Source organism: Paenibacillus sp. SEL1, from assembly GCF_054602535.1.
In genome coordinates this window covers 2,522,843-2,638,185 of the sequence record NZ_CM137723.1, presented here as the reverse complement: position 1 = coordinate 2,638,185, position 115,343 = coordinate 2,522,843, and the positions used below count along the sequence as shown (strand labels likewise).

Below are 115,343 nucleotides of genomic sequence, written 5' to 3'. Positions count from 1 at the left end.
GGACGACAGCCCCAAAATCATCTACAAGTTACTGGAAGATTTAAGTCTGCTGCTCGATCTCGACAAGCACTATAGCCGCAAAGAAAATCTGGTCTTTCCTTATCTAGAACGCTATGGAATTTTTGGCCCAACCAAAGTCATGTGGGGTGTGGACGACAGCATTCGTGCCGCGATTAAGGAAGCGAAGAGTCTGCTCACCGAATATAACGGAGATCGTGAACAGATTGGGAAGGCACTTGCCCATATCATGAGCGAAGTGAATGAAATGATATTCAAGGAAGAGAATATTTTGCTACCGATGGCACTCAGTAAGCTGACAGAGGATGAGTGGCTGAAAATAGCCCGGGAAAGCGAAGAAATCGGGTTCTGCTTGACCGCTCCCGAACGTGAATGGATACCTGAACGGGCAGAGGAACCGGCAGAAGCCCTTGAGCAAACGGAAGGCACATCTGGAACACCGCAGGGCTTCGTGCGATTCGAGACGGGGATTATATCTGTACAACAATTGGAACTACTGTTGAATCATCTACCCGTTGACCTGACTTTTATTGATGAAAATGATGTTGTTCGCTATTTTTCCCATGGTAAGGAACGAATCTTCGCGCGCACGAAAGCCGTCATTGGTCGTACCGTACAGAATTGCCACCCACCCCAAAGCGTGCATGTCGTTGAGAAGCTGCTGGAAGATTTTAAGGCAGGTCGCAAGGATGTTGAAGATTTTTGGATTCCAATCAAGGACAAATTTGTCTACATCCGTTATTTTGCCATCCGTGATGCAGAGGGCCGCTATCTGGGAACGTTGGAATTTACACAAAATATCGCACCGATTCGTGCTTTGGAAGGACAAAAGCGTATTCTATCCGAATAGTATCCAACCGTAAGCCACCATGTTCAGGTTTTTGCCACTCATATTTATAATATGTTGTTCTACTATAAGTTTGGCCCCCAGCCTTTCATAAAAAGTACATGCTGGATTATCTGCTAGCACCCATACGATTACAGAGTGAATATCCATACTATTAAAATGTTGAAGCAGACGTAAAAATAGTCTCTTCCCCAAGCCTAAACTATGGTATTCACTCAAAACGTAAATAGCCGTTATTTCTCCCCCATACGGGGGGTATTCACCTGATTTTTCTGGACCCCCACTCACAAATCCGATGATTTCCCCCTTCTCATTTTCAGCAACATATACCCGATGACCGTCTTCACTGGATAGATTCGCATTCCACAGTTCTGTTCTTTGCTCATAGGAAAGCTGTTCCAGAACCTGGGCAGGCATTATATCTTTGTACGTCGTCTTCCAGCAATCTACGTGCACCTTGGCGATGCCCTCGGCATCTGATATCGTTGCTTCCCTGATGTTCATGTAAGTTCCACTCCTAGTTTCCAATATTATGCACTCTATTATATCGACGATCCCAATCTTGATCTATAATAAGGATATTCATTGTTTAGTGAAGTTGGATAGGATAACCCGTTCACTACACTACTCGTTTACTGGGGGATTTGACTTGAATAAAATTGTTTCATTTTATGTGCCGCTTGGCATTTCGTCATTAATTGCTGCACTAACGCATGTCATCGTCAATGCCGTGCTTGCTCGTTCGGAACATCCTTCGTTTACATTAAGCAGCTATGCGGTCGCCGTCAGCTTGTGCCTGCTGTTGGAAACTCCGTTAACCGCTGTACGGCAGATGACCACGAAATTCGGTTATGATCGCAAGTCCGTTCATTCTATCGGTATTTTATGTACGTTCGTGGCTGTGGCTGTATTGATCATCGGCTGGAGCATCGGGTTGACGCCCGTAGGCAATCTGGTCTTTCAATATGTATTTGGTGTGTCCCCAGTATTGATCGAACCCACCAAGAACGTATTCCAGGTTCTTACTTTACTATACATATTGGTAGCTGTCCGTAACATATATCAGGGACTTATTATTAACAAGCACCGAACGGCATGGATGACTTTCAGCTCGTCCATACGTATTATCGTGATGCTAATTGCTTCCTGGTTTTTGATCCGTGCTGGCTGGACGAATGACGGACGAGTCGGTGCCGCCATTTTTATTGCAGGTATTCTCATAGAGCTGGTCGTTACTTTTTTAGAAGGCCGGGTTCTCAAAAGAAAGCTGCCTTCTGACAACGGGGAGCAAACCATCCATCACGCGAAGCATCTCCTACCTTTTTACCTTCCTTTGCTATATTCGGCGCTGGTGCTGGTTATCCTGAATCCTTCCATCCAAGCAGCGCTGAACAATACAACTGATCCACTGTTGGCCGTGGCATCCTTTTCTGTAGCACTGCAAATCCTGAATCTATTTGTCTGGTTTTGCAGCTCTTTGCATCAAATTGTGATTCAATTTTATACGACCAAGCGCAGGGAAGTGCTGATATTTTTAAGCTTTTTGTCTATCCTGTCGCCAATGCTACTCCTGTTACTCTCCTTCGGATTTGCTGGTGATCCTGTGTTACGGAATGTATTGGGATTGGAAGGAGAACTGTTGCTAGAAACCAGAGGACTGCTTCGCATACTGGCTGTCTATGTTGCATTTTATCCTTGGGTGGAATATTTTATAGGACGGTCGATATTAATCGGTAATACTAAACCTATCTTTATCGGTAGGCTGTTTTCTGTGAGCTTTGCGATTCTCGCGCTTATTCTGTGTATCTGCTTTTTTCCAGGACTGGACGGCAAAATGGCGGGAATTGTGATGGCTGTTTCCTCGCCTGTCGAGCTGGGGATTTATCTGTTGCTTTATCGAAAAATCTCTACAACCACGATGAATGTGTCATCCTAAAAAACTTACCTAGAGAGCCTTATGCTAACGACCCGCATATTGACTCCCTATGGCACAACTCTCTTTTACGAGGTCAAAATATAAGGACCGTTCTTTGTAATCGCAATCGTGTGCTCGTATTGAGCCCCCCAACTGCCGTCTGCTGTGCTGATGGTCCAGCCATCGTCCCCCCAGAGCACGGCCCCCTCGGTTCCGAGGGTAAATACCGGCTCAATGGTAATCACCATCCCTTCGCGCAGCGGTAATCCCGTTTTGGGACGACCGTAGTGCAGAACCTCTGGCGGCTCATGCATTTGGCGGCCAATGCCATGCCCGATCAGAGGCTTGACGTTGCCGAACCGCCGCCAGCCTGCCGCTTTTTCCACAGCATGCCCGATATCCCCCAACGTCTTCCCCGGGCGGGCAACCTCGATCCCGCGCATCAGTGCCTTATGGGTCTGCCGCAACAATCGTGCTACCGGGCGGCTAATGTTACCTACCGCATAGGTCCATCCTCGGTCAGCCAGCCAACCGTCCTTGTTAACCACAATGTCGATGGTCACAATATCCCCATCATGAAGCACCCGCTCCGAGGGAAAACCGTGACATACCACCTCGTTGACCGAAGCGCAGGTGGCATAAGGGAAACCTTTATAGCCCTTTTGTTCAGGCGTAGCTCCGCGCTTGCTTAAAAACTGCTCCACCCAAGCATCGATTTCAAGCGTTGTGATTCCCGGAAGAATACGACTTTCCAGCGCACGATGGCAATCTGCCAAAATACGTCCGGCCTCCCTCATGTAGCCGATTTCCTCCGGTGTTCGTATTGCTATCTCTATTGGAATCCGCCTCCTTTGAGCATACAAATTCACTAAACCTATCCCATTGTATGCAAGGCGGACACAAAAAAACCGTCTCCTCTGTGGATAGACGGTTTATAAAAGTCGTATTTCTAGTTTTTCGGGTAATCGAACCCTTTAAGATACTGAAGAATTTATGCGACCGAGTTCGTTTTCCACCACCATGGTCAACTCTTCCTCATACCCTCCTGTAATCCGGTATTTTCGCACATATTCCTTTACAAATTTTTTGGGATCCTTAGGCCGGAAAATTCGAGTCATTTCCCGCAGACTTTCCTTAACTTCATTGTGACCTTTCGTTGCCATGTAACTCCCTCCCAAAACGTTGAAAATAAGTGCTCCGTTGAAGAGAATGCCGAAAAGTATTGATGTCCTTATGCAGTGAAGTAGTATGTCTAATTGCAGCTTAGGTCGGGAACACCTTATACAAGGCATGTACCTGACACTATTATTAACCGAATTTCTTTTGGCTGAATCACTACCCCATTATAACATATTCAGATACAGCTTTCAGCTTTCCAGTAAATTCACATTGATTTTACCTATCTTTTACGCATCATGTCATTTTGGGTACTCAATCAGCTGTTGCACAGGGGGTATACCTTATTTATCGGTTTTTGGAGTGTATGTGTTTGGGGTAAAATAAATAAACATAACAAGGAGGGAAAAGGATGAGCCGCTTTGCTCCGCTGTTCACTGCACCTGTTGCCCGTATGTCTGCCCTGAACATAGGAACTTGTGAAGAGGAGGGCGTCAATGTCTCCCTACTTGATCAGGCAGACCGTGAAATCCAAGCCAAGTTTCCTAAAATGCACAGCTTCCTGCTACTACGCCACGGCAAACTGATCTGGGAACGCTATTATAACGGGCATGAAGTAAGCTCTCTGAACGATTTGCGATCCGCGACCAAAAGCTTCACTTCCACGCTCATCGGCATAGCTATGGCTCGCGGTGATATGCCCGGGCCAGAGACGGCTGTGCATAAGCTGTTGCCTGAGTATTTACCTAGGCGGAAGGAAACACTGCTAGAGCAGATTACGATTCGCCATCTGTTGACCATGACATCCGGCTTGTATTGGCAGACGGGTAAAAAGCTCGGAGAAGCTTTTATCCACCGTTTTCATCGCAGCAAAAGCTGGCCGTCCTTTGCCCTGCGCTTACCTGTACAGGAGGATCAACTCGGTGTATTCCAATATCGTAGTGTGGATTCGCACCTGTTGTCCGTGTTGCTGACCCATTGTTGTGGGATTGACGCCTACACGTACGCTCTCCAGCATCTGTTCGAACCCTTAGGTTTCGGGAGAAGTGGTTGGGCACAAGATCCAGAGGGCTACACCATGGGACACATCGGGCTATATCTGACATCGCGTGACATGGCTAAATTCGGCGATTGCTGTCTTCATCAAGGGAGCTGGAACGGAAAAGAATTGATTCCGGCCGATTGGCTGCATCAGGCGACACAGCGACAGGTTGAAGGTTATCCAGAATTCGGAGATTACGGATTCCAATGGTGGACAGGACGACTCCACGGCATCAACTACGCGTGTGCGCACGGACATGGAGGACAGCAAATTTATCTTGTGCCAGAAGCGAACGCAGTCGCAGTATTTACAGCAGATAGCAAGGTGAGCCGTTGGAAAAATCCGCGAACACTGCTGGAGCGCTACGTTTTGCCAGCCGTATCCTCCCTCAACTTGGAACGTTCCTGAAATGAGCTTTAATGTGCTTATTGAATATAGGAGGCTAAACAATCATGGAAGTCTCAGCACCAAAAATTCTAATATTGTACGCCAGTTACGGGGAAGGCCATGTGCAGGCCGCTCGGGCGATTATGGACAGTTTGCGAAGACTCGGACGCTGCGAGGTACAACTTCTCGATCTGATGGCTGAATCTCATCCCTGGTTGAACGGTCTGACCAAATTTGTATATATGCAAAGCTTCAAAACCATTCCTCAGCTTTACGGCTGGGTCTATAACATCACGCGCGGTATGCAGGCAAAATCGGCCTTTGGCCATGTGCTGCATTCATTCGGAATGCGTCAACTTACGCTCACACTGAAAAAGGAGTTGCCGGATCTCGTGATACATACGTTCCCGCAGCTCGCGCTCCCGGCGTTACGCCGCAAAATGGGGATGAATTTGCCTATTGTCAACGTGGTTACAGATTTCGATCTGCATGGGCGCTGGCTGCATCCCGATATTGACCGCTACTATGTAGCCACTGAGGATATCCAGCAGGAAGCCGCCCAGCGGGGAATACCTATCGAACGCATTATCGCTACGGGGATTCCGATTCACGCTTCTTTTTATAACATGTCTGCTAACGAAATTCCTGTTCAGGAACAGGTAATTCCATCGCAACAGGCTGAGACTACTACACTACTCATAATGGCTGGCGCCTATGGCGTGCTATCCGGCATACTGGATATCTGTCGGCAATTAAGCCAGCTTCCTCAGTTGCGGCTACTCATCGTCTGCGGACGTAACCAGCAACTGAAAGCAGAATTGGATGCGCTGTATGCAGACCACCCGGACATTTACACCTATGGATTCGTGGACTTTGTTCCAGCACTTATGCGTGCGAGCAATCTGGTGATTACGAAGCCCGGCGGCATTACACTCTCGGAAAGCATTGCATCCGGTTTGCCTATTCTTGTGTTCAAGCCCGTGCCCGGTCAGGAGCTAAATAATGCTCTGTATTTGCAGCAAAAAGGAGCTGCCCGTATTGCGCGCACTACGGAGGAGCTGATTCAGCATTGTCTCGACCTGATTTCCATCCCCTCTCTTGCCGAAGAAATGACGCAGGCGATTGAGTTGCTTCGCAAGCCTCATCCCGCAGACCAGATTGCCGAGGATATTTTGCATCAGCTTGTGGATAAAAGACCTTCCGTACGGACAAATTAACGAAGAATAAGCCAGACGGAGGGGATACCAATGGAACGCGAAGGAAAGGATTTGCTCCCGCTTTCGGGTGAAAAGGTAGAAGTGGATGGTGTTTATATTGATGAGGATGGACATGAACAGCATTTGCACAGAGGTCAGCATTTTCCCTCTGATGTTGTTTTGGGTACTTCCGAGTGGAAAATGACCGAATACGCCTTTGATAATCATCATGAAGGACGTACTGATGAACGACTTATCCCCAAAAAGGATGACAAGAATAAAATGGGGAAAATCACACATCCGCGCCGCCATTTAAAAACTGGCGACCGATAATTACGGAAGTATATCCACAGTTACTCCCAATATGTTGATAGTTTGTGGACAATCTGTGTGCAAAGTGTGAGATATCGTTATATTGTCTACAGTTTGTGCACAAATTGTGTATAAATCATGTTGTTTTTGTGGATAAATAGTAATGTGCGGTGGATAAAGTGCGTACAACATGTGCAAAACCTGTGTGTAACCATGTAAATGGCTGAGCGAATCTTTTTCGTTCAGCCTTTTTCGTATTTTTATACACATTCTCTAATTCATTTTTTTACCGAGATCGGGTATGTTCGAACGAGAATATCGCTCCCGGAACGATGAGTTGCCCAAAAAGGACTCTATCCCATTAACGGAGACTAATCGAAAATTCGCAAATAGCGCATAGAGGAGTGTAAAATGGAAACGGGGACGAACAGAGTCAAAAGAGGAATTACCGAAATGTAAAAGGCGTAATCATCATAGAAATTCTCGCTTCAGGCGGGCGAACATATGCAGGAACGCAGTATATAGAAGCATCTAGCAAAATCGTTGACCAAAATTTAGAAGTAGGGGTGATCCGAATGGCATCTATTAAAATCCTTTCACTTAATGTCGGCATGCCCAAACAGATCCAGTTTAATCAGAAGGACGTTTCTACGGGGATATTCAAGTCGGCCACAGATGAATATTTGTATTTATCTTATCTAAACTTCGAAGGGGATGGGCAGGGCGATCTAGTTCATCACGGGGGTAAAGAGAAAGCTGTATGCGTATATCCCTACGAGCACTATCCGTTCTGGGAAAATGAATTGCGGAGACCACTCGATTACGGCGCGTTCGGGGAAAATTTAACGATAAAGGGTTTGCTAGAATCCGACGTTTGCATTGGAGACGTCTTTAAGCTTGGCAAAGCTATCGTTCAAGTTAGCCAGCCGAGACAGCCTTGCTACAAGTTGTCCATCAAGTACGGCGTACCGGACATGCCCTTGAAGGTACAGCAAACAGGCTACACGGGATTCTACTTCCGCGTTCTGGAAGAGGGAGTTGTCTCTAAAGCCGAGGGATTATCCCTCCTTCATCGCCATCCGAAAGCAATTACGGTTTCATTTGCCAATCGAATTATGCATCAAGAGAAGGCTCATATCGAGGGTATTAAACAAATTCTCGAAGTGGAAGAATTGTCCTTAAACTGGAGAAATACGTTTCTAAAACGTTTGGCGGGAACCGAAACGGATTCTCGGGAAAGACTATCAGGCAATTCGTAAGGTGGAAGTGGTTCAATGAATTTGCAAGCTCGTCTGGCTGCAGTCGAACATCGAATCTGCGAAGCTTGTGGGCGATGCGACAGAAGCGCAGTCCAAATGGGAGGCCTTTCAACCACGGAACGTGGCACTTTATCAGTCATTTGCAAACCAATAAAGTAAAAAAAAGGGTATCGCCAAATTCGAGTATATCCATTCGCTTGACCGCTTATCCTTTGTGTAGAGCCAATTTTTTTACCGAGATCGGGCATATCCTTCAATCCTGCCCTCATAGCTTGTATAGTACGGAGACTTAGCTTGAATCTTTTATAAAGGAGGATATGCCTGACATGTCAGTCTATAAGTCTTCCACAGGATTGGATGAAAATATAGCAGCTGTCCTGTGCTATTTGTTCGCCTTTATTGGCGCGCTGGCCTTTGTAATGCTGGAAAAGAAAAGCCGATTCGTATTATTTCACGCACTGCAATCCATACTTCTTTTTGTAGCCCTCATGATCGGACATGTGCTGGTCGGATTCATTCCGCTACTCGGTCCTTTCCTCGCTTCCCTGCTAACGCTGGCAAGCCTTGCCTTGTGGATTATCTTGTTAATTCGTGCGGGACAAGGAAAGTGGTTCAAGCTTCCCTGGGTAGGCGATCTGGCTCTTCATCAAGCCCGGCAGTTGTGAAAACAACAAGAAACCTTGATCCTTAGCAGGATTCAAGGTTTTTGCTGTTTCGATGATTACTTTTTATCGCATGTTCGCTTCTTCTGTCCTACATGAATGTATCCTAACTTATCTGGGTTGACCATTAAATAAAAACTCTGAATATGCTCCCCGTCCGGTGTCAGTCTGAGACATAAGGTTTCTCTCACATTTCCGGCTTCCAGAAATGCCAGCTGGACCTCGCCATTGATGACGGTATGGAACACATCTCTTTCTCGTAAAACGGTTAATACCCGACGAGAAGTCAACAGAGCAAGAACACCTTTGCGTACAACCATCGGTCTCATCACCGTATGCACATTACCTCCGCCATCTGACACGAATACAGGTTGTTCAGCCAGTAGTTCCAGCATAGCAGTCACATCGTAGGCAAGAAAGGCGGTTGTAAAACGTTCTAGTAGTTTTATTCGGGAAGAGTTGTTCACATTGCGACTGGACTGAGCCTCAAGAGCAGATTCTCCCGAAGATAGAATACGACGGGAGCGACTGAACAACTGACGACAGTTGCTCTCAGTCTTCCCTAGCAATTCCGAAATATCTTTGTAATCATATTGAAAAGCTTCCCTCAGCACAAAAACAGCCCGCTCTATCGGCTTTAGCTGCTCCAGCAAAACCAGAAAAGCGTAAGATATCATGTCTTTACGCTCTAACCAATCCGCAGGAAGATCTGCACTTTCACCCAACGGCTCCGGCAGCCACTGTCCTACATATGTCTCTCTTTGCTTGCGTGCAGAGTTCAACAGATTTAGACACCGATTCATCGTCATTTTGGCTACATAGGCTTTGGGATTGTGTAAATCATCCAGGGGCTTATTCTTCAGCTCGACAAAGCAGTCTTGAACTACATCCTCGGCATCTGTAACCGTTCCAAGCATGCGATAAGCAATGGAAAAAGAATATTTACGATATCTTTGATACAGCTCCTCCAGATTTAAATCCACCGATTGTTGTTCAATTCTATGTTCTTTGCCAGACAAAGCATAGCCCCCTGTTCATTAAAGAATGCCCGGATACATCCCCGTTGCAATCGCAATCCGGTTCCAACTGTTAATCACGTTAACCGCGGTTATCAAATCTACGTATTCTTCCTCTGTAAACTGTTCTCTGACCCTATTGTACAAATCCGTAGGTACCCCTTGTTCAGAAATACGGGTGACCGCTTCAGCTAATTCAAGCATAACACGTTCTTTTTCCGTGAACAAAGGAACCTCCCGCCATAAGGCTAGCTGCAAAATGTGGTCAGCATAATCCCCCAGCTTGAGCAAATCCTTCGCATGCATATCCAGACAATAGGAACATCCATTGATTTGGGATACTCTAATTTTCAGTAGTTCATACAATACTTTGTCTGTAAAACGGCCGGAAATATATTTTTCCATCTCCATCATTGCCTTGAACGTACTAGGACTCACTGCTCTGTAATTAAATCTTAAACTCACGATACATCGCCTCCATTATTGGTTTACATATAGAAGACAAATGAACATGTGACTTTGTGACAAAGTGTAATACATCAATTTGGAATTGCCCTCAATTGGCATAGCATGTATTATAGATAAATGATTTTATGCAAAGAAGGTGAGCACTCACATGAGCGGAAAAGGTATTATAAAAGAATTTAAAGAATTCGCTGTACGGGGTAACGTAATTGACCTCGCGGTCGGTGTTATCATCGGTGGAGCGTTTGGCAAGATTGTCACTTCTGTGGTAAACGATATTATCATGCCTCCGATTGGTAAACTTCTGGGCGGCATGAATTTTCCAGACTTGTATGTAGCTTTACAAAATGCCGATCCTGTAAATGCTGACGGTACACGCATGACTTTGGCACAGGCCAAAGAAACAGGGATTGCGGTCCTCGCCTATGGGCAGTTCATTAACGTCCTGCTGGACTTCCTGATCGTGGCCTTCTGTGTGTTCATGCTGGTCAAGGGAATTAACATGCTGAAACGTAAAGAGGAAGAAAAACCTCCTCAGGAAAAAACGATTAAGGAATGTCCACATTGCCTGTCCGAAATTCCTGTAGCCGCAACCCGTTGCGCACATTGCACTTCCAAGCTGGAAGGGTACGTCGAAGCACGCTGACTCAACCCACACCTATATGACTACAACAAACGGCTTAAGACGGTATACCGTCTTAAGCCGTTTTGGTATGGTGTAGGAGATCTGATTAGTTGAAATTGGTGATAATGCCACGGGGTCTGACGGGCAAGCCCTCTGCGTACAGATGGGAAACATCACCGAAGCCGATGCAACGGGGAACTGCCCATTCCTGGGAGCGCTCATCAAACAAGATCGTGGTTACAGAGCTAGGCGGCATCCAAAAACCGGACCAGACCAAGGCCAATGGCAGCTCCAACAGATGAGCAAGCCAGGTCAGCCCGAAGCCGCCATGACAAAATACGGCCACCTGATCTTCGGTGTGCTTCAGAATACGGTACCTGCCCTCCACCCGCTCAAAACCTTGCCGTTGCAGGAATTCATCAGAATGGAGCTTCAGCTGTTCGAAGATTTCGGGACTCTGCGTTCCCTGATAATAGGAAATCTCCTGCCAAGAGTCATGAGTCGGCAGGGGCAACTCGGAACGGATCACTTCACCAGGCAAATCCCAATGGGAAAGACGGCCGTATGGAGTTTCCTCCAGCTTTAGGGCCAGCTCCTGCGTCCAGTGTTCCACTTCATGAGTCATACCCAAAGACTCGGCAGTGTAGCGCATCGTATCCAAAGCCCTCCCCAAAGGAGAGGCATAAATTCTATCCAGTCCGTGACTGGAAAGCCGTTTTGCCAATGCCTGGGCTTCCAAATGCCCCTCCGGCGTGATGGTGTTGTTGGGGTAATCAGGGTCTGCATGTCGGATAATATACAATCTCATCATTGGTTCTCCGTTCCTATGAATGGCGACAGGATCGCTTTATCTCATTCCATCGATTAGTTCTCCTGATCTTTAACGTTTAATGTTTATTCAGCAAATTTTCCAAAATCGCGCGCAAATCCCTGTCTTCCTGGTAGACTTCCTCACCCGTATCCAGCTCAATAACCCGGATATATGTATAATTGGCTCTGACATCGACTGGTTTAAAAATCAATTCCTCCGGATTGTCTGGGCGGACATCATAGCCCATATTTTTGAACATATCCGTGATTTGATCAATCCCCGGCTTGCCCCCACTTTCCAGCATAATTAACCCGCGAAGTTCCTTGGGTTCCTCCGGATGCATGACTCGAAAATGTACTATACATTCCATGTAAAATCGCTCCTTTCAATCGTAAATCTGTGTGATGTTGCAAATCCTCATGTTCCCAGCATACCCCAAATGCCACTCCACATTCCACATCCGCCTTCATATCGTCAGGAAGGAAAACACGTTATACTGTAAAGTAGACCTTTGATTTCTGCTTACTATAGGAGGAACCACGATGACTAGCGAGCTTCTGGATATCTACGATGATGAAGACAACCCCCTTGGCACAGCTTCCCGACAAGACGCACATGCCAAGGGATACTGGCACCATACCTTTCACTGCTGGCTAGCACGAGACACTTCGATAGGCCGTCGCTTACTGTTCCAACAGCGTCAGGATACGAAGGACACCTTCCCCGGATGCTACGATATTACAGCAGCCGGTCACTTGACGGCAGGCGAAGATATGTCTCAGGCGGCTCGTGAGCTGGAGGAAGAACTGGGTATTCATGTGCCCTTTGCCTCATTAACACCGCTGATGACCGTTCGGTATGAAAGCAAAGGTACCGCACAGGGTACCTCTTTTTGGGACCGGGAGGTTAGCTCGGTGTTTGGACTGCTATCGAACCAGCCATTGGAAGCTTATCACCTCCAGCAAGAAGAAGTAGCCGGACTGTACGAAGCAGATCTTAACCAGGCACTGGCCCTTTTTGAAGGCCATATTCCCTTTATCGAAGCCCAAGGCATTACGTCGGGGCCGAATCCAGAAAAAACTCGCCGCCTGATTACATCGGATCAATTCGTGCCTCATAAGGCGGGCTATATTACATCTATATGCCGGGCACTGATGGAACTTCCTAGCCGGTAATCTTTAGCTATTCTCCAGCTGACATATATTTGCCGATAATGCCTTCATACCGCCAGCCATACCGGGTCGACAGCTCTCTGCCCATATCATGCTCCAGCTCATACAGAATAAGATCCTGGGCAAAATGATTAAGCAGCAGGCCTGTCATTACCGGATGCTCGGTAATAAGCGCCTGTGTCGGGCAATTCTCTCCCCGCATACCCAACATGCACCAACGCCGATCAATAACAAAAGAAAACTTACGCCCTGCTGGTTCCTGTCCGTCTGTACCAGACCTAAGCGGTAACCACGGTCCCATCATGCTTTCTCCGTTATCGCAGGACCAGAGCAGACGCACACCTCGACTCTCGGCTTTCTCCAACTCTGTCCGCAGCAGTTCGGCTTCCTCGCGCCACAAATCCAACACAATCTCATGCTCTGCCCGTTCCAACTCACGGGTCAGACTTTCCAGCACCTTCCGATCGCCTTCCGCATTATAAAAGGTCGGCTTGGTTGGTTCTGTTCGTGGCATTTCCTTCTCCACCGCACGCAGGGACTCCTGCATTTGTCCTTCGATCATCCGGGTCAATTCACCCGGTGGCAGCATGCTGTAACGAACAGGCTCTCCAGCACTGGTTCTGAGGTATCCCTGCCCGGCCAAACGCTGTAAAGCCGCGTACACGTTGGAGCGCGATGCGCCCAGACGCTTAGCCACTTCATAGCCGGAAGCCGCATTTTGCCTCGAAAGCTCGACCATAACCTTGGCTTCCATTTCCGTAAAACCCAGATTCCGCAGATGATGCAGCAAACGCTCCATATATTCTGTTCCCCCTATGCTGCCCGGCGTTATGTCTGTGTCCTGCAGCAGCCTGTTCGGCTGCGTTAAATCTGTTCAGCTCCGCAACGCGGGCACCACTTGGACCCTTTGGGTAGTTCTGCGGTGCAGATTTGGCATTTTACATTTTCACGTACTTGTGCAGACGGCATTGCTGGCTTCTCGGCCCCGGAGTTGTTGGCCTTCCAATATCGAATCCGCTCGTCCAGCTCCTCCTGACGCTCCCGCTCGCGTTCCAGTTCTTCAAGGCGACGGTGCTCTTTCTCCAGCTCTTCCTGACGGCGGCGCTCCCACTCTTCGTCGAATGCCGCTTTTTCTTCTGGTGTAAAATCAGATACTGTGTAATTGCGGTCTAATCCCGCTGGTTCGTGCGTTTCATATGGTTCATCCTGCTCCTGTTCATGCCGATCCACTACTTCATGTTCTGCATATTCCGTGTAAACAGGAGCGGGCTCCTTTGCTTCTTCTGGCTTGCGCAGATCAAAAGAATAGGCGTTCGTTGGCACCTCTTCACGCACAGCAGCCACCTGCTTGGAGGCAGCCTGCCCTTCATTCAGCTTGCGTCCGCATTTGGGGCAAAAGTTGGCATCCAGTGGTACAACTGCTCCACAGGTGCATAAATGAGCGTTTTTTAATTCTGCAATTCTACTGCGTAGCTCGTCAATTTCATCCTGAAGCTCATCACATGCGGTGGATAGCTGTGTCATCTCGGTTTCTGCCACCGACATGTCGGATGCGCGGTAACCTTCGTAAAAGATCTGACCCATTCGCAAGAAATGAACATCCATTTCCTGCTGAATCGTTGTAATTTGTGAATTGATCTTACTAATCTCGACAGCATGCTGCGCCTTTTCTGTTGCGCGATTAGCGCCTTCCTTTATACGTTGAATCAGCTTCATCGTTATTTCCTCCCCATATCCAGCCGGATTTTACTGTACCGTCCGTATATCCCAAAGTTTTTTTCTGTTGGCAAACCTCGAACTCCTGTATAATGGAATGCGGTCATATCGCCTGTTTGAAGGCTATAGGCATTAGCGTCAACGTATTAACGTTCTGTCGCTCCGGCAAGATCCGCATGAATTTCAGCATTATTTTTAGTCCATCGCCTTGTTCTTATCGTCAGCTAAAGCTGACTAGAACTCTATCATACCAAAAACTACCCCCATTTGTGAAAATGGAAGATTTTAAGAACGAAAGGGGTTTCAGGATTATGGACCCAAATCCTTCTTTTTACCCCCGACCTATCGGGGTTCCTTACTCAACGTCGAGCCCTCAGGCACGTCGTGCTTCCATGGATACCAGTATGACGCTGGTGCCTGACACCGACCAAGACTCGGCCTATTTTCGTGCTTTAGAAAACGCCGGCATTCACCTGAACCGCCCGCAGATCCAGGCCGTCCGACACGGCAAAGGCCCCCTTCTGACCCTTGCAGGGGCTGGCTGCGGCAAAACCACAGTGCTGGCTGCCCGTGCTGGCTACCTCATGGCGATGCGGGATGTCCCTGCATCGTCCATTCTGCTGGTGACCTTCACCAGCAAGGCAGCTGCCGAAATGAAACTGCGCATCGCGGGATTACCCGGTGTGCGCCCTGCCGCTGCACGTGCAGTTCAGGCTCGCACGTTTCACTCATTCGCTTTGGCGATGCTGCGTCATCGCGGCGTCCAAGATGAAGTGTTCGGTGAAACGCAGGCCCAGCATACCGTCATGAAAATGATGTTGCGTCAGCTTGGGCTCAGCGAGGCTTTCCAGCCGGAAAGCCTGCTGTCTGCCCTCTCCGCCTGGAAAGCGGAAGGCCGCAGCGCGGACGAGCTGCCGGAAACTGTGCGCGAGGAATCGGATGCCAAACGTGCCATGCTCGCTTATGAAGCGTGGAAACAGGAGCGCAATAAAATGGATTTTGACGATATTCTGCTGCGTGCCTCCGCACTGCTGCGTGACCCGGATGTGCTTCAGCCGCTTCAGCGGCGTTTTTCACATATCATGGTCGATGAATTTCAGGATACGAATGCCTTGCAATATGAGATGGTGCAGCGATTGGCTGCCCGACATCGCAATCTGATGGTCGTCGGAGATGATGATCAGACGATCTATACCTTTAATGGAGCACGCCAGGAATCCATTCTGGAGTTTGACAAAGTCTATAAGGATGCAAAGGTCATTACCCTGGATATTAATTATCGCAGCGATGCGCGGATTTTGGGGCTGGGCTCTAACATTGTCGCCAAAAATGTTCATCGACGTTCCAAACGTCTTTCGGCTGCCGGGCGTGAAGGCTTGCCGCCGCAATTTGCCACCCCATCCGGGCCCGAGGAAGAGGCGGGGCATATTGTTACCCATCTACTCGGACAGGTAGAGGAAGGTCGGCTGCGCTACCGGGATATCGCTATTTTGCACCGGACAGCCAGCGGAAGCCGCTCTATTTTTGAGCAATTAATTATGCGGGATGTCCCATTTATTCAGTACGGAGCAGGGGCTGTATTTTATGATCAGTCCCTGATTCGTCCCTTAATGGATCACCTGCGCTTGTCGCTAAATCCCCGGCGTATGGAATCCATTCCGAGCACCCTCGGGCCGCTGTACGTATCCCGTGAGGCGGGGATGGAATGGATTATGCGCGAGGAGAAACAGCAGGCTAAAAAATACCCGCTGATTCATCTCAGCCGCTGGGATCGACTACGTGATTTTCAGCGTGAGCAGGTGAAAGAGCGTATTCGTCTGATTCGCAGTCTCACTACAATGAAACCTGCCTATGCCATTCAAGAAATGCGGCGCGTCTTTTATGACAAATATTTGGAAAGCGGAGATACGGGCGCGTGGACTCATTATAAGGAAACGATGCAAGAAAGTCTGGAGGAGCTCGAAACGGCAGCCAAGCGGTTTGACACCGTGGAGGCGTTCGTCAGCTTTGCGGACGAGCTTTCCGAGCGTCACCGCCAAATGGAATCGCTGCGCAGAGAAGAAGACAGCGATGCTGTTCGGCTCATGACGATCCACCGCGCCAAGGGGCTGGAATTCCCTTGCGTATATTGGATCGGAGCCAGCGAGGGCATTCTGCCGCACAGCTCGGCGCTGCACAGCGAGCTGCCGGAGGATCGGCGGGCAGGCGCCGCCCCGACTACGGCTGTGGATAACGATGCAGCGCTTGAAGAAGAGCGCCGCCTCGCTTACGTGGCCGTCACCCGGGCGAAGGAGTTGCTGTACATCACCTCTCCCGCCTCTAATCATGGTAAGCCTGCCGCCGTGTCACGCTTCCTGCTGGAAGCCTATGGGGTCACCCCTGAGGCTTCCAAGCCGGAAGCACGCCGCAGCAGCTTCGGCCAACCGAAGGGTGCTTCCGGGTATAGCAACCGTGCTGGCGCTGGATCGCCAGCGCCTGGCACAGCGACCCGCGTGAGCAGCAGGCCGGGACCAGGCAGCGCTACGGTACGGACGACCTCGTCGGTGACAGGGTCTCCGGCGGAGCCACGCATCAACGTGCCTGTGTGGAAATGCACCGACGGTGCCTGCAAAGCGTGGATGCGTCGCGACACAACAAGCGGACGCCGTACAAGCGCGGCTAGCACAGGCACGCCGCCGGTGTGCCCGCTCTGCGCCTCCCCGATGACAGAGGGGACACGCAGCATCCCAGCCAGATAAGTGCGAGGCGCGCATACGGAGCTGTACTTCGACTGCACTCGTTATTTCCGGTCTGACTTGTGCAGACGCAGACCTGTAATGAATCGAAAAAGGCACTGTCGTTCATTTTCACGGCACCCTGCGAAAATAGGTTTTGGACAGATCTAATAAAAGAAAAAGCGGCAGACGAGGATGTGAAAACAAAGCCCTAGTCTGCCGCTTTCTATATAATCTTTACTGTTTAATTGAAGTATGGAAAGTGATCGCGCATAAAATGAGTTAACGTATCCTCCAAATTTCTATGCTGTTTCATATATTGGAACAAGATGGCCGAGGTGAGCACGATTTCAGAGTCCTCAATACTAATAATCCATGACAGTGGCTCCTCAGGATTGTAACTAAATTCGCTAACGATACCGTATGCTACACCTAGCTTATCCATTCTCTTGTGTAAAATTTGATAGATCGCGTCAGTCAGTTGATGAATATTAATATCATTCTGTTCCAGAGCCTTTCTCCTCCTCCAAGTCGAGTGATTTCATTCGAGGCGCCTTCAGAAGCGATATCTTTTCCCTGATAATCCCGTTCTACGAAATAACAGGTGATCTCCTGTCTGGCAGTTGCGTGATACCTCTCTAATGCCAACAAGCACCCATATTCTGTTATACTTCACAATCAACGCGCAAAATCCGGTCTAGTTCGTCAACCAATAGATAGTTTAAAATCAACAATAGATTGCTCAGCCGTAACCTCATAGCCTAGTCCTTTGTAAACATGTACAGCAGCCTGGTTCTCCGCCAATACTCCCAGGTAGACATCTAATGAAAGCGATCTGCCCAGTTTTGTAAGTTGGCTCGTCAGGTGCTTTGCTAGCCCTTTCCCTCTGTGAGCAGGGCTTGTATATATGTTTCCGAGCTCAACGAGCTTAGGATCATAAAAGTGGAAGCCGCCTACGGCAATAAAATGACCACATTCCTTTATCCCAAGGAAAGGATATTGTTCGAGTTCGCTCCTCGTAAAAAATTTCATGCCCCCATTTTGTAATAAATCCACTATATCTGAAAAATCATTTTCCTTAACTAACTCAGCCAGGTTTGAATTGAGCAATTTCGATTGATCCATATGCTTCATTGTTAAGAAACGTTGTGGATTACCCGTTATGAGACCATGAGACTGAAAAAGTTGTATGTCACGATTACAGAGGATTGTACCACAAACGGTATTTCTGTTAAGTTGAATGGTTTCCTTAGTAAAAGCAATAAGAGCCGGAAAGTTAAGTTTCTCTCGATTGATGCAGTAGAAAGAAAATGCAGGGAAGGGAAGCCCCCAAAAGTATGCCAAGACCGCCGTCAGCTTGTCGTCTACATATTGACCGACAAATCTAGCCTGCTCCTTACGTTGAGTTAAATAGCTATAGAATAACAAGTGTTGGTCCCTATTAATCTGGTCCGTTAATTGAATAATTGTTTCGTAGGTAAGCAATCGATGAGAAATCATGTATTAGTCCCTTTCATTCCCATGTGGGTAGTATTCCTATTGGCATGATACCACAAATTGAAACTATCCTTCCCGCTTATCCCATATAGCCTTAAAATCTTGGGTTATACCTTTCAAAAGAAATGAAGATTGTTTGCCACCGGAGTATAAAAATCCATAATTTAAGGATGATTTTTCCCGAAATTCATTGTATGGTTCCTGCCTCGCCTCTAACTTATGATGAAATTAAAGAGAGGTGAGGTGCTAAAAAATTAATAACAAAAATTGAAAACGCATACAACTGAAGAAGGAATGTTTAGAATTGCAAGATGATCCGTAACCACCTGTCATCAATTACTTCAAAGTACTTAGTCTGTACTTATGAAAACGGTTTCTTCAATCCGCGCCGCAGGACAATTAGGGTGGTAACATCTAATTCAAGGAGTGAGTCATATGCCAGATCCGTGGAAAAGAAGGTTTTTCGGTATTCTTAGTTTTGTTTTCTTATGTTTTTTGTTGGTATCTCTCGATTTAATTCCAAGCTTAGCAAAAGCAGAATCAACTAACTTGGTCACCCATGTTGAAGACGAAACGACGATGGGTGCAAGTGAAGATTTATCCACTAATGGCAAATCTCCTTCTACAGTCGTCAGTTCCAAGGATGCAATTATTCAAGGTTACGGTGTAGAAAAACGGGATACTCCCTATACCGGCGATACACTTTATAAAGGCGACGGTTATGTATCCTTCTTTTATGATTATGACCCAAATTCGGGCAAGTCTGACGGGACGGCTACGTTTAAAGTGAATGTGCCGACAGCAGGTCTATATAAGCTGAGCCTCGGTTACTATATTCCGGCGGACACCGGCTCCAAGGATACCAGCTTCGAGGTCAATGGTACAATGGCTGAAAGCATAACGCTGGTTCCCCCTCCGGGAGGTGCGGTTGTAAACGAGAAGTTGGTAAGCAAGATCATGTTGAATGCCGGTACAAACGAGGTTACTTTTTCAAGAGGCTGGGGATATTACGGGATCGAATACGTGAAGGTTGAATTCGCCAGTTTGCCTGCTACAAACAGCAAAATTGAAGCCGAAGACGGAGTCATTACTGGTGAGGTCAGCACCGAAACCGCCAGCACGGGCTATTCTGGTACCGGTTACGCAGCCTTTAAAGGCACAGGGTCGTTAACCCTTGCCTATAACGCAGCTTCAAGTGGCTTTTACAATATTGCAATCGGTTACAGTAATCCAAATAGTGACAAAAAGACCCATATGGTGGTCAACGGTCAGACAAGCGAAATATCCCTTCCGACAACAGCAAGCTATTCCGAGGTATCCGGCGGTAAAATCATGCTGAATTCGGGAAACAACACAATACAGTTCAATGTCGACTTGGGCCAGTATCATATCGACTACATCAAGCTGGCAGCAGTGCTCCCCCCGAAACTGCATCAGATTGGGAAAAAGCCGGTAAACCCGAATGCGACTGTGGAAACCAAGGCACTCATGGGTTATCTCGTGGATGTTTACGGGGACAATATTCTTTCCGGTCAGCACACTCTTGAGGATGCCCAGTGGATTAAAGACCAGACTGGAAAGTATCCTGCGATGTTGTCAACGGACATGATGGATTACTCCCCCTCTCGCGTCGAGCATGGTGCCACCTCAACTGAGGTGGACAAGGCGATCCAATGGGCCAAAGAAGGTGGAATTGTCACGTTTGTATGGCACTGGAATGCCCCTAAGGGTCTACATGACATTCCAGGCAAAGAATGGTACCGCGGATTTTACACCGAGGCGACTACATTCGACGTTCAATATGCGCTTAATCATCCCGAGTCGGAAGAATATCAGCTAATCCTGCGAGACATTGATGCCATTGCCGTTCAGTTGAAACGCCTCCAAGACGCTCACGTTCCGGTACTGTGGAGACCACTGCACGAGGCGGAAGGCAGATGGTTTTGGTGGGGCGCCCAAGGGCCAGACTCCGCCAAGCAGCTGTACCGTATCATGTACGACCGTCTAACACACTACCATCACCTGAACAATCTGATCTGGGTATGGAACTCCGAGAGCCCCGAATGGTATCCGGGGGACGATGTCGTCGATATTGTAAGTGTGGATATCTACAACCCGGCGGCTAATTATAACCCAAGTATCGGCAAGTACGACAGCTTGGTAAATCTCGTGCAAAGCAAGAAGCTGGTTGGTCTGTCCGAAAACGGCCCGATTGGCGATCCCGAATTGCTTCAAGCATATTCAGCGCATTGGCTCTTTTTCACCACATGGACGGGCGATTTCGTCCGCAACGGACAATATAACTCCCTGGATCATCTCATAAAAGTGTTCAACAGCGATTACGTGATCACGAGGGATGAGCTTCCTCAAGACCTATTTACTTCCTCCAAGAATGAAGCGGAGTAAGGCGCTCTTACGGGGCTCACCGTACCACGGAAGGTAGCAGATACTTCGGACGATGGGTATGTGGCTGGATTCTGATAACAACGTCGACAAATTGGTAATTACTTTGAACGTGCCTGTAATTTTACCGTCCCACCCAGCACTATGAAGTAACGCATAAGCCTGCCCCTAACCAACAGCGGCCACCTCAGAAAATAACCGAGGCGGCCGCTGTTGGTTTGTAACTTGAACAATATAGTCTATGATAAACCATTATAAAAAAGGGCCGTCTTCTCTCCGGCAGGAAAGTCGAAACGGCCCCGTTCTTTTTGCAAAACGAATTAGTTAGTAGACCATAGCTTAATCCGGTTTTGAATATGTTTGGTAAAGGATTGTTCCATTTCTTGTACTCCGGCTTTCTCCAGCTCTGCCATATAGGCATCCCAAACCTTATCGAAGTTTTCCGGCTTGGTCATGACAGCTTCCGGAATTCGTTTCCATGTAATATCCTTCATCTTGGCTCCGAGAATAACAGCCGGATCGTCATTGGGGAGAGACATCGTGTAGGCTGCTCCGTATGCTCTCGGTTGGAATTCTTCTTCTTTTGGGAATAGATCTTTCCAATGATCAATCTTATAGGCCTTTAGGACTTCCTTCTCCGACTTGTTATAAGTTGCTGTCAGTAGTTCCGGATAACTACGAGTAAAGTAGTTGCCGGTGGAGTCCTTGATGCCATCACCATAATGGACCGACAAGTTCCAATATAGACCGATTCCAGACTCTTTTTGGAAAGCTGCATTGTCATTGTTCATCCGTTCCAGCACAGCCGGAATAATCGTCCGTTTGCCGTCTTTAACCGTGTAATGCTTTCCTTCAATCCCCCAATTATTCAGGATTTGCCCCTCTTCCGATGCCAGAAAGTCGAGAAACTGGATAGCGCGTACCGGGTCCTTGCACTTGCTAGAGATCGAGATTCCATATCCTCCATCAAAGCCAGGAAGCCAAAAGTTGGTGTCCTTGTATTCCTTGCTCATGGTGACTGGATAATGACCGTATGTTTGGTCGAATTTGCCCTCCGCTTTTAGCGCATTTTGCCCGTCGCCATAGTCCCATTCTGGATCGGCAAGGCCAAGTACGCGGCCTGAAGCCACCTTCGCCTTAAACTGATCGGTCTTCTGCACGAAGCTTTCCGGATCAAGCAATCCAATGGAGTTCATGTGATTCAACCAGCGGAAATATTCCTTTTCTTCAGGTCGGCGGAAATGATAAGTCGCTTGGTGTGTTTTTTGATCAATGTAGTATTCGCCGTCGTCTGGTCCCCCGGTCGTTTGAAATCCTGAGTTTGTTACCTGGTACATATGCCAATCGTCGGCATTAAGGGACAATCCGATATTTTTATTGCCATTTTCGTCCGTCGGATGCTTGGTGATATAGTCCTTAATGACTTTTTCAAAATCCTGTACCGTACGAATGTCCGGGTATCCCGCTTCCTTGACGACACGATGCTGGAGTTTAAATCCTACGTCGGGTTTAATTTTTTTCTCCTCGACAGCGGACCAGGTCGGAATCACATAGATCGATGGGTCGTCCAAACTGTACTTTGTCCGAACAAGCTTGTCACCCAGCATTTTTTTGATGTTCGGTGCGTGCTTGTCGATCAAATCCGTCAAATCAATGATTGCGCCAGCATCGACAAGTTTGCCGACATCCGCCTTAGCAGCGATTAGATCAGGATAGTTTCCTGTGGCTGCAATCAACGAAATCTTTTGGACCGGGTCTCCGACAGCGAATTCAGCATCTAGAGTTACTCCGGTTTTTTCAGCGATGACCTTACCGACTTGATCCTTCATGCTATTCCAATTTGTGCTGGAGTCTTCCGAAAAATAAGTAAGTGTGATGTCTCCTGTTGTTACGGCCTTGGTAGCCTCAGACGGATTATTACCGCTGCACCCTGCAAGAGTCGCGACTAAAGTCAGTGACATTACGAAGGACACGACCATTCTATTTTTTCTTGACTTCATGGAGCGAAACCTCCCATTATAATGAATGTTTGCTTCGTTTAGCTCTTTACCGCTCCAAGCGTCATACCCTTAACAAAATATTTTTGTAAAAAAGGATAGACGATAAGAATCGGCACTGTAACAATGATGGTGATTGCCATTTTGACGGATTCCGGTGAAACCTGTGCCATACGCTCGGCCATATTGGCAGCGTCCTGGGAATTGGTTGCGCTTGTTGTCGTACTTTGCAAAATTTTCATCAATTCATATTGCAGAGTCGTCAACGATTCGTTAGACCCATTAAACAGATAAGTATCGAACCAAGAGTTCCATTGCCCTACCGCCAAGAAAAGTGCTACGGTCGCTAATGCTGGTTTGCAAAGAGGAAGAATAACGCGCCAGTAGATCGTGAAATCGTTGGCACCATCCAGCTTGGCTGATTCCTGTAACGCATAAGGCAGACCATCAATAAAGGAACGAATAATGAAGACATTAAACGCACTTACAAGACCTGGTAAAATATAGACGGCAAATGTATCAATTAAATGCAATTCCTTCATCAGGATAAAACCTGGAATCAACCCTCCAGAAACATACATGGTGACGGCCAGAAAGATTGAGATGAACCTTCTAGCTTGAAAATCACTTCGTGCAAGCGTATAGGCAAGCATCGAGCCGCTGACCAAGCCTGCTACGGTGCCAATGACGGTTCGCAGAAAGGAGATCTTGAATCCAGTGATTAACCCCTCATAGGTGAAAATCAAGTCGTAATTCTTCAACGTAAATTGCCTTGGCCAGATGGTGATCCCACCTCTAATGGTGTCTACCGAATCGTTAAAAGAGATAGCTAGCACATTTAAGAACGGGTAGATCGTCAGAACGGTGACCACAATCATGAAAACATAAACAACTATCCCCAGGATTCGGTCTTGTGGTGATTTCGCCTGAAGCTTGTTGTTTAATCCGCCGACCGGCGTAGTGCTTTTGACAGCCTCCATGTCCATTCTCCTCCTACATAATGCTCTCGTTGGTATAGCGCTTAAAGATTCCATTAGCCGCAAACAATAGGATCAGGCTTATCACCGAATTAAAAATATTAATGGCCGTTCCGAAAGAGTAACGTCCCATTGCCAGACCATAATTAAGCGCATACAAATCAAGTACTTCAGAGTAATCAATGACCAGGTGATTGCCCAGCAGAAATTGTTTCTCGAATCCTGTACCGAGCAGATGACCAATAGACATAATTAGGAGAATGATAATAGTCGGCCGGATCCCCGGCAGCGTGATATGCCACATTTGCTGTAATCGGCTAGCGCCGTCCACCCGCGCAGCCTCGTATAATTCAGGACCAATACCGGCGATGGCAGCCAGATAAATAATGGTGTTCCACCCCGTTTCCTTCCAGATGTCTCCGAAAGTTACAACCCACCAAAATAATTTACCTTGGGCCATAAACTGGACTGGCTGATCGATGATGCCTAGACCCACGAGCATATCGTTTACGACACCGCCATCCGCTGAAAGCATTTTGGTGACAATGCCTGCAGCAACCACCCATGAAACAAAGTGCGGCAGATAAGATACGGTCTGAACAAATCGTTTTATCACTTGTATGCGGACCTCGTTGAGCAATAGAGCAAAGACAACGGGTACAATAAAACCAGCGACCAGTCCCATAAGGCTCATAGCCAGCGTGTTCCGCAGTACTTGGTAGAAATGATCATCTTGGAACAAAGTACGAAAATGCTCCAAGCCCACCCACTTCTGTTCAAAAAAACTCAAACCAGGTCTGTATTTCTGAAATGCCATTGTCCAGCCCCATAGCGGCAAATACTGAAAGATGAAGACCCAGATAACAAACGGAATGGACATATAGTAAAGATACCTCTGGCTTTTAAATACCTTCCAAGCATTCCGCTTCGGTTTTTTGTATGCGTTTTCCGAATTTGCTGTTACCGCTTTCATTTTTTTCATCCCCTCTCTTAAAACCAATCATAAAACAGAGGAGAGTCAGAACCCATACAACGGATTTCGGAAAAAATCATCCACAAATTATGGATTTCTATATTCCGACGGTGAACGGCCTTCGTATCTTTTGAATTTGCTGTAAAAGTAGTTGACGCTTGTATAGCCGACGCTTTCGGCGACTTCGTATACTTTCATTCCCTGACCCAGCAGCTCCTTGGCCTTTTGAATACGGACTCGGTCCAGATAGGTATTAAAGTACTCCCCCGTCTTGTTCTTGAAAAGCTGACCCAAATAGGCGGTACTATAGTTTAGTAGTCCGGCTAACGCTTCCAGCCTCAGGTTGTCTGCATAATGCTTGTGAATGAAGTCGATCATTTTTTTGAATTCCTGCTCCTTTCCACGGTGTTCGGAGTCTTTCACCAATGCTAGTAGGAAACGGTGAGTCTTTTCCAAAAGATCATCTAGGTGATCATGCTGGTATATCCCATTCAAGAAACGGGAAACTGCCTCCGTCTCTTTCAACTCGATACAGAAACCCGCGGTCAGCTTGTGAATGACTGCATTGGACAGAAAGAAGAAGGACTCTTTGACAGATTTCTCATCTTGCCCCTGTTTGAGAAAAAATGCTGCCGCCTCGTTCAACAACGGTAGTACTGTAGTTTGGTTTCCTACCTCCAGACTGTAATACAGGCGGAAGATGAATTCCTCCATCGTTTCCTCAGCTTTATCAGCAGACAATCGGGGAGAATCCAGCGAAGAAGAAAAGAAAGGATACGGACCTAGCAGTCGGTTCTTCTCGCTGAAAAAGGATTGTTTTACCGCTTCCTGGGCCTTTAAAAAAGATTTACAAATATCTTCAGGAGCAGATACTACCCCTCCGGTTGCAGCGGCGAACCGGACATTATCCGCAACATTACGAATCTCATTGTGCAGAATTTCACGCCGTTCTCTTCCGCGCAGCGGCGCGTTGAGCAACAGGACTGTATACGGGGGGATTACTGTGACAAGTCCCATCATCTGCCCCTCTATCTTTGCCTTCAATCCATTCAAAAGCTGGTATGCGACATCAGAACGGTCCACTTCAGAAACACGCGGGTAGACGACCACGACTTCGTAGTTGCTCCACAACAAATCCGCTTCTATTGCCTTACTTCTCAACTTGGCCGGATCTTCAGTTCTCTCTTGAGGGACGAGCAGGCTATGCAGGTATAAATCCCGATTTATAACCTCTCTCTTACGCCACTCCCCTTGAAGACGCTCCTCTTCGATCCGCTCGCGTATCCGTTTTAAACTGGACGACATTTCATCAATGTCGACCGGTTTAACGAGATAGCCGAACACCCCGTATTTGATCGCTTGTTTGGCATACTCAAAGTCGGCATATCCACTGAGGATCATAAAGTGCAAATGATGACCGCTGGATCTCAAGTGCTCAATCAACTGTAGGCCATCCATAACCGGCATGCGGATATCGACGATTACGACATCAGGAGCTTTTTCCTCGATGACTTCCAGTGCTTCTTTTCCATTGGCTGCCGTAGCTGTAACGATAAATCCGAGGCTTTCCCATGGGATCAGCGTTTGAAGCCCTTGACGAAGCTTCGGCTCATCGTCAACGATGACTACCTTAATCATTTGGATTCACCCCCAGGTATGAAAAACTGAATACAAGTGCCTTTCCCAGGCTCGCTCTCAATATGTAAAGCACTTGAGGTCCCATACAGTAAGACTAGACGATCATTTACGTTTCGTAGTCCAATTCGCTGGACCTCCTGTTCATGTACGGATGCAGCAAGCTCTGCTTGTACTAGGGCGAGACGATCGGCCGTGAAACCAGCACCGTTGTCACATACCATAACTCGAACCCCCTCCGGGATTTCCTTAACTTTCACTTCAATGACAGCTCCTTCTGCTTGATTATCTAGACCGTGTACAATAGAATTTTCCACCAATGGTTGGATAATCAGAGGTGGAACCAACATTTCCTCCAAATTTGGATCAACGGTTAAGCGATACTCCAAACGGTCTTCATACCGAAACTTTTGAAGATCGAGATAACAGCACACTTGCTCAAGCTCTTTACGCAGTGGAATCTTGTCGTTACCAGCCTCCAGACTGCTGCGTAACAACGCGCTCAACTGCCAGACTGCTTTAGCGATATCGTCCTGTTGGCGAATGTGGGCCTCCATTCTGATAGACTCCAAAGAATTGAAGAGAAAATGCGGATTGATCTGGCTTGCCAGCATTTTGAACTTGATCTCGTTTTGTCTTTGCTCCACGAGTCTTTTCTGGCGATTCGTCTCTTGGACCTCCTGGACCAAATGGTTTACGCTGCTGACGAGCGCGTTAAATTCCCTCGATAATAGACCCACTTCATCTTTCCCATCGATATGGAGATAGGTTTCCCATGAGCCCGCCCCTACTTGGGTCATATGCTTGCTCAAGCGAAGAAGCCTTCTGGATAATAGCGAAGCAGAGGCATAGATAAGCAAGGCTGCAAATATCAGGCTGGCTGTGATCGCGATTCCGCCGAGCCATATCACTTGATTAGCATCTCGGGTAATCTCAGAAACGGAAAAAATGGAAATAATGCGAAGTCCATTCCAGCTATTCTGTGGAGCTAGATTGGCGATAACCACCTTCGACGCTTTTCCATCGATGAGCATGTTATAACTTCCTTCCTGATGCAAAAGTATATTTTCGTCGGCATGAATTTCAGAAAGATTCTTCCCGAACAACTCTGCTTCATTGGACGCGACAATCTGATTCCGGTTATCCACGATCAAGGTAGGGAACGATTCCTGATTCAGGATTGAATTTAATTGGTGCTGGTTAACATTTATGACCAGAACCCCTTTTCGTCCTGGTGAATCCACTGAAAATGATCGAATCAGGCTGAGATAATCGGCATCGTCCCTCTCATCCTTGATTAAATTCCAGCCGGCCAATCCTTTCTGCGCGATGGCCTCCTTGTACCAATCTGCGGTTGTGATCCTATCATCCGGTTGGATAAATTCCCAATTATTAAGTGCTCCAGGATTAGAGACATAGACACGGATGCCGGATATCTCTTTGTACAACTGGAGGTAGTCACGAATACCTGTATACTCCCGGTATGCCTGAATGACTTCGATGTAGCTGTCATACTTCTGGCTGGCTACCATTTTCATCCGATTGTCATTGGTCAGCCGGTACGAGATGTCCAGCGGCACTTTGATCAATTCTTCTGTACGATTTCGGACCCGCTCGACATTGTTGGACACTTGCATAAAGGCATCTTTAATGACGGCCTCTCGAAGTTTCCCCGTCAGAAACAGGCCACATAACAGCAAGGGAAGAACAGCTACCGAAATGAATGTAAGCGTCATCTTCTTTCTCAGTTTCATGTCATTCATCATTCGTATAAAAAACATGGCTTGCCCCTCCCCAATCAGTACGCTGATGCGCGCAAAATGCCCCTTTTCATATAAAAAGGGGCATAACTCCATCGATTGTTTTCTCTCTTTCTGCAATTATACTGTTGTACTGATCCTTAAGCCTTACCAGGCTTTATTGCCCGAAGCCTGAACCATCCACTTTCATAGTCTTTCTGTCTGTAGAGAAGAGGGAGGCCCGACTTCATAAGCCGATCCCCCCCATGGATAGACTTTTGCCCGCTATTTCCTGACTTAACTTCATATTCGAGCTCTGGATTTAGTCCGTCAAGGCGCAGGACTCGCCAAGGCGCGTTCGGGACAGCCATCACTTGGAAATAGTAGACGATGGCATCCACTTGGTCTTCAGAAACAAACATCCAAGCCGATTCGTTATCTTCAAACGGGTTGTTTAAGCGATACAAGTCACCTTTTTGTACTAAGCCACGTATCTGCTTGTATACTGCGATTTGGCGTTTGACCGTCTCTTTTTCCTCATCGGTGAATTTCGTGAGATCAAGCTCATATCCAAAATTTCCTGACATGGCCACATCACCTCGAAAATCAAGGGGTGTTATGCGTCCAACTTGATGGTTCGGAACTGCCGACACATGCGCTCCGATGGCGCTTACAGGATAGACAAGGCTAGTTCCATATTGAATCTTCAGACGTTCCACCGCATCGGTATTATCACTAGTCCATACTTGAGGCATGTAGTAAAGCATGCCTGGGTCAAAACGTCCTCCGCCACTTGAACAGCTCTCGAAAAGAATATGCGGAAATTCGGTGGTGATACGCTCCAACAGCTCATACAATCCAAGAACATAGCGATGGGCAGTTTCAGATTGGCGCTCTGGCGGCAGAGCTGCGGAACCGATTTCCGTCAGGCAGCGATTCATATCCCATTTCACGTAAGAAACTGGGGCGCTGGAGAAAATGGCAGCCAGCGAATCGTAGATGTAGTCACGTACTTCCTTGCGAGTATAGTCCAGCACTAGCTGCCATCGAGCTTCGCTGCGTCGCCGTCCTGGAACGTGAAGGCACCAATCTGGATGCTTCCGGTACAATTCACTGTCTGGGGAGATCATCTCCGGCTCAAACCAGAGTCCAAATTTAAGCCCCAATTGATTGATGCGTTTCGCGACATCGGCAAGTCCGTCTGGCAGCTTCCGACGATCCTCGTACCAATCACCGAGAGACGAATTGTCAGAATCCCGTTTTCCAAACCAACCATCATCCAAGACAAAAAGTTCGATGCCTAGCTCTGCCCCCTCCTTCGCTATCGATACCAGCTTATCTGCATTGAAGTCAAAATAGGTAGCTTCCCAGTTATTGACCAGAATAGGGCGTTCTTCATCCCGATATTTCCCTCGGCAAAGACGAGTCCGATACAAGCGATGATATGTACGCGACATTTCTCCCAGCCCTTGACCAGAGTAAACCATAACGGCTTCTGGCGTTTGGAAGCTCTCACCTGGGCTCAGTAACCACGAAAAATCAAAGGAGTTCACGCCGATGCTAAACCGTGTAGAGCCGAATGAATCTATTTCTGCTCCCGCCTCAAAGCCCCCGCTGTACACGAGGCTAAAGCCGAATACCTCACCATAGCTTTCCGTTGTTCCCCCAGTGACCAATGCAGCAAAAGGGTTGAGTTGATGGCTGCTCATGCCCCTTTTACTATCAATTCGGGTTTCACCTTGAAGAATCGGTTTGCGGGTAATATTCCCCTCCCGAGCCCATGCTCCCGAAAGATACATGAACTCTAAATCGCTTTTACCTGAAAAATCGACACTGGCACTTAGAGCACGGAGAAGCCGAAGGTTCTTGGCTCCCGCATTACTCAAACGAGCCGAACGAGTAATTACGTTTCGATCCGTGAATACGGTATAAAGAAGAACAACTTTAAGGCCTGAAAAGTCATCTTGTAACTCCAGTTCCAGCGTATCCGCTTCGTCTTCATTTTCGGTATATACGGCCGGAAGCCCGGTTAATGATGGCTTTCCCTTAGTGATCCGGTAGCCAATATACTTTAACTCCGTGATACGAGTTCCATCCTCAAGCTCTACTTGATACGCCGGGTTACGGAAGTCCCCGCTCCCATACTGCGGATATTCTTGCGGTAGCCGATCCAATCCAGCCGTCGCGGGAGTGTGAAGCAATAGGTCAGCCATGGGTTCGCGGTGCTTCAACCTGCCTCCCCAATATACATGTACAGGAAATCCATCCACAATCTGAATAATATAACTCATGCCCGACGACTGCAAATGAAACAGCCCCGTTTGCTCTTGAACAATGATACCCATGGAAAAATAACCCCTTCCTCTAGATCATACCTCTCGGAAATCCGCACCTAAAAAGGTACATAGAAGAACCTTTTTGTAACAGCCATCAACTAAGTTCACATGGTGTAAAGCTTGATAATCTCCTCATAATATTCGCAATAGGTTCTATAGAAATGATATATTAATTTTAGATATGAAGTACATGGCATGGTGCTCACTATTTATGTTACAATGCTTGATAATTTACATAAGGAGATTTAGCGTGATAGAATATTTGCCGCGTAGTAAACAGCATTCTGAATTGTATCTAACTCAGTTTGGCATAGAGGAATGCATACCGAGTCACTTTTTTGGACCTGCGATAAGAGATCACTATCTGCTTCATTATATTTTGGACGGAGAAGGTACCTTCGAGGTCAGTGGGTTCAGTTATCGCTTGCGGAAAGGACAGTGGTTTCTAATCTGCCCCCAGGTCATTACTTATTATCAAGCCGATGTAGTGAATCCTTGGTCTTATTGCTGGTTTGGATTTGACGGGGCACTGGCAGAAACACTCCTCAAGCAAGCAGGTCTAACGATGACGCGTCCAATCCTCAACTTTGAAGGAGACCATTTGATTCATCAGTATTTGCAGCGAATGAACGAATCAAGTGAATGCCATAAAGCTCGGGAAACCAGACTGACAGGTCTGCTTTGCTTAATGATATCGGAGCTTATAGAATTCGGTCCGGTAACACCTCCCGAACAAAAGGAAAGCCGATCGGAAATTTACGTGGAAAAAGTGAAGGATTTTATCGAAATGAATTATGCTCAGAAAATTACCATTGAGCACATTGCAAATTTTATCGGACTCAATCGAAGCTATTTATGTTCGTTATTCAAACAACAAGTGAACACAAGTATTCAGGATTATTTGGTTCGCTATAGAATCAACAGAGCATGTGAAATGATGGGAAACGCTGAACTTTCGATCGGTGATATTTCCCGTTCAGTCGGCTATAATGACCCTTTACTCTTCTCAAAAATTTTTAAAAAGGTAAAGGGACTCTCCCCCAAACATTATCGAACCGAAACCCATACTCAAACTCAAGCCGATTACTAAAAATACAATCGCTGACTCATGTGGAAGATGGGAGACATCAACTCAACGTTCGTCACATATTCGGCGTGGACTCTAAGAGCAGAGATGACTTCTACCCGGCTACCGTTACGAGGCCCCTTACGAACAAAAGAGGTCAACCAGAAAAACTGGCTGACCTCATAAGTTTATTTTGTAGTTTGTCCTTCCAAATAAGAAACCGGCTCTTTAACCTCTACTTTAGTGCCGCCAAATTCATCTTTAATGTATTTTTGAGTATCCTCGTTATGATAGAGATCCGCTAACTTTTGCAGCCCTTTGTCATTCGCCTTATCAGATGAAGTAACCAGGACGTTAATATTATTTTTGGTTGCCTGACTGATCTCCTCATGGAACAAGGAATCTTTCAGTACATTCAGACCCCCTTCTAAAGCAATCGTATTCCCAATCAGCACCAAGCCTACATCTTGAATCACGCGTGGTCCTGTTTTGTCATCAATTAGTTCAAATTTCAGGTTTTTAGGATTGCTAGTAATATCATTGACTGTACCCAAGGCATCATTAAAGTCAGCCTTAAGCTTAATCAAACCGGATGCTTCCAATAACTTTAAACCTCTTGCCGTATTGGCTGGGTTATCTGCCAAAGCTACCAGGGCCCCGTCGGTCACTTCATCGATGCTTTTGAATTTTTGCGAATAAATCCCCATGGGCTCCAGGTAGGTTGTGGCTATAGCCTTCAAATCAGCTTTGCTCTCTTTGTTATAGCTAACCAGGTACGCCCACGATTGGAATGCATTCACGTCTACTTCGCCTTCTTTGGTCGCATTGTTCGTTTCGATTCCGCCGTTAATTTCTTTCACTTCAATGTCCAGCTTGGCATCCTTGGCGGCCTGGGACTGGGCAATATGCTTCCAGATCTGGGCGTCAGAGCCCATGGAGCCGATGACTACTTTTTGCGTTTCCGAACCGGAAGCGGCGCTGGAGCCATTGCTGTCTGAACTTTTATTACCGCATCCTGCAGCAACCAATAATAAACTAATCCCTAATAGTAAAACGAACGATTTCTTCATGTTGTTTTCCCCCAGATCATGTATGCTAGTGCATCGTCATTCCACCTGTAACATTAATCGCTTGTCCTGTCATATATGCTGAGAGCGGACTGGCCAGAAACAGCACCACATTGGCAACATCCTCCACCTCAGCCGTTCTCCCCAAAGGTACCTGTGAACAATCTTCTTCGTATATTTCTTGAGCGGTCATTCCGCGAATGACGCCCCCTTCAATCCGTTCACGATGCTTCATCGGTGTTTCTACGATACCTGGACAAACCGCATTCACCAAAATTTGATGCGGAGCAAGCTCAATGGCCATCACCTTGGTCAAGCCGAGAACCGCATGTTTGGATGCACAATATCCGCCCATGGCCCGATATCCATTTTTTCCAGCCTGCGAAGCAATTTGGATAATTCGTCCTGGTTTGCGCGCATTCACCATTTCCTGGGCAAACCGTTTGGACGCTACATACAGCCCAGTTGAATTGATCGAAAATACTTTCTCCCAATCAGCCAACTCACTATCAATGACATAATCCATCGTAGAAGTACCTGCGCAGTTCACCAATATGTCAGGAACTCCCGTTTCGCTGATTAGTAGATCGCACCATCTTTCGATATCATCCGGTTTCGATATGTCCAATTGCGTTTCAACCAACTGTGGATTGACCACTCTATACGGCTCTTCATAAGAAATATCAGCAGAAATCACTTTAGCTCCGCTTTGAATGAAAAGCTCTACAATTCCCTTGCCTATGCCTGACTTGCCGCCTGTCACTACCGCTGTCTGATGAGATAGGTCAATCGAAATCATAGATTTTAAAGTACTCTTTCGAAAGGATCGCGGCTAATACCAGCTTCCAATACAATCTTCACATATTCCTGCGCGGAAAAAAGAGAGTGGTCCTTGTAGTTCCCACATTCCAAAGCAGTAACAGCCGGAACCTCTGTCGTTTCCAGAATTCTTTTCAAGGTTTTTTCCAAAGCGAGTGCAATTTCCTCAGGCTCGTGTTCATTCCATAAAATCAAGTAGAACCCCGTTCTGCATCCCATAGGAGAGATATCAATAATTCCTTTGATTTCATCTCTCAGGTACGTTGCTAATAAGTGCTCCAGCGTATGTACAGCAGCTGTAGGAAGTGCATCTTCATTGGGTTGCAAAAATCTCAAGTCATACTTTTGTACTGTGCTTCCTTTTTCGTCATGCTCTACTCCCGCTGCTCTTACATAAGGAGCCTTTACAATCGTGTGATCTAATTGAAAACTTTCTACTTTTGCCATTTTTCTTTTCCTCTTTTCTGTAATTTATATTTTTAATCTAATGATGGATACTCTACATTTGTGATTTTTTCAAAAGAATTAAATGCTCCAAATCAGCATTTTTGTAATTATACATCGGATTACTCGGTTTTACCACTATAATTCTTGTCGTATTTCTTTTTTCTTTGATCGTCTCTCCTTTGCCTGTAGGTTTTGACATAGTGTACAATGTATACGATAATGCATTTTTACGAAAAAGATCGAGGACATCATAAGCCTCATTTAGGAGAATGCTCTGTGAATGAACCGGATTGGAAGCACCTGAATGCTGTCCCATTACCCTTGCAGGAATTTCAGCTACAGCTGGATCAAAACAGTGTCGACGCCAAGCAACTAGAGGAGTGGAGAAAGATTCCCGTCCTTTATCAGCTCGCTTTGGAGGAATTAAAGAATAAAATTAAGCTGATTCAGACGGAATGGAAGCTGTTAGACGGTTTTAGCCCGATTGAGCATATTAAAACCCGGATCAAAGAACCCCACAGCATCGTGGAAAAGGTTCGGCGCAAAGGGCATGAAGTCACCTTGGACAATATATTGCGTGAAATTCATGATATCGCTGGAATGCGCGTGGTATGCGCTTTTGTGAAAGATATTTATCGTCTGATGGATCATCTTCACACACGGGAAGACATTCGTATTCTGGAGGTCAAGGACTATATAGCCCATCCTAAGCCCAACGGCTACCAGAGCCTGCATGTCATTGTGGAAATTCCGCTGATCCTGTTTGAAGGCACACGCTGGATCAAGGTTGAAATTCAATTGCGCACATTGGCTATGGATTTCTGGGCCAGTATGGAGCATATTTTGTACTATAAGTTCGATAAGAAAGTGCCTGAACATGTCGTTAATGGATTGACCGAAGCTGCACGTGCAACCTACGAGCTGGATCAGAAAATGCTGAAGTTGCGCGGCGAAATATTATCGCTTAGCGAGGAACAGGATGCGGAAGAATCCCCGGCCAAACAATCCGAAGAGACGTCCTTGAAGACACTCTCCCTCCCTGTAGATCACGCCACTTCACGGCCACAAACCTGCTAAGTATTTGTGTACAAGATAATTTAAGAATTCAGTTGAGTCTGCAACAACTATGGTTCAGTCTTACGCTGGACTCTTATGTATTGGGTACAAAAAAGAGCCATCAAAACCACGTTCATCATGGTTTTGATGGCTCTTTTACACATTTTCCGATCAAATATTACTGTTTCTCGCGAATCTCTGTGCTGATTTTCTCAACGATGTCCGCAATGCTGAGTGATCCCAGATCGCCTTCGCCGCGTTTACGAACCGCTACAGTACCGGTTGTTTTTTCATTTTCCCCGATAACGAACATATATGGAACCTTCTCCAATTGCGCCTCGCGGATTTTATAACCAAGCTTCTCATTGCGAGTATCCACTTCGACGCGCAGACCTGCTTTCAGCAACGCATCCTGTATCTCATTAGCAGTCTCGATATAGTTCTCGGATACAGGCAGCAGCTTCGCATGAACAGGAGCCAACCACAATGGGAATGCACCTGTAAAATGCTCAGTCAGGATGCCCATGAAGCGGTCAATCGAACCGTAGATGGCACGGTGAATAACGACTGGACGGTGCTTCTGGTTGTCCTCGCCCACATAAGTGAGGTCGAATTTTTCAGGCATTTGGAAGTCCAATTGGATCGTTCCGCACTGCCAGCTGCGTTTGAGCGCATCGAGAATGTGGAAGTCAATTTTCGGACCGTAAAATGCTCCATCTCCCGCATTAATACGGTAGTTGATGCCCAGGTGATCCAGCACGTTTTGCAGAGCTTGTTCCGCTTGATCCCACAGTGCTGGCTCGCCCATAAAGTCATCTGGACGTGTGGACAATTCCACTGTGAAGTCAAAGCCAAACACACTATACATTTCGTTAATCAGCTTAATTACGTCTGTAATTTCTTGTTCAATCTGACCTGGTGTGACGAAAATATGCGCATCATCCTGACAGAATGTACGAACACGCATCATACCGTTCAACGCGCCGGACAGCTCATGGCGATGCACTTGTCCAAATTCGGCTATACGAATTGGCAGATCGCGGTAAGAGTGAAGCTCATTTTTAAACACAAGCATATGCCCTGGGCAGTTCATCGGTTTCAGAGCAAATGTAGTTTCATCCACTTCGGAGAAGTACATGTTCTCCTTGTAATGCTCATAGTGTCCCGATTGTTCCCACAGACGGTTGTTCATCATCAGCGGTGTACGTACTTCCTCATAGCCATGCAGACGTTGAATGTCACGGGAGTAATCTTCCAATGCAGTGCGGACAACCATACCTTTAGGCAGGTAGAACGGCATGCCCGGTGCTTCTTCGGAGAACATGAACAGTTCCAGCTCTTTACCCAGCTTGCGATGGTCGCGTTTTTTCGCTTCCTCCAGCAAATGCAGGTGCTCATCCAGTTGTGCTTTTTTCGGGAATGCTGTTCCGTAGATACGTTGCAGCATCTTGTTGTTGGAATCGCCTCTCCAGTATGCGCCCGCTACACTCAACAGTTTAAAAGCTTTGATGCGGCCAGTAGATGGCAAATGCGGGCCACGACACAGGTCAAAAAATTCGCCTTGATCATAGATTGTAATTTCCGCTTCTTCCGGCAAATCACGAATCAGTTCCAGCTTCAGTGGATCTTCCAGCTCTCCAAAAATACGAGTGGCTTCCTCACGGCTGACCACACGACGTGTAATCGGCAGATTTTCCTGTGCGATCTTCGTCATTTCCTTCTCGATTTTGGCCAAGTCGTCAACAGACAATGGATTTTCGATATCAATGTCATAGTAGAAGCCGCTGTCGATGACCGGACCGATACCCAGTTTCACGTTTTTCTCACCGTAAATGCGTTTGAGCGCCTGAGCAAGCAAATGCGCTGTACTGTGGCGATAAATTTCCAGACCATCTGCACCGTCCAGCGTAATGATTTCAAGGTCAACGTTCTGATCCAAAACGGTGTTCAGATCTACAGCCTTCCCGTTCACTTTACCTGCTACGGCGTTCTTTTTCAGCCCGGAGCTGATCGAACCCGCCACGTCGGCGATCGTTACGCCCTGCTCGTACTCGCGTACGGCCCCATCTGGCAATTTCACTTGAATACTCACGATTAAAGCCTCCATTTCAAATTGTGTTCTATATCAAAATTGAACGCAAAAAAACGCCTCTCTCCCTCAAGGGACGAGTGCGTTCAGCTCGTGGTTCCACCCTAGTTCGGCCCGCTCCTGTGCGTACATTTATGTTCATCGGAACATGCTCATGCACGACATGCGTGACCCTCCATTGGTATCCGTTAACGGGGATAAAGCGGTAGGCGCTTACTGATGTTACTGCCAGATTGCACAGCTACATGTTCAACGTCACGGCTACAAAGGGGTAACTTCACATGCGGTTGCCGGAAAAGCTCTCAGCCTCGTCTTTTCTCTCTGAACGGCCCTTCAAGGAAATCATGTCTTTGGTCAATGCCTTGAATATCACTATATGCTACAGCATTATAGATCAAATTCGCAGGTATTTCAAGTGGGCGTTTATGTAATTTCATGCCTCCTATGCATCAGCTGGCTAAGGGAGCTCATGTGCCCATATTTACACAGCTCTAAAAACACTGTTATATAGGAGATTTCAAATGGGTAGGGTTCTTCAAGAGAAAGAAAGGAACTGTTTTTGCAAAGTGGGACACTGTGCTCTACTCGCCCCTTTGTTTTCTCTTGGGAACAGCCATTTTAATCATTATATTTTTGCGTACGGCATAGCTTAAAGCCGACCTCTATCAGGTGGTTTGTTTCTTTCGCACGTCTCCACTCGTTTCTTTCTCAGTGAAAAAGTACAGCAAAGCCAGCACAGGCAGGACGACTCCAATCAGAGAACTAAAATTCCAACCTCCTAACGCATACGACCAACCGCCTAATGATGATCCAATCGCTCCGCCTATGAAAAAAATAGACATGAATAATCCGTTCAAACGCCCTCTCGCTTCACTTCCCAAGGAGTAAATCACACGCTGTCCAAGTACAAGGTTTCCCGATACAGCCATATCCAGTGTAATCGCTGAAATAAAGAGAAGTACGAGCGCAACCGTCGAATGACTTTGAAAAAGATAGATGAGCAAAAAAGACAAGGCTGCAATGATCATAGCTAACCCGGTTAAACCTTTGCTCCAGCCTTTATCAGCCAATCTCCCGGCAATCGGGGCAGCTACTGCACCGCCTACGCCTACTAAAGCAAACAATGCAATCCCTTGTTGAGACATTCCGAAATCATCCGCCAAACGTAGAGGAACAACAGTCCAAAATAGGCTGAAGGCACCAAATAGGCAGGCTTGATACAGGGCACGGCGGCGCAGTGCAGGCGTTTGTTTTAAAAGAGTGCCTAGCGAGAAAATTAATTTACTGTAAGATACCGTAGGCACAGGCTTGCGCTCTGGAAGAGCTCGCGAGAGCAGAATCGTCAACAGCGTCAAGACAATGGCTGACAAAATAAATACGGCTTGCCATCCCCAAATGCTGGTGATAAAGCTTGCTACTGGCCGTGCGAACATAATGCCTAGCAAGAGTCCGCTCATGACATTCCCAACAACGCGGCCGCGCTGCTCTTCGGATGCTAAATAGGTGGCGTACGGCACCAGTATTTGGGCTACCACAGATCCAATTCCAATGAATAAGGATGCGGTCAGGAACAACGGGGCATTGGTGGCAAAAGCGGCAACAACCAATGCACAGACTGTGATGATTAGCGATATGACCATGAGCCGTCGATTTTCAATAATGTCGCTGAGCGGTACGATAAATAACAATCCCACCACATAACCGATTTGAGTTAAGGTGACAATGAAGCCCGCTGCTGTAGAAGAAAGACCCATAGCAACGTGAATAGGTCCTACAAGGGTTTGAGCATAGTACAGGTTGGCAACAATAAGGCCGCATGCGGCTGCCAACAAAAACATCATCCAATTTGAGATACGGTTACTTTTTAAGGCTTGTTGTTCTCTTTGCATAATAATCCTCCTCATTAATTTAAATACTAAACGTATAGTTCATTAATTCGATAATCAAATAATATACTGAACGTTTAGTTTTGTAAATAGGCAAAATCAACTTTTTTTATTTCACATGATATTTGATATACTGAACGTATAGTTTATTTTTCGCGTTTACTTATATCTGTTAAGAAGGTGAGCATTCCAGTGCAGAGCAAAAGAGGACGTCCACGTAATGTCGAGACGCAAAAATCTATCCTTAACGCTTCCTATGATCTACTGTTGGAGCAAGGCTTTGGGGCGGTTACGGTAGAAAAAATTGCTGAGCGAGCGAAAGTTAGCAAAGCCACCATTTATAAATGGTGGCCTAACAAAGCTGCAGTAGTAATGGATGGTTTCCTGTCAGCCACCATAGCAAGATTGCCCGTGCCCGACACGGGTTGTGTATTAGATGACATTCTCATTCATGCCACGAATTTAGTGCGGTTCTTAATAAGCCGAGAGGGTAAAATCATTACGGAGTTAATAGGCGAAGGGCAACTTGATTCAGGATTGTCAGAGGCATACCGGACCCGATATTTCCACCCTCGGCGACTTGAGGCCAGGCTTCTTATTGAGCGCGGAATAGAGCGCGGAGAATTGAAGGAAAATCTCGATATTGAATTATGTATCGATCTCATTTATGGGCCCGTTTTTTATCGATTGCTGGTAACTGGTTATCCATTAGACGATTCCTATGTACGACAATTAGTCATGAATGCGTTCAAAGGAATTGGCTTGGACTGAATGAGTGGCATCAAGCAGTTCTCACAGAGTATCCTCTGTGAGGGCTGCTTTTTCTTTTACCTGCCACGATCCTCTGGCTAATTCTTTATTTGTTTATTCGTCAGGGTCTATACTAATCTTTTGCAGTAAGTCGATAAGAAGATCCTCTTCCTCTTCGGATAGTTTATGGACAAGGCTGACATTGAGCTCGTCCAATATTCCTTGTAAGACAGGGGCAAACTCTAACGCCTTGGCCGTGGGAGATACAAGATAGGAACGGCGGTCATTTGGGTCCGTTTTCCGTTCAATATAGCCTGATTCCTCCAATTGTTTCACAGAGCGCGCCGTGGTTGCCTTGTCAAATTTAAGTTCATTCGTCAACTGCTCTTGTGTAATGCCCGGTCGCTGCAAAATGAGCTTTAAAAAGCTGTGTTGTCCTCCACTGCCGATTCCGTAAGGGCCCAGTTTTTTGGACAGTATTTTTTGATTTCGACGGTACAAGTGGGAAATTAGCTTTCCAATCGGTTTTTTTCTCATCAAATACACCTCATTGGCTTGAAAATGACAAATCCCCAGTTGGGACCAAAGCAAAGTTTACAACAATATTGTTGCGTGCGCAACTAATTTGCTGTACACTAGAACCGTTCATTTAGTTGCGCGTGCAACTAAATAGAAATTGTTAACGATAACGAGGTGTAATGATGAGTTCAACTGCTACAACGGCTACAACCTATCAAGAGAATATCGAAGTCCAGAAGAAACGTTGGCTGATTTTAATTGTTTTGAATCTGTTTACATTTATGTCCACATTGGATGGAAGCATCGTCAATATCGCTCTTCCTGTGTTGTCTCGCACGTTACATTTACCCGTGGCACAGATTGAATGGGTGACAACCGCCTATTTAATGGCGATATGTACCGCTATCTTATTTTTTGGCAAGCTTGGAGATATCGTCGGTAAAATCAAAATATTCAAAATCGGCACAATCGTATTCATTCTCGGCTCCCTAATGTGCGGTCTTAGCTCTTCGCTTTCTATGCTGCTGATTTCCCGTATTATTCAAGCATTTGGAGCGTCTATGACCATGGCGAACAGCCAGGGGATCGTGACAGATATCTTCCCGTCCAATGAACGGGGCAAAGCACTTGGCCTCATTGGAACCTTCGTTTCTCTGGGCAGTATCGCCGGGCCAAGCTTGGGCGGTATTATTGTCTCGTCGCTGGGCTGGCAGTACATTTTCTGGGTCAATGTACCGGTAGGGCTGGTCGCTGTCTTTCTTGGCTGGAAGCTTCTGCCGAAGGATTTGATCAAGGTGAAAGATAAAATTGACATTCCCGGTAGCTTGGTATTTGCTATTTTTATTCTCACTTTGTTCGTCGGATTGTTGCTGGGACAGCAGGTCGGGTATGGCGACAAACGTATCGTTGCTTCGCTGGTGGTGGCTGTAGTTGCTTTTGCCATGTTCATTAGGTTGGAACTTCGTCGTCCTGGGCCGCTCTTACAGCTCGCGCTATTCAAAAATCCGTTATTTTCGCTCAGTATTTTGTGTGCTTTTCTGGTGTTCGTCGCTAACTTTTGCTTTAACATCATTTCGCCCTTTTATGCGCAGAATATGCTGAACTTGTCGCCTTTTCATGCCGGGTTCCTGCTGATGCTGCTCCCCATCTCGATGGTTATTGTGGCCCCTCTCAGCGGTGCGCTTTCCGATAAAATCGGATCTGAACTGCTTACATTCGCCGGGCTGGTCGTTATGGTCATTGCCCAAATTGGATTGGCCCAATTGCATGCAGGCAGCTCTATCCCGCTCGTGGGTCTGTGGATTGCCATGCTGGGCATTGGCAGTGGTTTATTCCAATCGCCGAACAACTCGCTGATTATGTCTACAGTACCCCGCACACAGCTCGGCTCAGCCGGGAGTGTCAATTCGCTGGTTCGCAACGTCGGTATGGTTGTGGGGATCACTTTGGCCACATCGATCCTCTTTTATATTATGAGTAAAGAGGCTGGTTATCGGGTCACCGGCTTGGTCCCGGGTCATCCAGAAGTTTTTCTGGCAGGCATGCATGTAGTCTTTATGACGTCCGCGTCCATCTGTCTTGTGGCGGCATTGTTAACAGGCTGGCGGCTGATCGGGGCTAGACGGGCAAGAACGCAGCAAGAAAAGGGATAAAGACCAAGAGAAGAAATAAAACGTCCGTAGACAGAACAATGATCAGAATTAAGATGATGAGTATTGCAGTACAAACAAGCATTAAAAGCAACATTTACAATTTTAAAAATGGGATACAAGGGTGGAGCTTACATGAAATATTGCTATGAATGCGGAACAAAATTGATGGTGAAGGAGTGTGAAGGCGAAGGCCCTATCCCCTTTTGTCATACATGCCAGGTCTTTCGTTTCCCGATATTCAGCACTGCGATCAGTACCGCTGTATTGAATAGTCAGAGAGATAAGGTGCTGCTCATACAGCAGTACAATATTCAAGGCTTCATTTTATTGGCAGGTTATGTGAACAAGGGGGAATCCGCCGAGCAGACATTGGTGCGTGAAGTTAAGGAAGAAGTAGGATTACAAGTCGATGAGTATCAATATATGCGCAGCGAGTATTTTGAACGAAGCAATACACTGATGCTGAATTTTGTATCCATTGTGAATGACGATCAGTTAGATGTTCTTAGTACGGAGGTAGATCAAGCACATTGGTTTACACTGGAGGAAGCCAAGCAAGCTATTTTGAAAAACAGCTTAGCTGAATCCTTCTTGCTGACCATTATTGAAAAGATTGAGGCAGGATTGATTTGAAGTGATATAAGCGTGGCGATACAAAAATGATGAAAAAGATGTCTTTACAGATATACTGAATTGCTAAACCGCAAGATGGCTGCTCTTTCCAAGGAACCCTCTTGCGGGTCACAGCATGTTTATACTCTTTGTCATTGCTGGAATTTCAGCGACTCCCCTCACATCCCTACACTTCTACTAAACGTCCATTCTCTTTCCAGGATTGCAGTATTTTCTCAAGTACCCACTGGTTTTTGTAGCCGTCCTCGAATAAGGGAGCACGATCCACAGACTTTCCCCTTGCCAGCTCAACAAAATCTTCATAGGCCGTATGATTATAGATTGCAGGGACAGCCCAACTCTCGTATTCGGCACCCGGGTGTTCCAGGTCACGCAGCACAATGCGGATACTTTCCGGGTTATTGAGGCTGGCGTGCAGCGTACCAAGTTCTCCATAGATATCGACTTCGATATCGTGCCGTATGCCAATGGCATTTTTATGAGTGATAAAGGTTCCTACGGTATTGTCGCCTACGATGCCATGAAAGGCAGCGAGATCTTCCACATCCACTTTTACAGGCAGACCCGTGATCGGATCGAACCGCTCGGGTGTAATGGTATGTAGCAGCGCTGCGACACTTTTAAATTCACCCACCAGAAAACGGGCCAGATCAATGATATGTGAGGCTGTATCCCCCACTACTCCAGAACCAGCCTTGGCTAAATTGTGACGCCATGTATACGGATGCTGACGATACGGCGCAAATGCATCCATTAGATAACGAAATTGAATGTTATAGATTTTGCCCAGCTTTTGCTCATCCAGCAGTTGCTTGGTATATTGGAAGGCCGCGCCGTAACGATGCTTATAGTGAACCAGCAAAGGCACCGGATTCGCTGTATATAGCTTTTTCAACTGATCCGCTTCCTCCCATGTGAGAGTCAATGGTTTTTCTGCAAGTACAGCTTTGTGTTCTTCCAGCGCAATACGAATAATGTCAAAATGCACATCATTGGGTGTCAGCGACAGAATCGCATCTACCTCTGGGTCACGGATTAATGCTTCATAATGGGCGTACCGCTTGGAAGCAGGCAGTTGCAATTGTTCTCCGATGGCTTGAAGGCGATTGGGATTCACATCACTAACGGCCACAATAGATACCCCCGAGATGCTGTGCAGTGATCTTATGTGATATTCAGCAATAAGACCCAGGCCAATGATACCCATCCGAATTTGTTTGGTTGGGGAGGTGGAGGTACTCATATGTTCAGAATTCCCTTCTCTTCTATTTGGTTTGAACTCTGTAGCAAATTCCTTTTGCTATGCAGTATCACCCGTTGCTTTATAGAATAGTCCCCACAGGAAGTGATCGTTGCAACCTTCAATTCAACAGTCTGATGCCGGGCAGGGAATACAATGTTCCATAAAAAAGGATCTGCAGCTCCGTTGTCCGGTATTGCAGATCCTTGGTATTCCTTCTCTATGTCGACTACATCAAAAATGTACCTACCACAAAAGACACCCCGACGATGATCGAGCGCAGCAGCTGTGCCAAAGCCACATTGCCTTTGGCAATTTCCTCGCACACCTTGGTACGCGGCGTCACCAGATCAAAAATCACATAGACCAGACACAGCACTACAATACCTACGGCCGACCAGGTCAGCATTTCGAGCCATGAATGACTGCTGTACGACACCATCCCCACGATGATACACAGACCTAGCAGCTTTGCACCCATATAGATGCCTGCCGCCTCATTGCCGCGTGCGATTTCTTGATTATCGTTATAACGTGTCAGCAAGCTGAACACAAAATAACCTACGATTAAGATGGCAAATAGGATAAGCAGGCCGATACCTACATTGCCCAATGCGTTGCCCAAACTGATATAAGAGTCCAATTTTCTTCCTCCTTAGGATACTTCAGGATTTTGCCAAATCCTCACTTGTGAAAATGAACAGATATGTTCGAATATTGTACATTTTTTAATTCAGCTTATATAATGTGCGGATTAGGAGAGTGCGGTGGCAACGGCGGCGCAATAGTAGGCCATATCACCTGTTACCTTTTCACCGATTCGCGGCAGGACACCCGCAAAACGCCCCCCGATCACGAATATACCTGTTAACACATAGCCATGAAATAATCCTTCGTCGGTCTGTACCTCTGCACTCTGCATCGGCCACAGCCGCTGATAAATCTTAGGCTGTCCCTCGTAATAAGCGGCAATATGTGCGGCTTCCTCCTGCTCAGGCGTTCGTGGAGCGTCAGCTTGGTGAAGCAGATCAGGGGTGTCAGTCTCCGCAGGTTCAACCGCTCCCAAGGCGCCTTTCAGCATCTCCTCGGATTGAGGATGTTCAATCAAGTGCGTCCCTTTACCCTCCCGTCCCCATATACCTTTGGCCACATAAGGCTCTTTATTTTGCATAAACACCGAGGGCTCAAAATACGTAGGCAGCAGGTAGGTTCGTATCACCTCCAGCTCGCGATCGTCAAACAAACGAAAGCCACAGAACTCTGGTGTCTGCTCATTGCGCTCATACAGTGACCACACGGTTGCGGTGAACCCTTTGCTTTGGGTAATGATATGCTGTGGCGGGTTGATTAATCCTATTTTCCCGTCTGCCACGATATCCATTAGCGCCTGCCCCACCTCAAGCCCCGTATTCTCTTCCCGGTCATCAATTAGATATTCCAGCGGATACAGGCGATAGAGAATGTGGATCTGCTCTCCCCGGTGATACAATCCTTCATTCGGGATAATCTCCAGTTCTTCCAAAGGAGCATAAACGACTTCGAATCCGGCTTGTTCACATAAATGCATAATATATTTGGTGTTGGTCTGATCCTCGATGTGCCAGTCATAGCAAGCAAAATACACCTTTGTCCCTAATCCCTTGCGACTATAAAAATGAATGAGCTCCGTCAAGGCAGACTGAATCGCCTCGTCCATTCCAGATGAGGGTCCATGTAGTGCATTGTCATCCTCCGACATTCCATCCCTACTCAGCATCTCCAGCAGCTTTCCTTCGAGATAAGCCACCTCGGGAATCCCGGTTGGGGTATCGGTGTTATTCTCAATGCACTTGATACCCGCTTCCCCCACAATCCAGTCCTGGCGGGTTATCCCATCCGGCTCGGCCTCCATACGTGCAGCACGCAGCAAGCCCGGATGAATCCCCAACCGTTCCACCAGGTATTCATCCGGCATATAGCGCTGAACGAATTGCTGAACCTTGCGATAAATACGATGTACCGCCTCAGAAGCAACCTGAAGCTCTGCCAGCTCGCTTTCCCGATATACCGTTAAGGCCGGCACGCAATAGGATTTGCCATACATGCGGTGATACGGGATGATACGGCTGATTTCACCCTTAAAAAGCTCATCATGTTCATAAGGCAATTGCCGAATCGTACGCATGCTCATCTTAACCCCCAGAGAAAAAGCCGCTGCGTGAGCCGCTGCTGCCAAAACCGCTGTGTGAGCTGGAAGATGAGGATGAGCTTTTGCGGTATGAGCTGGAAGATGAACGACTGCTATGGTATGAGGAGCCTCCACTATAATAAGTCGATCCGCCATAGTAATACCCGCTGCTGCCTGAATCCCGACACGCCGTTTGTTCCGATACAGGAAGCTCATCGCAGTCATAATACTCGTCGTCACCGCACCCCGTCAGAGCAGCTGGGACAGCCAACATCAGGGCAAAAGCCGCCATCCGTGTACGAGAGCCGGGCTTAGATTTCATCTTTTCCCAAGAATGCTCCATCACAGATCGACCTCCTTCACAAACAGATGTACCTTTTTCAGCTGAGGGTCCAGTACCGAATATATAAATTCATATGTTTTGCCACCCAGTACTGTATAGTGATCTAATAGCCGTTGGGCCAACTCCAAAGTAAATACCGAACCTTCCCGCTGATCCATACTACGGAATGCAGGTTCATGCCATATCCAGTACATTGCACTGTATGTGGAAGTGTAACCTCCCTCACTGGCAAGCACGAGGTCTGTGATGGACGCACCGTAAGGCTTTGCACGTTCCCCTGTAAATTCAGTCACATAGACGGAATGATCCGTATGTTCCTCACTTTCATTCGATATATGCGACCATAGTTTGTCATGGAGACGCGTAGCGTCTACAAGCTTGCGTAGAAACAGCTCATCTCCCGATACGGATTCCCGTGTCAGGCTGCGCAGTTCCTTTTGAGTGTCTTCCGACCATTCGCGATACGTTAATGAATAATAAATGATGATTCCCTTCCCTTCCTGTACGCTTCTGTCATGAGGTTTGCAACAAATCAAAGCGCTTATGTCGTCGTTCACTATACGAGATTCTACCTTGAAAAGGTTCAATTTGGAAGAAAAATACGACAAAAAGCCGCAATCCCTAGGATTACGGCTTGGTTTTCACTGCTACAGCTTGATATTGTTCTCGTCGAAATATTCCTCCAGCGTCATCCCCTGCTTGGCTACATCCTCCGCAATGTCTATTCCCACATAACGGATATGCCAAGGCTCGTACACATAGCCGGTCACATCTTCCTTACCCTTCATATAACGAATAATAAATCCGTATTCCGGTGCATGTTTTTCCAGCCATTCGCCTTCCTTGGAAGCTCCGAAGGACTGCTCCAGCACATTACCCACGCTTGGACTGGATACATCAATGGACAAACCTGTCTGATGCTCACTCGTACCCGGTACAGCGCTAACTTTAGAGGCATATTCCTGCCCCTTTGTCTTTACATTGTTGTTGAAAATAGATACCTGACGCTTATAGGAACGGTATCCCGATACCGCACGCAGCTCAATACCGTCTTTTTCCGCACCGTCGAACAGCTTCTCCAGTGCCTCTGCCGCTTCCTTACGCAAATGCCGTTTTTCATGCGGTCCCTCGAAGGAAAAAGGCACCTGCGGCTCCACCAGGTCATCGGGGACATAGCCTACAGGCAAGCTACGCTTTTTGTTCACAACGACTGTATCAGAAGTCGCATTGGTGACAATCGCAGTTCCATCCTCTTCCTTAACCGTGGCTTGCAGCGCATTCTGGCTTCGCAACGCCATCACAGGTTCGGCCTGTCCACTTCCTGTACCCGCAGAGGCTTGTCCAGCGCTAGTGCTGCCATTGCCCGCATCCGGCTGGGCGGAAGGCTGTACATTCTCCTGTACCGCTGTAGATGACTTCAACGGCTCGCTTTCCTGTCCACCTGATCCACCCTGCTGGCAGGCTGACAGTAATAGCCCTGGCAGGATCAGCCCCGGAATGAGCGCTTTGGTCCATCTCTTAAATGCTCGCGTCTGTTGTATATGTCGTTTCATGCTGGTATCTCCTCCAATATTGCATTTGATGCATGACTTGCTGTGACTTTTCCGTTTCCCCATTGTAACTGAACTTTTGGCACTCTTCGAAGCCATTATCCCGTTCGATGAAGGCGAATAGACTCGAAAAAGGAAGTATATACCCGAATTGTTACGGAGTATGACGTTTTTGCGGGATTGCAGCTCGGGCCCGCTCGGCTACCCGTTCACGTATGAGTTTCAATGCCTCTTCCGCACGGGGTAAACCCGGCAGCAAATCTGTAATATCCGCTTCCTTCTTAGGAGCAAGCTTCTGCGGCAGACGAATCTCAATTGCATGAAAGCCCGCACCGGGACGATGCAATGCTCCTTCTGCGGCAGACTCCGCAATCCATTCGCTAATCGCTGCCGATCCGCTGCGTCCACCCTCTGGCCGCGAGGTAGACTCAAGCGTAGGGGATGTCCCCTGCACATGGGATAACTCCCCGGCCCAAGCACTGAAGACGTACTCCAGCAGCTCTTCCCGTGTCATTCCGATCAGTTCTAGACAGGTCTGCGGCTCGCTTTCCAGACCGGTTTGAAGAGCTTTCTTCACCTCGTCGACTACACCCACGCCATCCTCCGTGCTAGAAGTGGCTGTCTCAGCTGCTAGCTGAACGATCTCATCCAGCGATAGACAGGTTTCCCCTTGCAAAAAACGGTAGATGTCCAAAGGATCTGCTTTTAGCTGCTCCAGCCATGCTTTTCGCTGTTCGGGGTTCAGTACAGGCGCGGGGCCAGTCCATTGGACAGCATGTGTGGAAGGTACCCCCGTTGATTCGCCTTCCAACCCATTTCTGTCTAATTCCGCTATCCATTGACCGTCAGTTACTTTTAGCTTCACTCGCGGCCTCGTCATCGCCTTCATCCTTTCTCTGCTCACTCAATCCATACATCATTTTGCAACGCAATCAGACCACGCAATTCATCATCAGACATTTCGGTGAGCCAATGTTCACCAGAGCCGACAACCTGCTCGGAAAGTGCCTTTTTGCTCTCGATCAGCTCGTCAATCCGCTCCTCCAGTGTACCTTGGCAAATCAGCTTGTGCACTTGTACATTGCGGCTTTGACCAATACGGAATACACGGTCCGTCGCCTGATTTTCCACTGCTGGATTCCACCAGCGGTCATAGTGAATGACATGGCTGGCACGTGTCAGGTTCAGACCCACGCCGCCTGCACGCAGGGAAAGTACGAATATATTCGGGCCTTCTCCCTGCTGGAAGTTGTGAACAATTTCATCTCGTCTGGTTTTCGCCAGTCCTCCATGCAGAAAATACGGCTCTTCCCCGAAGATTTTGGCCAAACGAGAGACCAGCAATTCTCCCATCGACACATATTGGGTGAATATCAGCGCCGATTCGCCGTTCTCGCGAATCGTCTCTACCAATTCCAGCAGTCGCTCCATTTTGCCCGAGTTTTCCGTTTTACCACTATCAGCCCGGCCCGGAATGATCAGACCCGGATGGTCACAAATCTGCTTCAACTTGGTCAGTGAAGACAGAACAAGCCCTTTGCGAGCCATACCGATCTGCCCATCCAGTGTTCCCAATAATTGATCCACCACGCCCCGATACAATCCGGCCTGCTCTGGTGTCAGTACACAGTAGGATTTCAACTCCAGCTTCTCTGGCAAATCCTTGCGTATATCTGGGTCGCTTTTGAGTCGACGCAGCATGAACGGGGAGACGAGGCGATGAAGCTCGCGCAACGCGGACCCCCGCTCTTCTCCCGCCAGACTGTAACGCTGGCGGAACGAAGACGCCGTACCGAGGTAACCTGGATTCAGGAATTGAAAAATAGACCACAGCTCGCTCAGCCGATTTTCTACCGGAGTACCTGTCATGGCAATCCGGTGTGGAGCAGACAGCTTCATGACGCTTTGTGCTTGCTTTGTTCGTGCATTTTTTATATATTGCGCCTCATCCAACACGATGGAGGACCAGTATACCGCAGATAAATCGCTGCCGTCCCGGCCCGCCAAATGATAGGTAGTGAGGACGATATCATACTCACGTACACTTTCCTGAAACAGCTCACCGTGGAGTCGCTGGTTGCCATGGTGAATATACAGTGACAAATCCGGTGAAAAGCGCTTCAGCTCGCGCTGCCAGTTGCCGAGCAAGGACGTCGGACAGATGATCAACGCCGGACGTTGATCATCTGCGCCGATGCCACCGTCGAGTAGGCAGGTGATGACCTGAATCGTTTTACCAAGCCCCATGTCGTCCGCAAGGCAGACGCCAAAGCCCAATCCACGCATCGCAGCCAGCCATTGAAAGCCGCGCTCTTGATAGGGCCGTAATGCGCCGTGCAGTGTCTCCGGCACAGGCCGCGGCTCCACCGAACGGAGTACGCCGCCCTCAGCCAAAGACGCAAGCAATCCGGCGGATTCCGCGCCAAAGATGGACAAGCCTTTCCATGAGGCCTCGCCTGCACTTTCATTTTCTGCAGCCAGATGCATCCATTCGGACAAGCTCATCTCACCGTTTTCCCCGCGCTTGATAAAGCGCAGCACCTGACGGATTTCCTTGGGATCGACCTCGATCCATTCCCCTCCGAGACGTACATACGGCAAATTGGCCGCGACGATGCTTTCCAGTTCCTCCATCGTCAAAGTCGTATCACCCAGCACAGCCTCGGCATCAAACGAAATCATGCGGTTAATGCCGACAGACGATGTATCGGCAATCACACCATCTGGCTTGGCACCCTGCTCTGTCGAACGCATTTTGAGCCGCAAGCCTGCACGTCTTCGGCCCTCCCGGCTCCAGCGTGAAGGCATTTGCACGGTGATACCGTTCTTTTGTAGTGCAGGAACGGCTTCCGTCAGGAAGCGGAAGAACAACTCTGGCTCCAGTGTAAGCCCCTCGGGATAAGGACGATTCAACGCTTCTTGCAATATAGGTGCTGCTTCAGCCGCCTGTCCGAGCCTCATTAGCAGTTGCGTCTGCACTTGACGATATACAATTCCGCCTCGAACCAGATCACGTTCAGGATGCGCCCACAGTGCCAGAACAGGCAGTCGCAACCCCGGCTCAGCATCGCTTTCTGCCCAAAAGGTAATGCGCCAATCCTTGACACTTTCTTCCAGGGAAGGCTCCAAACGAAGGCACAACCGCAGTTGCCCTTCTATCGGTTCCTTGTCTTCCCGTTCCGTGACAGGCATTGCGCTTCCCTCAAGAGAGGACGCTTGAAGCACCAGCTCCTCCATCTCCGCGGGCGTTCCCTGAATCGCCACCGGGCGGGAACCTGTCAGTAGACTGTTCCACCACAGCTCTGCCAGCGGCGATCCTCCGCGCCGATACTCTGCGCGATATCGACCCAGCTCACGGTCTGATGCTGCCAGCACCGCGGTCGTTTCCGCATGGATGACCGCACACAAGAAGGAGTACAGCACGATTCCGGCTGCATCCTCGCGTGTTTCAGGCTCCTTACCCGCAAAAACGGCCGGAGCTGCCATACAAACAGCTGGCATCGCAGCAGCCAGCTCATGAAAGCGGCGTATGTCCTCCTCTTGACACAGTCGAGGAATCCACACCCCGACAGCCGCTTCCGGACCACGACGACGCGGTCCCGATGGACGCGCCTCTGTAAGCGATGGCGCAATTTCGCCCCGTTGCATCAGCTCTAGCGCAAAATAAGCGGCTTTTTGCCAATATTGCATTTCCTCGCCCAGCGTAATGCCCGATGCCGCACAGCCCTTCTCGTCCATGCGGGTCAGCAGTGCCATCGTCTCGCGCGGTTCCAGCGCCAAACCCTCCAATGTACGCCCCAACATGGAACGTCTTTTGCCACCTCTGCCCGCGGTTTCCACACGAGCAGTGTTCGGTATCCGTACCTCAGCAAGACGCAACGCAGCCTGCCGAAACGGCCGAAGGTCTCCCTTTAGCGTCAGCCTGCGGATTACACTGCTCCACGCATCGATACGTGGTTCCGACGTCTCACCAGAAAAGCAAAAAAACACATCTCCGAGCCATATTCCATAAAGCGGTTGATTCATATCTGTCTCCCGTCCAGCCTTTTGAATTATTACTCTTCATCATATACGAAAACGGGCTCTTTTCAAAACTTTATCACAAAAATAAATGGAAAGTCATAAGTTAATAACCTTAAATATTCATGTGATTAACTATAAAAAGGGGGAGTCCGAAAAGCCATGGAAATGGCTATGGATACTCTCTCCTATTCGTCATCCTCCTTCAGATAAGGATGCAGGCTGTCTTGCAGCAATTCCTTGACCCTCATCCGCAGCTCTTTCGGATATATGACCTCGGCCTCTGGCCCGTATTTTAGCAAAAGTCGGGACACATATCTAAACTCTTCGACCGGAATATATCCCTGCCATTCCTGATCCTGCCCTTCTTGATGGGACACATTTTGGAAGAGGGCATCTGATCCAGCAAGCCTGGCACCCAATGCGGTAAATTTTATTTTGGACGGAATTCCTATACGGGAATCCTCCGAAGCCAACCATTCCTGAAGTGAGGGAAGGCTGTCCAAGGTTTCGTCCAGCATCGTTATTGTAATCACCCGATCTGAACGGTACAGAATGATGCGGTCTCTGCTATGCGCTGGCATGTACCAATATCCGTGATCAAAATACAGTCCAATCGGATATACTTCAGTCCACTTTTCACCGGAAGCGGAGCGGTAAAACATGTTCACCCGGCGCTTATTCAGCGCAGCCTCCAAAATGATTGAGGTGTAGGGTGACTCTGCGTGAGTGGGTAGCATACGAAAAGAAATGTACTCCTTTAATTGATCAATACTGTCCTGCACATCCTGTGGAAGCTCGGCATAATAGTGCTCGGATAAATGTCCACGAACCGAGCCAAAAGGGATATCTGGAATGTTCTCCAACAGTTGCAGCATGAGGAAAAGACCCAGAGCCTCGTCGCGAGCAAGATGAAGGGGAGGAAGAAGCCGATTGGGGAGTGCCCGATACCCGCCATGAGGACCCATTTCGGTATAAAGGGGTAACCCGGTCTGCTGCAAATAGTCGAGATCTCTTTGTATTGTCCTGACAGAGACACCAAAACGTTCAGCTAGCTCACGCGCCGTATATTTTTTTCGGGAATCCAGTATCCTCATAAGAGCAATTCTGCGTTCGTTCATAAGGTACCCCTCGAATCCAAAATTAATTTTAAATGACCGTTTTAACTACGACATACTATGTCATAAATACATTGTAACATTAGGAAATAGAAAGGAGTGAATGAACTATGGAAGATTTGAAATCAAACGCAGTTGTGCTGTATATTGCCATGAGTCTCGACGGGTATATAGCTTTGCCGGACGGTTCGGTGGACTGGCTGTATGATGTTAAAGGGGATGGCGGGGACAATGGATATGCCGACTTTTACGACACCGTAGGTACAGTGCTGATGGGCAGGCTGACGTATGAGGAAGTGTTGAAGCTCTCAAATGATTTCCCTTATGCTGGCAAGCCATGCTATGTGCTCACACGAGCATTAACGGAACAACAGCAAGCGCCACATGTTACATTTACGGACGAAGCTCTGACTGAACTGGTTCCACGTCTACAAGAACAATCGGAAGGTGCGGTATGGCTAGTCGGTGGAGGCCAGTTAGTTCAGGCCTTCTTACAAGCTGGACTGCTGGAGAAGGCTATCATTGCGATCATTCCCAAGGTGCTTGGACAAGGAATACCGTTATTCCCAGAAGGAACGCTACCAAGTACATTTAAGCTCAAAGAAATAGAACGCCGCGGGGATATCGCTCTGCTCCATTACCATTTATAATTTTGTTTACAGAAAAGCCTTCATATTTCAGGATCATGCAATCTCCCTGAAATATGAAGGCTTTATCGCGTGCTTTTGTTCATTATTTGGTCTTCAAATTATCCCATGTTCTCTGGAAATCCTCGAATAGCTTCCCGGCATCCGATTTACCTGCCACATAAGCTTGCATCTGACTTCCGAATTCTTGCTGTGCTCCTTCAGGATAGCGGCTAAAGAACCAGCCCAACAGTTTGTTTTCCTTACTGTATTTCACCACTTCCGCACCCAGTTGGCCCATATCAGCCTCTGCCCCTTCGATGCTCTTGAATGCTGGAATAAACTTGAATTCCTTGGTGATATACTTTTTACCCTGCTCGGATGTCACCATCCAGTTTAAGAACTCCTTCGCCTCGGGTTTGACAGTCGAATTTTTATTAACCACCCAGTTGTTGGCGACACCTACAAACAGCTTATCTCCGGCTGTTGCGTCTTCACCAATCGGCATAGGTAAAATACCCAAATTCAGCTTCGGATTAATACCGTCAATTTGGACCTGAGTCCAGTTCCCTTGCTGCATCATGGCAGCCTTTCCAGTGGCGAAGTTCGTTACCTGCGTGTTGTAATCGGTCGTGAGCGGCTTCGAATTGCCATACTTCATTGTCAGGTCGAACAGCTTAATCCACTCGGCGAATACAGCGTTGCCCGGAATCTTTGCTGTTCCATCATTTAGTCCTTTCACGAAGGCCGAAGGATCCGGCTGATTGGCAAATGCCACGTTCAGCAAATGATTGCCCAGCACCCAAAACTCCTGATATCCATTAGAAAATGGAGTAATCCCAGCGGCTTGGAGCTTTTGCGCAGCTCCCTCCAGTTCGGACAATGTTTTAGGGGTCTCCGTAATCCCCGCCTTCTTGAACAAATCCTTGTTATAAATAAAGCCGTACCCCTCCAGATTCATCGGCTGGCCATACAGTTTGCCGTCTTTGGTCATCGGTTCTTTGGCGACATCGACCACATCGCCAACCCAAGGCTGGTCAGACAGGTCCTCCAAATATTCCAGCCACGTATCCAGCTCGCGGTAACCTCCTACGTTAAAAATATCCGGCTGCTCCCCGGAGGCGAACTTCGCCTTTAACGCCGCTCCATAGTCACTGCCCCCGCCCACGGTCTGAATATCGAGCTTGATCCCTGGATGAGACGCTTCGTATTCCGCTTTCATGCGATTCAGCGCTTCTGCAATCTCTACCTTAAACTGAAAAATGTGAATTGTTTTTTCCTTCACTTCCTCTTTACCTGCGTTTTGTCCGCCACTGCTGTTACAACCTGCCAAAACCAGGGCAAAGGCCGCGAGAAGCAAGATCAGTGCTTGAGCTTTCTTTTTAAAAGTATGCGTTTTCATTTTTATGTTCCTTTCTATTCTAAATTTCAAAGTGTCCTCCGTTTGCGGAGTGGCACACCGTGTACATTTTCAGCTCATCGCCACACTCAACCTTTGACCGAACCAGCCATAATACCTTGTATAATATATTTTTGCATGGCCAGAAAGAATACGATGACTGGCAGGATGCCCAGCACTAGAGCAGGCAAAGCCAAATCCCACTGCTTCGTGTATTGTCCAAAAAAGGCATAGGTCGCAATCGGAATCGTGCGCAGTTCAGCCTTTTGCAGTACCAGAGAAGGCAGGAGATAATCATTCCAAATCCAGAGCGTATTTAAAATAATAACAGTTACCATCATCGGTAGCATCAACGGATACACAATTCGGAAAAACACTCCGTAAGGCGTACAGCCGTCCACCGTAGCTGCCTCTTCCACCTCGACTGGCACACCTTTGACAAATCCATGAAAGAGAAAGATCGACATAGGGGCTCCGAATCCCAGATAACAGATGACCAGACCACTTATACTGTTCATTAAATCCAGTGTACTTACAACCTTGACCAAAGGAATCATCACCGATTGAAAAGGAATGACCATGGCAGCTACGAACAGGCTGAACAACACTCGATTATAACGCGTCGGACGCCGGACCATTCGGTAAGCAGCCATTGAGCTGATCAGTACGAGCAGTAGATTACTCACTACCGTAACTATAAGTGAATTCCATAAAGCTTCGGGAAAACGCGTGATGCTCCACGCTCTAGCGTAGTTGCTCCATACAAAGGTTTGTGGCCAGGCCGCAGAATCGGTGAGCAGGTCACCAAAGCTTTTGACCGAATTCACGAATAAAAAGTAAAACGGGACGAGGAATAACAATGCGACGAGGATCATCACCATCTCGGTCGCCCATGTTCCAAAGCGGTAGCGCTTGCTTGTTTCCATTTACGCTTCCACCTCCCGACTTTTCGTCAGTCGTACCTGAAGGCTCGTAACCAGAGCAACAATGATAAAGAAAATGAGTGCTTTAGCTGTTCCCAGCCCATAACGATTATTCACAAACGCTTCATTGTAAATATTAAGTGCAACCGACTCTGTGGACCCGAAAGGACCGCCTTTGGTCAGTGACAAATTGAGATCGAACATTTTGAATGACCATGATATCGCCAGGAAAAGACATACCGTAACGGCAGGCATGATCAAAGGAAGTATAATCGACCGCAAAATTTGCATCCGGCTTGCTCCGTCAATTTCGGCTGCTTCCAGCATATCGCGGGGCACATTGGTCAGGGAAGAGATATAAATAACCATCAAATACCCGGCAGTTTGCCAGATAAACACGATTACAATACCCCAGAAGGCCGTGATCTCATCTCCCAACCAGGACAGGTTGAAGAAGGACAAGTTCGTGCTCTCTCCGATTGCTGCAAATCCCTTGACGAAAATAAACTGCCAGATAAAGCCCAGCAACAGACCTCCAATCACATTAGGCATAAAAAAGATGGTCCTGAGTACATTTTTTGTTTTCAGCGGTTTGGTTAAAAAATACGCCAGCAGAAAGCCAAAAATATTCGCAGCCACCACTCCTACCACCGTAAAACGGACCGTAAACCAGAACGCTGTCCCAAATTTGTCATCATTCCATAAAATGTGACTGAAATTATCCAGCCCGACCCACTTTGCCTCATTGGCTACCCCATTCCACTCTGTAAAAGAATAGTACATTCCGAGCATAAAAGGGATTACAATAATGATAACGAAAAATAACGTCGACGGCCCTACAAAAATGCATTGCTGGAGCCATTGCGACGACTTGGCGCGATTCAATCCGATCCCCCCCTTTTGTTGTCTGTTGGTGTCTGGAACGCTCCCTTACGGCTTTCTTTCAGCAGCATGATGCTTGGGCCGTACGGATATGCGATTCACATGTTCATTATGTCGAATAAGCGCTCTGGAGAACACGTAGGATCGTGAACCATTAGGGGGGAAAATATTGACCTCTGGCTCGCCTTGAATTGTGAAAGGAGCTCACTGCATGAAATTTCACAGTATTCGTTCCCGCCTGATCTGGTTTTTGCTCATTGCGGTCACTCTGCCGCTGCTGCTGTCGATGACTATGACCTTCGTTCTCACCAAGCAATCCTTGCGGGAGCAGGCCACACAAGAAAATGAACGGCTTATTTTTCAGGGAATTACGAATCTGGATAACTATTTACAGGGACTGAATCGGGCGTCCATCGGAGTCTATAATGACCCCCATTTTCTGCGTAATCTGGCCAAAATTCCGGATGATTACCGGGCCGTCGCTGAAATTTACACCACACTGCAAACGATGATGAATGCTTCGTCAGGCATTGACCAAGTGTATTTGCATTCTTTTGAGGCTGGGCAATCCACGTTGATTACCAGTACAGTCCCGCTACGGGAATTCCGGCTGGAGCCCTTTACTGGTTCTATTCATTACGGCCCTTCCGGACTATTCATACAGCCTTCGCACATGAAGCATTTGTACGGCTTTTCGGCGGTTTCCTATGCGGAGCACAGCACAAAGCGGCAGGTATTTACACTTCATCGGGCGATTCGGAACATTCCTGCCTCAGAGACGCTTGGGGTACTGGCTATAGATGTTGATCTGGAGCCGCTGCGCAGTATTTGCCGTCAATTGTATGATGCGGATACAGAGGAGCTGTTTTTGATCGATCGGAACGGAACAATCATATATAGCGGAAAAGAAGCAGCGATTGGAACACACTGGAAGGAATCTGACCTGCTCAATCGAATTTCTAAAGAAGGCGAGCACGGAGTGATTGAGGATGATACGGCACTGCACGTGTACGGCAAGCTGGATGCCAACCTGTCAGGCTGGACGCTCGTCAAGAAAATTCCACATCGTACGCTGTATTTACGGGCTACCCGCCTGACTCAGATTAATGCGGTCATTACAGGCGCAGCGTTGCTACTTGTCATTGTGGCCACGTTATGGATTTCGATAAAAATCACGGAACCTATTAAGCGACTGACTCGCTACATAAACCAGATTCAGTCCGGTCAACTGGATGTAGACATTCGGGCCATGAGTAACGATGAGATCGGAGTACTGTCGCGCCGTTTCAGACAGATGATGGATACCATCAATAACCTCATTTTGCGGGAATACAAGCTGGAGCTGGCTAATAAGACACATCAGTTGAAAGCGCTTCAAGCACAGATTAATCCTCATTTTTTATATAATACGCTACAATCGATTGGAACCCTGGCTCTACAGCATGAGGTACCGCGGATTTATTCTCTGCTCTCTTCCCTTGCCAAAATGCTGCGCTATAACATGCGGGACCATACGGTCGTTACACTCAAGGAAGAAGCCGAACATGTAAAACAATATCTTGATTTACAAAAGGAACGCTTCGGTGAGCAATTAGAGGTCACTTACCAGTGGGAAGATGAGGTCCTGAATGATCGGGTGCCTAAAATGATTCTCCAACCGTTGGTAGAAAACTACTTTAAACACGGTGCCGATCCCCGGCTGGGGCCCGGTGAAGTTCGCATTACAGGCAGCCGAATCCGGGAAGGCATTGTGAAAATAACCGTGGAAAACAACGGAACTTCCATTCCACAGGCCGAATTGGAGCAGCTCCAGCATATGTTAAAACGTCCGCTGAAAGCCTACGAAGAGCCGGACACTAGCGAGCAGGATTCCATTGGCCTTCGTAATGTTCTATTGCGTATTCAGCTTCACTCGGAGGATGGTTCCAACACCCTGTGCGTAGACAACATCCTGCCTCATGGTGTCCGTTATACACTCGAAATTCGCACTGAAGCCCCTGCAGAAATTCATATTAAGGGAGAGTGATCTGTCAATGAAAGTCCTGATTGTGGATGATGAGAAGCATGTACGCCATGCCATTCGGATGCTCGTACATTGGGAAGCGTGCGGTGTGAGCGAGGTACTTGAAGCTGAGTCGGGCGATCAGGCGATTGAGGTCATTACCGCCCTTTCCCCACCCGTTGTACTTACGGATATGCGGATGCCCGGCAAGGATGGAGTAGCACTGATGGAGTGGATTCAAGTGAATTCCCCAGCAACCCGAGTTGTGGTGGTCAGTGGTTATGATGATTTTGATCTGGTTCGACAGGTCATCCGCCGGGGAGGCATGGACTATATTCTTAAGCCCGTAGATCCAGTGGAGATTAACGAGGCTCTAAATAAAGCCACTCAAGCCTGGCGGAAAGCGGAGCAAGACAGGAACAGGCAGACGATGCAGGCCATGGAGGTCAACCGGATGAGGCCGCACTATGCTGATAAGCTCCTGACTGAGATCGTTTCCGGTATAGCGAGTACCCCTCTTTCCATTACGCCCTTACGTGAGGAGTTACGTCTTCCAGCAGCTATTCAGATATGTAATGCAGCTGTGATGAGTACCACGCAGCTGGATGCCGATATACTGGACAAATATAAAACGCGTCGTGCGCTTTTGAGCTTTTCCCTGATTAACATCTGCAACGAATTCCTTGGAACTTCTCTAACCGGAATTGCATTCCGTCATCTGGAGCGTATGGACGAAATTATTCTGCTATATTGGGGCGAGCCAGCTCGTTGGCCGCTGCTCTTGCAGGATATTCACACAGGGATCAAAACAGCTTTGCGGTGTTACATGCACATCGGGGTTGGCTCTTTTGGCTCTTTTGGCGCTTTTCCCATAGCGGCAGCCACTGCCTACCAAGAGGCACGGCAAGCATTGTGGAAACGGGATGTGTTGCAAACCGTCGACTGGATGCACCAGAGTTCCCAGACACGGCAAAGCATTCGTCTTCCCCAGTTGCCTGAGATGGAAGAGGAACTGCGGCTTAGTGCACTCAGCTGTAATGCCAATCGTGTGTCGATAGCGGTAGGCCACTGGATAGCAGCCGTAGCCGAACTGCCTTCGGTGACAGCAGAGCAGCTAGCCAGTTGGAATCAGGAGTTGGACTGGATGCTGGCCCGCTGGCTGAATGACAGACCCGGAGATACCGATGGCGAGGAACTGGCAGATGAGTCCGGCTCCATTCATGCATTGCCGGTCGACAACCGTGGTATGCTTTCCCTGCCCTTATGGCAAAGACAGGTTGAAAACCGACTGCTGGCAGCCGGTCAGGCACTTACACCAAGCCATAGCCCAAACAACCCGACCATCCGTGATATTGCCCGCTATCTGGATGCACACTATGACGAGGACATTTCTCTACAGGATATGGCGAGTCGCTTTTATCTCAGCCGCGAATATATTTCTCGTAAATTCAAGCAGGAGTACGGGGTTAATCTGTCAGACTATTTGTGTCAGATCAGGATGAGCAAGGCAAAGCTATTGCTGCTGAATGACAAGCTGCGCCTTCATCATATTGCCGGTATGGTCGGGTATCAGGATGAAAAATATTTTGGCAAGGTGTTCAAAAAACTGGAGGGGGTCACGCCCGGCGAATTCAGAAAACGCCATTCTGCAAATCCTCAGCCGTGACCGCATACAACACGTGATCTTCCCACACACCATTAATCTTCAAATAGTTGAGAGCCAGCCCTTCGCGGCGAAATCCTGCCTTTTCCATCACTCGATTGGAAGGCGTATTTCTTGGCATCACTCCAGCTTGAATACGGTGTAATTCCAACTCATTTAAGGCGTAGCGTACAATATCCTTCACCGCGGAAGTGGCATAGCCTTGTCCGTGGTATGCAGGATCTACAAAGTAGCCCAGATTGGCGTTTTGAAAGGGGCCTCTAGCGATACCCGACAGCTCCATTCTGCCGATCAGCTTATCATTTTCCGGCAAAAAAAGTCCAAACGTATATCCCTGTCCGGCTTGTGCCGCTTCCAAACCGTTAGAAATCAGACGCGCCTGTTCTTCCAGCGTAAAGTAAATTTCAGGTCGTTCTGGCTCGAACGGTTTGAAAAAATCAAAATTTTCACGTCTGATCTCTAATAAACGTTCTGCATCACTTACTTGTAACAATCGAATCTGTAGCCCCGGATGGGTGGACTTTATCAAAATGGTGCCATTAGCTTTATGTAACATTGTCATTTTCCTTCTTTCACAGTTATTCCTATATTATTGTTCACGGTTATTATTGTTCACGGTCACGAGACAGGAAAATACCCCAGGTGCATGAGAGCAGCCTAGGGTATCTCCATCATTCAAAATTTAGTCCGTAACAGGCATCCAGCCTGGAAGGGTCGTCAACGCACCCCACAAGTAGTCAGGAATGACTAGCTCCTGCTGGGCTTGCTTGGATAATGTCGTGCGAATGGTATCTTCTGTGCCGTTTTGCACCTTCTGAACCCATTGCGGCTCCATCAAAAGCGGACGTCCCAGCGATACAAGCGGTACACCTGTCTCCAGTGCTGCAAGCGCCTCGTCCGGTGTATTCAGCGACCCAACTCCCATAATCGGCACACGGTTACCTACCTTCTCATGGATGAGAACGGTACGTGACCGTTCGTCACTGCGGTCACGGAACGAACCACCGAAGAAATGATTTACGGAAATGTGCAGGTAATCCAGCCCTTGATCCGCCAGACGGTCTACAAGCACCATCGTATCCTCCAGCGTAATGCCTGGTGTGTGTCCTTCCTCAGGAGACAAGCGGTATCCAAAGATGAATGGCCGCTTTGCATGTTCTGCGATCACTTTCTTCACTTCGTGAACAACCGCCAGCGGAAAGGTCAATCGTTTTTCAAGACTTCCACCCCATTCATCGGTACGAAGATTGGAGTGCGGGGAGAAGAACTGCTGGACCAGGTAACCGTTCGCTCCGTGAAGCTCCACACCATCATAGCCTGCTTCAATCGCTCGGCGAGTTGCTTCGCCATAGGCACGGATGACGCGGTGGATATCATCGGAGGTCATTTCACGCGGCACAGGCGCACCTTCTTTTTCCTCGGCTACTGCGCTTGCACTGATCGGCTGTCCATCTGGAATTTGATCTGGTGGACACAGGCGGCCACCATGATAAATTTGCAGGATCGCTTTTGCGCCTTCTTGATGAATCGTATCCGCCAAACGACGCAGGCTCGGAATCAATTCATCCTTGTCCGCACCGAACTCATTGACAAAGCCTTTGCCATCTGGAGTTACATACACACAAGCGGTAATAACCGCGCCTACACCACCGGAACGTTCGCGGTAGTATGCCAGCTCCTGGTCACTGACTTCACCATTTTCGTGGGAAGCAAAGTTAGTCATAGGTGCCATAGTAATACGGTTCTTCAACGTAACACCGGATGGCAGGGTAAAAGTTTCAAATAGAGACTTATATTTTGGGTTCATTCGTTCTCTCTCCTTCAGTTTAAATCAGATCAGATATATAAGGCTGTTGAGCATGAAGCCGAATACGAATTCGATGCAGTTTTCCTTCCATAACGAACTTAAACTACTGTTGCTTACTTAAATACAGTGGTTGTAATAACCACAGTATAAAGATCCGCAACTATAAAGTCAAATCCATCCTTTCTGACCTTCTCTAAACTGTTCGAAAAAGCTGAACCGCAGCTACTTATCACAAGCCACTGACAAAGCTTAATGGTTCCCGGCTGTGCTGTTCTTCTCCTCCCGGCGGGAAAACCAGGTCGCGAGCAACGAGCCGGAAATATTATGCCACACGCTAAAAATCGCACTCGGCACAGCAGCAATCGGGTTAAAGTGAGCTGCTGCAAGCGCAGCGCCCAGTCCCGAATTCTGCATTCCCGTTTCCAGCGTAACAGCTTTACGCTTGGAAAGATTCATACCGAATAGCTTGGCAAACCAATATCCAAGCAGGAACCCGATACCATTATGCAAAATAACCACACCAAAAATAATCGGACCTGTCTCCAGAATCTTTCCTTTGCTGCCTGCAACCACAATAGCCACGATGAGTACAATCGCCAGTGTTGATATGAGCGGCAGCGCCTGAACACTGGCTTCTGCCTGTTTGCGAAATAGCGATTTAACGATAACACCCAGCACTATGGGGACAATAACTACGATGAGAATATCCATGATCAGCGACTTCGCATCAATATTCATCCATCGTCCAGCAAGCAGGTTAATCATCGCCGGAGTAGCCAGTGGAGCAATCAGCGTCGACACCGAAGCAATCGACACGCCCAATGCCACGTCGCCTTTGGATAAGAGCGTCATTACGTTGGATGCAGTTCCACTCGGACAACAGCCTACCAAAATGACACCTACCGCAATATCCGGTGGCAGCTGCAATACTAATGCCAATCCAAAGGCCAGAAACGGCATAATCAGATAATGCCCGACCACACCAATAGCCACATCCACTGGGCGCCGGAATACTTCACGAAAGTCAGCCGCAGATAAAGTTAATCCCATCCCAAACATGACAATGCCCAGAAATAACTGTATGTATCCTTTCAACCCTGTAAACGCCGCAGGAAAGAAAAATCCCAAGCATGCAAATAAAAGTACCCAGATGGAAAAGGTTCCTCCTACAAATTTCCCTACTTTCTCCAAGCCATTCATTCTACTTATCTCCTTACTTCTATATAAGTTGAATCTGAGGAATTTCAGCTTATATAGTGCTTAAAATTTTCACCATTGTACTACATATGACTGCATATACATACAACTTTTTATGATTATACCGGGATCAAGAAACTTTTTCCCGTTAGGACATATTCGAAAGCAAAGTGGGTATATTCATAATAGAAGTTGTGACCAGTCGGTCATTTTGGATCATCATTCGTTGAGGAGGAGATATCCCTATGTCACGAAGTCATCCGTATAAATGGTGGAATATTATTGCATTTATCGCTGTCGTTCTCGTTAACATTCTGGCTTCTACACTTCCTATCGGCGGCAGAAGCACTGCTGCTGTATCCAACATGTACCCTACCTTGATCACACCAGCGGGTTATGCTTTTTCCATCTGGTCGGTCATCTACGTACTGCTCGCCTGCTTTGTCGTGTACCAAGCTACACCTACAGGGCAATCCAAGACAAGCGTTCAGTCCATCGGTATTTTTTTTATTCTAAGCTGTCTCTTCAATATCATCTGGATTTTCCTCTGGCAGTATGTATACGTAGAGCTGTGTGTCATCGTCATTATTCTATACTTGCTTTCCCTGAGCGTCGTGTATGTACGTACCCGCACGCCGCAGCCAACCCTTGGAGAAATGTGGTTCGTCAAGCTACCATTCAGCCTCAACCTCGGTTGGGTATCCGTTGCTACTATTATCAACATTGCAGTGGCACTGGAAAAGAATGAATGGAGTGGCTGGGGACTCAGCGATACGACATGGGCGATCATTTTCCTGCTCATCGGCACCGCATTGGCGATCATGGTCAGCTTCCCTTATCGCGACAGCATTTATCCTCTCGTATTTGTATGGGCCTATGTCGCCATCGCCGTCGAGCATCCGAACAATGAAAATGTACGGCTAGCCGCATTGATCTTGGCGGCAATCATTCTGGTGTACGCGCTATGGCTATTCTTTGCCCGTAATCGAGACCGGGATTAAAGAAAACGAATATGATCTCTAGCAAAAGCAAGCGAGTTGGGTCTGAATCATTTAGCCCAAGCTCGCTTGCTTTGTTTATTCATTTTAACCATGTGATTAGGTATGGACTCTAAGCAAATCTATAAGCTTGCTTGTCGAGTGATCTGCATTGATTTTCTTCATATTGATAATATAATCCGACCTTTTTTCATACAAACGAAGTATCATGTCGACAAATCGTTCAGATTCCAACTCTTCTTCTTCTAAAAATTCACAAAAGCCTTGCGCTTTAAATGATTTTGCATTTAGAATTTGATCTCCCCGGCTAACCACCTTTGAAAGAGGGATCAATAGCATCGGCTTCCGCAGCGTCAAGAATTCAAAAATGGAATTTGAACCCGCCCTAGAAACAACCATATCTGCCATCGTCATAACATCCGCCAGTTCATCGTTTATGTATTCAAATTGCTTGTAGCCATGCATATGAATGGAATGATTCACTTGATCTTTACCACAAATATGCACGATTTGAAAATGAACGAGCAAAGCCTCTAAATTCATCCAGACCATCTCATTGATCTTCTTGGAGCCTAAACTCCCACCCATGATCAGAATGATCGGCTTATTCCGAGTAAAACCGCAATAGGTTAAACCTTTGGCTGACTTCCCATCTTTTAGTTCATCTCTCACAATAGCACCTACATACCGAGTATGCTTAGAGCGAAAGTACTGAGTGGTTTCAGGAAAGGTAGTACAAATTTCTGTAGCAAATGTGCTGGAAATCTTATTAGCTAATCCAGGGGTAATATCTGATTCATGAATGATTACAGGGACTTTATTCAACCAGCCAGCCAATACCACAGGAACCGAAACAAATCCGCCTTTTGAAAAAATAACATCCGGTTTTTCTTTTCTTATAATCCGGTACGCTTGAGAAATCCCCTTCAGTACTTTAAAAGGGTCCTTAAAATTATCCCAATCAAAATATCTACGCAATTTTCCAGTTGAGATACTGAAATAACACACATCTTCTAGTCCGGAAATCAATTTTCTTTCAATCCCTTGTTCAGAGCCTATGTATTGGACACTCCAATGTTGTTCCAGTAAGTGAGGAATCAAAGCTAGGTTTACTGCTACATGTCCTGAAGAGCCTCCACCAGTCAAAATTATTTTTTTATTAATCATCTCCACCTCCGCTCTGTATTTTAAAAGAACAAAACACATTAAATTTGAGCAAACGGGTGTCTCTATTTAACAGGGACACCCGTTTGCCATGCAAACTTTTTATTTTATGAACGGATCTTTCAGACTATTCGCCCTTCAATGCAATGACTTCAATCTCTACCAGTGCATCCTTAGGCAGACGAGCTACCTCCACCGCACTGCGTGCTGGGTAGGGTTGTTCAAAGAAAGAACTGTACACCTCATTGACGCTGACAAAATCGTTCATGTCCTTCAGGAATACAGTCGCTTTCACAACCTGGTTCATGTTGCTGCCTGCCTCTTCCAGAATGGCTTGTACATTGCTCAAGGACAGGCGTGCCTGCTCCTGTACATCCTTACCAAACTCACCTGTTGCCGGATTCAGTCCAAGCTGTCCCGAAGTGTAAATAAACCCGCCTGCCTCTACCGCTTGGCTATAAGGGCCGATAGCACCGGGTGCTTTTTCAGTAGCAATTGTTTTTTTCATATGGGATGGATTCTCCTTCCTGATACTGGTTCACCGTATTATAGCATGTGCAGTCCAAAGCCACTATTCCGTGCGACGGGTTAACGCACAGGGTTTCTTTTAAGACACCTCATTGGGAAGGTGCTATATTTTTTTATTTCCGCTGTAACCTTTAGCACCTATGTATCATCTAACTCCTATAACCTGCTACAAAATAAATTTTATAAATCCAGATACAGGTACAATGAACATAGCTAGTATAGACGGGAAAGGGGCACCATCCTTTGAATCTCGAAACAAACTCACACCAAGCAAGTCAGGGAGACCGCAAGGCATTCGTCGCCTTGATGAAACATATGGAATCCGATATGTATGGCATGGCGCGTTCCATTCTTCGCAGCAATGAAGATTGTGCGGACGCGATGCAAGAGGCGATGCTCAAGGCATACCAGTCTCTGGGTGAACTGCGTGAACCTCGCTATTTTAAAACATGGCTGCTTCGCATCCTCATTAATGAGTGCCATCTCATTATCCGCAAGCAAAAACGGATCGTCCCCGTGGCGGAATTTGTGCAGGAACCCTCCACCTCAGGTGGATATGAAAAAATCGAGCTGCGCGAGGCCATCGACCACTTGGAGGAATCCATGCGAACCGTAATTTCCCTGCACTATTTGCGGGATATGCCGATCAGAGAAATATCAGAGATACTGGATGTATCAGAGGGGGCCGTCAAAACACGATTGCACCGTGCTCGCAGAATATTAATGGACCTGCTACAAAATCGTGGAGAAAGGAAGGTGACCTTTCAATGAGCCCTTCAGAGATTGAGAAACAGCATCAAGAGCTGGATCGGAAATTACAATCAGAAAAGGTAAACTTGGACGCAGACACGGTAATGATTCCCGATTTGGTAAGAGAACGCTTAGATGCATTTTACACACAAATGGAATCAGATGGGGGGCCGTTATCCAAGTCTCCTTCCTTACATCGACCGGGCAAAAAATTTCTCCGGGGAACCGCAATTGCCGCTGCTTCTGCGGCTGTCATTAGCGTTATGATCATCGGTAGCGCCTTTGTTTCGCCTACAATGGCAGAATCATTAAAGCAGGTCCCCCTTGTAGATAGCATGTTCAAGCTTGCTGGGGATCTCGGGCTGCAAACCGCTGATCAGAAAGGATTGGCAACTTCCTCGAATCTCAGTGTTACCCATAGCGGTATTACATTAAAGGTACCACAAATCATATTTGACGGGACACGCTTGGTCGTGGCGTTGGAAAAGAGCGGCGGAGATTCACAACATCAAACCCTATATCCGGCGATCCAAACGCAAGGACAGCCCGAAGAGGACATTCTGGAGAAAGTGGACCTGTTCATCAATGGGACATCGGTCAATAGCAATAACGGCGCCTTTAATTTCATGTATGGCCGCCCAGGCAAAGATAGTAATTCTATGCTGATTGCGTATATGCGTGACCCTGCCAGTGGTAAACCCGCCTTACCAGATCAGTTTGAGCTAGAGGTATATGCCAAGTTAAAAGGTGTAGCCGAGCCGTTTCGCATACAAACCCCGGTTCACAAAACTAAAATAAATAACAAGATACTTCAGCTGCAAATGAGTAAGTCTAATCCGTATCTTGCATTTATGGCAGAAAAGGTAGAAATCACACCCATCACGACCAAGATCACAACGTCGTTTAAAATGCTGACCGATATTGCACATATGCCGGATGAGTACACCGTGGAGCGAGAGTACAATGACATTAAAAACGGACAAACGATCCAGTACACCAAAAAGGAATTGGATATGCTTGATTATGCGGTATTCGACGAGCAGGGAAGAGAACTCCAACTCCTAAGCGGCTCTGGAGTTCCTCTTACCAAAGAACGTAACAGCAAAATGATCACCCTGTTTACTCCTTTTGTGGACACTCCCCAGAAGATCATCTTCAAGCCTTATATCTTGCCAACACAACCAGGAGGCAGTGCCCTACTCGATGCTAATGGCAACTGGACACGTCATTATATTGATGAATTAGAGATTACGGTGGATGTGCCGCAACATACAAACCGCCAATAAAACACAAATAACGCCGCTGTTGTCCGAATCATCGGGCAGCAGCGGCGTTATTTTCATTTTTAACCCTAGCCGTGGTTTTACACGTTCTCATCAGGAGCCGTTCCTGTACCGGGTTCCTCATCATCGGATGTTAGTTCTGCACCAATGACTCGAATGATGTCGTTCGGATAAATATGTACGCCGCTCGCCTGTGCGAGAGCAATTCGTACCATGGCTCGTGCGATGACCGGGGCCGGGATGGCGCGGTAGGAAGCGAGCTTGCCCGTCATCAGGCCGTCCAGTGCCTTCATGACAACAGCGGCAGCGGCTTCGCCCAAACGTCGTTCAGGTCTCGCGCCCAAAATCAGCGACGGACGGAACAAATGCAGCGCAGGCAATGCGACAGCAGCAAGCGCCTCTTCAGCCTCACCCTTGATACGATTATAAAACACGCGTGAGTCTGGATCGGCACCCATCGCAGAGACCGCAAGCATCTGTACCGCTCCAGCTTCTTTGCCTAACTGGGCTGTCAGCACCGGATAGTCCAGATCCACCTGACGGAACTGCTCCTTGGAGCCCGCCTTTTTCATCGTTGTCCCAAGGCAGCAAAAAACATCATCCACCCCTTCGAAGGCGAACGCCGCTTTCTGCGACTGTTCCCAATCGATGAGCGCCTGCTCCAGCTTGGGATGCTTGATGTCCAATGGACGTCTGCCCATAACCATGACGCGGTTGTATTCCTTTTGCACCAGCAGTTCTCGTACAACATAACCCCCGACAAGCCCTGTTGCACCCACAACGACCGCTTTGCGTTCCATGATAGACCTCCTTTGTGCCATAGCGCTCCTGCTCCTACAATTGCGATTAGGTTAATTTAAAGGGTTGTTCGTCCGCCTCCTTGCTTTTGGACGGACACATCGGTAGGTACAGGGAAAATGTACTTCCCTTGCCCTCCTCACTCTCCAGACGGATAAACCCGCCCAACAAGCGGGAAAAATCACGGCTGATGGACAATCCCAACCCAGTTCCTCCATATTTACGATTAATGGAACCGTTCGCCTGCTGGAATGCCTCAAAAATAACATGCTGCTGAAGATTGGAAATGCCGATGCCCGTATCTTTTACAGCAAATACAACCCAATCTCCCTCTTGTCCCTTTCGATCCAGATGTTGTGTGCTGATTTCCAGCAATACACGTCCTTCATGAGTGAACTTAAAGGCATTGGACAATAGATTACGCAAAATTTGCTGTACGCGTTTGGAATCAGACCGGATTTCATTCGGTATAGGCTCATGCTCCTTCAAGCTGAATTCCAGATTTTTATCCTTCGCTGTGACTTCAAAATGCATCATCATCACCTGCGCAATCTCACGTACACTAACTGGCTCACTTACGATTTCCATGTGCCCAGCCTCGACCTTGGATAGGTCCAGAATGTCGTTGATCAATTGGAGCAAATCATGCCCAGAGGCATAAATTAGATCACTGTACTGGTCTAGCTCGTCCTCATCCAGCTCTTTTCCCTGCTCGTTGATAATTTGCGCCAGATTAATGATGCTGTTAAGAGGTGTACGTAACTCATGCGACATCGTTGCCATAAAATCCGATTTATATTGGGAAGCCATCATCAGTTGCTTGGCACGTTCCTCTAGAATGACCTTTGCCTTCTGCAACTCATCTCGCTGCTCTGATAACAACTCATTCGCCTGCTTAATCTGATGATTCCGCTGCTGCTCCATCTGAAAGTCACGTAAAATCAGAGCAAATAAAAAACTGAGAACGATGCCGATAGGCAGTGTAAGAGGAACAACCTCCGCTACATAATAGCGCCAGGGAATGACGCCTAGTAAGGCAATATTTAACGTATTTACGATATTAACCGCTAAAATGGTTACCGATGCCTTGATAATCAAACGCCAGGTGGAACGGCGCATCCAGTAGTTCAATCCAGCGCACAGGACGCCCAGAATGCTCATATTCAAAAAGCCGACCCACGCCGCCATATGCAGGCCGAAGGTAAATCTCGTAAGTCCGATTGCGACCCCAATAATAATAAGCGTATAAGAGCGAGGATACACCAACGCCGCGATAATCAGCGGTACGAAACGCAGATCAAAAATAACTGTTTCACTAAAGTTAAAACCAAAGCAAGAGCTGACCCATCCGCCAAATATCACTAGCAGCACCGAGCTGACATATTTGAACCGCGAAGAGGTACGACTCAAACCATATTTATAAATCACGTTCGCCACATAGGCAACGGCAATCAGCATCCCCAAATTCATTAAAAACATCATTGAAAATTGCATGGACTCACACTCCCATAGCGCAAAAAATTGGATGCCAGGCCTATGTTAACCGCGTCTGCCTTTCTTGTACATCATAACATGAAGCCCCATCTTTCGACATGTCAAAAGATCTTATATCCGTATATAAAAAAAGCGAACCTCAATGGCTCGCCCTAGTGCTGATACCTATAGAGTCAGCTTGTGATGCCTTTGTTCCGGCGCCACTCTTTGACAAATAACTCGGCAAAATAAGGGTCCCATTGGGTTCCCTTTCCCTCTTCTAATATCATAACCGCCTTCTCTTCCTTCATACCTTGCCGATAGGGACGATCAGACGTCATCGCATCATAAGCATCCGCTACAGCAATGATTCGCCCAAATAAGGGGATATCTTCCCCAGCGAGCTGGTCAGGGTACCCCTTGCCATCATAACGCTCATGGTGCGAGCGCACGCCGGGCAAATAAGGGGCCATAGCATAAGCAGGCTCAACTTGCCGGAGAATGCTTTCTCCCATAACCGGGTGCATTTTAATCTGATCAAACTCCTCGTCCGTCAGCTTGCCGTCCTTGAGCAGCACAGCGTCAGCTACGCCGATTTTACCGATATCATGCAGCAAGGCTGTTTTGCGCAGCAAGTCGAGGTCCGTCTCATTCAAACCTCCCTTGCGCCCAATGAGTACGGAATATTCAGCTACACGCAAAGAATGTCCTGCGGTATAAGCATCTCGCGCATCCAGTGCTGCCGCCAAGGTGGCGAAGTAACTGTCCAATAGCTGACCGTTCTTTTCTTCCCGTTCCTTCAGGCCCTCGATCATCATGTTAAATCCTTCGACCAGCTCCGCAAATTCGTCTGAATACAAATCGCTGGCATTACTGTTCAGGCGGCCTTCCTTCACTTCATTCATTTTTTCTAGCAGATGGTGGATCGGTTGTTCGATCTCACGGGTCAGCAACCTGCCGCCCAGATAAGCAAAGGCTACACCAAAAATTAAAATCGTACCCGCCCAAGCCCAATAGGAGGTAGAATCCGTCGCCTCCAAACGTTCCAGGCGAATCTGTGTAGCTAAACAAAATAAAAATAAAGGAAAAGCACCAATGAGCGTCGCACTTAACTGAAATTTATGCCGAAGCGATAGCAGGACTCGTCCTCGCAGGGACAGGTTTAATCCATATTGCTGGTAGGTTCGATCACGAATTTCCTCCAGAAGCGGTTTGATTGCTCTCATGGTCAGGAAAAATTCAACCAGTGCGTGCATGGAAGCGACCAGACAAGCTCCTATACAGGCGATTCCTACATAATAAAAGGGAAAAGTAAGTTGTCCAGTATGTATCATCCATAACGCAATAACGGTTGCCGGGATAGAGAAGCCTAACAAATGCGGTCCAACAATACGTAAAACTGACAAATTAGGCAGATGATGAACCCGGATATACACCGCTTCTACATCCTTAAGCGTTTCCTGGTTACCTAGAAAAAAACGATGAACGGGTCTCAAATGCATTCGAAACACTATGGTTTCACAAGCAATCATAATGACGCTGGAAAATGCAATAATTTTAACAAGACCCAGAATTTCATAGTGGGCTACATTTAACGTGGAAAATACAAAAATCATACCTACCAACAATACAGCGATAAACGAACCTATAATATAGTTCAGGATAACATGCTGAATAAAGCGCTTATAGGTCGGCAAATTGCTACCCCTCTTTTCATCCGTACACTCTAAAATATCTTGTGTATTCAATATCGGAGTCCAACCATCAAAAGTTTACCTTCTTGCTCGAGCATTTTACATAAATACGAGGACGGCTTTTAATCTGCAATTTATAGATGGAAAATCATCTTATTCTTAATTAAGAAACTCGCGAGGGAAGGACATTTTAGCCAACATTTTTTCCAGTCTATCATCAAAAAGCCAAAAATGACTTGTGTTTTATAATCATTCTTGCTATACTATTAGAATATGTATTAACCCCATAAGATTCCACGCAACAAGCTATTACTCCTAATCACCGTATGGAGCTTCTCCAAATTTTATGTATAACCCTAATGTAGAATTTTGAGCTTTTGCCGAAGATTTTCACATTCACACTGGCGCGGTCATCGGAGCCGCAAGGACGAAAGAGAGGTAGGGCTTTTGTCGTTTGGAAAATGAACAGTGGAATCACACTGCCCCTTATGAACATGCTGACCATATAATGCAAGGTAGCAGGGGTTGAATATATATTATGCCATCAAACGATGAAGTTTGAGCAGGCCGTGCAGTATATGCAAACTGCACCATCCTCCGGATGATCCCCGGGGGATTTTTCATATACGGAAAGCATATCTATGAACAAAAAAGTGGCCCTGCCGATACATCGGCAGGGCCTATAGCTTGATCAAAAAGGGGTTAATAGGGTCATTATAGTCTCGCTTTCTTAAAACTAAATGATATGCACCTTAAAAACTCATTAATTTTCCAGTTTTATATACCTTCTAATAATTCGTCCAATATTCTGTACCATCGGGCGGCATCGTTTGCGTAGTGGAACGTCTTGTTTCCGCTTGGGTGCGCCTTTGGGTCGAGGGACGTTCCCACCCTTCCAGTAAAACAACATGCTGGGTACCCGAATTGTTTTCCCAAGTGATGTAACGCTCCTGTTCCATATGTCGCAAGGCGACTGTAATTTCAGCGTCTCGCTTGCCTGTTTTTACGGTCAATTCCGCCATTGTGGGCATGTGGCGATGCTGGGCGAAATAATTATACAAAATACGTAGCAGCTTTCGTTCCAAATCTGGCAACATCGTCTTCCCTCCTACAAAGAACATATGTTCCCATTATAACATATAAAAATGCACCCTCCTACTGGAAGATGCATTCGGGCTTGTATGCCCATGTTGAATTTAGTTTTTTTCCTTCTCCTGACGACCAATAGAGCGCAACCACCAAGCGATTCCACCCACACTTCCAAGTGCCAGAACCGTTAAGAAAATAATATAGAACAAATGAAATGCACGATCACTCATGGCAATCGCCTCCTTACTTTATGTATACACTTTCCAGCTAAGCCTGTAAACCTCTTTTTAGTCCCACATTCTAATTTTCCCCAAGCACTCGACAATAGATACTTGCTTGAGATCCATCGGTACATACTAACTCAAAGTGGTTAATACCAAATATGAGACAGACCAAGGAGGTTATTGAATATGAAATTCCTATTGATCGTGATCATCGTCGTGCTAATCGTTGTATTGCTTATGAGAAGACGTAGATAAGCAGAGACATCCTCCATCGTAAAAAAATACAAAAAAAGGCTTTCGGTACATCACCGAAAGCCTTTATCCATCTGAGGTTAAGGCTAAATTACGCCTTGTTCTTCTTGTTATATTTAATAAAAGCAATTACAAGCGCTACAGCAAACAATATTCCGCTGACCACCCATGTTGTCAGAAATGCCATACCCAAACCGACATTAGACCCCATCGTCGGGTGATTCATGGCAGTAAACACTGATCCCTGCATCATAAATATGGTACAGAACAAAACAACGGGCGCTAAAATAATCGTGCTTGCTGTCTTCCGAGTACCAGATACTGCGATCACGCACAGAGCGGAAATCACCAAGATCACCCAATATATAACTGCTTCCCAAATCACTGAAGTGCCCACCTGTTCAACCTCTTTTCTATCCATTCGTATATACCTCTTCTATTGTAACAGACGTCACACAGTGAACCAAGCCATAATTTGATCAGAAAAGGGGTAAACCCTGCGGATAACGTAAATAATGTACAGTAGCGATCCTACACCAAAGACATGAAAGGAAATGATCCCATGAGAAGTGCAAGTCCTTTTGTCATTGTAACCGATGTGCAGCAGTCCATTGATTATTACCAATCGGTGTTAGGCGGGAAAATCAAAGTGCTAAACAAGCAGGACGGCAGACTCTTGCACGCTGAACTTCACCTGGGTAGCAGTCATATCCATTTTTCAGATTCCTACGGTAAACCGCTGAAAGCGCAGCATGTCCAAATCATTCTTGACTGTGAAAGTGAGGACGAGCTTAGGCAAGCTTACCACGCACTAGCAGAGAAAGGTACCGTTACCGTGGAGCTACAAGATACTTTCTTTGGTGCGCTGCACGGCGAAGTAACGGATCACCTCAACCAGATTGGATGGGTGATGAACTATTTTAAGAGATGATCACGTTCAGCCATAACCGAATACGTCTTATAGCCACCATCAACGTTCCTCACCCGATAACCGTATTGAGTCAAAATTCTGGCCGCAATATAGCCTCGCAGACCGACTTGGCAGGATACCGCGATCTCCAGATGACTAGGGATTTCTGTCATCCGCTCTCTAATCTCGGCCAGAGGAATATGAACAGAACCCGGAATGGCTCCTGCCTGTAGCTCCACCGCATCCCTTACATCAATTATAAGACCACCATTGCGGTGAAAATCATCAACTTCATGCCACTGTATCGTTTGGACCAGCCCATCCATGATATTCGAAGCCACGTAACCCGCCATATTCACAGGGTCTTTTGCTGAAGAATAGGGAGGTGCGTAAGCAAGTTCAATATCAGCCAGCTCACGGACGTTCAAATGACCACGAATAGCCGTCGCAATCACATCAATCCTTTTGTCTGCTCCATCAGCTCCAACAGCCTGCGCCCCATAGATCATCCCGTTCTCAGGATTAAAGAGCAGCTTCATAGCAATGGGTGATGCGCCAGGGTAATAGCCGGCATGCGAACCAGGATGAATATGAACAGCCTGATAAGGAACGCCCAGCCGCTGTAATGTTTTTTCATTATTACCTGTAGAAGCTGAAGTCAATGCAAAGGTCTTAATTACGGATGTTCCAAGCGCCCCATCATAAGAAATGGCTTGACCGTTAATATGATCCGCTACCAAACGCCCCTGACGATTGGCTCCCCAAGCTAGTGATACCATCGTTGCAAACCCATGATTGCGGTCTTTGACCTGGATGGCATCCCCCACCGCATAAATGGCCGGATCGCTGGTTTGCAGTTGGGCGTTGACCTGAATGGCGCCGCGAAAACCAAGTTCCAATCCGCTTTGCTTGGCCAACTCATTTTCAGGAACAACACCGATCGCCAGAATAACCATGTCCGTCTGAAGCACACCCCCGGAGGTCAAACGAAGTTGTGTACCCTGCTCTTCCAAAGCCGTGACTCCTTCCTCTAAACGCACCTCCACCCCGTTCAGCCTCATATGCTGTTCTACCCATTTGGCCATTTCAGGGTCCAGCGGATTCAATAATTGTTGACCCATATCAATAATAGTTACTGCAAGTCCACGCTCCCGCAAATTCTCGGCCATCTCCAGCCCAATAAATCCGGCCCCGATCACCGTGACATGCTGGGGATGTCTTTCATCTACATATGCCTTAATAACGTCCGTGTCATGAATGTTTCTTAATGTAAATACATTCACAGCTTCATGTAATCCGGGAATGTCCGGTATCATCGGTTTGGCTCCTGGCGACAATACCACAATATCGTACGGCTGCTCATCTGTTTCCCCTGTAATCATATCGCGGAAGCGGACGAGCTTCTGCTCGCGGTCTATTTGTATCACTTCTTTCAGTACCCTCACATCTATATTAAAACGGTCTCTTATCCCTTGAGGCGTCTGGAGAAACAGCTTCTCCCGCGCATGGATTGTCCCGCCAATATAGTAGGGAAGGCCACAGTTCGCAAAAGAAACATGCTCTCCGCGTTCAAACAGAATAATCTCGTCTTCCTCATTCCATCTACGCAATCTCGCAGCAGCAGAAGCTCCACCTGCTACCCCGCCAATAATAACTATTTTCCTATCCATTTCTTCCCCTCCTCATATACCCTACGGGGTATAATATATACCTATGGGGGTATGATGTCAACACGCAAAAAAAGACGGAGGTTGCCCCCCGCCTGATCAAACTCTGGACGAATACTGATCTGGGTCGGAAAATCACTTGCGATGCTACACGATTGCTCTGTCACACTTAGTCTAAGAAGGGTCTACTGCTACTACTGCTGGCTGGCCGCGATCGCCTGCTCCAGATCGTACAAAATATCGTCTATCGCTTCTGTCCCGACAGATAGGCGTAACAGCTCTGGTTTGACTCCGGCAGCGACCTGTTCTTCCACATTCAACTGCTGGTGTGTTGTGCTTGCCGGGTGAATAATTAAAGACTTGGAATCACCCACATTCGCCAAATGAGAAAATAGCTTTACATTCGCAATTAGCTTGCTTCCCGCTTGGCTTCCACCTTTAATACCGAAGGTCAGAATCGCTCCCTGTCCCTTTGGCAAGTATTTCTGAGCTAATTCGTAGGACGGGTGGCTTGGCAGCCCGGTGTAGCTGACCCACTCCACATCCTTGTGGCCTTCGAGATATTGCGCTACCTTCAACGCATTTTGACTATGTCTTTCCAGCCGCAAATGAAGTGTCTCCAAGCCCTGAAGCAGCAGCCATGAATTAAACGGAGAAATCGCCGCTCCCAAGTCCCGCAGCAATTGGACCCGTGCCTTGATAATATATGCGATAGGCCCCACCGCCTCGGTGTAAACAACTCCGTGGTAGCTCGGGTCAGGCTCAGTCAGTCCTGGGAAACGACCACTCGCTTTCCAGTCAAACTTGCCGCTGTCCACGATCACCCCACCAATAGACGTGCCGTGCCCGCCAATAAACTTCGTTGCAGAATGCACAACAATGTCCGCTCCGTATTCGATAGGACGCAACAAGTAAGGACTTGGGAACGTGTTGTCTACAATCAGCGGAATACCATATTCGTGCGCAATCGCCGCTACAGCTTCCACATCCAGCACATTGCCCTGTGGGTTGCCAATCGTTTCGGCAAATAATGCTTTCGTCTTATCTGTAATGGCTTTGCGGAAGTTCTCTGGGTCATCCGAATCGACAAAATGTACTTTAATGCCCAATTTCGGCAGTGTTGTAGAAAATAGATTATATGTACCGCCATACAGACTGGAGGCCGACACAATTTCATCTCCAGCTCCCGCAATATTCAGGATGGAGAAGGAAATGGCCGCCGCTCCCGAAGCCGTTGCCAACGCGCCAGCCCCGCCTTCCAACGCGGCGATCCGTTGCTCGAATACATCCGTGGTCGGATTCATCAGACGCGTATAAATGTTGCCGAATTCTTTCAGCGAGAACAAATCAGCCGCATGCTCCGCATCCCGAAATCCATATGAAGTGGTTTGATACAACGGAACGGCGCGGGCAAAGGTAGTAGGATCAATTTGTTGTCCGGCATGGACAGCGAGAGTTTCGAATGACAGCTTGCGTTCTTCTGACATGATTATTTCCTCCCTTGTTATACGTGCTGTATGAATCGTCTCTTCTTGTATGCGTACTTATGGATGATTTTTCAATCATTCTCGCACAAAAAGAACGATTTGGGAAGATAATTCTCATTATTCAGGTAGGATATTATAATTTTGTTTAAATATCAGTTTTCAGATCGGAATGTTTTGCCCAAATGCTCACCCAGGCCAAAGTAATGGCGGAAATTATAGATGAGTGGGCTCCATTTTGTCGGATCAATATGGTTCTCGCCGAGGATGATATCCTGATGAACATGCACCTGTATGGCTTGAGTTTCGACGATCGCAAAATAAGGAGAATGGTCAGGAATTCTTACATCCTTCACCTTGGCTTCAATTTGAATAGGGCACTCCCTGATTCGGGCGGGCTTGACCCTATTCGACTCAATCGAAGTTAGTCCGCTGATCTCATACTTATCTTTATGGTGCATAAATCCATGTTCCTTCTTTTCCGCTGGAACAGGATTCTTGCCTGTATAAGGAGCCAAACGTTCTACATTTTCCCACATCGAAGGCCCCGGGACGTTGATTACACATTCAGGATGCCGCTTCATATTTTCAAATGCTTTCCCACCAATTCCAATACCTAGTACCACACAATCTCCTAATGCCCACGAGGAGGAAATGGGGCTAATATTGGTCGTTCCATCCTCATTCAGCGTGTTGAGTAAAATTACAGGGGTTCCGTAATATAAAATGCTAGGGTTAATCGTTATAACGTCTGGGCTATGATTCATCTCATTCATCTGATGTATTGGGTTCATCATCTCTTCTCCTTCTATTCAGATCTACCTCCCTATTGTAAAATATAAATATTTCAACCTTCATCGAAGTATGGATTACAAAGGGGGATAATCGTGCCATGAGTACCAAGTCAAATGTAGCCATGATTGCTTCTCTTGTTAGCGAGCCTTCCCGTGCAGCTATCCTCACCGCTTTATTAGACGGCAGGTTCCACACGGCAAGTGAATTGGCCCATATGGCAGGCATCAAACCGCAAACAGCCAGCTTCCATCTGGCAAAAATGACCGAGGCACAAGTCGTTACTGTAGAAAAACAGGGGCGGCACCGTTACTATGGCATTCAAGACCCCGAAGTTGCCCGGGTGATGGAGTCATTTTTATCTATAGCTCCGCCTGTCCCTATCCATTCATTCAAACAGGCCTCTGAAAACGAGGCCCTACGGTTGGCAAGAACTTGCTACGATCATGTTGCGGGTCAATTAGGCGTACAGCTCATGAATTTTTTCATTCAGAAGGGGATTCTTTTCGAAGATCAGGACGGGCTTCATATCACGGAACCAGGAGAGGCTTTCTTCACTGACTTTAAGATTGATCTAAAAAAAACAAGACAAAAGCGTCGCTCCTTCTCACATAAATGCCTGGATTGGAGTGAACGACGCCATCACCTTGCAGGTGCTTTAGGAAGTGCTGTTCTAGACAGATTATTCGAATTAAATTGGATCGAGCGTCTGCCCACAACCCGAGCGATACGTATTACAGCCGATGGTAAAAGAGGTTTTAAAGAGATATTTTCGATAGAAGTCGACTAGATCATCATAGTTCTAGTCCTTCTCTTATTCCGCATTGGATTTTATGATTGGAGACAAGGCCAGTTGTTTTCTCGTCATTGGACGGACATAGGCATAATTGTTCAACCGATCATTACTATCATCTAACCAAGTGAAGCTGTTCATTGATCAACTTTCCTTGAAGAACTCTACCATTTCTTTAAATGATTTCTGAGCTGAGTGTACGTTATATCGGGGAGAGTACGGGTCACTGAATCCGTGCTGTCCACTGAATTTATGTACCCGGATATTACGGTTGTCTAAAGTTGAAATGAGCTCATCCACATTAAATGATGGTTCTTCCTGTGGGAAAAAAAGCAGTATTGGACCATGTGGAGTTACTTCTAAATAATTTCTAATACGAGAGCCATAGTATCCTACGATTCCATCAACATACTTTTCTTTACTACACAGCCAGGCAATCGTTGCCCCTATGCTAAATCCGACGATAAATACCTTTTTATAACGAGCTCGAATACTTAATAATAAACTTTCGATATGATAGAAAGCGCGGTCAAATCCTACATTCTCCATAAAATTGGTGTAGGCAGTTTCCTCTTGCGAATAGTCATAAGGCGTTTCCTTGCCTAGTAAATTTGGACAAATGACGTCATAACCCTGGTCCGATAATAGGCTACAAAAATTTTGTATATGCTGGTTAATTCCATAAATCTCATGCAGCACAACAATTAGGGTGTCCGACTTTTTATCTATGCTTATCATATTGTCCCCCTAACCAGTTTTGAATATGGGAAAATAATTCATCCGGATACGCGTATTTATACTTAGCTGCCACTTCCGAGGATAATCGTTTGAACAACTCAAAGGATACGACCAGTGCTTCCCAACTATGATTGGGATCATATTCCCCAAAAGATTTTCTCAAATCAGCAACGACATCTTGATCAGCCCATCCATTTATGAATTTCCCTGCATGCCAAGTATCATATTCCGATCCATGTACAGCTTTTGCATGCCACTCTATCATTTGCAGCAATAATTGTTTACAGTCCATATCTCTTTGCTTAGCTACCCACAGATCATTGCGCAAAATTTGTTTAGCCACATAGAGAGAGGCGAAGCAATACATATTAACAACCTGTAGATAAGCACCTTCAGATATCGGAGGAGTACCCGGGATCGTAGTGGTTTGAGGGATGATTTGGTTTCCATTTCCCGTCTTATCGAGCAGCATCCTAACCCCACGCTGAAATCCTTCAGGAATACGTCCATTTTTGATTATATGATCCAGATCAGAAGTATGACGGAATAGAAAATCAACCTCAGCCCCTTGGTCAAAGAGAACGAGTTTTTCCGGATCTCCTTTTGCCGTTTGAAACATAAAGCTGGTCCAAACCTTGCCGATGTTTAGTAACCATTGATCATTTTGAAGATAGTAATCTGGATTCGTTGAAAAGACGACTACATCCAAGTCAGAAAACTCATCAAAAGGTTTGTCCTCTCTTGCCCGGGACCCAACGATATAAACCGCAATAATTTCCTCATTAGAGATTCCCCATTCGAATATACGCTCCTCAAGCACTGCGTAAGCATGATTCATACTTTCTGGCCTCCCTTTTTCAGAAAATATTATATGCAATCCAATAATTTCGCTATATATTTTTAGTTAACATTCAAAGGAATGCTGCCTGATATACACCATTCATCAAATCATTTCCCAATCTTCAGCCTGTGATATAATTCTTTCAATATTACAGTTTGGAAGGATGGTGCAGATGTCGGAGCAGCGAGTATACATCCGGTTCTCTGAGGAGACGGACGCCGCAGAGTTGGCAGCAATGTACAAGCGCAATCGGGAATTCTTTGATAAGTTTTCGCCAAACAACCAAGAGAAGTACTATACGGAGGAGTACCAGCTCCAGACGATTATTAAGAGCAAGACCGACATGATGGAGGATCGGAAATATTCCTTTGTGGTATGCCACAAGGAGGACGACCGGATTATAGGCAGCATAGGTCTATCTTTTGTGGTGAGAGGACCGCTTCAGAGCTGTATGATCGGATACAGCCTAGACCAAGCATATAACGGCAAGGGTTATACGACGGAGGCGGTGAAGCAGGTGGTTCGCTATGCTTTCGATGAGCTAAAGTTTCACCGGATCTTCGGGGAAGCCTCTCCTCGGAATCCAGGATCCATCCGTGTGCTTGAGAAGGCTGGCTTTCACAAAGAAGGCATCTCTCGAAGCAACGTAAAGATCAACGGAAAGTGGGAGGATCACCAGGTACTGGCGATTATAAATCCGTCTGAGGATATCTAGTTTAAAAGGAGGGTATTATGAAGTATCAATCAATCAAACTGCATGAAAAGTTATCTAAATTTAGTGATCATTGGTCTCCGAAAGTTATTGGTGAAATGAATGACTATCAATTTAAATTGGTGAAAATAGTTGGGGATTTTGTATGGCACGATCATCAAGATACCGACGAGCTCTTTTTTGTACTTGAAGGCGAGATGTTCATTGATTTTAGAGATGGACGGGTACAGGTTTCTCAGGGAGAAATGTTTATTGTGCCTAAGGGAGTCGAACACAAGCCTTTCGCACATGAAGAGTGCCATATCATGCTAGTAGAACCGAGAGGTGTAGTAAATACTGGGGGAGCGGAGTCAGAATTAACGGCAGTCAATGATATTTGGATTTAAATATATACCGTAAAAACGCCGGACATTTCTCCTTTCTGAGTCCTTTCCCGGAATCGATGAGTACTCCGGCCTTTCTCCCATCGCAAGACCCTCCCGGCTTTGATCGCGAACATTTCCATAGGATGCTTAATGCTGACATATTGGATTTTCTATGTACTTATACACGTTAGTTGGATGACAACAGCGGCTGTCTAAGACTTTATTTTTCAGGTCTTGGTCTGCCGCTGTTTGATTTTTGTTCAGTCTAAAGCTTTATTTTCACTGGATATTTTACAGAAACTGTACTCTTTTTACTGGGCTCTCTCAATGCATGATTTCTCTCTTGTTCACCTTAACACCTGATAAGGATTGATCAAACATATCGAGAATAAAAAGGAACCTCTCCGCTTCACGAAATACATGATCGGCCAATAAAGGATGGATAATGCTTTTTATTCGGCACTCGTCGATTAAATCACGCGCTGTTTTCTTAAAATCACGCAAAGACTTCACAGAGACACGGTTTTCATCAACAAATTGACTCAGGAGTGGAACGGTTTGTGACTGTGGCCGCATATGACTTAGGTCAATCGCTTGAAACATCAGCATATCAAAATCATTACTAAACTCCCTAGCTTGTTCAACCAGTTTACGCTCGGATGGATCAAGCAAATGGCCTATAAATTTTGCGTGATCAGCCATGATTTTTAAGAAAAATACATTTTCATCAATAATTGCATCAGGTAATGGTTCAAGCTTTCCTGAATTGAGTTCTCCTAAACGATTTCTGAAATAATTGGCTTCCCGGCTTACGTGATCTACCAGTAAGGGAAAATTGGTTTGCCCAGGAAGTTTGCATTGTAATATAAGGCCCAATACCATTCTCTTAAATGCCCAAATATTCGTCGCCGCATTCTGAACTTCCGTATTAAACTCTTTGATTGTATAAGGATCTGTCTCGGTATTAAATTCATTCGACCTTTTCTCAATATCCTCAAAAATGGCGTAGAACCGATTGGCTTCTGTTTTAAGTTGAGTATCTTCCGCTCGAAAACCTAACCCCAGAAAAAATGAATGCTCCTTCATAATCCTGGACCAAAATCGTATTTCATCTAATGAGCGTGAAACGAATGCATCCAATCATATCCCTCCTCTATGTGAGCAAAAAAGCACTTACTTAGTCATATGGGATATGCCTTGTCATTATGAATATCGAATCCTACGCCTCATACAATCTAATTCCGAAGTTGAGCTATTGTGACTCGTAACTCTGTTGCCTTATTTATGTACGTGAAATATTTCTCTATACTGGCTATTGACCGTCGGAGTTATTAGTCATTCTGGGTCCTCTCCTGATACTAGGTCTATTCGAAATTCAAGCTGGTCTCGCATAAAAATTTTACCCGCTATCTTAACTGATTCTGGCTTAACCTCCTCTACTACTCCCCCATAATCCTCAAATGTCACACGCAATTCCTCATCAACGGATACAACGTATACATGTGCCTGGACCAAAGCAGCTCCAAACAACTCCATGTCTGTCCTCATTACTTTATATGTGCGTTTCACGATGATCACCTCAAATATTCCATTCGGTGAACAGTATAACAACTCCTTCTATGACAAAAATTTCTTTATGTTCGTGTTAGCCTTTGTTCTTTACGAGATTCAACTGAATGTCATAGCGATCCTCTCCTTCCAACCACAGCAGTTCGTTAAGCAAAAAAGTCATGCCATCCATTGAGCGTAGCTGGTCAATGGTTTCCGAAACAACCTCCATGAGGTCACGCTGAATGCCTTCTGCCAATTGCAGCCCACCACTGTCTCCATCGACGAATAAGCGTGTATGCTCTGGGTGTTCTATTCTGCGTACATGACGCATCCACAAACGTCCGTCCTCAATGTGAAAGAAGTAGCGTCCACCATAAAGCACACCTTCATATATTTCATACATATATAAATGGTCAAAAGGTCCATATACCATTGCCGCCCATTCTAGTATGGTTGATTTAGTCTCCATTTTTCTGCACTCCTTCGTAGTGTTATCCGTCCAACTTGGTAAGGGCACCTGATCGTAATGATAGTGAATCGCTGCTACATAACCCATTAGGGAAGAAGGGAATTTAGTGTTTTTGCTATAGAGGGGGTAATTGAAGCAACCACAATTTAACATATTTATATCGAAAATACATTGTTATAAGCAAAATTGGGATTTAAATTGTTAACAGCTGTGTTCATCACATCAAGAATATATACTGCCTCATGTACACTCACGTAGAATTGCAGATTTACTTGCTGTACAATAGGAAAGAATCACTCTGATTAGATGCGTATTTTCGACACTACTTATCATCAACGATGACAATAACGAGATTGCTACCATCGCATAAATCAATGTTACAGTTTAACGTTATTTCGTTATTCATAATATAACCATATAACGTTATTGTCAACATCTTTTTGCGTTATCTTTTAGTTTCACTTAAAATCAACACAAGCATAACTAAGCAAGAATCAAGGGGAAGGAACGGTCGGTTATATGTCAAAAAAAGCTATAATCGTGGTCAAGCTTGGAAAGATTCTGGAGTCAAAAGGAATGACACAAGGGACTTTATCTCAGTTAACAGGGCTACGCCCAAGTACCATTAGTGAAATTGTCCGTGGCTCCCGTAGTGTTTTGAATAAAGACCATCTGGCAAAGATTATTGAGGTACTTGAAATTACAAATATCGGGGACATTATTGAAATTAATTACATATCAAATGCCAAGGAAAGTACTGAATAACCCAAAAAGGACCGCAGATGCTGAGGGTCCTTTTTACGTTGGAACAAAGCTTCTATTATTATAGAACGATATATTATCGAAAAGGACATTTTGTCGATAGTAAAATAAACTTTAAGTTGAATCCATCGTTTACTAAAACAATAGAAATAAATCCCAAACACGTGTTCTTACTTAGCAAATAGTGATACAAAAAAAATTAAATTAGATACTCCCACAACTAAACTGGATGCGAATTGCTCGTATAATATTATTGTAGGAACCTTCGTTATTGAAGATCATTAAATATAAGTTGTTGTGAACAAATATGTATTACAAGCTCGTGGAGGCAATTATTACAAAGCCGAATCTCCAAAAGATTAGACTTTTGAAGGCTGGGATGGACATCATGGATCATTCTTGATACACAAAGAAACCAAAGTAATTGGGACCAACCTGTAAAAAAAGAATTTACATTTAGTAACACAAAAGAATATATAAAGTATCGTCTAAATGTATCAATGAATAATGGGCAAAATATTCTGACTCTTGGAGCTTTTGAAATGTATAATACTAACCTAGTTGCTCCACCTACAAAGCCTGATCCTTCTACAAAGCCTGATCCGTCAGATACAGATAATGGAGCCTCCCAACCAACTGGTGACCGCGCCATTCTGACTGTAACGATGGACAATGGATTTGATAAAGAATTCGATCTGAGTAAAAAAGAACTCAATGCCTTCATCGCTTGGTATGACGCTAAAGATGCTGGTAGAGGTGCTTCTTTCTTTGCCATTGACAAGCATAATAACAACAAAGGTCCATTCAGCAATCGCAAAGACTACGTAATCTTCAACAAAATTCTCACATTTGAAGTAAGCGAATATTCAACTAAATAAACATATGAAGGGCTTCATGTCGGCTAACATGCCGATGAAGTCCTTCTTTACATTTACTGTAATCTCGAGATCACGCCCAAACTGCTATACTGGACGATACATTTTTTCTAGACTAAAGGTTTGCAAATCGTTAGTTTCAATAAAAAAAGCACGGCTTCCAAAAAGTCTGGAAGCTGTGCTTTGCTTATGTATTCAACATTAATATTCGATAATAAAGATAACAAGATAAAATGAGCAACTACCTCAACCGATGAGGACACTCACAGGAGAATTCGTCATGTTAAAAAAAGCTCTATTCATTGCTCTACTTTCTGTAGCTCTTACAGCTTGTGGAAGCAATTTTAAAGAAACAACGACAAGGTCTGGGTCTTCAAGTACATCCTTTGCTACTGAACAAACAACAAGCAATGAAAATACTGCTCAGCAAGCTTCTACAGATAATCAGGTCACAGATAAGCAATATTTATTTGCCGAATTCATGAAGGATGGAACACCCGTGTTAACAGAAGATCAAGCTTCTATGGAACAAACCTCTTATGACTTCATTGTTAAAAACAGTGACTTATTTCCTTCCACAGATAAAAGCAAAGTCATTAATCTAGTAGATAAATCCGTAACAACAAAACACTTAAATAAAAATGTGAACTTATACTTAAACAAATTTGTAAAAATAAGCGGGGATGTAATAGATATAGAAGAAGATAACATTCCTATAGGGACAACGGCGATCGTTTATATTAGTGATGAAAATGATAATACAGTAATGGCAGTTTATCCGGGAGTAAGTGGAGAAATTTTTGAAGGAGACGTTGCTACAGTTATTGGAGTTCCTATCGCTAATTTTTCATATGAAAATGTTTCAGGTGGCTATACGAATACTACATTGTTAGCAGCTTCTTTTCTCACGAAGGAAAATCAATAAATTTTAATGTGCTTGGCAGCGTCTATAGCGCTCACTTAAAATTTTCAGGAAACTGGTAGTGTCAAACCAAAAGGTTGCCGATATTTTGAACGCGAAAGAGAAACTTGCTCAAAAGTGGTGTCTTAATCTTTATTTTCCGTCTAAAGACATAGTTCGAATAAAAACAATCCCCTCCGGCCAAGTATGGTTAGCGGGGATTGTTAAGTTGTTTTTGAGTTGTATTTACGATTATCTTTTATTGTGGTTTTCAGGCTCGCGACGTTTTAAACCTGCCAATCCAACTAACCCCAACAAACCAAGCCATCCCCAATTATCATTATCATTATCGTCATCATTATTATTAGTAGTTAGCATTTGTGTTCTACCATTGTCGTTTGTGCCCATATTGTTTTGACTGTTTTCAGCAAATGCTACTGCGGCTCCAAAGCTTGAAATCATTAATGCAACAACAACCATTATCTTCATTTTTTTCAACATACCTAAACCACTCCTTTAGATTTGTGTTTGCAATCAATTTTTTAATGTATTTAGCATGCCCAGTAGAACTTATTTCGTATACACACATTAATTCTTCACTACTGGGAATCATAAATTTGTATATCATTAAAATTAAAAAAGGAGTGGTTTTTATAATGGGTATCCTAAGCGGGAATCCAAAAGACGAGCCCATGCATTACGGAGAAGTTTATAGTGTGTGGCAGTTTTCAGCGTTAGCGAAAGGCAGCGTTTCATTTTACCAAGCATGTTTAAACCACGCAGGAGACAAAGAGCTCAAAAAGGTACTGGATGATCTTATTGATCAAGCTAAACTAGAAATCCAAGAATGCGACGCAATGCTTACTGATAATGGGATTGCCCCAGCTCCTATTTTGCCTGAAAGACCCCCTGTGAAACTTGAGGATATCCCGGTTGGTGCAAGGTTTACTGATCCCGAAATTGCAGCTAAAATCGCATTAGATACCTCTGTGGGATTGACGTCTTGCAGCCAAGCTATGGGTCAATCCATTAGAGAGGACATCGGGGCTTTATTTGCGAAATATCATCTAACCAAGACTGCTTTGGGAGTCCGTATTCTAAAAATGAACAAAGAAAAGGGTTGGCTAATACCTCCCCCTCTTCAATTAAAAAGACCTGAACCAGTTAAAGCCTAAAATTCCAGCATAATTCTTCAACACACTGTTCCTTAGATCGTTCAACAAAAATCCCCGCCGACCAGTTAAGGTTTGCGGGGATTTGCTTTGCTTACGTTTAAGCACCTCCGATGGTAACGTAAGGCTGGTTAAGGGCTTGATCCGGCACAGTAACAATAAACAAAAAGCTAGCCGCGATGATCAGCAGTACCATTTTTTTCAACATTGGTCATCCACACCTTTTCGATACATAGCTGGCATATTACAGCATCCTGCTAAAAAGTTGCAGACTAATCTGAACGGCGACGTTAAGCTAACGAGCAGGACAGTTCCAATATATGCTACTCAAGTCTCAAGACCTATTCACCAAATAAATTTAAAATTGAATAGATTGTTCACAATCAACATTGATATGCGGCGAAGAGGGAATTTAATCGACCAGAAGAGGTTAGTTGTTCTCTCTCCTATTCAGACATCTTACAAAAGAAAAGCACGTTAAATTACTCAGTCGGAGGAATCACTATTTTGAGAAAGCTATCATTCTTTATTGCCATTATCATGTTAGGTGCAATGTTGTCCGCTTGTTCTGCCATTACATCCACCGTGGATCAAGCGTCTACAGGTGTTACGTCCGGCGAGAGCAAAGAAATCGAAAAATACAATGCGTATGTGAGGCTGAATAACTTGATGACAGGCAGAATCAATGAGGTTCTGGTTCATTATTTTGAGAAGTTCGGAGTTGATTCACAGCCTGTAATCGAGAAGAACTTCAGCTTCATCATGCTCGGCGTTGCTGAAACTGAGCGGGAAGTTATTGATAAAGCGAACGGCTATACCGCAAGCCAACCTGCTTTTGCGAACGCAGACCCCGTAGTGATCAAACTGACACCGGTCATCAATGATCTGTTGTCCGTCCTGGACGAGATGAAAATCTACTATGATACAAAAGGCTACGTGGATGATGATTTCGCAAAAGGAAAACAGCTGCATACCAAGCTGGTAAGTGCCAATCTCGCTTACGAGACTGTCTCCAAACAATACTTCACAGCTATGCAAAAGTTGGGTAACGAGCAACGTCTGGCTGAACTGCAAAAACTCAAGGATTCAGACCAGCAGATCAGATATAATGCCTTGAAGTTCATGATAGATGCCGAGGCTACGGCCATTGAAATGGATGAGCAGGGTATCACCGCCGACAATGTGCTGCAGCTTGATATGACGAAGTTTAAAGCCAAATACGACATTATGACCGCAGATTTGAGTGCGCTCATGACAATCTCAAAAGACAAGAATCGAGTTCAAAAAGAAGGGATTAACAGCTTCAGTATCAGGAACTATGTTGATTCAGCCACTGAGGCAAAAGCGGCTGCTTCGAAAATCATTGAACGCATCAATAAGAAGGAACCTGTATCTGATTCTGACCTGAACGGCCAGTTCCTGAACACTACGGATGGCACACCTGAGAATTTCAATTATAAGCTAAGCAAAGCAGTCGAACGATATAATGAAATAAATTAAGCGTATCTAACGATAGGGCTGCGAAAACAAATACGGAGTTCCGGTAACGCAAAAGATCTGCCAACCATAAGGTTAGCAGATCTTTTGCTTTAAACTCCTCCACCGGTAACTTGAGGGGGAATGCTATGATGGTGGTTAAAAGCTTGATCCCGCACATTAACCATAAACAAAAAGCTAGCCACAATAAGCAGCAGTACCGATTTTTCCAACATTTTTATCCACACCTTTTCAATAAGATTTAAAAGTGTTAAAAAACATTGGCGATTCAATTACAGGAGAGAACCCTAAATAATTGCTCTAATAGGAGGTTTTATTATGATTAAGCGAAAGATGACATCCTTATAAAGCAGAAAAGCGAATCCAAGGGTCAATTCAAGTAAAGAATGGACAGGGTTCACTTCAGACCGCCCTGTCCTTTCTTTATAGATGAGGATAAACGCGTGATCAGTTTACGGTTCGATTCAAGGTTTACAGATCGACTCTCCAGTTGCCCATCATCTTGGCGACTTCCGGGTCACGGTACGATAAGAAAAGACTTTCCCGCGTATCGAGGGTCGAAATTTGTTCGATATCGTCCGCGCTCAACTCAAAATCAAAAATGTCAAAGTTTTCAACGATCCGCTCTTTTCTCACCGATTTTGGGATTACAACGACTTCACGCTGAACAAGCCAGCGCAATACGACCTGAGCGACGGATTTTTTGTGTTTTTCTGCGATCGAGACCAGCACTTCGTTTCTGAACATGTTGTTAAGTCCCTCAGCGAACGGGGCCCACGACTGATGTTGAACTCTCTGCTCTTTCATAAAAGCTGCGCTCTCTGTCTGCTGGTAGAACGGGTGCGTTTCGATCTGGTTGACGGCGGGCACGATTTCGTTATGAACGATGAGGTCCATAAGGCGGTCGGGTAGGAAGTTGCTGACACCGATCGCCTTAATCTTGCCTTCGCGGTACAGGTCTTCCATCGCACGCCAAGCACCGTAGTAATCGCCGAACGGCTGGTGAATAAGGTACAGATCGAGATAGTCGAGTTGCAGCTTCTTCAAGGATTTGGCAAACGCGAGCTTGGCTCTCTCGTAGCTGGCATCCTGAACCCAGAGCTTGGTCGTGATGAACAGCTGCTCACGCGGTACGCCGCTGCGCTTGATCGCACGACCGACCGCTTCCTCATTCAGATAACCGGCGGCGGTGTCGATCAGGCGGTAACCAGCCATCAACGCTTCATATACGGCGTTCTCGCATTCTTCAACATCTGGAACTTGGTAGACACCAAAGCCGATAATCGGCATTTTCACACCATTGTTTAATGTCAGGGTTTGCATTCTATTTCCTCCCATTGTTCAAATGTAAAGCAAACGGCCGCGGAACTGGGAAATCGGGCACCTCAGTGGGATTCCGCTTACGGTCGACCTGCATTACAATAAACCTATCGCCTTCGTGTTACACGAAGTCAAGCCGTCTTCAAAAAAATTTACTTTTCCAAGGAGGATTCTACATGTATACAGTCAAAGAAGCCGCCCAAATAACGGGACTCACCGAGCACGCTGTACGCTTTTACACGGATAAAGGCCTAGTACCAAGCGTACAGCGCAATCAAAACAACATTCGGATGTTCGACGAAGAATCGATCAACTGGTTACATGGCGTCAAATGTCTCAAGCAATCCGGGATGCCGATTGGAGTCATTAAAATGTACGTCGATTTCTGTCTCGAAGGGGATTCGACCATTCCGCAACGCTACACACTCATGATGGAGCATAAGAAAGCGGCGCTCGTTAAGCTCGAAGAAGCCAAACAGCACGTTGCCCATTTGGAACAAAAAACGGCCCTATATCAGGCCATTCTGGAGCACCGTTCTCCAGACACGACCAATCCTGGCAACTGGGATAAAATTCAGCATATGCATAGTGACGTTTTTTACTCGCCTTCTGTTCGGAAGGCTAAAGATCTACGTGAAACACAACTGCTCGAAGAAAATACTCTTTTTTAAACTCCTGGTTGGCTTAGGATGAACAAGATTTACATCAGTCTAGATTGCACTAACACAGAGGCGTTAGTTCAATGAAAACAGCGACAGTCTAGGACTTTATTTTCTCCATCCTTTGCTGTCGCTGTTTCAATTTCTAGAGTCAGTCTAAACTTATTTTATGGAACCTGGACGGTATGACAATTCGAAATAGCAATGTGTTGCTTTTTTCTAAACTTATATCTTAAATTACTTCTGTTGCTCTAATACTGCGGATTTTAAAATATATTTCAGTATGAATAAGCCTGTAGACTACAATACGTCGTTAGGCAATAGGGGTCTCCACAATTGTAATCATAGTTGCAATGAATTGATATGCAAGCATCTTTTGACAAGTTCCGTACATATAAATCGTGGAATAGCAGCATATTACAATTGACCGCTAACTAGAAGGGAACTGTATTGCTGTGGTTGATAAGTTAAAAAAATGGCTGTTTAAACAGCCTTCACGATCCAAAAATGGCAGGAGCCCTAAACCAGTTAATGACGAAAAATCGAATGAGTTATCCAAGAAGCTGAGTGGCACGCTTGAAAACAATGTGACCATGCTGAAGCACGAAATAGGACATAGCACGGATTTCATTCTTCGTTGCTTGAACGATAAACAGGGTAATCCGGTTCTCGCTGTAGCTTTTCTTCAGGGCCTGATTGATCAGCAAATTTTAACGACACTGCTGGAGGAGCTCACTGCAGGTATTCGAAATGGGGATCTCTCTGATCGTAATGTTGAAAGTTGGTTGATGGATCGTATTCCTATTGGGGGCATCACTTGCCTTGAAAATGAGCAAGCACTTATCCATGCCGTTCTTTATGGACAGGTTGCTCTCCTTGTCGAAGGCAGCACCAAGGCCTTTGCTGCTTCTATCAGCGGGGGGGCTAAAAGAGCGGTTGAGGAGCCAACATCGCAGACAGTAATTCGCGGCCCTAAAGAGGGGTTTACGGAGGACATATCCACCAATATCGCACTCCTTCGGAGAAGGATCAAATCAACTGAACTCCACTTTGATTCTCGAATTATCGGATCATACACGCAGACAAAGGTATCGGTGGCATATATTCGAGGCATTGCAGATCCGGAGGTGGTTAAGGAAATCTCCAGACGGTTAGACTCCATCAACACTGACAGTATTCTCGAAAGTGGATATATCGAGGAATTTATTCAAGATGGGGTATGGACACCATTTCCAACCATTCATAACACCGAGCGCCCGGATTCTGTAGCAGGTAGCTTGCTTGAAGGGCTGGTAGCGATATTGGTTGATGGGACCCCATTTGCGCTGATTGCTCCCGTAACCCTTTTTCGGTTTATCGCATCCAGTGAGGATTACTACCAGCGTTATGATCTAGCATCTTTTCTTCGGATCGTTCGGATGGCATCCTTTTTCTTGGCATTGCTATTACCCTCATTCTTTATTGCAACAACTACGTTTCACCAGGAAATGCTGCCTACAACACTGCTTATCACTCTGGCTGCACAGAGAGAGAATACGCCATTGCCCGCCCTGCTTGAAGCAATGCTAATGGAGCTGACCTTCGAGGTTATCCGCGAAGCAGGAGTACGAATGCCGCGCGCTGTAGGGCCTGCAATCTCTATCGTTGGGGCTTTGGTTCTTGGACAAGCTGCCGTTCAGGCGGGGTTGGTTTCCGCAGCTATGGTGATTGTGGTATCATTCACGGCTATATGCAACTTTGTGTTACCTTCGATCAATATGGCGGGGGCTGTTCGTTTGCTCAGGTTTGTACTCATGCTGGTGGCGGGTTTATTTGGGTTATACGGCGTTTTGTCGGCCTTGGTTCCCATCCTCGTTCGATTAGTATCTATGAATTCGTTCGGTGTTCCTTATATGATACCGATCGCACCTTTCTATAAGAGCAATATGAAAGACCTGTTTGTGCGTGCACCTTGGTGGATGATGAAGAAACGGCCGGTAATGATTGGGGAATCCAATCCAGTAAGGCAGGCAACGGAACAGGAATCATTTGCAGAACAGGCAGGGGAACATGGCCGAGATCCCATGGCGTAAGGAGGAACCGGTATGTCCCAATTAGGAAGGTTTTTTATGGTCTTGGTCGTGTTATTCAGTTTGACGGGTTGCTGGAATCGAGTCGAACTGAATGAGCTGTGGGTAACTGCGGCTACAGGAGTAGATATGATGGACGACGGACAGTGGATGATGTCCTATCAGATTATTGTTCCCTCCGCCATTGCAAGTGGAACCGGAGGAGGATCGGGAAGCTCTTCCCAACCCGCATCCCATGTATTCTCTATAAAGTCCAAAACCTATAACCAGGCATTATCGTACAGCAATTTGGAAACATCAAGACGAATCTACATAGCACATAATCGTGTTATATATATCGGTAAGAGAGCGGCTGAGAAGGGAATGGATCGTTTAATCGATTTTTATCTTCGTAATACGGAAGCGAGAGAAATGGTATCTATAATTATAACGGATGGACTAGCATCCGATCTAATAAAGAAATTATTGCCTCCTGAAAAACTTCAAGGCGCCGCCATGGCTGAATTGGTTGACAAAGAGAGCGATAGTTTATCGTTGTTTCCGAAAGTTAGGGTTTATGATTTCGTATTGAGCATGAACTCGGATTCCAAATCCATTGGGGTACCAGTCGCCGAATTAATCGGAGAGAGAGACCATGAGAACGAGAAGGAAGCAGAGAGTCTGGATGTTTTTAAAAAAACCTCGACCCCGCTCAAGCTGGCATTGACTAAATTAGGGGTGTTTCAAAACGGAAAGCTTAAAGGATTTCTCGACAAGGAAGAGAGTCTGGGAGTATCTTATCTGTCCCAAAAGGTTAACAACTCCGAAATTTCGTTCCCATGCAGCGAACAACTCGGTAGGGAAATGTACTCTTCTCTAACAGTAAATTCTGCAGATGTAAAACTTATACCCAGAAAAACGAGTTCTCATTACACCATGCAGGTTAGAGTTGAAATTAACGGAACTTTAAATGAAAGCACATGCACTAAGGATATTTCCAAGACGAAAACCATACATGATATGGAAAAAGAGATTGGAAAAGAAGTGACCAGAACGATAAATGAGGGCTGGGATAAACTCCAGGAACTGGGTGTGGACGCAACTGGTTTTGCTGACCGGATTCACCGAAGGTTCCCAAGGGAGTGGGAGACTGTGAAAGAAGACTGGGAGCAGGAGTTCAAAAAGATAGAACTGGACATTCGAGTAGATGCACGGATTCAGCGTCCTGGACTCCTGCAGAAGCATATCGGAAGTCAAACCTAACCCATTTGTATAAAGGAGCCTAAACAGTATGAATAAAACCGTCACCAGGGTATCCGGGTTAGCTATCGCTTTTTCCTTGTTTCAGGTTGGCAGTACAACATTATTCCTATTGGGAGCTAAAGCCAAGCAGGATGCATGGCTAGCCATGCTGATCGGTGCACTTGCGGGCTTCGTCCTTCTAATCATGTATTTATACATGCATAAACTTGATCCACATCGAGATTTGTACGAGCTCCTGTGCCATTATTGGGGAAAATGGATAGGTAGTCTGGGGGGACTTCTGTTCATCGGTTACTTTGCTTATGAAGCTTCCAGGAGTGTCAGGGACATTGGTGAACTCGGCGCATTGACATTGCTGAACAGAACCCCTACCGAAGTTATTACGTTTATAGCGTTAATTGTCTGTGCCGATGTGGTGTGGTTTGGACCGAGAGTCTGGTTCCTCCTATGTCATATATTTCTGCTTCTATTGGCGTTTGGTTACGGCATTCTACTAGTGCTTACTCCTTTTACAGGACTCATTCACTTTGAATTTTTGTTTCCTGTATTGGAGAACGGTTTAACTCCCGTAGTGAAGGCTGCCATTCCCGAGATCATATCTTTTCCCTTCGGTCAGACGATTCTTTTTCTCGTGCTATTCAAGATCGTCTTGGATAAACGCAAATTACAGCGGTCGATCATCATTGTTTACTGGATCACTGCTGTGTTCCTTATTATAATGAATGAACTAACAATCCTGGTTCTAGGTCCGGAATGGGCAGCATCAACCACCTATCCCTTATTTGAGGTTACTCAACTAATTCATCTACCGAAGATCGTTGAGAGAGCTGATGTCCTGTTTTCGATGATTCTATTTATTGGAATCGGAGTCAAAACGGCTGGTTTTATGTTTGGTGCCGTCATAGGGCTTCAAACGATAACCCCCTTTAGATATAAGCCTGCTTTACTATTGCTAAGCATCATCATATACGGCCTTACGTTTCTCTCCCCAAGGTTAACCGAATTTTTGTGGTTCGGTCTTCATGTAGCCCTGGTTCAAGTCTGGCCTATCTTTCAGATTGCTCTACCTGTCCTCCTTTTCCTGACCATGCTAATCCGGAAGAAGAAGAGAAGGGCTTATAGTTAGCAGCTACTGTAGTCATGAGCATGTTGATTTTACGCACCGGTTGAAACTTCTTCTACGGAAGGTCGTGTGGCGAAAAACCTGCTAAAACAGGATTTCAAGGCGCACAAACCTAATCAAAAATGGGTCACAGATATCACGCAATATCGTGTAGGGGGTTGCTGGGTATATCTATCTGCGATTAAAGATAATTCAACAATGAAATTGTAGCCCACCAACTCAGCGAACATAACGACAACGAATTGATTGTATAGACGTTCGCCAAAGCCTTTGCCAAGCAAAAAGACGTGACCGGACTGGTCGTTCACAGCGACTAGGGCTTCCAGTACACGTCTCACACTTACCACGACATGCTGCCAAAGGTTGGCACACAAATCAGCATGTCTTGTTATTTTACAACTATTTATCTGAGCCTCAGTAATGCGATCTATCTGGTTAACAGACATAGACTTATTCCCTGTCACAATAGCACTTACTATTCCCCTATTCATGCCTGCTATATGCCCGAATTGCGTTAGACTCGTGCCCTCTTGTTTTAAGTATCTGTCTAATTCTGCTCGTATCGTAGGTGTATACTTCATGCCATAGCCACCCTTCGCATAGAATTCCATATTTTCTAAAAACAAAGAAGATTGTCCAGAATCATAAAAAAGCGCGCCCTCCAAAAAGCTTGGAAGCCGCGCTGTGCTTGAGATGATAGCTATGCTGGTGAAGGGAATTGAACCCCCGGCCTACGCATTACGAGTGCGTTGAAATAAGGCTTCTGTAGCCCGCTCTATTAGAAATAAACTTCCCGCAGGTAGTATAAATATCCGTATTTCGGTAGAAGATTTGGTAGAAGAAAGTAGCCGAGATAACAAGTACGCGACAGATACTTTAATACTCTCTAAAATACCTCTCTCCGTCTATGTAGAGCATAAAAAGCCCTGCCGACCATAAGGATAGCAGAGCTCACTATCTAATCTGATTTCGGGCAAATCGCGGATGAAAATTGATTAATGTGGGATTCATACATTTTCTCACAGAATTAAATCCAACATGATTTAAGGATGATAACCAAAAGGATATAGAGCACCAAAATTGCCGCTGTAGAAGTCCACACATTGCAAACAGCTGGACCTGCACATCCACTCATTGCTTAGCCCTCCTTTATTTATCGTCACCTTAGTATATGTGTAAATACGTTCTGTGACCGGGCCATTCAGGTAAAAAGAAAGACACTCTACCAGTCGGGGTTATTACGTAGTCAGATGTTAAGGAGTTTATCGTCTAATAAAACAAAAATCCCCGCCGACCAGTTAAGGCTTGCGGGGATTTTCGGGACTGATGTTTAAGCTCCTCCAATGGTAACCTGAGGCTGGATACTATGGTGGTTTAAGGCTTGATCCGGCACAGTTATAATAAATAACAAAAAGCTAGCCGCGATAATCAGCAGTACCGTTTTTTTCAACATTAGTCATCCACACCTTTTCAATAAGATTTAAAAAACCAGCTTTGGTTTCAGGAACAGCATGATCCCGAAAATGTAAAAATAGCCCCATACAATTAATGAAATAAGTCTCATTATTTAGTGTATGATAACTTACCGTTGAATACATCAAATGTTTAAAACCATCATTGTAGGAGCCTCGATGTAAATAATAATAAGCTAACTCGTAACCAAACCACGCGATATAGTCCGGTATCACTTGCTGTGTATACATATCATCGGATAGAGGATGTTCAGAAAACGAATTAATCTCCGATTCAAATCGTTTGAGTATTTCGTCTACATCTATGCTATATTGGTTTGCGGCAATTATAACATTGAGTAGTTTTGATATCTTCTCGTTTTCGTTAGTCGCTGATGTGGCTACAATATATTCAACATAATCATGCAGCACATTTATATCTCCTGATAAAAGTTTATATACGTAAGTATTACCTTCTGCCCAACTTTTGAACAAACTAATCCAGTGCCGGGTATCTTCGTCAGTCTCCATTACCCAATCTAAATTAGCGTAGGTGTATGTATAGTCTAGAGCTTGTTGATAATCGCCTTGGGCTTCACAGACGCTAGCACACAACAGGTCAGCATAGGAAATGTATACAAACAATGGACGGCTTAGCTTATCAGTAGAGTCAGTGTGTTCTCGACTGTTCTGTTGATGTTTCAGTGTATATTGGATTTCGGCTTTAGCTCTCATTTTCTTCGCCATTTCGTCAACCTTGTCCCATTTACGCAAAGACCTGTATACGTTCGCTAAATCCTTTAAAGCATCAAGTTGGTCTATTTCATCAAGGCGCTCAACAAAAACTTCAAAAATCGTAGCTGCACTAAGATTACGGCTTTGATCGTCTCCAACTTGAATCGTAAATATACGATATTGACAGACTGCCAATCGTTCTGAATGTTGATATTTCTCCGCTTCAGCTACCCCCTTATAGAGCAGCAATGCAGCCGCATGTCTTCCCTGCGCCAACAATTCTTCTGCAATTTCAAATAGCTTGGGTGAATACAGTAGATTGTCCATGATGGCTCCAACCACTCGACGGATCGCATCCAACTTGTCCAACTCCGCACAGCGAAACAAAAATGGCTCGATTCGCCTCATATTCGGAGGATGGTCGATGATGTAGTTTTCTATGAACAAGTCATAAAAGTGACCTTCTGGTAAACCCATAGCCTCAGTAATTCGATCCAGTTGGTTAACAGACAAAGGCTTGTTTCCTGTCACGATAGCACTTACTGCTCCCCTATTCATATCCGCAATATGACCAAATTGTGTTAGACTCAATCCTTCTTGTTGTAGGTATCTGTCTAATTCTGCTCGAATCGTAGGTGTATGCTTCATGCCATAGCCACCCTTCGCATAGAAATTCCAGTATTTTATAATCATTTACTATTTTTGTCCAGTAATTAACAGTTGTCAATATCTTTTTTTGCGAATCATGTGGAAAAGCCACGTTTGTCATAAGGGCACCCCTGTAAACAAAAAAACACCCCACCGACATTAAGCCAGCAGGGTGTTTCGTATTTCCAAACGCTTGTGATTATTCCTCATTATCTGTAGTTGGACTGTCAGCCGACTTACCATCCACATAAGCCTCAGCCAGAATATAAGCAATCACTGCACCGAATCACGACATTACTATCGTATTTTAGACACAATCGTAAAAGAGCACCCTGACTTTCCGCGGATTCGTTTCTATGATCTAAGACACGCTCATAACAGGGAACTCATGAACACTGAAAAAACCACTTTACTATACTAAAGGTTAGAAGATTGTTAGAAGATTGCCCAGAATCACAAAAAAGCACGCCCTCCAAAAAGCTTGGAAGTCACGCTGTGCTTGAGTTGATAGCTATGCTGGTGAAGGGAATTGAACCCCCGGCCTACGCATTACGAGTGCGTTGCTCTACCCCTGAGCTACACCAGCAGGTCAGTGTAACTGACAACAAAAACTATTATACTCTTAGTTACATAAAAATCAATCACTTACATCAACTTTTTCAGCTAGAATTTGGATTTAATTCGGTAACATTTCCTGTCGCGGTGCCAGATAGTTTCTCTGCGACGGAACGGAGCTTTTGGTGACTGGAGGAAGGCTTGTCACGGCGATCATCAATTTTGACCGAGGTGGAAACACGCTTGGCTCCAGACAGGAATGGCGCTTCGTGCAGCGCAGCAATGGCGGTGAACACATCGTCCAACGAACCTTCAATAATCGTACTCATGGAGGTAAGCTCATAGGTAATTCCTTTTTGCGTCTTCAACACTTTTTGCATCTGGGCAACGTAGTCGCTCAGGCTTGTACTCCCCGTCCCAATCGGGATCACTGTCACTTCTGCAATAGCCATCGCCAAGTTCCTCCTTTAATTTAAAATCGTCGCTTCTTTAAAAATCTAAAATTTCAGTCCGATAGAGCGAGCAACCTGATTTCACAAAAATAGTTCATATGTATGCTGCTTGTTTCTGTAGGAAACACTCTATCATTCATTGTACCGTTCAAACTGCCTCAATTCAAATACAGCCCGCGACTTCTCTGCATATTTTGATTTTCCATTCCTTTTCCTTTACGTATGGCTTCGAATGTTGCTATAATACTCCTTGCACTTATTTGAAATTTTAAGTTTATACACACAATATGTTGGGTTAAATATTCATAACACGTCTAAATATAGTGATGTAGCCGATAAATCGTACGGGAACCATCTTTTCCCCCTTCATTGGCAGGTGCATCGCTATTTCTATGTTATTGGATTACATACAGCCCCCAAATGCTGTCTGACCATCGCTTTTTTCGCCATTATCTTCTCATCATGATCATTTTCATGCCTATTCCCAAGTATGATTCCAAATCAGGAAAGCGAGGAATTAATCCTATGCCACAACTCGTAACCAAACCAAACAATCGCCAGTTGGCTTTTGATGAAATACGCATTTCCGTATATGCCGACCGTGTACTCAGCGGGCTGGACAAGCTGGATAAAGATCGTCTCATTCGTGGTGTAACTAGCAAACTGCGCCGGGACGAAGTCACGGGGGATGACATTAGCAACGCGTTTGCGATGGCTGCCCTTGAATTGGTTAGTAAGGAAGAACCGGACTGGAAATTTGCCGCTGCGCGTGCTTTGCTCACTTCCTTGTATAAAAAAGCGGCCACTCACCGCCGTTATAAATCCTATGCGGACGAGCCTTACGGTGCTTTTTATCCACTGATCACTGATTTGGTCCAAAAAGGAATTTACCGTCAAGAACTGCTCGACTACTATACCAAGGAGCAGATTGATGAGTTGGGCGATTCCATATTGCCGAAAAATGATCTGCTGTTCGATTATATCGGGCTGTTAACGCTGTCTGAGCGCTATTTGGCCAATGATTTTGACGGACGCGTAATGGAACTGCCGCAGGAACGCTACATGATCATCGCGATGTACCTGATGCACCAAGAGCCTGCCGACAAGCGGATGGATTTGGTCAAGGAAGCATACTGGGCGATGAGCAACATGTACATGACAGCAGCTACACCAACCATGTCCAATGCCGGAAAAAAGGTGGCCGGACAGCTCTCCAGCTGCTTTATCGACACCGTAGACGACTCGTTGGAAGGCATTTTCGACTCCAATACGGATGTAGCCCGTCTTAGCAAAATGGGCGGCGGCATCGGCGTATACCTCGGTAAAGTACGGGCGCGTGGCTCCGATATCCGTGGACATAAAAATACAAGTTCCGGCGTCATTCCGTGGATTCGCCAGTTGAACAATACAGCTGTTAGCGTAGACCAATTGGGTACTCGCAAAGGTGCAATTGCCGTATATCTGGACGTATTCCATAAGGACATCCTCGCGTTCCTTGACCTGAAGCTGAACAACGGTGACGAGCGGATGCGTGCACATGACGTGTTCCATGGCGTATGTCTGCCTGATCTGTTCATGGAGCGGGTCGAAGCACGGGGTGAATGGAATCTGTTCTGTCCGCATGAAGTGAAGAAAGTGATGGGCTGGAAAGATGATAACGGTCGTCCAATGGGCCTGGAAGATTTCTATGATGAAACCTTCGGTTCGGGTACCTTCCGCGAAAAGTATGAGGAGGCGTCACAGCATCCCATTCTCTCTCGTATTACAGTGCCTGCCATCGACATCATGAAGCGCCTGATGAAATCACAACTGGAAACAGGCACACCGTACATGTTCTACCGTGATACGGTAAACCGGGCGAACCCGAACCGCGCCCATGGTATGGTATATTCCTCCAACCTATGTACGGAAATTATGCAAAACCAATCTGCAACTGTAGTAGAAAAAGAAGAATTGGTCACCAAGGACGGACAAACACGCATCGTTATTTCCAAAATTCCTGGCGACTTTGTGGTGTGCAACCTGAATTCCATCCATCTGGCTCGTGCGGTTCCGGCAGGTGTGCTGGATCGCCTCGTACCGATTCAGGTACGTATGCTGGATAATGTTATTGATATCAACAATATTGAAGTACTGCAAGCACAATATACGAACAGCCAATATCGCGCTGTCGGTCTGGGTACATTTGGACTGCATCATCTACTCGCACTGGAAGGTATCCGTTGGGAATCCGATGAAGCGGTAACCTATAACGATCATTTGTATGAAAAAATTAACTACCTGGCAGTCAAATCCAGCATGGAGCTAGCGAAAGAAAAAGGCCGTTATGCCAAATTCGAGGGTTCTGACTGGTCTACCGGGCACTATTTCACTTCCCGTGGCTATACGGATGGTACACGTGAAGGCAAATTTGTCACTACGTCCGAGTGGAGCGAGCTTGCAGAAGAAGTCAAACAAAATGGTGTCCGCAACGCATGGCTGTTCGCCATCGCGCCTAACGGGTCCACGTCTATTATTGCAGGCTCTACCGCCAGCATTGATCCATTGTACGAGCTGCTTTCCTATGAAGAGAAAACAACTTACAAGATTGCTAACCCTGCACCGGATTTGAACGAAAAAACCATCTGGTACTACAAGACGGCTTTCTTGCTGGATCAACACGCTTCGATCAACATGGCTTCTGCACGTCAGCGTCATATTGACCAGGGCCAAAGCTTTAACCTGTATGTACGGCCTGATATTAAAGCAACTGAATTTTTAGAGCTGCACATCCATGCCTGGAAATCAGGTATGAAATCGACCTATTATGTACGCAGCCGCGCACTGACGATTGAAGAATGTGATAGCTGCGCATCCTAAACTAAAGGAGAGAAGCTCTCATGCAGTTACAGAAGATTTTTAACACGGAAGCGCCAAATCGCTCTACCCGTATTATTGAAGGCGAAAGCTCCGGTATTTTGAATTGGAACGATATTCGGATGCCGCATATGTACAAATTGTATAAAGTGCTACTGCTGAACCACTGGATTCCAGATGAAATTCCGATGTCCAAGGACGCGTCCCAGTTCCCTGTGCTGGATGCCGAAGAACAGCGCACCTTCAAAATTAACATCGGCCTGCTGGCTGTGCTGGATTCGATGCAAACAATGTTTGTCGGGGATGTAAAACGCTATTTTACCGACTCGTCACTGGAAGCTATTTCAGCGATTATCGGGCAGCAGGAAGTGGTGCATAACCAGTCCTACTCCTACGTTCTGTCTTCTTTGGTGTCAGATCAGGAACAGAAGGAAATTTTTGAATACTGGAAAAACGATCCTGTCCTGCTGGAGCGTAACACATTCATCTCGGATATTTATCAGGAGTTCCGCGATGAGCAGAACCCACAAACCTTTTTCCAGGCGATGGTAGCCGATTTGATTTTGGAGGGCATTTTCTTTTACAGCACATTTGCTTTCTTCTACAATTTGGCCCGTGATCAGAAAATGATGGCAACCAGCCAAATGATCTCGTATATTCAGCGTGATGAAAATCAGCATTGCTACTTCTTCGCCGAAGTGTTCAAGCAGCTATTGTCCGATTTCCCTGAGCTGAATACCAAGGAAAATACGGACTATGTCTATCGTATGATTGACCGAGCTGTGGAGCTCGAAACGAATTGGGCGCATTATACGCTCAAAGAGGTTCGCGGCATCGACTTGAACGAGCTGAGCGATTACATCAAATACATGGCAAATATGCGCCTGAGACTGCTTGGTATGGACAAAGCGTACGAAGGCGTAGATGTAAACTGTATGCCTTGGATCAAACCATTCTCAGATGAAGCGCTGAATGCGACAAAAACGGACTTCTTTGAAGCAAAATCACGCAATTATGGCAAGGTCGGAGATGACAACGGATTTGACGATTTGTAAGTCATAAGATACAGCCTTAGCTCGGTACTTACCGGGCTAAGGCTTTTTTCATGAGAATTTACGCAAATACGCAAAAAAAATCAATGAAACATCTGAATAACTATTCATATTTTCCTATTTGTACACGATATATATGAAGGTGAAAAAAACATAGTAAGGAGCATATTATGAAAAGCAGCGTTAAAAAAAGAATGGGATTACAATCCAAACTCTACTTCATCTTGCTCATTCCTTTAATAGTGATTGGCGTCATTGTTCTGTGGACGACCAATCAATCCATCCAGAATGCTTCTCTATCAACCATGCAGCTAAACAATGAAACGCTGGCAAAGAACACGGCCCAGTTATTGGACAAATCTGCAGTCAAGAGCTTAAATACTGATTCATCTGAGCAAAGCAGCGAGTATAAACAGCTTCGGAACGAGTTAAATACGCTCAGGCTGCAAACTGGAATCCTGTACATCTATATGTACAACCGTGTGGGCAATGAGTGGAAAATTACGGTGGATGGAGCCGCATGGGACGACAAAGACTACAGTCCATTCGGAACTCCTGTAAGTTTTACCCTTAAAGAAACGGAAGAGAAATTGAAACAAGGGGAAACAGTGACTACAGATATTACAACGGACCCTGAGTGGGGGACGATGTTTTCCTCCTTTACTCCCATTAAGGATACAGATGGAACCATCATTGGTTATTTGGGAATCGATAGATCCCTGTCCTCTGTGACTGAAGTATACGAACATACCTTGCCCGAGGCCTACCGATTAGTTATTCCTGTTATCTCCATCATTCTGATCATTTCCATTGCGGCTATGATGCTGGTAACCCGGCGTATACTGCGTCAGGTGAGATTTATTAAAAATACACTGGAGCAAGTAGCCGACGGCAACCTTACGGTTACATCGTCGCAAGTAACATATGATCAGTTAGGCGAAATTAGCAAATTGACAAACAAAATGGTGGAAGCCATGTCCAATATAATTGTAGATATTCAAAGCAGTTCTAGCACACTCCAGCATGCATCAGAAAATATCGTCGTGACAACGGAGGGGACACTCCACCAAACTGAGGAACTGTCCCGCACACTCCAGCAAATTGCCGATGTCTCTATTAACCAAGCGGATCAAGCAGTGGAATCGGTTCAACAATCTGACCGATTAGGACAAACGCTGGATGAAGTCGGAAGCCATGTGCAACAATTTACGAATACGGCCTATCATCTCAATGAGGTTCGTAATCAGGTAGCCAGTGAGCATGAACTGTTATTAGAGAAAGGACGAGAAAGTGCCCTGCGTATCAAGCAGATGCAGCATATGTCACACGCATTAACCGAAAAATCGCGCGAGGCGGCTAACATCGGTCAGCAGGTACAGGGCATCGTAAAGCAGACGCAGATTTTGTCCTTTAATGCATCTATTGAAGCCTCACGTGCAGGCGAAGCTGGCAAGGGTTTTTCTGTAGTTGCTCATGAAATGGGACAACTTGCTCAGCAATCTGCCATATCGATTCGGGAAATCGATGAAATCTTAAGAAGCTTTGTTGAGCAAATTGAGCAAATGGGTGATCAATTTGATGAAAACATAAAGACCGTCAATGAACAAGAAACCCAAATTTCGGTATGTCTACAGTCTGTTGACAAAGTCACCCAGGTTTCACAGGAAGTTCAGGAGTTAGCCGCACATCTAGCTCAATTGACGGCAGAAATGCAAGAGGTACGTCACAGCGTAGATCAACATTTAAATCACACAGCCAGCGCGGCACAGCAGACTGCCGGAATGACAGAAGATGTATCAGCAAGCGCCGAGAAGCAGGCCCTAGCGGTAAAAGAACTATCCGAAGTAGCCCGCAATCTCACGACACTATCAAACAATCTGCAGCGTCATGCCGACCAGTTCCAGGTAAAAAACGCTGAATAGTGAATATTATGTTGGATTCGATTCAACTAAACGAAAAGAAGTAAACTAAAATGGAGCATTCGCTAACGTAGCGAATGCTCCATTATTATGTTTTGAAAGCCGAGCAGGGTTCACCTTTATCCGAGTAGGTGCATACATATAACCTAGAAGTGTGTATTCAAGCAACCCAGAATCATACACGTTCTTATGATGGAGGTAGCGCCGCTGTTTTCACCTGTTTCGTATAAGAAGGATAACCTCCCGTATGCTGGAGCATTTCGATTTCACGCAAAATACGCGGCAAGTCAGCGACCGAGTTCATCACGATGTGGGCTCCTGCTCTTTTCAAACCATATACACTCTGTCTGCGTCGTTCCTCAGCCACTCTGTCGTCCACTTCATGGCTGGTCGTTTGAGCTGCGGTCGTCACGCTTTCGTTATGGTTCAAGACACCAATCGTCCATACACCGGCGTTCCGTCCTTCTTGCATATCGGCTGCTGTATCCCCTACTTTCACAATATCGCTCAGCGGAAATACCTGCAAGCGATGTGCAATTTCATAGATCATCCACGGATAAGGTCTCCCCTGCGAAACTTCACAAGGGGCAACCATACAATCCAGCGTATAGGGGGATTGTGCAGGCGTAAATACGTGACTGAGCATCTCCATCGGACAGGATGCAGTGGCACCTGACTGAATGCGACGATCCTGCAACTCCTGCAGCGCCCTGTCTATACCGATAGCAGGCTCAGCCCCTTGGATCAAGGAGCGGAGAACAGGGACAAGCTCAAGATAAATATGCTCAATATCCACTCTGCCAGGATGCGCACCAAAGCACTCCAGCCATTTTTTCCGAACCTCTGAAAGTCCCAGCACATTTGCAATATGATCCCGGATCGGCATTCCTCGCCCATGAGATACCTGTTCTTCAGTTACCGGTATACCTTTCCATCTGAAAATGTCACGCATTCCCTGGGTTAAGCCTCGTCCTCCGGGGTCTAACAATGTACTTTCAAGATTAAAAATAACCGCCTGTATCATGCAATCCCCGCCTTTCCGTACCGCGGCTATCCGCAATCTTTATTTTGCTTAGGAACATGATACACAGCTAACGTAAACTGAAATGTCGTAAACGGTAAGCGGATTGTAATTGAAAATAAATTCCTTGATTGGTTATGAATACCGAGTGTGATAAGAGGAGGAGTCGCAACATGAGACAGCCTTGGAATGAATTTAATTCCAAAATGCCTTGGCGGATGGAGCTTGGTTGTTATGCGCTGAATAAACTGGCCTGTGGAGGATTAGTTTTTGGTCTCTTATGGATCTACTGCTATCTGACAGAGGAAATAACAGGGATTCCTCTGACTATAGCAGGCAATAGTGGTGAACTGACCGCGCAGCTGTGGGCCTATGGTTTTGCCCTTCCTGCCGCTCTTGCCGCTGATGCGCTACGCGATCTTTTACCCTGGCTTCGCAAGCCCGAGCAGCTCACCCTATACCTCGCTGCAGGATTCAGTGTCTTTCTCCTACTAGGTTCTTTGATGTCGCCTGCCGGAACGGGCATTTCATGGAGCAACGGCATAGCAGGTGCAGGGATTACACTGCTGTATTATGGAGGAAGGCACTGGCTGAACCGTGAATATGGATTACAGATCATGCTGGCCTTCCTCCTGCCACTGCTGCTATGGCCTATAGGGCTTCAATAATGTCGCCAGCGATCACAGAGGCAGGATGCTGGCGATGACGTGCGGCTGTTTCTCCAGTCGCACCATGCAGATACACGCCAAATGCTGCTGCCTGCGAAGCATTCAAGCCCTGAGCCAGCAAACCTGCGATGATGCCTGTTAGCACATCGCCCGCACCGCCTGTCGCCATCCCAGCATGGCCTGTGGTATTGACGTAGGCCATTCCGTCGGGACAAGCGATGACCGTACGTGCTCCTTTGAGCACCAGCGTGACCCCACGTGTTCGGGCGTACTCCCGGGCAAGGGTGATGCGGTCACGCTGCACCTCTGCTGTCGGTATGCCCAGCAGACGAGCCATTTCACCGGGGTGCGGCGTTAGTACGACCGCCGCACTTCTCGGCTTCCAAGCCTCCAGCTCAGGCCCCGCCGAGGCGAGGATGTTCAAAGCGTCCGCATCAAGCACGAGCGGACCGCCGTATTCCTCCCACAGGCGGCGCAGCCAGCCGGTGTCCCCTGCAAAGCGGCCGAGGCCGGGGCCGACGGCCAGTACATCACGTGCCTGCGCGAGCTGTAGCAGCTCGTCTGCGGAGTCGGCATTCCATTCGCCGTCTCCACCTGCTGCTGCGGCAGCGAGCATCAGTTCCGGCGCGGCGCCAATGATGCGCGGCAACAACGCCTCGGGCACCGCCCACGTGACAAGGCCGCTGCCGATGCGCAGGGCGGCACGTGCCGCCAGCAGGCCCGCGCCGCTCATGCGCAGGCTTCCGGCCGCGACGAGAACATGGCCGTAGGTGCCCTTGTGCCCGTCCGGCACGCGGCTGCGGCTTACATCTACGTCCAGCGCAGCGCGCAGCGTGTCACGGGTCAAGAGCCGCAGCTGCACGCCGCACTCACGGGCAAGGCCAGGTGGAATACCGATGTAGCGTACCACCACATCGCCTGCGGTCCCGGCGCCCGGATATTGGACGAGCCCACGCTTCAAGTAAGCGAGGCATACGGTGACGCGCGCACGAATGCACGGCTCGTGCAGCGCACCCGTGTCGGCGTCGAGGCCGCTAGGCACGTCTACCGACACGAGCGGCGCGCCGCTGGCATTGGCCTCGCGGATCAGCGAGGCGTAGGGTTCGCGCGGCGGGCCTTGCGTGCCCGTGCCCAGCAGGGCATCGACGACGCCGGAGGCGCCGCGCAGGTCGAGGGTATCCCGGCCATAGAGGATCACCGGGATACCCAGAGCCGCGATGATATCGCGTTGCGCAGCCGCTTCACCGCGTAGCGTGTCTGGCGGCTCGACGTACACAACGGTGACGCGTAGCCCTGCATCGGTCAGATGGCGGGCTGCCACCAGTCCGTCACCACCGTTGTTGCCTTTGCCTACGAGGATATACCAGTGTTCTCGTTCCCGTAAGTCATGTCGTCCTTGACTCCACGTCTCTGTCCGTATAACACCGCCATGTCCCGGTATATCCCCCGGCCCTGTGTGTGTAACCCCTTCTGTCCACTGCGCCCCCAACACTTCAACACGATCATTTCCACGTGTTAGATCAGCAGTGCCTACTGAGAAGCCGCCGCCATTGCTCTTTCCACTTCTTTCGGCACATAGCTTCAACACCTCGTCAGCTACCGCGCGCCCGGCATTTTCCATCAAGGTAAGGGCCGGAATACCCAGCTTGTCAATTGTATAGCGATCCAATTCTCGCATTTCTTCGGCGGTCACCATATACATGCTTTTCGCCTCCCGTATGGCTATCCCTGCTTATTAATATCCAACCGTAAAACGGGAATTGACAAATTCCCCTTCTACTAACTCATCAATCAGGGCTACCGCATAATCTTCGACCGAGATACGGCTATGGCCTAATTCGTCAACCACCAAATGATCCAAACCAATACGGAACTGTCCTGTACGTTTTCCCAATTCAATTATTCCGGCAGGACTACAATAGGTCCAGTCTACATCCGCAGCGCGGTACAGCTCCAGTGCATCTGCATGGGCAGCCGCCAGTGGCTTCACTTCCTCCGGAAACTCGGCGGTATCCATAAGGCGCTCACCGTTTTCTGTTTTCAGACTTCCCGCTCCGCCAACGACAAGTATGCGCTCCGCGCCGGAACGCCGAGTTCCTTCCAGCAAAGAACGAGTCGCTTCGAGCAGTTCTTCCTCTTCTCCAAACTTGGGACCGTATGCGCTAATGATAGCATCGTGCCCTTTGGCCACATCCGTAACGGAATTCGGATTTAGAATATCCGCTTGAACCACCGTCAAATATTCACTTTGCTCCGTCACACGTTGCGGGTCGCGCACCGCCGCCGTCACTTCATACTTACGCTTGATTGCTTCCTTTACTAACGCTTGACCAATGGTTCCTGTTGCTCCGAAAATAATAACTTTCATATAAATGTGCCCTCTTCCTGTCTATAATTTACTTACTGTTATTTATCCGTTTTATGTCCAGCCTAAACCCGTACAGCATGTCAGCTTACACTCCCCCCGGCTGTCGCCAGTACATCCCTTCCGACCTCGGACTGACCAATTAGACGCCGAATTGCGCATACAAGCGGTCGACCGGCTTATCCGCGATCAGCGTCACAAAGCTGCCCGTACGGTTGATTCGATGTCTCATAATGTTCTGTTGCAATTTCTACATTTTTATCCATGGCGAATCTCCTCCTGCTTGTAATCTTGTCTATTTTACCAAAAAATACTTCATATATCCTGGTCAAAGGGATACAAGCCCTTGAAATGCCTGTATGGTCTGTGCAATAGTGTAGAAAGAACAATGGAAGGAGGGATTGCGGGTGTCCCCGACGGACTTCGCGGCGTTAGCCGCATATATCTCACCCGGTCTGATTGCCTTCCTGCTGGCGTTGTCTTTGCTGGTATGGCTGTATGTTCACAGTGCAGCCCAGCTTCGAAATTCACGTCAGCAGCGGCTGGAAGAATTACAGGAATCGCTGCGTATCTATGGACGATTAGCTGGTTGTCTCCAAACCGCTACCCAGAACGGGTTCAATAACAGCGAAAAGCAGTACCAGAACGGACTCATCCACGCTCTTCAGGAAGCCAAAGCTGCTCCCTATTTGACCCCTCACCTTCAAGAGCAGGTTCAAGCATCCCTTCGGGAGTGTGATACATTCCGCAGAGAATTGCTTCTCAAATCACTGGAGCGTGAAATGAACAAACTCATCGAGGAACGGCGTCTTGTTCTGCTGGAATCTCATGCTCCGGGCTGGGGAACAGCATTGTGGAAGCTATTGCGCCCAGCAGCTGGTCCGTTGGCGCTGGCAGGAATCGTCTGGTTGGTCACAAGGCTGGTTATGGAACTGATAGCCTCCAGCCATGTCGATGTTAGTCTGCCCGATACTGCACAATCTACCTCATGGCTCATAGGGTGTGCATGGATGAGGTTCGTTTCCGGCTTGATCGCCCTACTGTATGTTTACCGGCTGATGACCCTGCGCAGGCAAAATGATCTGGACGTGACGGCATCCCATTTTCCAACAAGCCTGTTGTGCTTAGTGATCGCCGCTGTCGCTCTGTTTCAATGGATCGGACCGGAAGCATCTCCCTACATACTGGCTGTTCAGCTTGTGCTGTTCTTGATTGGCTTCCGACTTACCCGAGGCCGCTCGCGCAGTGATCGTCCTTATGTTGGTCATCCCGGCTTGATCAAGGCAGATGCTTCTCAACATCAGGATTTACACGCAGCAGATAAAGATAAAACGGCTGACTCTTCTTTGGCAGAAGAACATATCCGGTCCTAAACACCAATGGCACAGGATTCTATTCCCGTATCCACCCTGCAAATCACATACCATCACAGGACATCCCAACAACAAAGAAAGAGATTATGGGGTGTCCTGTTTTTTGAACAATTTTTGGCTTTTTGAGGGGTTAGGCTTGTGCCAGTGATCAAGGAAAGGGTATATTGTTTATATAAATGTAAATCATATCGTTTTTTATGTATGAATATTGAAAAAAATCCATATATGTTAAACTACCATCAATTTATGATGTGCGTTAGAATTGGAGGAACTATGCAACTGGACATTTCTGAAAAATCACTTCCCGTTTATGAAGCGCTGGCCAGTGAGGTTCGGCTAAACATGATTGTTCTGCTTGCGGAGAAGCCTATGAATATACGTGAGCTGGCGGAAGCGTTGGGGCTCAGCAGTGCGATTATGACGATGCATGTCAAGAAACTGGAGAGAGCGTCCATTATTTCGACCAAAATGCTGCCTGGACGAGGCGGGGTACAGAAAGTGTGCTCACTGGCTACAGACAAAATTGAAATCGCCATGCCACGCTACCAGCAAGATGTACGACAATTCCATCAGACGGAGATTTCTGTCGGACACTTTACAGATTTTGAAATACAGGCGACCTGCGGACTGGCTACAGTCGAAAAAATCATTGGTGAATTCGATGAGCCTCGTTCGTTCTTGGACCCTGAGCGCTTCAATTCCAAAATTCTGTGGTTTAGCCAAGGATATATGGATTATAAGGTGCCGAATTTCCTACTGTCCAGCCAAAAAGCCGAGGAACTGGAAATTTCGATGGAACTATCATCCGAGGCCCCTTTTACCAATGATAATTGGCCTTCAGATATCACTTTTTTCCTAAATGATGTGAATTTGGGTACATGGACCAGTCCAGGGGATTTCGGGGATAACCGTGGTAAATACACACCTGCATGGTGGCCTGATTTTATCAATCAATATGGTCTCCTTAAAAGACTTCGCGTTACCTCTGAAGGTACCTTTATGGATGGCAAGCAAATATCTGACGTGACTTTAAGCCAAGTGCTGATTGATCAGAAGCAATGGAAATTCCGTATTGCCATATTGGATGATGCCCAGCATGTTGGAGGGGTTACTCTGTTCGGTACCGGATTTGGTAACTACAATCAGGACATCCTGTTCCGTTTGTACTACAAACATGCAGAAAATCATACCAAAACAGTAACGGTTGAAGCTGGCGATACTAGCAAATAACTTTTAGTTTACTTCAAGACCTGAACACGGCGTTTTGCCCATACCTTTCATGGGAAACAAAGCGCCGTGTTTTATTTTTTCATCCACTTATATCGTACTCTTTTGCCACATGCTATGCGATTAGCGTACAGGTTCAATACATACAGGTGAAGGAACCTCCAGCACATATCCCGTTCGGGTCAACCGTCCATCCTCACTATGGATGGCAAAGGATACGATGTTGTTTCCATCCTGATTCGCTACTACCAGATAACCGGACAAGATGTTGAAGTTACGCGGTGTGCTGCCCAAGGTTTCCACCCATTCCACCGTCTTCAACTTGCCGCTGTCCAGATCGACATGGTATAGCACGATGCTGTCATGACCGCGGTTTGACACATACAAAAAGCGTCCACAGGGCGTAATCCGAATATCGGCTGCTGTATTTTCTACATCTATAATGCCTTCTGGCAGTGTGGACAGGCTTTGCATCAATGTAAGCTCACCATTACGTTCGTTATAACTAAACACAGCGACTGTATTGTTCAACTCATTGGCGACAAAAGCATATGGACGCGAAGGATGAAAAACCAGATGACGCGGTCCAGAACCAGGTGGCAAATCTGTCTCACGATGGGTTACCAGTTTTCCATCCTCTGTCAAACGGTATACCACAATCTGATCCAGTCCCAGATCACATACCAGGGCATACTGTCCTGAAGGATCTGGAATAATCGAATGCGGATGTGCCGCATCCTGGCGGTCCTGGCGAATACCTGAGCCGGTATGCTGAACTTGCCCCGACATGTCTCCTAATCCTCCAGCTTCCGTCGCAGGGAACACAACGGCATTGCCGCCTGAATAGTTGGAAGCCAGCACATATCGTCCATCGGATGTTACGGAAACATAGCAAGTATGCGCTCCCTCCGTCCCTTTTCGATCCAAAGGATGTAATTCCCCCGTCTGGGCATTCACCTGATATGCATACAGCTTGCCTTCTTCTGTTTCACTGGCAGCATACAGCTTCGTCCCATCCGGGTGTAGCGCGAGAAAAGAAGGCCTCTCCATCCCTTCCACACCTCCAACCATGCGCAGATCACCATTGTTCACATGCAAAGCACATACATATATTCCTCTTTCCTGACGAGACGCATAAGTTCCTGTATAAAATAACTGCTCATTTCGCTCTTCCATCGGCTCTCATCTCCTTCTAGCTGTTTTTTACATATGATCTGGCTTTTAGCTCTACTATTTGTCTTGTTGTAAACTCATCATGCATTATTACCCAAGATTCTGTCGTTTCATTAACGTTTCGCGATATATGCAAAAAAATAGCCTCCTTCGGCGCCAACTGTGGTTCACAAGAACGTCACAGTTCACTCCAAAAGAGACTAAGTTTACGAAAAATACAATATTAAACCGCTGTGGTTTGCGTATCTCTGCTATTCCATTTTACAGCCAGCCCCAAACTAAGAATGAGAATGACTGCCCCAAAAATGTATGGCAAATTGATATGCACCTCGAACAATGTACCTGCAAGCGCAGGTCCTAGAATATTACCAATACTCATATAAGCATTGTTCATGCCGGCTGCAACTCCCTGCTCATCCCCCGCCATTTTGGATAAAGCAGTATTAATGGCTGGCCGCAGCAACGACGTAGCGGTAAAGAAGATGAGCGATACCCCTAGTACATAATAAAAGTTACCGGAGAGCAGCATAAGCACAAGGGAAATCGCTGAAAACAGAAAGGAACCGATAATGACACCTTTTTCGCCAAAACGATTCAACATCGGGCTAATGACCACAGCTTGAATCACGGTTCCGACCAGTGCTCCTACCGTAATAATGATAGCAATATCACGCTCATTGTAATGAAACTTTCCCGTCACGAAGAAAGGAAACATCGTTTCAAAATGCGTCAATCCAAAGGTGAGCGTGAATATCATAATCAGCAGCATAAAGTAAGGCTTGCGAAATGAAAGGGCAAACTGTTTAATCACATTGTCCCGTTTGACCTTGACATTCCGAAACTTCAACTGTTTCTCCAGCGACAAGGTTTCGGGCAGCATAATCAAGGAAATCAGTGCAGCTACGCCCGATACAGCAGCCGAAACATATAAGGGCGTACGAATCGAGATATCTGCCAGCAAGCCGCCCACACCAGGACCGATCACAAAGCCAAGAGACATGGCGGCGCCCAACAACCCCATCCCTCTACCGCGATTGTGGACCGTTGTAATGTCAGCAATATAGGCCATCATCGGAGGAATCATAAAAGCTGCCCCTGCACCTCCCAGCAAACGGGAGATATACAGCATGGTCAACGATTCCCCCATCGCAAACAATACAGAAGACGCCGTCATGATTACCAAACCGATAATAATCATTTTTTTACGTCCGTATTTATCGGACCATTCTCCCGCTAGCGGCGAAAACAGGAATTGGGTTAAGCCAAACACGGCAACCAAATAACCACCCGTTTCACCACTGCCTCCCAAGGAGCTCATAAACTTGGGAAGGATCGGAATAATGAGGCCAATTCCCAGCATGGCAATAAACATATTAATCATCAAAATGACCAGCGGTCCCATTTTCAACTGTTGTGAATCTGACATGTAGCGTTTTGTCCTCCTCAGGTTCTTTATTTCGTGTACGAAAATCTTATTTTGCAACCATTCCAGCAAAACTCTTCATTATATTAATAGAGTGTGAGACAAATAACAATCATAAAATACTTCCGATAACCCTGAATCTTTCCTTTGGCAGAACAGCAAAAAGGAACAACCTGAATAGACGATGTTGTCCCTCTCACAACGAACGACCAGGGTGAATTTCTGGAACGGTCTGGCGGTCCTACGATCCCTGTTGTGGATCTTCGAATAGCTCCTGGATCATCTTTTCCTTGTTATTCAGAAATTGTTTCGTAATGATAAAATGATCGGTTTCCTCCAGCGTCGGGGTGTCGATCCCTTCATGTGTCAGATGATACAAGATGGAATCTGGATAAGCCATCAAAATAGGGGAATGAGTAGAAATGATAAACTGCGAGCCCTGCTGCACCAGCTCGTGAATCCGTGCAAGCATGGCCATC

106 protein-coding genes, 1 tRNA gene and 3 pseudogenes (2 of these 110 running past the window's edge) are annotated in these 115,343 nt (G+C 46.4%); 43 read left to right on the top strand and 67 right to left on the bottom strand.

Going from position 1 to position 115,343, the window contains the following annotated elements:
* A protein-coding gene (locus ACYCSE_RS12090; protein ID WP_235307133.1) for a DUF438 domain-containing protein crosses the window boundary here: on the top strand, positions 1-868 show its 3' portion. It extends 392 nt beyond the left edge of the window; only the last 868 of its 1,260 coding nucleotides appear in the window; its start codon lies off the left edge, out of view; its stop codon occupies positions 866-868.
* Here ACYCSE_RS12090 and ACYCSE_RS12085 read toward each other — a convergent pair.
* A complete protein-coding gene (locus ACYCSE_RS12085) occupies positions 857-1,369 on the bottom strand; it encodes a GNAT family N-acetyltransferase (RefSeq protein WP_322161617.1) in 513 nt (170 codons plus the stop codon). The two genes, ACYCSE_RS12090 and ACYCSE_RS12085, sit on opposite strands and share 12 nt — an antisense overlap.
* A 145-nt stretch (positions 1,370-1,514) precedes the next feature.
* On the opposite strand from ACYCSE_RS12085, the gene ACYCSE_RS12080 reads away from it, so the two are divergent.
* Positions 1,515-2,801: a hypothetical protein gene (locus tag ACYCSE_RS12080; RefSeq protein ID WP_459702353.1), complete on the top strand. Its 1,287-nt coding sequence runs from the start codon at positions 1,515-1,517 to the stop codon at positions 2,799-2,801.
* Positions 2,802-2,866: 65 nt separating this feature from the next.
* On the opposite strand, the gene map is transcribed toward ACYCSE_RS12080, so the two are convergent.
* Together map and ACYCSE_RS12070 are read right to left on the bottom strand one after the other, a co-directional pair.
* A complete protein-coding gene (gene map, locus ACYCSE_RS12075; protein WP_235307130.1) occupies positions 2,867-3,649 on the bottom strand; it encodes a type I methionyl aminopeptidase in 783 nt (260 codons plus the stop codon).
* 105 nt (positions 3,650-3,754) lie between these two features.
* Positions 3,755-3,943, bottom strand: coding sequence for a hypothetical protein (locus ACYCSE_RS12070; protein WP_007428354.1), 189 nt, complete (start codon positions 3,941-3,943; stop codon positions 3,755-3,757).
* 365 nt (positions 3,944-4,308) lie between these two features.
* On the opposite strand from ACYCSE_RS12070, the gene ACYCSE_RS12065 reads away from it, so the two are divergent.
* From ACYCSE_RS12065 to ACYCSE_RS12045, 5 genes are all read left to right on the top strand, one after another.
* Entirely contained in the window at positions 4,309-5,346 is a 1,038-nt protein-coding gene (locus ACYCSE_RS12065) for a serine hydrolase domain-containing protein (protein ID WP_235307129.1), read from the top strand.
* Positions 5,347-5,390: 44 nt separating this feature from the next.
* The gene (locus ACYCSE_RS12060; protein WP_459702352.1) at positions 5,391-6,542 is read left to right on the top strand and encodes an MGDG synthase family glycosyltransferase; all 1,152 of its coding nucleotides are present in this window, start codon (positions 5,391-5,393) and stop codon (positions 6,540-6,542) included.
* Positions 6,543-6,572: 30 nt separating this feature from the next.
* Positions 6,573-6,854, top strand: a complete 282-nt coding sequence (locus ACYCSE_RS12055) for a hypothetical protein (protein WP_061831084.1) — start codon at positions 6,573-6,575, stop codon at positions 6,852-6,854.
* 554 nt (positions 6,855-7,408) lie between these two features.
* Positions 7,409-8,092, top strand: a complete 684-nt coding sequence (locus ACYCSE_RS12050; protein WP_061831083.1) for an MOSC domain-containing protein — start codon at positions 7,409-7,411, stop codon at positions 8,090-8,092.
* A 326-nt stretch (positions 8,093-8,418) separates the two neighbouring features.
* Positions 8,419-8,757, top strand: a complete 339-nt coding sequence (locus ACYCSE_RS12045) for a DUF4870 domain-containing protein (RefSeq protein ID WP_459702351.1) — start codon at positions 8,419-8,421, stop codon at positions 8,755-8,757.
* Positions 8,758-8,813: 56 nt separating this feature from the next.
* On the opposite strand, the gene ACYCSE_RS12040 is transcribed toward ACYCSE_RS12045, so the two are convergent.
* Both ACYCSE_RS12040 and ACYCSE_RS12035 read right to left on the bottom strand, forming a co-directional pair.
* Positions 8,814-9,773 (bottom strand): sigma-70 family RNA polymerase sigma factor, encoded by a 960-nt coding sequence (locus ACYCSE_RS12040; protein WP_459702350.1) that lies wholly within the window; start codon positions 9,771-9,773, stop codon positions 8,814-8,816.
* Positions 9,774-9,791: 18 nt separating this feature from the next.
* Positions 9,792-10,235 (bottom strand): carboxymuconolactone decarboxylase family protein, encoded by a 444-nt coding sequence (locus ACYCSE_RS12035; RefSeq protein ID WP_459702349.1) that lies wholly within the window; start codon positions 10,233-10,235, stop codon positions 9,792-9,794.
* 151 nt (positions 10,236-10,386) lie between these two features.
* Here ACYCSE_RS12035 and mscL point away from each other — a divergent pair, with 151 nt between their 5' ends.
* A complete protein-coding gene (gene mscL, locus ACYCSE_RS12030) occupies positions 10,387-10,881 on the top strand; it encodes a large conductance mechanosensitive channel protein MscL (RefSeq protein ID WP_061831079.1) in 495 nt (164 codons plus the stop codon).
* An 85-nt stretch (positions 10,882-10,966) separates the two neighbouring features.
* Here the strand turns inward: mscL and ACYCSE_RS12025 are convergent, their stop codons facing one another.
* Together ACYCSE_RS12025 and ACYCSE_RS12020 are read right to left on the bottom strand one after the other, a co-directional pair.
* Positions 10,967-11,668: a histidine phosphatase family protein gene (locus tag ACYCSE_RS12025; RefSeq protein WP_061831078.1), complete on the bottom strand. Its 702-nt coding sequence runs from the start codon at positions 11,666-11,668 to the stop codon at positions 10,967-10,969.
* A 79-nt stretch (positions 11,669-11,747) separates the two neighbouring features.
* Positions 11,748-12,041, bottom strand: a complete 294-nt coding sequence (locus tag ACYCSE_RS12020; RefSeq protein WP_069291005.1) for a hypothetical protein — start codon at positions 12,039-12,041, stop codon at positions 11,748-11,750.
* A 172-nt stretch (positions 12,042-12,213) separates the two neighbouring features.
* Here ACYCSE_RS12020 and ACYCSE_RS12015 point away from each other — a divergent pair, with 172 nt between their 5' ends.
* Positions 12,214-12,846, top strand: a complete 633-nt coding sequence (locus ACYCSE_RS12015) for an NUDIX hydrolase (protein ID WP_250259522.1) — start codon at positions 12,214-12,216, stop codon at positions 12,844-12,846.
* Between the two features lie 7 nt (positions 12,847-12,853).
* Here ACYCSE_RS12015 and ACYCSE_RS12010 read toward each other — a convergent pair whose 3' ends face one another.
* A complete protein-coding gene (locus ACYCSE_RS12010) occupies positions 12,854-13,642 on the bottom strand; it encodes a TrmB family transcriptional regulator (protein ID WP_134903642.1) in 789 nt (262 codons plus the stop codon).
* A 65-nt stretch (positions 13,643-13,707) separates the two neighbouring features.
* Positions 13,708-14,559 (bottom strand): zinc-ribbon domain-containing protein, encoded by an 852-nt coding sequence (locus tag ACYCSE_RS12005; protein WP_459702348.1) that lies wholly within the window; start codon positions 14,557-14,559, stop codon positions 13,708-13,710.
* Between the two features lie 311 nt (positions 14,560-14,870).
* Between ACYCSE_RS12005 and ACYCSE_RS12000 the strand changes: the two genes are divergently transcribed.
* Positions 14,871-17,297 carry a UvrD-helicase domain-containing protein gene (locus ACYCSE_RS12000; RefSeq protein WP_459702347.1) on the top strand — a complete coding sequence of 809 codons (2,427 nt, stop codon included), beginning with the start codon at positions 14,871-14,873 and terminating at the stop codon, positions 17,295-17,297.
* A gap of 681 nt (positions 17,298-17,978) precedes the next feature.
* On the opposite strand, the gene ACYCSE_RS11995 is transcribed toward ACYCSE_RS12000, so the two are convergent.
* On the bottom strand, positions 17,979-18,773 hold the full coding sequence (locus ACYCSE_RS11995; protein ID WP_452566112.1) for a GNAT family N-acetyltransferase: 795 nt from the start codon (positions 18,771-18,773) through the stop codon (positions 17,979-17,981).
* 432 nt (positions 18,774-19,205) lie between these two features.
* On the opposite strand from ACYCSE_RS11995, the gene ACYCSE_RS11990 reads away from it, so the two are divergent.
* A complete protein-coding gene (locus ACYCSE_RS11990) occupies positions 19,206-21,176 on the top strand; it encodes a glycosyl hydrolase (protein ID WP_459702345.1) in 1,971 nt (656 codons plus the stop codon).
* Between the two features lie 317 nt (positions 21,177-21,493).
* On the opposite strand, the gene ACYCSE_RS11985 is transcribed toward ACYCSE_RS11990, so the two are convergent.
* The 6 genes from ACYCSE_RS11985 to ACYCSE_RS11960 form a co-directional block, all read right to left on the bottom strand.
* Positions 21,494-23,173, bottom strand: coding sequence for an ABC transporter substrate-binding protein (locus ACYCSE_RS11985; protein WP_459702344.1), 1,680 nt, complete (start codon positions 23,171-23,173; stop codon positions 21,494-21,496).
* Between the two features lie 38 nt (positions 23,174-23,211).
* Positions 23,212-24,150 (bottom strand): carbohydrate ABC transporter permease, encoded by a 939-nt coding sequence (locus ACYCSE_RS11980; RefSeq protein WP_165178879.1) that lies wholly within the window; start codon positions 24,148-24,150, stop codon positions 23,212-23,214.
* A gap of 13 nt (positions 24,151-24,163) precedes the next feature.
* Positions 24,164-25,120, bottom strand: a complete 957-nt coding sequence (locus ACYCSE_RS11975) for an ABC transporter permease (RefSeq protein WP_459702343.1) — start codon at positions 25,118-25,120, stop codon at positions 24,164-24,166.
* Positions 25,121-25,207: 87 nt separating this feature from the next.
* Complete coding sequence (locus ACYCSE_RS11970) at positions 25,208-26,758, bottom strand: response regulator transcription factor (RefSeq protein WP_459702342.1); 1,551 nt, start codon at positions 26,756-26,758, stop codon at positions 25,208-25,210.
* On the bottom strand, positions 26,755-28,536 hold the full coding sequence (locus tag ACYCSE_RS11965; protein ID WP_459702341.1) for a sensor histidine kinase: 1,782 nt from the start codon (positions 28,534-28,536) through the stop codon (positions 26,755-26,757). Before ACYCSE_RS11965 ends, ACYCSE_RS11970 begins: the two co-directional genes overlap by 4 nt.
* Positions 28,537-28,655: 119 nt before the next feature.
* A complete protein-coding gene (locus ACYCSE_RS11960; protein ID WP_459702340.1) occupies positions 28,656-30,839 on the bottom strand; it encodes an alpha-galactosidase in 2,184 nt (727 codons plus the stop codon).
* Positions 30,840-31,080: 241 nt separating this feature from the next.
* Between ACYCSE_RS11960 and ACYCSE_RS11955 the strand changes: the two genes are divergently transcribed.
* Positions 31,081-31,920 carry an AraC family ligand binding domain-containing protein gene (locus tag ACYCSE_RS11955; RefSeq protein WP_459702339.1) on the top strand — a complete coding sequence of 280 codons (840 nt, stop codon included), beginning with the start codon at positions 31,081-31,083 and terminating at the stop codon, positions 31,918-31,920.
* A gap of 164 nt (positions 31,921-32,084) precedes the next feature.
* Here the strand turns inward: ACYCSE_RS11955 and ACYCSE_RS11950 are convergent, their stop codons facing one another.
* The 3 genes from ACYCSE_RS11950 to ACYCSE_RS11940 are packed head-to-tail and all read right to left on the bottom strand — an operon-like array spanning position 32,085 to position 34,229.
* The gene (locus ACYCSE_RS11950) at positions 32,085-32,966 is read right to left on the bottom strand and encodes a MetQ/NlpA family ABC transporter substrate-binding protein (RefSeq protein ID WP_013308586.1); all 882 of its coding nucleotides are present in this window, start codon (positions 32,964-32,966) and stop codon (positions 32,085-32,087) included.
* Positions 32,967-32,991: 25 nt separating this feature from the next.
* Positions 32,992-33,762 carry an SDR family NAD(P)-dependent oxidoreductase gene (locus tag ACYCSE_RS11945; RefSeq protein ID WP_459702338.1) on the bottom strand — a complete coding sequence of 257 codons (771 nt, stop codon included), beginning with the start codon at positions 33,760-33,762 and terminating at the stop codon, positions 32,992-32,994.
* A gap of 5 nt (positions 33,763-33,767) precedes the next feature.
* Complete coding sequence (locus ACYCSE_RS11940) at positions 33,768-34,229, bottom strand: S-ribosylhomocysteine lyase (protein WP_029515967.1); 462 nt, start codon at positions 34,227-34,229, stop codon at positions 33,768-33,770.
* A 276-nt stretch (positions 34,230-34,505) separates the two neighbouring features.
* On the opposite strand from ACYCSE_RS11940, the gene ACYCSE_RS11935 reads away from it, so the two are divergent.
* Complete coding sequence (locus tag ACYCSE_RS11935; protein ID WP_459702336.1) at positions 34,506-35,306, top strand: GTP pyrophosphokinase; 801 nt, start codon at positions 34,506-34,508, stop codon at positions 35,304-35,306.
* 157 nt (positions 35,307-35,463) lie between these two features.
* Here the strand turns inward: ACYCSE_RS11935 and thrS are convergent, their stop codons facing one another.
* Positions 35,464-37,377 carry a threonine--tRNA ligase gene (gene thrS, locus ACYCSE_RS11930; RefSeq protein WP_013308583.1) on the bottom strand — a complete coding sequence of 638 codons (1,914 nt, stop codon included), beginning with the start codon at positions 37,375-37,377 and terminating at the stop codon, positions 35,464-35,466.
* A 504-nt stretch (positions 37,378-37,881) separates the two neighbouring features.
* Between thrS and ACYCSE_RS11925 the strand changes: the two genes are divergently transcribed.
* Positions 37,882-38,022, top strand: a complete 141-nt coding sequence (locus tag ACYCSE_RS11925) for a DUF3995 domain-containing protein (RefSeq protein ID WP_459702506.1) — start codon at positions 37,882-37,884, stop codon at positions 38,020-38,022.
* Between the two features lie 17 nt (positions 38,023-38,039).
* Here ACYCSE_RS11925 and ACYCSE_RS11920 read toward each other — a convergent pair whose 3' ends face one another.
* Positions 38,040-39,263, bottom strand: a complete 1,224-nt coding sequence (locus tag ACYCSE_RS11920; protein ID WP_250267334.1) for an MFS transporter — start codon at positions 39,261-39,263, stop codon at positions 38,040-38,042.
* A 189-nt stretch (positions 39,264-39,452) separates the two neighbouring features.
* Here ACYCSE_RS11920 and ACYCSE_RS11915 point away from each other — a divergent pair, with 189 nt between their 5' ends.
* Positions 39,453-40,031: a TetR/AcrR family transcriptional regulator gene (locus ACYCSE_RS11915; protein ID WP_459702334.1), complete on the top strand. Its 579-nt coding sequence runs from the start codon at positions 39,453-39,455 to the stop codon at positions 40,029-40,031.
* 93 nt (positions 40,032-40,124) lie between these two features.
* Here the strand turns inward: ACYCSE_RS11915 and ACYCSE_RS11910 are convergent, their stop codons facing one another.
* Positions 40,125-40,547: a MarR family winged helix-turn-helix transcriptional regulator gene (locus tag ACYCSE_RS11910; protein ID WP_061829988.1), complete on the bottom strand. Its 423-nt coding sequence runs from the start codon at positions 40,545-40,547 to the stop codon at positions 40,125-40,127.
* A gap of 164 nt (positions 40,548-40,711) precedes the next feature.
* Between ACYCSE_RS11910 and ACYCSE_RS11905 the strand changes: the two genes are divergently transcribed.
* A complete protein-coding gene (locus ACYCSE_RS11905; RefSeq protein ID WP_459702505.1) occupies positions 40,712-42,181 on the top strand; it encodes an MFS transporter in 1,470 nt (489 codons plus the stop codon).
* Between the two features lie 132 nt (positions 42,182-42,313).
* Entirely contained in the window at positions 42,314-42,814 is a 501-nt protein-coding gene (locus ACYCSE_RS11900) for an NAD(+) diphosphatase (protein ID WP_459702333.1), read from the top strand.
* 166 nt (positions 42,815-42,980) lie between these two features.
* On the opposite strand, the gene ACYCSE_RS11895 is transcribed toward ACYCSE_RS11900, so the two are convergent.
* The 9 genes from ACYCSE_RS11895 to ACYCSE_RS11855 all read right to left on the bottom strand — a co-directional run bounded on the left by ACYCSE_RS11895 (position 42,981) and on the right by ACYCSE_RS11855 (position 53,255).
* Positions 42,981-44,057, bottom strand: coding sequence for a Gfo/Idh/MocA family protein (locus tag ACYCSE_RS11895; protein ID WP_459702332.1), 1,077 nt, complete (start codon positions 44,055-44,057; stop codon positions 42,981-42,983).
* 226 nt (positions 44,058-44,283) lie between these two features.
* Positions 44,284-44,697, bottom strand: a complete 414-nt coding sequence (locus ACYCSE_RS11890) for a DUF350 domain-containing protein (protein WP_165178869.1) — start codon at positions 44,695-44,697, stop codon at positions 44,284-44,286.
* Between the two features lie 111 nt (positions 44,698-44,808).
* Positions 44,809-46,224 carry a glutathionylspermidine synthase family protein gene (locus tag ACYCSE_RS11885; protein ID WP_459702331.1) on the bottom strand — a complete coding sequence of 472 codons (1,416 nt, stop codon included), beginning with the start codon at positions 46,222-46,224 and terminating at the stop codon, positions 44,809-44,811.
* A 1-nt stretch (position 46,225) separates the two neighbouring features.
* Positions 46,226-46,564, bottom strand: coding sequence for a hypothetical protein (locus ACYCSE_RS11880; protein ID WP_023986799.1), 339 nt, complete (start codon positions 46,562-46,564; stop codon positions 46,226-46,228).
* On the bottom strand, positions 46,564-47,121 hold the full coding sequence (locus tag ACYCSE_RS11875) for a hypothetical protein (protein ID WP_459702330.1): 558 nt from the start codon (positions 47,119-47,121) through the stop codon (positions 46,564-46,566). Before ACYCSE_RS11875 ends, ACYCSE_RS11880 begins: the two co-directional genes overlap by 1 nt.
* A gap of 90 nt (positions 47,122-47,211) precedes the next feature.
* Positions 47,212-48,117 (bottom strand): M15 family metallopeptidase, encoded by a 906-nt coding sequence (locus ACYCSE_RS11870; protein ID WP_459702329.1) that lies wholly within the window; start codon positions 48,115-48,117, stop codon positions 47,212-47,214.
* A gap of 151 nt (positions 48,118-48,268) precedes the next feature.
* A complete protein-coding gene (locus ACYCSE_RS11865; RefSeq protein ID WP_459702328.1) occupies positions 48,269-48,994 on the bottom strand; it encodes a phosphoribosylglycinamide synthetase in 726 nt (241 codons plus the stop codon).
* Between the two features lie 20 nt (positions 48,995-49,014).
* Positions 49,015-52,140: a DEAD/DEAH box helicase gene (locus ACYCSE_RS11860; RefSeq protein WP_459702326.1), complete on the bottom strand. Its 3,126-nt coding sequence runs from the start codon at positions 52,138-52,140 to the stop codon at positions 49,015-49,017.
* A gap of 182 nt (positions 52,141-52,322) precedes the next feature.
* Entirely contained in the window at positions 52,323-53,255 is a 933-nt protein-coding gene (locus ACYCSE_RS11855; protein WP_459702325.1) for a helix-turn-helix transcriptional regulator, read from the bottom strand.
* Positions 53,256-53,362: 107 nt separating this feature from the next.
* On the opposite strand from ACYCSE_RS11855, the gene ACYCSE_RS11850 reads away from it, so the two are divergent.
* Positions 53,363-53,902: a dihydrofolate reductase family protein gene (locus tag ACYCSE_RS11850; protein WP_459702324.1), complete on the top strand. Its 540-nt coding sequence runs from the start codon at positions 53,363-53,365 to the stop codon at positions 53,900-53,902.
* An 82-nt stretch (positions 53,903-53,984) separates the two neighbouring features.
* On the opposite strand, the gene ACYCSE_RS11845 is transcribed toward ACYCSE_RS11850, so the two are convergent.
* From ACYCSE_RS11845 to ACYCSE_RS11835, 3 genes are all read right to left on the bottom strand, one after another.
* Positions 53,985-55,280 (bottom strand): ABC transporter substrate-binding protein, encoded by a 1,296-nt coding sequence (locus tag ACYCSE_RS11845; protein WP_254326941.1) that lies wholly within the window; start codon positions 55,278-55,280, stop codon positions 53,985-53,987.
* 86 nt (positions 55,281-55,366) lie between these two features.
* On the bottom strand, positions 55,367-56,203 hold the full coding sequence (locus tag ACYCSE_RS11840; protein ID WP_061829999.1) for a carbohydrate ABC transporter permease: 837 nt from the start codon (positions 56,201-56,203) through the stop codon (positions 55,367-55,369).
* Positions 56,204-57,085: a carbohydrate ABC transporter permease gene (locus ACYCSE_RS11835; protein ID WP_025721893.1), complete on the bottom strand. Its 882-nt coding sequence runs from the start codon at positions 57,083-57,085 to the stop codon at positions 56,204-56,206.
* A 208-nt stretch (positions 57,086-57,293) separates the two neighbouring features.
* On the opposite strand from ACYCSE_RS11835, the gene ACYCSE_RS11830 reads away from it, so the two are divergent.
* Positions 57,294-59,108 (top strand): sensor histidine kinase, encoded by a 1,815-nt coding sequence (locus ACYCSE_RS11830; protein WP_446675054.1) that lies wholly within the window; start codon positions 57,294-57,296, stop codon positions 59,106-59,108.
* A gap of 7 nt (positions 59,109-59,115) precedes the next feature.
* Entirely contained in the window at positions 59,116-60,750 is a 1,635-nt protein-coding gene (locus tag ACYCSE_RS11825; RefSeq protein WP_459702323.1) for a response regulator transcription factor, read from the top strand.
* On the opposite strand, the gene ACYCSE_RS11820 is transcribed toward ACYCSE_RS11825, so the two are convergent.
* The 3 genes from ACYCSE_RS11820 to ACYCSE_RS11810 form a co-directional block, all read right to left on the bottom strand.
* Complete coding sequence (locus tag ACYCSE_RS11820; protein WP_250259546.1) at positions 60,716-61,303, bottom strand: GNAT family N-acetyltransferase; 588 nt, start codon at positions 61,301-61,303, stop codon at positions 60,716-60,718. The two genes, ACYCSE_RS11825 and ACYCSE_RS11820, sit on opposite strands and share 35 nt — an antisense overlap.
* 126 nt (positions 61,304-61,429) lie before the next feature.
* Positions 61,430-62,554 (bottom strand): NADH-dependent flavin oxidoreductase, encoded by a 1,125-nt coding sequence (locus ACYCSE_RS11815; protein ID WP_322172608.1) that lies wholly within the window; start codon positions 62,552-62,554, stop codon positions 61,430-61,432.
* A 249-nt stretch (positions 62,555-62,803) separates the two neighbouring features.
* Positions 62,804-63,754 (bottom strand): bile acid:sodium symporter family protein, encoded by a 951-nt coding sequence (locus ACYCSE_RS11810; protein WP_061830004.1) that lies wholly within the window; start codon positions 63,752-63,754, stop codon positions 62,804-62,806.
* 242 nt (positions 63,755-63,996) lie between these two features.
* Here ACYCSE_RS11810 and ACYCSE_RS11805 point away from each other — a divergent pair, with 242 nt between their 5' ends.
* Positions 63,997-64,752 carry a tryptophan-rich sensory protein gene (locus ACYCSE_RS11805; RefSeq protein WP_452566097.1) on the top strand — a complete coding sequence of 252 codons (756 nt, stop codon included), beginning with the start codon at positions 63,997-63,999 and terminating at the stop codon, positions 64,750-64,752.
* Between the two features lie 96 nt (positions 64,753-64,848).
* On the opposite strand, the gene ACYCSE_RS11800 is transcribed toward ACYCSE_RS11805, so the two are convergent.
* The gene (locus ACYCSE_RS11800) at positions 64,849-65,913 is read right to left on the bottom strand and encodes an undecaprenyldiphospho-muramoylpentapeptide beta-N-acetylglucosaminyltransferase (protein WP_322172679.1); all 1,065 of its coding nucleotides are present in this window, start codon (positions 65,911-65,913) and stop codon (positions 64,849-64,851) included.
* 127 nt (positions 65,914-66,040) lie between these two features.
* On the bottom strand, positions 66,041-66,421 hold the full coding sequence (locus tag ACYCSE_RS11795; RefSeq protein ID WP_061830007.1) for a RidA family protein: 381 nt from the start codon (positions 66,419-66,421) through the stop codon (positions 66,041-66,043).
* A gap of 263 nt (positions 66,422-66,684) precedes the next feature.
* Between ACYCSE_RS11795 and ACYCSE_RS11790 the strand changes: the two genes are divergently transcribed.
* Positions 66,685-67,212, top strand: a complete 528-nt coding sequence (locus ACYCSE_RS11790; RefSeq protein ID WP_459702322.1) for an RNA polymerase sigma factor — start codon at positions 66,685-66,687, stop codon at positions 67,210-67,212.
* On the top strand, positions 67,209-68,477 hold the full coding sequence (locus tag ACYCSE_RS11785) for a DUF4179 domain-containing protein (RefSeq protein ID WP_459702320.1): 1,269 nt from the start codon (positions 67,209-67,211) through the stop codon (positions 68,475-68,477). Before ACYCSE_RS11790 ends, ACYCSE_RS11785 begins: the two co-directional genes overlap by 4 nt.
* A 77-nt stretch (positions 68,478-68,554) precedes the next feature.
* Here the strand turns inward: ACYCSE_RS11785 and ACYCSE_RS11780 are convergent, their stop codons facing one another.
* From ACYCSE_RS11780 to ACYCSE_RS11755, 6 genes are all read right to left on the bottom strand, one after another.
* Complete coding sequence (locus ACYCSE_RS11780; RefSeq protein WP_459702318.1) at positions 68,555-69,274, bottom strand: NAD(P)H-binding protein; 720 nt, start codon at positions 69,272-69,274, stop codon at positions 68,555-68,557.
* Between the two features lie 46 nt (positions 69,275-69,320).
* Positions 69,321-70,766 carry an ATP-binding protein gene (locus ACYCSE_RS11775; RefSeq protein ID WP_459702317.1) on the bottom strand — a complete coding sequence of 482 codons (1,446 nt, stop codon included), beginning with the start codon at positions 70,764-70,766 and terminating at the stop codon, positions 69,321-69,323.
* Positions 70,767-70,939: 173 nt separating this feature from the next.
* Positions 70,940-72,442: an HD-GYP domain-containing protein gene (locus tag ACYCSE_RS11770; protein WP_459702316.1), complete on the bottom strand. Its 1,503-nt coding sequence runs from the start codon at positions 72,440-72,442 to the stop codon at positions 70,940-70,942.
* Between the two features lie 785 nt (positions 72,443-73,227).
* Positions 73,228-73,536 carry a hypothetical protein gene (locus ACYCSE_RS11765; RefSeq protein WP_023986779.1) on the bottom strand — a complete coding sequence of 103 codons (309 nt, stop codon included), beginning with the start codon at positions 73,534-73,536 and terminating at the stop codon, positions 73,228-73,230.
* A 99-nt stretch (positions 73,537-73,635) separates the two neighbouring features.
* Positions 73,636-73,758, bottom strand: coding sequence for a hypothetical protein (locus ACYCSE_RS11760; protein ID WP_257785344.1), 123 nt, complete (start codon positions 73,756-73,758; stop codon positions 73,636-73,638).
* A 337-nt stretch (positions 73,759-74,095) separates the two neighbouring features.
* The gene (locus ACYCSE_RS11755; RefSeq protein ID WP_023986776.1) at positions 74,096-74,425 is read right to left on the bottom strand and encodes a hypothetical protein; all 330 of its coding nucleotides are present in this window, start codon (positions 74,423-74,425) and stop codon (positions 74,096-74,098) included.
* 141 nt (positions 74,426-74,566) lie between these two features.
* On the opposite strand from ACYCSE_RS11755, the gene ACYCSE_RS11750 reads away from it, so the two are divergent.
* On the top strand, positions 74,567-74,935 hold the full coding sequence (locus ACYCSE_RS11750) for a VOC family protein (RefSeq protein WP_459702313.1): 369 nt from the start codon (positions 74,567-74,569) through the stop codon (positions 74,933-74,935).
* Here the strand turns inward: ACYCSE_RS11750 and ACYCSE_RS11745 are convergent.
* From ACYCSE_RS11745 to ACYCSE_RS11735, 3 genes are all read right to left on the bottom strand, one after another.
* Positions 74,920-76,584 carry a CoA-disulfide reductase gene (locus tag ACYCSE_RS11745; RefSeq protein WP_459702312.1) on the bottom strand — a complete coding sequence of 555 codons (1,665 nt, stop codon included), beginning with the start codon at positions 76,582-76,584 and terminating at the stop codon, positions 74,920-74,922. The two genes, ACYCSE_RS11750 and ACYCSE_RS11745, sit on opposite strands and share 16 nt — an antisense overlap.
* 191 nt (positions 76,585-76,775) lie before the next feature.
* Entirely contained in the window at positions 76,776-78,068 is a 1,293-nt protein-coding gene (locus ACYCSE_RS11740) for a homocysteine synthase (RefSeq protein WP_023986774.1), read from the bottom strand.
* 152 nt (positions 78,069-78,220) lie between these two features.
* Positions 78,221-78,841, bottom strand: a complete 621-nt coding sequence (locus tag ACYCSE_RS11735) for a flavin reductase family protein (RefSeq protein ID WP_459702504.1) — start codon at positions 78,839-78,841, stop codon at positions 78,221-78,223.
* A gap of 116 nt (positions 78,842-78,957) precedes the next feature.
* Between ACYCSE_RS11735 and ACYCSE_RS11730 the strand changes: the two genes are divergently transcribed.
* The gene (locus ACYCSE_RS11730) at positions 78,958-79,647 is read left to right on the top strand and encodes an ArsR/SmtB family transcription factor (protein WP_459702311.1); all 690 of its coding nucleotides are present in this window, start codon (positions 78,958-78,960) and stop codon (positions 79,645-79,647) included.
* 147 nt (positions 79,648-79,794) lie between these two features.
* Here the strand turns inward: ACYCSE_RS11730 and ACYCSE_RS11725 are convergent, their stop codons facing one another.
* Complete coding sequence (locus ACYCSE_RS11725) at positions 79,795-80,388, bottom strand: dienelactone hydrolase family protein (RefSeq protein WP_459702309.1); 594 nt, start codon at positions 80,386-80,388, stop codon at positions 79,795-79,797.
* On the bottom strand, positions 80,372-81,226 hold the full coding sequence (locus ACYCSE_RS11720; RefSeq protein WP_459702308.1) for an aminoglycoside 6-adenylyltransferase: 855 nt from the start codon (positions 81,224-81,226) through the stop codon (positions 80,372-80,374). The genes ACYCSE_RS11725 and ACYCSE_RS11720 overlap by 17 nt, the downstream gene beginning before the upstream one ends.
* A gap of 175 nt (positions 81,227-81,401) precedes the next feature.
* Here ACYCSE_RS11720 and ACYCSE_RS11715 point away from each other — a divergent pair, with 175 nt between their 5' ends.
* The 3 genes and pseudogenes from ACYCSE_RS11715 to ACYCSE_RS11705 all read left to right on the top strand — a co-directional run.
* Complete coding sequence (locus ACYCSE_RS11715; RefSeq protein WP_459702307.1) at positions 81,402-81,944, top strand: GNAT family N-acetyltransferase; 543 nt, start codon at positions 81,402-81,404, stop codon at positions 81,942-81,944.
* Between the two features lie 17 nt (positions 81,945-81,961).
* Positions 81,962-82,327, top strand: a complete 366-nt coding sequence (locus ACYCSE_RS11710) for a cupin domain-containing protein (RefSeq protein WP_452566089.1) — start codon at positions 81,962-81,964, stop codon at positions 82,325-82,327.
* A gap of 11 nt (positions 82,328-82,338) precedes the next feature.
* Positions 82,339-82,497 (top strand): annotated as a pseudogene (locus tag ACYCSE_RS11705) (alpha/beta hydrolase family protein); the annotation flags it as partial.
* Positions 82,498-82,630: 133 nt separating this feature from the next.
* On the opposite strand, the gene ACYCSE_RS11700 reads toward ACYCSE_RS11705, so the two are convergent.
* The 3 genes from ACYCSE_RS11700 to ACYCSE_RS11690 all read right to left on the bottom strand — a co-directional run bounded on the left by ACYCSE_RS11700 (position 82,631) and on the right by ACYCSE_RS11690 (position 84,326).
* Complete coding sequence (locus tag ACYCSE_RS11700) at positions 82,631-83,446, bottom strand: DUF2935 domain-containing protein (protein WP_061830019.1); 816 nt, start codon at positions 83,444-83,446, stop codon at positions 82,631-82,633.
* Between the two features lie 195 nt (positions 83,447-83,641).
* Entirely contained in the window at positions 83,642-83,842 is a 201-nt protein-coding gene (locus tag ACYCSE_RS11695; protein WP_268819913.1) for a hypothetical protein, read from the bottom strand.
* Between the two features lie 109 nt (positions 83,843-83,951).
* On the bottom strand, positions 83,952-84,326 hold the full coding sequence (locus ACYCSE_RS11690; protein WP_061830020.1) for a hypothetical protein: 375 nt from the start codon (positions 84,324-84,326) through the stop codon (positions 83,952-83,954).
* A gap of 519 nt (positions 84,327-84,845) precedes the next feature.
* Here ACYCSE_RS11690 and ACYCSE_RS11685 point away from each other — a divergent pair.
* From ACYCSE_RS11685 to ACYCSE_RS11675, 3 genes and pseudogenes are all read left to right on the top strand, one after another.
* Complete coding sequence (locus ACYCSE_RS11685; protein ID WP_459702306.1) at positions 84,846-85,091, top strand: helix-turn-helix domain-containing protein; 246 nt, start codon at positions 84,846-84,848, stop codon at positions 85,089-85,091.
* 569 nt (positions 85,092-85,660) lie between these two features.
* Positions 85,661-85,966, top strand: a pseudogene (locus ACYCSE_RS11680) (SPRY domain-containing protein); the annotation flags it as partial.
* A 277-nt stretch (positions 85,967-86,243) separates the two neighbouring features.
* Positions 86,244-86,888: a hypothetical protein gene (locus tag ACYCSE_RS11675; RefSeq protein ID WP_459702305.1), complete on the top strand. Its 645-nt coding sequence runs from the start codon at positions 86,244-86,246 to the stop codon at positions 86,886-86,888.
* Positions 86,889-87,116: 228 nt separating this feature from the next.
* Here the strand turns inward: ACYCSE_RS11675 and ACYCSE_RS11670 are convergent, their stop codons facing one another.
* Positions 87,117-87,365 (bottom strand): WGxxGxxG family protein, encoded by a 249-nt coding sequence (locus ACYCSE_RS11670; protein WP_322172646.1) that lies wholly within the window; start codon positions 87,363-87,365, stop codon positions 87,117-87,119.
* Between the two features lie 155 nt (positions 87,366-87,520).
* On the opposite strand from ACYCSE_RS11670, the gene ACYCSE_RS11665 reads away from it, so the two are divergent.
* Both ACYCSE_RS11665 and ACYCSE_RS11660 read left to right on the top strand, forming a co-directional pair.
* Entirely contained in the window at positions 87,521-88,039 is a 519-nt protein-coding gene (locus ACYCSE_RS11665; protein WP_069290956.1) for a DUF3231 family protein, read from the top strand.
* 504 nt (positions 88,040-88,543) lie between these two features.
* Positions 88,544-89,536: a YiiG family protein gene (locus ACYCSE_RS11660; protein WP_459702304.1), complete on the top strand. Its 993-nt coding sequence runs from the start codon at positions 88,544-88,546 to the stop codon at positions 89,534-89,536.
* Between the two features lie 89 nt (positions 89,537-89,625).
* Here ACYCSE_RS11660 and ACYCSE_RS11655 read toward each other — a convergent pair whose 3' ends face one another.
* Together ACYCSE_RS11655 and ACYCSE_RS11650 are read right to left on the bottom strand one after the other, a co-directional pair.
* Positions 89,626-89,748, bottom strand: coding sequence for a hypothetical protein (locus ACYCSE_RS11655; RefSeq protein ID WP_459702303.1), 123 nt, complete (start codon positions 89,746-89,748; stop codon positions 89,626-89,628).
* A 256-nt stretch (positions 89,749-90,004) separates the two neighbouring features.
* The gene (locus tag ACYCSE_RS11650; RefSeq protein ID WP_459702302.1) at positions 90,005-90,856 is read right to left on the bottom strand and encodes an aldo/keto reductase; all 852 of its coding nucleotides are present in this window, start codon (positions 90,854-90,856) and stop codon (positions 90,005-90,007) included.
* 173 nt (positions 90,857-91,029) lie between these two features.
* Here ACYCSE_RS11650 and ACYCSE_RS11645 point away from each other — a divergent pair, with 173 nt between their 5' ends.
* From ACYCSE_RS11645 to ACYCSE_RS11630, 4 genes are all read left to right on the top strand, one after another.
* Positions 91,030-91,524, top strand: a complete 495-nt coding sequence (locus ACYCSE_RS11645) for a MerR family transcriptional regulator (RefSeq protein WP_254328946.1) — start codon at positions 91,030-91,032, stop codon at positions 91,522-91,524.
* Positions 91,525-91,967: 443 nt separating this feature from the next.
* A complete protein-coding gene (locus ACYCSE_RS11640; protein ID WP_459702301.1) occupies positions 91,968-93,584 on the top strand; it encodes a spore germination protein in 1,617 nt (538 codons plus the stop codon).
* Positions 93,585-93,596: 12 nt separating this feature from the next.
* On the top strand, positions 93,597-94,823 hold the full coding sequence (locus ACYCSE_RS11635; RefSeq protein WP_459702300.1) for a Ger(x)C family spore germination protein: 1,227 nt from the start codon (positions 93,597-93,599) through the stop codon (positions 94,821-94,823).
* Between the two features lie 28 nt (positions 94,824-94,851).
* Positions 94,852-95,949 (top strand): GerAB/ArcD/ProY family transporter, encoded by a 1,098-nt coding sequence (locus tag ACYCSE_RS11630; protein WP_459702299.1) that lies wholly within the window; start codon positions 94,852-94,854, stop codon positions 95,947-95,949.
* A 407-nt stretch (positions 95,950-96,356) separates the two neighbouring features.
* Here ACYCSE_RS11630 and ACYCSE_RS11625 read toward each other — a convergent pair.
* The 5 genes and pseudogenes from ACYCSE_RS11625 to ACYCSE_RS11605 all read right to left on the bottom strand — a co-directional run.
* Positions 96,357-96,527, bottom strand: a pseudogene (locus tag ACYCSE_RS11625) (transcriptional regulator); the annotation flags it as partial.
* A gap of 446 nt (positions 96,528-96,973) precedes the next feature.
* On the bottom strand, positions 96,974-97,081 hold the full coding sequence (locus ACYCSE_RS11620) for a YjcZ family sporulation protein (RefSeq protein ID WP_226887801.1): 108 nt from the start codon (positions 97,079-97,081) through the stop codon (positions 96,974-96,976).
* 280 nt (positions 97,082-97,361) lie between these two features.
* Positions 97,362-98,780, bottom strand: coding sequence for a transcriptional regulator (locus ACYCSE_RS11615; RefSeq protein WP_459702298.1), 1,419 nt, complete (start codon positions 98,778-98,780; stop codon positions 97,362-97,364).
* Between the two features lie 514 nt (positions 98,781-99,294).
* Positions 99,295-99,366 (bottom strand) — tRNA-Thr (locus ACYCSE_RS11610).
* Between the two features lie 73 nt (positions 99,367-99,439).
* Positions 99,440-99,787: an MTH1187 family thiamine-binding protein gene (locus ACYCSE_RS11605; RefSeq protein WP_459702297.1), complete on the bottom strand. Its 348-nt coding sequence runs from the start codon at positions 99,785-99,787 to the stop codon at positions 99,440-99,442.
* Between the two features lie 525 nt (positions 99,788-100,312).
* On the opposite strand from ACYCSE_RS11605, the gene ACYCSE_RS11600 reads away from it, so the two are divergent.
* From ACYCSE_RS11600 to ACYCSE_RS11590, 3 genes are all read left to right on the top strand, one after another.
* Positions 100,313-102,646: a ribonucleoside-diphosphate reductase subunit alpha gene (locus ACYCSE_RS11600; protein WP_459702296.1), complete on the top strand. Its 2,334-nt coding sequence runs from the start codon at positions 100,313-100,315 to the stop codon at positions 102,644-102,646.
* A gap of 20 nt (positions 102,647-102,666) precedes the next feature.
* Complete coding sequence (locus ACYCSE_RS11595; RefSeq protein ID WP_029517885.1) at positions 102,667-103,698, top strand: ribonucleotide-diphosphate reductase subunit beta; 1,032 nt, start codon at positions 102,667-102,669, stop codon at positions 103,696-103,698.
* Positions 103,699-103,865: 167 nt separating this feature from the next.
* A complete protein-coding gene (locus ACYCSE_RS11590) occupies positions 103,866-105,617 on the top strand; it encodes a methyl-accepting chemotaxis protein (protein WP_459702295.1) in 1,752 nt (583 codons plus the stop codon).
* 184 nt (positions 105,618-105,801) lie between these two features.
* On the opposite strand, the gene ACYCSE_RS11585 is transcribed toward ACYCSE_RS11590, so the two are convergent.
* Positions 105,802-106,638 carry an HAD hydrolase-like protein gene (locus tag ACYCSE_RS11585; RefSeq protein WP_061830042.1) on the bottom strand — a complete coding sequence of 279 codons (837 nt, stop codon included), beginning with the start codon at positions 106,636-106,638 and terminating at the stop codon, positions 105,802-105,804.
* 170 nt (positions 106,639-106,808) lie between these two features.
* Here ACYCSE_RS11585 and ACYCSE_RS11580 point away from each other — a divergent pair, with 170 nt between their 5' ends.
* Positions 106,809-107,303: a hypothetical protein gene (locus tag ACYCSE_RS11580; RefSeq protein WP_061830043.1), complete on the top strand. Its 495-nt coding sequence runs from the start codon at positions 106,809-106,811 to the stop codon at positions 107,301-107,303.
* On the opposite strand, the gene ACYCSE_RS11575 is transcribed toward ACYCSE_RS11580, so the two are convergent.
* The gene (locus tag ACYCSE_RS11575; protein WP_459702294.1) at positions 107,287-109,005 is read right to left on the bottom strand and encodes an NAD(P)H-hydrate dehydratase; all 1,719 of its coding nucleotides are present in this window, start codon (positions 109,003-109,005) and stop codon (positions 107,287-107,289) included. The genes ACYCSE_RS11580 and ACYCSE_RS11575 overlap by 17 nt on opposite strands.
* A gap of 33 nt (positions 109,006-109,038) precedes the next feature.
* The gene (locus tag ACYCSE_RS11570; RefSeq protein ID WP_061831169.1) at positions 109,039-109,671 is read right to left on the bottom strand and encodes an NAD(P)-dependent oxidoreductase; all 633 of its coding nucleotides are present in this window, start codon (positions 109,669-109,671) and stop codon (positions 109,039-109,041) included.
* A gap of 404 nt (positions 109,672-110,075) precedes the next feature.
* On the opposite strand from ACYCSE_RS11570, the gene ACYCSE_RS11565 reads away from it, so the two are divergent.
* Both ACYCSE_RS11565 and ACYCSE_RS11560 read left to right on the top strand, forming a co-directional pair.
* On the top strand, positions 110,076-111,041 hold the full coding sequence (locus tag ACYCSE_RS11565; RefSeq protein WP_061831168.1) for a hypothetical protein: 966 nt from the start codon (positions 110,076-110,078) through the stop codon (positions 111,039-111,041).
* A 273-nt stretch (positions 111,042-111,314) separates the two neighbouring features.
* Entirely contained in the window at positions 111,315-112,271 is a 957-nt protein-coding gene (locus ACYCSE_RS11560; RefSeq protein ID WP_061831167.1) for an ArsR/SmtB family transcription factor, read from the top strand.
* Between the two features lie 120 nt (positions 112,272-112,391).
* Here ACYCSE_RS11560 and ACYCSE_RS11555 read toward each other — a convergent pair whose 3' ends face one another.
* The 3 genes from ACYCSE_RS11555 to ACYCSE_RS11545 all read right to left on the bottom strand — a co-directional run.
* Positions 112,392-113,444, bottom strand: a complete 1,053-nt coding sequence (locus ACYCSE_RS11555; protein ID WP_459702293.1) for a lactonase family protein — start codon at positions 113,442-113,444, stop codon at positions 112,392-112,394.
* A gap of 220 nt (positions 113,445-113,664) precedes the next feature.
* Positions 113,665-114,867, bottom strand: a complete 1,203-nt coding sequence (locus ACYCSE_RS11550; RefSeq protein ID WP_069290939.1) for an MFS transporter — start codon at positions 114,865-114,867, stop codon at positions 113,665-113,667.
* A 238-nt stretch (positions 114,868-115,105) separates the two neighbouring features.
* Positions 115,106-115,343 carry the end of an AAA family ATPase gene (locus ACYCSE_RS11545; protein WP_061831164.1) on the bottom strand. 533 nt of this gene lie beyond the right edge of the window, so 238 of the gene's 771 nt are visible here — the last part of the coding sequence; its start codon lies off the right edge, out of view; its stop codon occupies positions 115,106-115,108.

Excerpts from the sequence above, each read along its gene's own strand:
- ACYCSE_RS11650 (WP_459702302.1), bottom strand. The coding sequence starts at position 90,856 with ATGCAAACCCTGACATTAAACAATGGTGTGAAAATGCCGATTATCGGC.
- ACYCSE_RS12085 (WP_322161617.1), bottom strand. The coding sequence starts at position 1,369 with ATGAACATCAGGGAAGCAACGATATCAGATGCCGAGGGCATCGCCAAG.
- ACYCSE_RS11795 (WP_061830007.1), bottom strand. The coding sequence starts at position 66,421 with ATGAAAAAAACAATTGCTACTGAAAAAGCACCCGGTGCTATCGGCCCT.
- ACYCSE_RS11710 (WP_452566089.1), top strand. The coding sequence starts at position 81,962 with ATGAAGTATCAATCAATCAAACTGCATGAAAAGTTATCTAAATTTAGT.
- ACYCSE_RS11755 (WP_023986776.1), bottom strand. The coding sequence starts at position 74,425 with ATGGATAGAAAAGAGGTTGAACAGGTGGGCACTTCAGTGATTTGGGAA.
- ACYCSE_RS12060 (WP_459702352.1), top strand. The coding sequence starts at position 5,391 with ATGGAAGTCTCAGCACCAAAAATTCTAATATTGTACGCCAGTTACGGG.
- ACYCSE_RS11805 (WP_452566097.1), top strand. The coding sequence starts at position 63,997 with ATGTCACGAAGTCATCCGTATAAATGGTGGAATATTATTGCATTTATC.
- ACYCSE_RS11845 (WP_254326941.1), bottom strand. The coding sequence starts at position 55,280 with ATGAAAACGCATACTTTTAAAAAGAAAGCTCAAGCACTGATCTTGCTT.
- ACYCSE_RS11590 (WP_459702295.1), top strand. The coding sequence starts at position 103,866 with ATGAAAAGCAGCGTTAAAAAAAGAATGGGATTACAATCCAAACTCTAC.
- ACYCSE_RS11905 (WP_459702505.1), top strand. The coding sequence starts at position 40,712 with ATGAGTTCAACTGCTACAACGGCTACAACCTATCAAGAGAATATCGAA.
- ACYCSE_RS12005 (WP_459702348.1), bottom strand. The coding sequence starts at position 14,559 with ATGAAGCTGATTCAACGTATAAAGGAAGGCGCTAATCGCGCAACAGAA.
- ACYCSE_RS11720 (WP_459702308.1), bottom strand. The coding sequence starts at position 81,226 with ATGAATCATGCTTACGCAGTGCTTGAGGAGCGTATATTCGAATGGGGA.
- ACYCSE_RS11960 (WP_459702340.1), bottom strand. The coding sequence starts at position 30,839 with ATGGGTATCATTGTTCAAGAGCAAACGGGGCTGTTTCATTTGCAGTCG.
- ACYCSE_RS11850 (WP_459702324.1), top strand. The coding sequence starts at position 53,363 with ATGGAAGATTTGAAATCAAACGCAGTTGTGCTGTATATTGCCATGAGT.
- ACYCSE_RS11745 (WP_459702312.1), bottom strand. The coding sequence starts at position 76,584 with ATGGATAGGAAAATAGTTATTATTGGCGGGGTAGCAGGTGGAGCTTCT.
- ACYCSE_RS11630 (WP_459702299.1), top strand. The coding sequence starts at position 94,852 with ATGAATAAAACCGTCACCAGGGTATCCGGGTTAGCTATCGCTTTTTCC.
- ACYCSE_RS11765 (WP_023986779.1), bottom strand. The coding sequence starts at position 73,536 with ATGTTGCCAGATTTGGAACGAAAGCTGCTACGTATTTTGTATAATTAT.
- ACYCSE_RS11655 (WP_459702303.1), bottom strand. The coding sequence starts at position 89,748 with ATGTTGGAAAAATCGGTACTGCTGCTTATTGTGGCTAGCTTTTTGTTT.
- ACYCSE_RS11965 (WP_459702341.1), bottom strand. The coding sequence starts at position 28,536 with ATGTTTTTTATACGAATGATGAATGACATGAAACTGAGAAAGAAGATG.
- ACYCSE_RS11570 (WP_061831169.1), bottom strand. The coding sequence starts at position 109,671 with ATGAAAGTTATTATTTTCGGAGCAACAGGAACCATTGGTCAAGCGTTA.
- ACYCSE_RS11980 (WP_165178879.1), bottom strand. The coding sequence starts at position 24,150 with ATGGAGGCTGTCAAAAGCACTACGCCGGTCGGCGGATTAAACAACAAG.
- ACYCSE_RS12050 (WP_061831083.1), top strand. The coding sequence starts at position 7,409 with ATGGCATCTATTAAAATCCTTTCACTTAATGTCGGCATGCCCAAACAG.
- ACYCSE_RS11595 (WP_029517885.1), top strand. The coding sequence starts at position 102,667 with ATGCAGTTACAGAAGATTTTTAACACGGAAGCGCCAAATCGCTCTACC.
- ACYCSE_RS11880 (WP_023986799.1), bottom strand. The coding sequence starts at position 46,564 with ATGGAGCATTCTTGGGAAAAGATGAAATCTAAGCCCGGCTCTCGTACA.
- ACYCSE_RS11670 (WP_322172646.1), bottom strand. The coding sequence starts at position 87,365 with ATGTTGAAAAAAATGAAGATAATGGTTGTTGTTGCATTAATGATTTCA.
- ACYCSE_RS11840 (WP_061829999.1), bottom strand. The coding sequence starts at position 56,203 with ATGGAAACAAGCAAGCGCTACCGCTTTGGAACATGGGCGACCGAGATG.
- ACYCSE_RS12025 (WP_061831078.1), bottom strand. The coding sequence starts at position 11,668 with ATGAGATTGTATATTATCCGACATGCAGACCCTGATTACCCCAACAAC.
- ACYCSE_RS11735 (WP_459702504.1), bottom strand. The coding sequence starts at position 78,841 with ATGAATGAGATGAATCATAGCCCAGACGTTATAACGATTAACCCTAGC.
- ACYCSE_RS12010 (WP_134903642.1), bottom strand. The coding sequence starts at position 13,642 with ATGGAGCGTTTGCTGCATCATCTGCGGAATCTGGGTTTTACGGAAATG.
- ACYCSE_RS11605 (WP_459702297.1), bottom strand. The coding sequence starts at position 99,787 with ATGGCTATTGCAGAAGTGACAGTGATCCCGATTGGGACGGGGAGTACA.
- ACYCSE_RS11760 (WP_257785344.1), bottom strand. The coding sequence starts at position 73,758 with ATGAGTGATCGTGCATTTCATTTGTTCTATATTATTTTCTTAACGGTT.
- ACYCSE_RS11685 (WP_459702306.1), top strand. The coding sequence starts at position 84,846 with ATGTCAAAAAAAGCTATAATCGTGGTCAAGCTTGGAAAGATTCTGGAG.
- ACYCSE_RS11830 (WP_446675054.1), top strand. The coding sequence starts at position 57,294 with ATGAAATTTCACAGTATTCGTTCCCGCCTGATCTGGTTTTTGCTCATT.
- ACYCSE_RS11950 (WP_013308586.1), bottom strand. The coding sequence starts at position 32,966 with ATGAAGAAATCGTTCGTTTTACTATTAGGGATTAGTTTATTATTGGTT.
- mscL (WP_061831079.1), top strand. The coding sequence starts at position 10,387 with ATGAGCGGAAAAGGTATTATAAAAGAATTTAAAGAATTCGCTGTACGG.
- ACYCSE_RS11865 (WP_459702328.1), bottom strand. The coding sequence starts at position 48,994 with ATGACGAGGCCGCGAGTGAAGCTAAAAGTAACTGACGGTCAATGGATA.
- ACYCSE_RS11895 (WP_459702332.1), bottom strand. The coding sequence starts at position 44,057 with ATGAGTACCTCCACCTCCCCAACCAAACAAATTCGGATGGGTATCATT.
- ACYCSE_RS11645 (WP_254328946.1), top strand. The coding sequence starts at position 91,030 with ATGTATACAGTCAAAGAAGCCGCCCAAATAACGGGACTCACCGAGCAC.
- ACYCSE_RS11885 (WP_459702331.1), bottom strand. The coding sequence starts at position 46,224 with ATGAGCATGCGTACGATTCGGCAATTGCCTTATGAACATGATGAGCTT.
- ACYCSE_RS11785 (WP_459702320.1), top strand. The coding sequence starts at position 67,209 with ATGAGCCCTTCAGAGATTGAGAAACAGCATCAAGAGCTGGATCGGAAA.
- ACYCSE_RS11945 (WP_459702338.1), bottom strand. The coding sequence starts at position 33,762 with ATGATTTCGATTGACCTATCTCATCAGACAGCGGTAGTGACAGGCGGC.
- ACYCSE_RS11715 (WP_459702307.1), top strand. The coding sequence starts at position 81,402 with ATGTCGGAGCAGCGAGTATACATCCGGTTCTCTGAGGAGACGGACGCC.
- ACYCSE_RS11635 (WP_459702300.1), top strand. The coding sequence starts at position 93,597 with ATGTCCCAATTAGGAAGGTTTTTTATGGTCTTGGTCGTGTTATTCAGT.
- ACYCSE_RS11695 (WP_268819913.1), bottom strand. The coding sequence starts at position 83,842 with ATGGAGTTGTTTGGAGCTGCTTTGGTCCAGGCACATGTATACGTTGTA.
- ACYCSE_RS11725 (WP_459702309.1), bottom strand. The coding sequence starts at position 80,388 with ATGATAAGCATAGATAAAAAGTCGGACACCCTAATTGTTGTGCTGCAT.
- ACYCSE_RS11990 (WP_459702345.1), top strand. The coding sequence starts at position 19,206 with ATGCCAGATCCGTGGAAAAGAAGGTTTTTCGGTATTCTTAGTTTTGTT.
- ACYCSE_RS11900 (WP_459702333.1), top strand. The coding sequence starts at position 42,314 with ATGAAATATTGCTATGAATGCGGAACAAAATTGATGGTGAAGGAGTGT.
- ACYCSE_RS11690 (WP_061830020.1), bottom strand. The coding sequence starts at position 84,326 with ATGGAGACTAAATCAACCATACTAGAATGGGCGGCAATGGTATATGGA.
- ACYCSE_RS11675 (WP_459702305.1), top strand. The coding sequence starts at position 86,244 with ATGTTAAAAAAAGCTCTATTCATTGCTCTACTTTCTGTAGCTCTTACA.
- ACYCSE_RS12020 (WP_069291005.1), bottom strand. The coding sequence starts at position 12,041 with ATGGAATGTATAGTACATTTTCGAGTCATGCATCCGGAGGAACCCAAG.
- ACYCSE_RS11750 (WP_459702313.1), top strand. The coding sequence starts at position 74,567 with ATGAGAAGTGCAAGTCCTTTTGTCATTGTAACCGATGTGCAGCAGTCC.
- ACYCSE_RS11825 (WP_459702323.1), top strand. The coding sequence starts at position 59,116 with ATGAAAGTCCTGATTGTGGATGATGAGAAGCATGTACGCCATGCCATT.
- ACYCSE_RS11985 (WP_459702344.1), bottom strand. The coding sequence starts at position 23,173 with ATGAAGTCAAGAAAAAATAGAATGGTCGTGTCCTTCGTAATGTCACTG.
- ACYCSE_RS11560 (WP_061831167.1), top strand. The coding sequence starts at position 111,315 with ATGCAACTGGACATTTCTGAAAAATCACTTCCCGTTTATGAAGCGCTG.
- ACYCSE_RS11555 (WP_459702293.1), bottom strand. The coding sequence starts at position 113,444 with ATGGAAGAGCGAAATGAGCAGTTATTTTATACAGGAACTTATGCGTCT.
- ACYCSE_RS11780 (WP_459702318.1), bottom strand. The coding sequence starts at position 69,274 with ATGGAACGCAAAGCGGTCGTTGTGGGTGCAACAGGGCTTGTCGGGGGT.
- ACYCSE_RS11600 (WP_459702296.1), top strand. The coding sequence starts at position 100,313 with ATGCCACAACTCGTAACCAAACCAAACAATCGCCAGTTGGCTTTTGAT.
- ACYCSE_RS11995 (WP_452566112.1), bottom strand. The coding sequence starts at position 18,773 with ATGATTTCTCATCGATTGCTTACCTACGAAACAATTATTCAATTAACG.
- ACYCSE_RS11940 (WP_029515967.1), bottom strand. The coding sequence starts at position 34,229 with ATGGCAAAAGTAGAAAGTTTTCAATTAGATCACACGATTGTAAAGGCT.
- ACYCSE_RS11620 (WP_226887801.1), bottom strand. The coding sequence starts at position 97,081 with ATGAGTGGATGTGCAGGTCCAGCTGTTTGCAATGTGTGGACTTCTACA.
- ACYCSE_RS12065 (WP_235307129.1), top strand. The coding sequence starts at position 4,309 with ATGAGCCGCTTTGCTCCGCTGTTCACTGCACCTGTTGCCCGTATGTCT.
- ACYCSE_RS11820 (WP_250259546.1), bottom strand. The coding sequence starts at position 61,303 with ATGTTACATAAAGCTAATGGCACCATTTTGATAAAGTCCACCCATCCG.
- ACYCSE_RS11615 (WP_459702298.1), bottom strand. The coding sequence starts at position 98,780 with ATGAAGCATACACCTACGATTCGAGCAGAATTAGACAGATACCTACAA.
- ACYCSE_RS11810 (WP_061830004.1), bottom strand. The coding sequence starts at position 63,754 with ATGAATGGCTTGGAGAAAGTAGGGAAATTTGTAGGAGGAACCTTTTCC.
- ACYCSE_RS11730 (WP_459702311.1), top strand. The coding sequence starts at position 78,958 with ATGAGTACCAAGTCAAATGTAGCCATGATTGCTTCTCTTGTTAGCGAG.
- ACYCSE_RS11585 (WP_061830042.1), bottom strand. The coding sequence starts at position 106,638 with ATGATACAGGCGGTTATTTTTAATCTTGAAAGTACATTGTTAGACCCC.
- ACYCSE_RS11575 (WP_459702294.1), bottom strand. The coding sequence starts at position 109,005 with ATGTATATGGTGACCGCCGAAGAAATGCGAGAATTGGATCGCTATACA.
- ACYCSE_RS11975 (WP_459702343.1), bottom strand. The coding sequence starts at position 25,120 with ATGAAAGCGGTAACAGCAAATTCGGAAAACGCATACAAAAAACCGAAG.
- ACYCSE_RS12045 (WP_459702351.1), top strand. The coding sequence starts at position 8,419 with ATGTCAGTCTATAAGTCTTCCACAGGATTGGATGAAAATATAGCAGCT.
- ACYCSE_RS11580 (WP_061830043.1), top strand. The coding sequence starts at position 106,809 with ATGAGACAGCCTTGGAATGAATTTAATTCCAAAATGCCTTGGCGGATG.
- ACYCSE_RS12055 (WP_061831084.1), top strand. The coding sequence starts at position 6,573 with ATGGAACGCGAAGGAAAGGATTTGCTCCCGCTTTCGGGTGAAAAGGTA.
- ACYCSE_RS11665 (WP_069290956.1), top strand. The coding sequence starts at position 87,521 with ATGGGTATCCTAAGCGGGAATCCAAAAGACGAGCCCATGCATTACGGA.
- ACYCSE_RS11775 (WP_459702317.1), bottom strand. The coding sequence starts at position 70,766 with ATGCAATTTTCAATGATGTTTTTAATGAATTTGGGGATGCTGATTGCC.
- ACYCSE_RS12070 (WP_007428354.1), bottom strand. The coding sequence starts at position 3,943 with ATGGCAACGAAAGGTCACAATGAAGTTAAGGAAAGTCTGCGGGAAATG.
- ACYCSE_RS12015 (WP_250259522.1), top strand. The coding sequence starts at position 12,214 with ATGACTAGCGAGCTTCTGGATATCTACGATGATGAAGACAACCCCCTT.
- ACYCSE_RS11970 (WP_459702342.1), bottom strand. The coding sequence starts at position 26,758 with ATGATTAAGGTAGTCATCGTTGACGATGAGCCGAAGCTTCGTCAAGGG.
- ACYCSE_RS11910 (WP_061829988.1), bottom strand. The coding sequence starts at position 40,547 with ATGAGAAAAAAACCGATTGGAAAGCTAATTTCCCACTTGTACCGTCGA.
- ACYCSE_RS11550 (WP_069290939.1), bottom strand. The coding sequence starts at position 114,867 with ATGTCAGATTCACAACAGTTGAAAATGGGACCGCTGGTCATTTTGATG.
- ACYCSE_RS11740 (WP_023986774.1), bottom strand. The coding sequence starts at position 78,068 with ATGTCAGAAGAACGCAAGCTGTCATTCGAAACTCTCGCTGTCCATGCC.
- ACYCSE_RS11815 (WP_322172608.1), bottom strand. The coding sequence starts at position 62,554 with ATGAACCCAAAATATAAGTCTCTATTTGAAACTTTTACCCTGCCATCC.
- ACYCSE_RS11920 (WP_250267334.1), bottom strand. The coding sequence starts at position 39,263 with ATGCAAAGAGAACAACAAGCCTTAAAAAGTAACCGTATCTCAAATTGG.
- ACYCSE_RS11870 (WP_459702329.1), bottom strand. The coding sequence starts at position 48,117 with ATGAAACGACATATACAACAGACGCGAGCATTTAAGAGATGGACCAAA.
- ACYCSE_RS12000 (WP_459702347.1), top strand. The coding sequence starts at position 14,871 with ATGGACCCAAATCCTTCTTTTTACCCCCGACCTATCGGGGTTCCTTAC.
- ACYCSE_RS11860 (WP_459702326.1), bottom strand. The coding sequence starts at position 52,140 with ATGAATCAACCGCTTTATGGAATATGGCTCGGAGATGTGTTTTTTTGC.
- ACYCSE_RS11855 (WP_459702325.1), bottom strand. The coding sequence starts at position 53,255 with ATGAACGAACGCAGAATTGCTCTTATGAGGATACTGGATTCCCGAAAA.